This is a genomic window from Desulfovibrio gilichinskyi, from assembly GCF_900177375.1.
Lineage (GTDB): Bacteria > Desulfobacterota > Desulfovibrionia > Desulfovibrionales > Desulfovibrionaceae > Maridesulfovibrio > Maridesulfovibrio gilichinskyi.
The window spans coordinates 230,685-344,805 of record NZ_FWZU01000004.1; the positions used below are offsets into that span (position 1 = coordinate 230,685).

General features: G+C 43.6%; 118 protein-coding genes and 1 pseudogene (2 of these 119 only partly in view). 61 read left to right on the top strand and 58 right to left on the bottom strand.

Features of this window, described 5'->3' with window-relative positions:
- The 4 genes from B9N78_RS12530 to B9N78_RS12545 form a co-directional block, all read left to right on the top strand.
- A protein-coding gene (locus B9N78_RS12530; RefSeq protein ID WP_085102782.1) for a hypothetical protein crosses the window boundary here: on the top strand, positions 1-355 show its 3' portion. The gene continues 143 nt to the left of window position 1, outside the view; only the last 355 of its 498 coding nucleotides appear in the window; its start codon lies beyond the left edge, outside the window; its stop codon occupies positions 353-355.
- A gap of 239 nt (positions 356-594) precedes the next feature.
- Complete coding sequence (locus B9N78_RS12535) at positions 595-1,008, top strand: Hsp20/alpha crystallin family protein (protein WP_085102784.1); 414 nt, start codon at positions 595-597, stop codon at positions 1,006-1,008.
- Between the two features lie 11 nt (positions 1,009-1,019).
- Positions 1,020-1,385: an Hsp20/alpha crystallin family protein gene (locus tag B9N78_RS12540; protein WP_085102786.1), complete on the top strand. Its 366-nt coding sequence runs from the start codon at positions 1,020-1,022 to the stop codon at positions 1,383-1,385.
- Between the two features lie 151 nt (positions 1,386-1,536).
- Positions 1,537-2,124: a peptidylprolyl isomerase gene (locus tag B9N78_RS12545; protein ID WP_085102788.1), complete on the top strand. Its 588-nt coding sequence runs from the start codon at positions 1,537-1,539 to the stop codon at positions 2,122-2,124.
- A gap of 98 nt (positions 2,125-2,222) precedes the next feature.
- On the opposite strand, the gene B9N78_RS12550 is transcribed toward B9N78_RS12545, so the two are convergent.
- On the bottom strand, positions 2,223-2,705 hold the full coding sequence (locus tag B9N78_RS12550) for a YchJ family protein (RefSeq protein WP_085102790.1): 483 nt from the start codon (positions 2,703-2,705) through the stop codon (positions 2,223-2,225).
- Positions 2,706-2,751: 46 nt separating this feature from the next.
- A complete protein-coding gene (locus B9N78_RS12555) occupies positions 2,752-3,111 on the bottom strand; it encodes a NifB/NifX family molybdenum-iron cluster-binding protein (RefSeq protein ID WP_085102792.1) in 360 nt (119 codons plus the stop codon).
- Between the two features lie 112 nt (positions 3,112-3,223).
- Here B9N78_RS12555 and arfB point away from each other — a divergent pair, with 112 nt between their 5' ends.
- On the top strand, positions 3,224-3,640 hold the full coding sequence (arfB, locus tag B9N78_RS12560; RefSeq protein ID WP_085102794.1) for an alternative ribosome rescue aminoacyl-tRNA hydrolase ArfB: 417 nt from the start codon (positions 3,224-3,226) through the stop codon (positions 3,638-3,640).
- A 79-nt stretch (positions 3,641-3,719) separates the two neighbouring features.
- Here the strand turns inward: arfB and B9N78_RS12565 are convergent, their stop codons facing one another.
- The 16 genes from B9N78_RS12565 to B9N78_RS12630 form a co-directional block, all read right to left on the bottom strand.
- On the bottom strand, positions 3,720-4,331 hold the full coding sequence (locus tag B9N78_RS12565; RefSeq protein WP_085102796.1) for an FmdE family protein: 612 nt from the start codon (positions 4,329-4,331) through the stop codon (positions 3,720-3,722).
- Between the two features lie 9 nt (positions 4,332-4,340).
- Positions 4,341-5,165, bottom strand: a complete 825-nt coding sequence (locus B9N78_RS12570) for an ABC transporter ATP-binding protein (RefSeq protein WP_085103338.1) — start codon at positions 5,163-5,165, stop codon at positions 4,341-4,343.
- Positions 5,165-6,232 carry a FecCD family ABC transporter permease gene (locus tag B9N78_RS12575; RefSeq protein ID WP_085102798.1) on the bottom strand — a complete coding sequence of 356 codons (1,068 nt, stop codon included), beginning with the start codon at positions 6,230-6,232 and terminating at the stop codon, positions 5,165-5,167. The genes B9N78_RS12570 and B9N78_RS12575 overlap by 1 nt, the downstream gene beginning before the upstream one ends.
- Positions 6,233-6,235: 3 nt before the next feature.
- A complete protein-coding gene (locus B9N78_RS12580; protein WP_085102800.1) occupies positions 6,236-7,345 on the bottom strand; it encodes an iron ABC transporter substrate-binding protein in 1,110 nt (369 codons plus the stop codon).
- A gap of 185 nt (positions 7,346-7,530) precedes the next feature.
- Positions 7,531-7,812 (bottom strand): ribbon-helix-helix domain-containing protein, encoded by a 282-nt coding sequence (locus B9N78_RS12585; RefSeq protein WP_085102802.1) that lies wholly within the window; start codon positions 7,810-7,812, stop codon positions 7,531-7,533.
- A 50-nt stretch (positions 7,813-7,862) separates the two neighbouring features.
- The gene (locus B9N78_RS12590) at positions 7,863-8,432 is read right to left on the bottom strand and encodes a DJ-1/PfpI family protein (RefSeq protein WP_085102804.1); all 570 of its coding nucleotides are present in this window, start codon (positions 8,430-8,432) and stop codon (positions 7,863-7,865) included.
- A gap of 125 nt (positions 8,433-8,557) precedes the next feature.
- A complete protein-coding gene (locus tag B9N78_RS12595; protein ID WP_085102806.1) occupies positions 8,558-9,046 on the bottom strand; it encodes a GNAT family N-acetyltransferase in 489 nt (162 codons plus the stop codon).
- A 346-nt stretch (positions 9,047-9,392) separates the two neighbouring features.
- Entirely contained in the window at positions 9,393-9,521 is a 129-nt protein-coding gene (locus B9N78_RS18460) for an RHS repeat-associated core domain-containing protein (RefSeq protein ID WP_281248180.1), read from the bottom strand.
- 34 nt (positions 9,522-9,555) lie between these two features.
- Positions 9,556-10,008, bottom strand: a complete 453-nt coding sequence (locus tag B9N78_RS12600; RefSeq protein ID WP_170921420.1) for a hypothetical protein — start codon at positions 10,006-10,008, stop codon at positions 9,556-9,558.
- Entirely contained in the window at positions 9,932-10,333 is a 402-nt protein-coding gene (locus B9N78_RS12605) for a hypothetical protein (RefSeq protein WP_085102810.1), read from the bottom strand. Before B9N78_RS12605 ends, B9N78_RS12600 begins: the two co-directional genes overlap by 77 nt.
- Before the next feature lie 272 nt (positions 10,334-10,605).
- Positions 10,606-11,037: a hypothetical protein gene (locus B9N78_RS18030; RefSeq protein WP_137982539.1), complete on the bottom strand. Its 432-nt coding sequence runs from the start codon at positions 11,035-11,037 to the stop codon at positions 10,606-10,608.
- A 24-nt stretch (positions 11,038-11,061) separates the two neighbouring features.
- Positions 11,062-11,889 (bottom strand): RHS repeat-associated core domain-containing protein, encoded by an 828-nt coding sequence (locus B9N78_RS12615; protein WP_085102814.1) that lies wholly within the window; start codon positions 11,887-11,889, stop codon positions 11,062-11,064.
- The gene (locus B9N78_RS18170) at positions 11,876-12,013 is read right to left on the bottom strand and encodes a hypothetical protein (RefSeq protein ID WP_170921421.1); all 138 of its coding nucleotides are present in this window, start codon (positions 12,011-12,013) and stop codon (positions 11,876-11,878) included. The genes B9N78_RS12615 and B9N78_RS18170 overlap by 14 nt, the downstream gene beginning before the upstream one ends.
- Before the next feature lie 299 nt (positions 12,014-12,312).
- Complete coding sequence (locus B9N78_RS12620) at positions 12,313-12,990, bottom strand: CBS and ACT domain-containing protein (protein WP_085102816.1); 678 nt, start codon at positions 12,988-12,990, stop codon at positions 12,313-12,315.
- A gap of 197 nt (positions 12,991-13,187) precedes the next feature.
- Positions 13,188-14,426 carry a peptidase U32 family protein gene (locus B9N78_RS12625; RefSeq protein ID WP_245805548.1) on the bottom strand — a complete coding sequence of 413 codons (1,239 nt, stop codon included), beginning with the start codon at positions 14,424-14,426 and terminating at the stop codon, positions 13,188-13,190.
- 64 nt (positions 14,427-14,490) lie between these two features.
- Positions 14,491-15,348, bottom strand: coding sequence for a PHP domain-containing protein (locus B9N78_RS12630; protein ID WP_085102820.1), 858 nt, complete (start codon positions 15,346-15,348; stop codon positions 14,491-14,493).
- A gap of 132 nt (positions 15,349-15,480) precedes the next feature.
- On the opposite strand from B9N78_RS12630, the gene B9N78_RS12635 reads away from it, so the two are divergent.
- The 5 genes and pseudogenes from B9N78_RS12635 to B9N78_RS18370 form a co-directional block, all read left to right on the top strand.
- Positions 15,481-15,666 carry a Trm112 family protein gene (locus tag B9N78_RS12635; protein WP_085102822.1) on the top strand — a complete coding sequence of 62 codons (186 nt, stop codon included), beginning with the start codon at positions 15,481-15,483 and terminating at the stop codon, positions 15,664-15,666.
- Between the two features lie 70 nt (positions 15,667-15,736).
- Positions 15,737-16,171: an FKBP-type peptidyl-prolyl cis-trans isomerase gene (locus tag B9N78_RS12640; RefSeq protein WP_085102824.1), complete on the top strand. Its 435-nt coding sequence runs from the start codon at positions 15,737-15,739 to the stop codon at positions 16,169-16,171.
- 272 nt (positions 16,172-16,443) lie between these two features.
- Entirely contained in the window at positions 16,444-18,345 is a 1,902-nt protein-coding gene (locus tag B9N78_RS12645; RefSeq protein ID WP_085102826.1) for an RHS repeat domain-containing protein, read from the top strand.
- A 352-nt stretch (positions 18,346-18,697) separates the two neighbouring features.
- A complete protein-coding gene (locus B9N78_RS12655; RefSeq protein WP_245805549.1) occupies positions 18,698-18,820 on the top strand; it encodes an RHS repeat-associated core domain-containing protein in 123 nt (40 codons plus the stop codon).
- A 71-nt stretch (positions 18,821-18,891) separates the two neighbouring features.
- Positions 18,892-19,019, top strand: a pseudogene (locus tag B9N78_RS18370) (IS110 family transposase); the annotation flags it as partial.
- Between the two features lie 103 nt (positions 19,020-19,122).
- Here B9N78_RS18370 and B9N78_RS12660 read toward each other — a convergent pair.
- On the bottom strand, positions 19,123-20,046 hold the full coding sequence (locus B9N78_RS12660) for a tRNA (adenine-N1)-methyltransferase (protein ID WP_085102832.1): 924 nt from the start codon (positions 20,044-20,046) through the stop codon (positions 19,123-19,125).
- Positions 20,047-20,401: 355 nt separating this feature from the next.
- Here B9N78_RS12660 and B9N78_RS12665 point away from each other — a divergent pair, with 355 nt between their 5' ends.
- The 5 genes from B9N78_RS12665 to hemW all read left to right on the top strand — a co-directional run bounded on the left by B9N78_RS12665 (position 20,402) and on the right by hemW (position 25,770).
- A complete protein-coding gene (locus B9N78_RS12665; protein WP_085102834.1) occupies positions 20,402-21,382 on the top strand; it encodes a radical SAM protein in 981 nt (326 codons plus the stop codon).
- 57 nt (positions 21,383-21,439) lie between these two features.
- Positions 21,440-22,906: an Rne/Rng family ribonuclease gene (locus B9N78_RS12670; RefSeq protein WP_085102836.1), complete on the top strand. Its 1,467-nt coding sequence runs from the start codon at positions 21,440-21,442 to the stop codon at positions 22,904-22,906.
- A 93-nt stretch (positions 22,907-22,999) separates the two neighbouring features.
- Positions 23,000-23,554 (top strand): epoxyqueuosine reductase QueH, encoded by a 555-nt coding sequence (locus B9N78_RS12675; protein ID WP_085102838.1) that lies wholly within the window; start codon positions 23,000-23,002, stop codon positions 23,552-23,554.
- 157 nt (positions 23,555-23,711) lie between these two features.
- Positions 23,712-24,548: a universal stress protein UspA gene (locus tag B9N78_RS12680; RefSeq protein ID WP_085102840.1), complete on the top strand. Its 837-nt coding sequence runs from the start codon at positions 23,712-23,714 to the stop codon at positions 24,546-24,548.
- A gap of 25 nt (positions 24,549-24,573) precedes the next feature.
- Positions 24,574-25,770 carry a radical SAM family heme chaperone HemW gene (gene hemW / locus B9N78_RS12685; RefSeq protein ID WP_085102842.1) on the top strand — a complete coding sequence of 399 codons (1,197 nt, stop codon included), beginning with the start codon at positions 24,574-24,576 and terminating at the stop codon, positions 25,768-25,770.
- Between the two features lie 10 nt (positions 25,771-25,780).
- Here hemW and rnhA read toward each other — a convergent pair whose 3' ends face one another.
- From rnhA to B9N78_RS12700, 3 genes are all read right to left on the bottom strand, one after another.
- Positions 25,781-26,245: a ribonuclease HI gene (gene rnhA / locus B9N78_RS12690; RefSeq protein ID WP_085102844.1), complete on the bottom strand. Its 465-nt coding sequence runs from the start codon at positions 26,243-26,245 to the stop codon at positions 25,781-25,783.
- Between the two features lie 14 nt (positions 26,246-26,259).
- Positions 26,260-26,847 carry a hypothetical protein gene (locus tag B9N78_RS12695; RefSeq protein WP_085102846.1) on the bottom strand — a complete coding sequence of 196 codons (588 nt, stop codon included), beginning with the start codon at positions 26,845-26,847 and terminating at the stop codon, positions 26,260-26,262.
- 108 nt (positions 26,848-26,955) lie between these two features.
- Entirely contained in the window at positions 26,956-28,323 is a 1,368-nt protein-coding gene (locus B9N78_RS12700; protein ID WP_085102848.1) for a phosphomannomutase/phosphoglucomutase, read from the bottom strand.
- Between the two features lie 254 nt (positions 28,324-28,577).
- Between B9N78_RS12700 and hflK the strand changes: the two genes are divergently transcribed.
- From hflK to glf, 3 genes are all read left to right on the top strand, one after another.
- A complete protein-coding gene (gene hflK / locus B9N78_RS12705; RefSeq protein WP_085102850.1) occupies positions 28,578-29,654 on the top strand; it encodes an FtsH protease activity modulator HflK in 1,077 nt (358 codons plus the stop codon).
- On the top strand, positions 29,654-30,511 hold the full coding sequence (hflC, locus tag B9N78_RS12710; protein WP_085102852.1) for a protease modulator HflC: 858 nt from the start codon (positions 29,654-29,656) through the stop codon (positions 30,509-30,511). The genes hflK and hflC overlap by 1 nt, the downstream gene beginning before the upstream one ends.
- 116 nt (positions 30,512-30,627) lie before the next feature.
- Positions 30,628-31,755 carry a UDP-galactopyranose mutase gene (gene glf / locus B9N78_RS12715; protein ID WP_085102854.1) on the top strand — a complete coding sequence of 376 codons (1,128 nt, stop codon included), beginning with the start codon at positions 30,628-30,630 and terminating at the stop codon, positions 31,753-31,755.
- A 100-nt stretch (positions 31,756-31,855) separates the two neighbouring features.
- On the opposite strand, the gene B9N78_RS12720 is transcribed toward glf, so the two are convergent.
- The 4 genes from B9N78_RS12720 to B9N78_RS12735 all read right to left on the bottom strand — a co-directional run bounded on the left by B9N78_RS12720 (position 31,856) and on the right by B9N78_RS12735 (position 35,838).
- Positions 31,856-33,298, bottom strand: a complete 1,443-nt coding sequence (locus B9N78_RS12720) for an HAD-IIB family hydrolase (protein ID WP_085102856.1) — start codon at positions 33,296-33,298, stop codon at positions 31,856-31,858.
- A gap of 161 nt (positions 33,299-33,459) precedes the next feature.
- A complete protein-coding gene (cmk, locus tag B9N78_RS12725) occupies positions 33,460-34,131 on the bottom strand; it encodes a (d)CMP kinase (protein WP_085102858.1) in 672 nt (223 codons plus the stop codon).
- On the bottom strand, positions 34,131-35,225 hold the full coding sequence (gene hisC, locus B9N78_RS12730; RefSeq protein WP_085102860.1) for a histidinol-phosphate transaminase: 1,095 nt from the start codon (positions 35,223-35,225) through the stop codon (positions 34,131-34,133). Before hisC ends, cmk begins: the two co-directional genes overlap by 1 nt.
- 172 nt (positions 35,226-35,397) lie before the next feature.
- On the bottom strand, positions 35,398-35,838 hold the full coding sequence (locus tag B9N78_RS12735) for a universal stress protein (RefSeq protein WP_085102862.1): 441 nt from the start codon (positions 35,836-35,838) through the stop codon (positions 35,398-35,400).
- Positions 35,839-36,125: 287 nt separating this feature from the next.
- On the opposite strand from B9N78_RS12735, the gene B9N78_RS12740 reads away from it, so the two are divergent.
- Positions 36,126-36,608 (top strand): hypothetical protein, encoded by a 483-nt coding sequence (locus B9N78_RS12740; RefSeq protein WP_085102864.1) that lies wholly within the window; start codon positions 36,126-36,128, stop codon positions 36,606-36,608.
- A 295-nt stretch (positions 36,609-36,903) separates the two neighbouring features.
- Here B9N78_RS12740 and B9N78_RS12745 read toward each other — a convergent pair whose 3' ends face one another.
- The 8 genes from B9N78_RS12745 to B9N78_RS12780 form a co-directional block, all read right to left on the bottom strand.
- Positions 36,904-37,557, bottom strand: coding sequence for a hypothetical protein (locus B9N78_RS12745; RefSeq protein ID WP_085102866.1), 654 nt, complete (start codon positions 37,555-37,557; stop codon positions 36,904-36,906).
- A 60-nt stretch (positions 37,558-37,617) separates the two neighbouring features.
- Entirely contained in the window at positions 37,618-38,601 is a 984-nt protein-coding gene (locus B9N78_RS12750; protein WP_085102868.1) for an RHS repeat domain-containing protein, read from the bottom strand.
- A gap of 75 nt (positions 38,602-38,676) precedes the next feature.
- Positions 38,677-39,849, bottom strand: coding sequence for a sulfate reduction electron transfer complex DsrMKJOP subunit DsrP (dsrP, locus tag B9N78_RS12755; RefSeq protein WP_085102870.1), 1,173 nt, complete (start codon positions 39,847-39,849; stop codon positions 38,677-38,679).
- A 12-nt stretch (positions 39,850-39,861) separates the two neighbouring features.
- Positions 39,862-40,644, bottom strand: coding sequence for a sulfate reduction electron transfer complex DsrMKJOP subunit DsrO (dsrO, locus tag B9N78_RS12760; RefSeq protein WP_085102872.1), 783 nt, complete (start codon positions 40,642-40,644; stop codon positions 39,862-39,864).
- Positions 40,644-41,021 (bottom strand): sulfate reduction electron transfer complex DsrMKJOP subunit DsrJ, encoded by a 378-nt coding sequence (gene dsrJ / locus B9N78_RS12765; protein WP_085102874.1) that lies wholly within the window; start codon positions 41,019-41,021, stop codon positions 40,644-40,646. The genes dsrO and dsrJ overlap by 1 nt, the downstream gene beginning before the upstream one ends.
- A 3-nt stretch (positions 41,022-41,024) precedes the next feature.
- The gene (gene dsrK / locus B9N78_RS12770; RefSeq protein ID WP_085102876.1) at positions 41,025-42,632 is read right to left on the bottom strand and encodes a sulfate reduction electron transfer complex DsrMKJOP subunit DsrK; all 1,608 of its coding nucleotides are present in this window, start codon (positions 42,630-42,632) and stop codon (positions 41,025-41,027) included.
- Between the two features lie 62 nt (positions 42,633-42,694).
- The gene (dsrM, locus tag B9N78_RS12775; RefSeq protein ID WP_085102878.1) at positions 42,695-43,690 is read right to left on the bottom strand and encodes a sulfate reduction electron transfer complex DsrMKJOP subunit DsrM; all 996 of its coding nucleotides are present in this window, start codon (positions 43,688-43,690) and stop codon (positions 42,695-42,697) included.
- Positions 43,691-43,738: 48 nt separating this feature from the next.
- A complete protein-coding gene (locus tag B9N78_RS12780; RefSeq protein WP_085102880.1) occupies positions 43,739-44,269 on the bottom strand; it encodes an RsbRD N-terminal domain-containing protein in 531 nt (176 codons plus the stop codon).
- A 480-nt stretch (positions 44,270-44,749) separates the two neighbouring features.
- Here B9N78_RS12780 and sfsA point away from each other — a divergent pair, with 480 nt between their 5' ends.
- Positions 44,750-45,457: a DNA/RNA nuclease SfsA gene (gene sfsA / locus B9N78_RS12785; RefSeq protein WP_085102882.1), complete on the top strand. Its 708-nt coding sequence runs from the start codon at positions 44,750-44,752 to the stop codon at positions 45,455-45,457.
- Between the two features lie 93 nt (positions 45,458-45,550).
- On the opposite strand, the gene B9N78_RS12790 is transcribed toward sfsA, so the two are convergent.
- The 6 genes from B9N78_RS12790 to B9N78_RS12815 form a co-directional block, all read right to left on the bottom strand.
- Positions 45,551-47,056, bottom strand: coding sequence for a catalase (locus B9N78_RS12790; protein ID WP_085102884.1), 1,506 nt, complete (start codon positions 47,054-47,056; stop codon positions 45,551-45,553).
- 394 nt (positions 47,057-47,450) lie between these two features.
- Entirely contained in the window at positions 47,451-47,948 is a 498-nt protein-coding gene (locus B9N78_RS12795; RefSeq protein WP_085102886.1) for an acyl-CoA thioesterase, read from the bottom strand.
- Positions 47,949-48,057: 109 nt separating this feature from the next.
- Complete coding sequence (locus B9N78_RS12800) at positions 48,058-48,294, bottom strand: hypothetical protein (protein WP_085102888.1); 237 nt, start codon at positions 48,292-48,294, stop codon at positions 48,058-48,060.
- Positions 48,295-48,631: 337 nt separating this feature from the next.
- Positions 48,632-49,792, bottom strand: coding sequence for a hypothetical protein (locus tag B9N78_RS12805; protein ID WP_085102890.1), 1,161 nt, complete (start codon positions 49,790-49,792; stop codon positions 48,632-48,634).
- 67 nt (positions 49,793-49,859) lie between these two features.
- Entirely contained in the window at positions 49,860-50,933 is a 1,074-nt protein-coding gene (locus tag B9N78_RS12810; protein ID WP_245805550.1) for a (Fe-S)-binding protein, read from the bottom strand.
- On the bottom strand, positions 50,926-51,495 hold the full coding sequence (locus B9N78_RS12815) for an OB-fold protein (protein WP_085102895.1): 570 nt from the start codon (positions 51,493-51,495) through the stop codon (positions 50,926-50,928). The genes B9N78_RS12810 and B9N78_RS12815 overlap by 8 nt, the downstream gene beginning before the upstream one ends.
- A 289-nt stretch (positions 51,496-51,784) precedes the next feature.
- Here B9N78_RS12815 and ffh point away from each other — a divergent pair, with 289 nt between their 5' ends.
- From ffh to smpB, 13 genes are all read left to right on the top strand, one after another.
- The gene (gene ffh / locus B9N78_RS12820; protein WP_085102897.1) at positions 51,785-53,287 is read left to right on the top strand and encodes a signal recognition particle protein; all 1,503 of its coding nucleotides are present in this window, start codon (positions 51,785-51,787) and stop codon (positions 53,285-53,287) included.
- A gap of 71 nt (positions 53,288-53,358) precedes the next feature.
- Positions 53,359-53,595 (top strand): 30S ribosomal protein S16, encoded by a 237-nt coding sequence (gene rpsP / locus B9N78_RS12825; RefSeq protein WP_085102898.1) that lies wholly within the window; start codon positions 53,359-53,361, stop codon positions 53,593-53,595.
- A 75-nt stretch (positions 53,596-53,670) separates the two neighbouring features.
- Positions 53,671-53,904 (top strand): KH domain-containing protein, encoded by a 234-nt coding sequence (locus tag B9N78_RS12830; protein WP_085102901.1) that lies wholly within the window; start codon positions 53,671-53,673, stop codon positions 53,902-53,904.
- Between the two features lie 36 nt (positions 53,905-53,940).
- On the top strand, positions 53,941-54,474 hold the full coding sequence (gene rimM / locus B9N78_RS12835; protein WP_085102903.1) for a ribosome maturation factor RimM: 534 nt from the start codon (positions 53,941-53,943) through the stop codon (positions 54,472-54,474).
- Positions 54,475-54,515: 41 nt separating this feature from the next.
- A complete protein-coding gene (gene trmD / locus B9N78_RS12840; protein ID WP_085102905.1) occupies positions 54,516-55,826 on the top strand; it encodes a tRNA (guanosine(37)-N1)-methyltransferase TrmD in 1,311 nt (436 codons plus the stop codon).
- Positions 55,827-55,874: 48 nt separating this feature from the next.
- Positions 55,875-56,222 carry a 50S ribosomal protein L19 gene (rplS, locus tag B9N78_RS12845; RefSeq protein WP_085102907.1) on the top strand — a complete coding sequence of 116 codons (348 nt, stop codon included), beginning with the start codon at positions 55,875-55,877 and terminating at the stop codon, positions 56,220-56,222.
- A gap of 147 nt (positions 56,223-56,369) precedes the next feature.
- Positions 56,370-57,038, top strand: coding sequence for a ribonuclease HII (locus B9N78_RS12850; RefSeq protein ID WP_245805551.1), 669 nt, complete (start codon positions 56,370-56,372; stop codon positions 57,036-57,038).
- Complete coding sequence (locus tag B9N78_RS12855; protein WP_085102909.1) at positions 57,020-57,442, top strand: YraN family protein; 423 nt, start codon at positions 57,020-57,022, stop codon at positions 57,440-57,442. The genes B9N78_RS12850 and B9N78_RS12855 overlap by 19 nt, the downstream gene beginning before the upstream one ends.
- Positions 57,384-58,226: a 16S rRNA (cytidine(1402)-2'-O)-methyltransferase gene (gene rsmI, locus B9N78_RS12860; protein WP_085102911.1), complete on the top strand. Its 843-nt coding sequence runs from the start codon at positions 57,384-57,386 to the stop codon at positions 58,224-58,226. The genes B9N78_RS12855 and rsmI overlap by 59 nt, the downstream gene beginning before the upstream one ends.
- Before the next feature lie 59 nt (positions 58,227-58,285).
- A complete protein-coding gene (locus B9N78_RS12865; protein ID WP_137982540.1) occupies positions 58,286-59,041 on the top strand; it encodes a PTS system mannose/fructose/sorbose family transporter subunit IID in 756 nt (251 codons plus the stop codon).
- 47 nt (positions 59,042-59,088) lie between these two features.
- Positions 59,089-59,406, top strand: a complete 318-nt coding sequence (locus tag B9N78_RS12870; RefSeq protein WP_085102913.1) for an HPr family phosphocarrier protein — start codon at positions 59,089-59,091, stop codon at positions 59,404-59,406.
- Positions 59,406-61,190: a phosphoenolpyruvate--protein phosphotransferase gene (gene ptsP / locus B9N78_RS12875; protein ID WP_085102914.1), complete on the top strand. Its 1,785-nt coding sequence runs from the start codon at positions 59,406-59,408 to the stop codon at positions 61,188-61,190. Before B9N78_RS12870 ends, ptsP begins: the two co-directional genes overlap by 1 nt.
- A gap of 8 nt (positions 61,191-61,198) precedes the next feature.
- Positions 61,199-61,666, top strand: a complete 468-nt coding sequence (gene smpB, locus B9N78_RS12880) for an SsrA-binding protein SmpB (protein ID WP_085102916.1) — start codon at positions 61,199-61,201, stop codon at positions 61,664-61,666.
- A gap of 100 nt (positions 61,667-61,766) precedes the next feature.
- Here smpB and B9N78_RS18175 read toward each other — a convergent pair whose 3' ends face one another.
- The gene (locus B9N78_RS18175) at positions 61,767-61,925 is read right to left on the bottom strand and encodes a hypothetical protein (RefSeq protein ID WP_170921422.1); all 159 of its coding nucleotides are present in this window, start codon (positions 61,923-61,925) and stop codon (positions 61,767-61,769) included.
- 180 nt (positions 61,926-62,105) lie between these two features.
- Here B9N78_RS18175 and B9N78_RS12885 point away from each other — a divergent pair, with 180 nt between their 5' ends.
- The 6 genes from B9N78_RS12885 (at position 62,106) to B9N78_RS12910 (ending at position 69,191) form a co-directional block, all read left to right on the top strand.
- On the top strand, positions 62,106-62,984 hold the full coding sequence (locus B9N78_RS12885; protein ID WP_085102918.1) for a LysR family transcriptional regulator: 879 nt from the start codon (positions 62,106-62,108) through the stop codon (positions 62,982-62,984).
- A 20-nt stretch (positions 62,985-63,004) separates the two neighbouring features.
- Positions 63,005-64,393 (top strand): FAD-binding oxidoreductase, encoded by a 1,389-nt coding sequence (locus B9N78_RS12890; protein ID WP_085102920.1) that lies wholly within the window; start codon positions 63,005-63,007, stop codon positions 64,391-64,393.
- A complete protein-coding gene (locus B9N78_RS12895; protein WP_085102922.1) occupies positions 64,393-65,529 on the top strand; it encodes a (Fe-S)-binding protein in 1,137 nt (378 codons plus the stop codon). The genes B9N78_RS12890 and B9N78_RS12895 overlap by 1 nt, the downstream gene beginning before the upstream one ends.
- A gap of 78 nt (positions 65,530-65,607) precedes the next feature.
- A complete protein-coding gene (gene secA, locus B9N78_RS12900) occupies positions 65,608-68,121 on the top strand; it encodes a preprotein translocase subunit SecA (RefSeq protein WP_085102924.1) in 2,514 nt (837 codons plus the stop codon).
- Positions 68,122-68,339: 218 nt separating this feature from the next.
- A complete protein-coding gene (locus B9N78_RS12905) occupies positions 68,340-68,939 on the top strand; it encodes a MarC family protein (protein WP_085102926.1) in 600 nt (199 codons plus the stop codon).
- A 30-nt stretch (positions 68,940-68,969) separates the two neighbouring features.
- A complete protein-coding gene (locus B9N78_RS12910; RefSeq protein ID WP_085102927.1) occupies positions 68,970-69,191 on the top strand; it encodes a hypothetical protein in 222 nt (73 codons plus the stop codon).
- A 99-nt stretch (positions 69,192-69,290) separates the two neighbouring features.
- Here the strand turns inward: B9N78_RS12910 and B9N78_RS12915 are convergent, their stop codons facing one another.
- The 13 genes from B9N78_RS12915 to sat all read right to left on the bottom strand — a co-directional run bounded on the left by B9N78_RS12915 (position 69,291) and on the right by sat (position 83,088).
- Positions 69,291-69,782 carry a YfcE family phosphodiesterase gene (locus tag B9N78_RS12915; RefSeq protein WP_085102929.1) on the bottom strand — a complete coding sequence of 164 codons (492 nt, stop codon included), beginning with the start codon at positions 69,780-69,782 and terminating at the stop codon, positions 69,291-69,293.
- Positions 69,783-69,788: 6 nt separating this feature from the next.
- On the bottom strand, positions 69,789-70,712 hold the full coding sequence (locus B9N78_RS12920; RefSeq protein WP_085102931.1) for an MlaA family lipoprotein: 924 nt from the start codon (positions 70,710-70,712) through the stop codon (positions 69,789-69,791).
- 21 nt (positions 70,713-70,733) lie between these two features.
- Entirely contained in the window at positions 70,734-71,384 is a 651-nt protein-coding gene (locus tag B9N78_RS12925) for an MlaC/ttg2D family ABC transporter substrate-binding protein (RefSeq protein ID WP_085102933.1), read from the bottom strand.
- Between the two features lie 35 nt (positions 71,385-71,419).
- Complete coding sequence (gene mlaD, locus B9N78_RS12930) at positions 71,420-71,866, bottom strand: outer membrane lipid asymmetry maintenance protein MlaD (protein WP_085102935.1); 447 nt, start codon at positions 71,864-71,866, stop codon at positions 71,420-71,422.
- A 17-nt stretch (positions 71,867-71,883) separates the two neighbouring features.
- Positions 71,884-72,723: an ABC transporter ATP-binding protein gene (locus B9N78_RS12935; RefSeq protein WP_085102937.1), complete on the bottom strand. Its 840-nt coding sequence runs from the start codon at positions 72,721-72,723 to the stop codon at positions 71,884-71,886.
- 9 nt (positions 72,724-72,732) lie between these two features.
- The gene (locus B9N78_RS12940; RefSeq protein ID WP_085102939.1) at positions 72,733-73,545 is read right to left on the bottom strand and encodes an MlaE family ABC transporter permease; all 813 of its coding nucleotides are present in this window, start codon (positions 73,543-73,545) and stop codon (positions 72,733-72,735) included.
- Positions 73,546-73,729: 184 nt separating this feature from the next.
- Entirely contained in the window at positions 73,730-74,359 is a 630-nt protein-coding gene (locus tag B9N78_RS12945) for an HD domain-containing protein (RefSeq protein ID WP_085102941.1), read from the bottom strand.
- Positions 74,360-74,425: 66 nt separating this feature from the next.
- On the bottom strand, positions 74,426-75,610 hold the full coding sequence (gene argJ, locus B9N78_RS12950; RefSeq protein ID WP_085102943.1) for a bifunctional glutamate N-acetyltransferase/amino-acid acetyltransferase ArgJ: 1,185 nt from the start codon (positions 75,608-75,610) through the stop codon (positions 74,426-74,428).
- Between the two features lie 155 nt (positions 75,611-75,765).
- Complete coding sequence (locus B9N78_RS12955; protein ID WP_085102945.1) at positions 75,766-77,670, bottom strand: peptidylprolyl isomerase; 1,905 nt, start codon at positions 77,668-77,670, stop codon at positions 75,766-75,768.
- A gap of 101 nt (positions 77,671-77,771) precedes the next feature.
- On the bottom strand, positions 77,772-79,688 hold the full coding sequence (locus tag B9N78_RS12960) for an aconitate hydratase (protein WP_085102946.1): 1,917 nt from the start codon (positions 79,686-79,688) through the stop codon (positions 77,772-77,774).
- Between the two features lie 64 nt (positions 79,689-79,752).
- On the bottom strand, positions 79,753-79,986 hold the full coding sequence (locus tag B9N78_RS12965) for a hypothetical protein (RefSeq protein ID WP_245805552.1): 234 nt from the start codon (positions 79,984-79,986) through the stop codon (positions 79,753-79,755).
- Positions 79,979-81,631 (bottom strand): chorismate mutase, encoded by a 1,653-nt coding sequence (locus B9N78_RS12970; RefSeq protein ID WP_085102950.1) that lies wholly within the window; start codon positions 81,629-81,631, stop codon positions 79,979-79,981. The genes B9N78_RS12965 and B9N78_RS12970 overlap by 8 nt, the downstream gene beginning before the upstream one ends.
- Positions 81,632-81,810: 179 nt before the next feature.
- Positions 81,811-83,088 (bottom strand): sulfate adenylyltransferase, encoded by a 1,278-nt coding sequence (gene sat / locus B9N78_RS12975; RefSeq protein ID WP_085102952.1) that lies wholly within the window; start codon positions 83,086-83,088, stop codon positions 81,811-81,813.
- A gap of 889 nt (positions 83,089-83,977) precedes the next feature.
- Here sat and aprB point away from each other — a divergent pair.
- The 12 genes from aprB (at position 83,978) to B9N78_RS13040 (ending at position 98,024) form a co-directional block, all read left to right on the top strand.
- Positions 83,978-84,463: an adenylyl-sulfate reductase subunit beta gene (gene aprB, locus B9N78_RS12985; protein WP_085102955.1), complete on the top strand. Its 486-nt coding sequence runs from the start codon at positions 83,978-83,980 to the stop codon at positions 84,461-84,463.
- 68 nt (positions 84,464-84,531) lie between these two features.
- Entirely contained in the window at positions 84,532-86,523 is a 1,992-nt protein-coding gene (aprA, locus tag B9N78_RS12990) for an adenylyl-sulfate reductase subunit alpha (RefSeq protein ID WP_085102957.1), read from the top strand.
- A gap of 164 nt (positions 86,524-86,687) precedes the next feature.
- The gene (locus tag B9N78_RS12995) at positions 86,688-87,926 is read left to right on the top strand and encodes a CoB--CoM heterodisulfide reductase iron-sulfur subunit A family protein (protein WP_085102959.1); all 1,239 of its coding nucleotides are present in this window, start codon (positions 86,688-86,690) and stop codon (positions 87,924-87,926) included.
- Positions 87,927-87,932: 6 nt separating this feature from the next.
- Positions 87,933-90,239, top strand: a complete 2,307-nt coding sequence (locus B9N78_RS13000; protein WP_085102961.1) for an FAD-dependent oxidoreductase — start codon at positions 87,933-87,935, stop codon at positions 90,237-90,239.
- Between the two features lie 14 nt (positions 90,240-90,253).
- Positions 90,254-91,474, top strand: a complete 1,221-nt coding sequence (gene qmoC, locus B9N78_RS13005; protein ID WP_085102963.1) for a quinone-interacting membrane-bound oxidoreductase complex subunit QmoC — start codon at positions 90,254-90,256, stop codon at positions 91,472-91,474.
- 21 nt (positions 91,475-91,495) lie between these two features.
- Positions 91,496-92,179 (top strand): hypothetical protein, encoded by a 684-nt coding sequence (locus B9N78_RS13010; protein ID WP_085102965.1) that lies wholly within the window; start codon positions 91,496-91,498, stop codon positions 92,177-92,179.
- A gap of 586 nt (positions 92,180-92,765) precedes the next feature.
- Complete coding sequence (locus tag B9N78_RS13015) at positions 92,766-93,521, top strand: ABC transporter ATP-binding protein (RefSeq protein ID WP_085102967.1); 756 nt, start codon at positions 92,766-92,768, stop codon at positions 93,519-93,521.
- A gap of 27 nt (positions 93,522-93,548) precedes the next feature.
- Positions 93,549-94,682: a branched-chain amino acid ABC transporter substrate-binding protein gene (locus B9N78_RS13020; RefSeq protein ID WP_085102969.1), complete on the top strand. Its 1,134-nt coding sequence runs from the start codon at positions 93,549-93,551 to the stop codon at positions 94,680-94,682.
- 66 nt (positions 94,683-94,748) lie between these two features.
- Positions 94,749-95,651 (top strand): branched-chain amino acid ABC transporter permease, encoded by a 903-nt coding sequence (locus B9N78_RS13025; RefSeq protein ID WP_085102971.1) that lies wholly within the window; start codon positions 94,749-94,751, stop codon positions 95,649-95,651.
- Entirely contained in the window at positions 95,632-96,849 is a 1,218-nt protein-coding gene (gene livM / locus B9N78_RS13030; protein WP_245805553.1) for a high-affinity branched-chain amino acid ABC transporter permease LivM, read from the top strand. The genes B9N78_RS13025 and livM overlap by 20 nt, the downstream gene beginning before the upstream one ends.
- A gap of 3 nt (positions 96,850-96,852) precedes the next feature.
- Positions 96,853-97,566 (top strand): ABC transporter ATP-binding protein, encoded by a 714-nt coding sequence (locus B9N78_RS13035; RefSeq protein WP_085102975.1) that lies wholly within the window; start codon positions 96,853-96,855, stop codon positions 97,564-97,566.
- A gap of 266 nt (positions 97,567-97,832) precedes the next feature.
- Entirely contained in the window at positions 97,833-98,024 is a 192-nt protein-coding gene (locus tag B9N78_RS13040; protein WP_085102977.1) for a ferredoxin, read from the top strand.
- Between the two features lie 54 nt (positions 98,025-98,078).
- On the opposite strand, the gene larE is transcribed toward B9N78_RS13040, so the two are convergent.
- The gene (gene larE / locus B9N78_RS13045) at positions 98,079-98,834 is read right to left on the bottom strand and encodes an ATP-dependent sacrificial sulfur transferase LarE (RefSeq protein ID WP_137982542.1); all 756 of its coding nucleotides are present in this window, start codon (positions 98,832-98,834) and stop codon (positions 98,079-98,081) included.
- Between the two features lie 164 nt (positions 98,835-98,998).
- Between larE and B9N78_RS13050 the strand changes: the two genes are divergently transcribed.
- The 6 genes from B9N78_RS13050 (at position 98,999) to B9N78_RS13070 (ending at position 104,172) form a co-directional block, all read left to right on the top strand.
- A complete protein-coding gene (locus B9N78_RS13050) occupies positions 98,999-100,216 on the top strand; it encodes a hypothetical protein (RefSeq protein ID WP_085102981.1) in 1,218 nt (405 codons plus the stop codon).
- 28 nt (positions 100,217-100,244) lie between these two features.
- Positions 100,245-100,409: a hypothetical protein gene (locus tag B9N78_RS18180; protein WP_170921423.1), complete on the top strand. Its 165-nt coding sequence runs from the start codon at positions 100,245-100,247 to the stop codon at positions 100,407-100,409.
- Between the two features lie 27 nt (positions 100,410-100,436).
- Positions 100,437-100,874, top strand: a complete 438-nt coding sequence (gene fliJ, locus B9N78_RS13055; RefSeq protein ID WP_085102983.1) for a flagellar export protein FliJ — start codon at positions 100,437-100,439, stop codon at positions 100,872-100,874.
- Positions 100,831-101,475 (top strand): MotE family protein, encoded by a 645-nt coding sequence (locus tag B9N78_RS13060; protein ID WP_085102985.1) that lies wholly within the window; start codon positions 100,831-100,833, stop codon positions 101,473-101,475. The genes fliJ and B9N78_RS13060 overlap by 44 nt, the downstream gene beginning before the upstream one ends.
- A 149-nt stretch (positions 101,476-101,624) precedes the next feature.
- Positions 101,625-102,428, top strand: a complete 804-nt coding sequence (gene truA, locus B9N78_RS13065) for a tRNA pseudouridine(38-40) synthase TruA (protein ID WP_085102987.1) — start codon at positions 101,625-101,627, stop codon at positions 102,426-102,428.
- Positions 102,376-104,172 carry a hypothetical protein gene (locus B9N78_RS13070; protein ID WP_245805554.1) on the top strand — a complete coding sequence of 599 codons (1,797 nt, stop codon included), beginning with the start codon at positions 102,376-102,378 and terminating at the stop codon, positions 104,170-104,172. The genes truA and B9N78_RS13070 overlap by 53 nt, the downstream gene beginning before the upstream one ends.
- Here B9N78_RS13070 and B9N78_RS13075 read toward each other — a convergent pair whose 3' ends face one another.
- Together B9N78_RS13075 and B9N78_RS13080 are read right to left on the bottom strand one after the other, a co-directional pair.
- Positions 104,173-106,122, bottom strand: coding sequence for a FapA family protein (locus B9N78_RS13075; protein ID WP_085102989.1), 1,950 nt, complete (start codon positions 106,120-106,122; stop codon positions 104,173-104,175). It abuts the gene before it with no gap.
- A 134-nt stretch (positions 106,123-106,256) separates the two neighbouring features.
- Complete coding sequence (locus B9N78_RS13080; protein ID WP_085102991.1) at positions 106,257-107,504, bottom strand: BPL-N domain-containing protein; 1,248 nt, start codon at positions 107,502-107,504, stop codon at positions 106,257-106,259.
- Positions 107,505-107,696: 192 nt separating this feature from the next.
- Between B9N78_RS13080 and B9N78_RS13085 the strand changes: the two genes are divergently transcribed.
- From B9N78_RS13085 to B9N78_RS13100, 4 genes are all read left to right on the top strand, one after another.
- The gene (locus tag B9N78_RS13085) at positions 107,697-110,351 is read left to right on the top strand and encodes a valine--tRNA ligase (protein WP_085102993.1); all 2,655 of its coding nucleotides are present in this window, start codon (positions 107,697-107,699) and stop codon (positions 110,349-110,351) included.
- Positions 110,352-110,379: 28 nt separating this feature from the next.
- Positions 110,380-111,894, top strand: a complete 1,515-nt coding sequence (cobA, locus tag B9N78_RS13090; protein WP_085102995.1) for a uroporphyrinogen-III C-methyltransferase — start codon at positions 110,380-110,382, stop codon at positions 111,892-111,894.
- A 177-nt stretch (positions 111,895-112,071) separates the two neighbouring features.
- A complete protein-coding gene (purN, locus tag B9N78_RS13095; protein WP_085102997.1) occupies positions 112,072-112,755 on the top strand; it encodes a phosphoribosylglycinamide formyltransferase in 684 nt (227 codons plus the stop codon).
- Positions 112,756-112,773: 18 nt separating this feature from the next.
- On the top strand, positions 112,774-113,679 hold the full coding sequence (locus tag B9N78_RS13100) for an aminoglycoside phosphotransferase family protein (protein WP_085102999.1): 906 nt from the start codon (positions 112,774-112,776) through the stop codon (positions 113,677-113,679).
- A gap of 3 nt (positions 113,680-113,682) precedes the next feature.
- Here B9N78_RS13100 and B9N78_RS13105 read toward each other — a convergent pair whose 3' ends face one another.
- Positions 113,683-114,121: the 3' end of a PAS domain-containing sensor histidine kinase gene (locus B9N78_RS13105; protein ID WP_170921424.1), read on the bottom strand. 1,262 nt of this gene lie beyond the right edge of the window; 439 of the gene's 1,701 nt are visible here — the last part of the coding sequence; the start codon falls outside the window, past its right edge; the stop codon is at positions 113,683-113,685.

Below are 114,121 nucleotides of genomic sequence, written 5' to 3' on the forward strand. Positions count from 1 at the left end.
TGAATCTATTACGATACCAATTCATTACAAATATAATACCCGTTATGCCTTATACCTTTCGATTCCGACTATGTTTAATCAAGATGTTTTTAAAAGAACAAACGGAGTAATAAAATATAAATTTATTTCCAAAGGAAACATACTGGAGGAAGGAGTAACTATTCCCCCGTCTAAAGCAGATTATTTAAGTTGGAAGGATGAAACCTTTGCTGCTATTCTAAAGTTTGATTTGCCATTCCCAAAAGCAGAAAACGACCTTTTGTTGGAATTAAAAGTACTAACTCCATTAGTAGCTTTGGATAAATATTCTGGCAGTATCAGATATTCAATCTGCCCGTGGGAGCAATACAAATAAAATGAGAAGATATTCTGGACTCATCTTTTGCTTCATCAGACCTGAAGAAATTTACGAATAAACTATCTAAAAATTCAAAAAAGACTATCGAATTCAACAGAATACTAACCGATTACAACTAAGCGTATATGTTATACTTTATTTGCTGTATTGCATGAATACTATTTGTTAGTGGATGGTTGACAACTCCTTTTTTTGGGTTATTTTTCTAGTAATACGAAAAAATCAGGAGGTGTTTTATGGTAATTGACTTAGGCTCAGTTTATAACTTTCCGTATGAATTTGACAAAGTTTTTAATGAAGTCTTCAATCCACAACAGTATAAAAGAAGAAAATCATCATATCCTCCTATAAACATCGGGGAAGATGAAAATAATGTTTATGTGCATGCAGAAATGCCCGGTCTGGCTATTGAAGACATGGACATTGCGATCACTGCAAAGGATCTTGTAATCAAAGGTGAGCGTAAGCTGCCGGAGGGACGGTATTTTCGTCAGGAAAGACCTTCAGGAGTCTTTCAGCGGATAGTTTCGATTAATACTTATGTTGATGTTGATAAGGTCTCTGCGTCGATTAAAGACGGTGTTCTTAAAATCGTAATGCCTAAGGCCGGTTCACCTGTCCCTAAAAAAGTCGCTGTCGAAGTTGAATAAAGGGGGGGCTCATGAGTAACGATAGAATTGTATCTGAAAACGAATTGGAAAAGTTCAACCCCGCAACGGATATCGTTGAAACTGAAAGCGGGTTCTACTTATATATGGATATTCCGGGAATCGGGAAACAAGATCTCGACATTGATATTGAAGAAAATGTGATGATAGTAAAAGGGAAAACTGCCCAGATAGCCGTTGAAGGGGAGAAATACCTCAGTCAGGAATTTGGTGAAGGTGAATACCTGAGAAGATTTACGATTGCGGATATTGTGGACCGCAGCAATATTAAAGCTAATTTAAAAAATGGTGTTCTGGAATTGTTCCTGCCGAAAATTGCAGAGGCAAAACCTCGCAAAATAGAAGTTTCTTACAGTTAGCAGATCTAGTTATATGTTATTTGGAAGGCTCCCCATTAGGGAGCCTTTTTTATTGAATCTGATGATTTCAAATATGTCGATGTTCTTTGTTTGCTCGTCTATTCTGTTTCTGATAAACGTAAGCGAAACTATTACGGAGGAAAATCTGGATATGAAAGGATTAAAAATATTATTGATTGCGGCTATTTTTTGCGCAGCTCTCTCAATTGGCGCAACTGTGCATGCTGAAAGTTCTAAAGTGTATGTTAAAATGGAAACCAGCAAGGGGAATATTCTTCTTGAACTTGATAGAGCCAAGGCTCCAACGACAGTGGCTAATTTTTTAAGGTATGTGAACGAAGGTCACTATGACGGCACCATCTTTCACAGAGTAATCAGCGGGTTTATGATTCAGGGCGGGAATATGGATATAAATATGAAGCCTAAACAGACTTACGACCCTATTGAAAATGAAGCCCGCAACGGTCTGTATAACGATAAATATACAATTGCTATGGCGCGCACAGGCGATCCTCATTCCGCTACTGATCAGTTTTTTATCAATACTGCTGATAATGGTGCTTTAAACTTTAAGTCTGAATCCTCATCAGGATGGGGATATGCTGTTTTCGGTAAAGTTTTAAGCGGCAAAAAAGTTGTCGATAGCATTGAAAAAGTAGTGACTTTCCGCAAGGGCAGATATGACGATGTTCCTGTTAAGCCTGTCATGATTATCAAGGCTGAGGAAGTTAAACAGTAACTAATTATTATTTCAGATAAAACTAAAGGCGCGGCATATTTCTCTGCCGCGCCTTTTCTAATAGCTTATAAGTCGTAATTATTATGCTGCAAGCTTAATTACGCACAGCATTTTTTGTATTTTTTGCCACTGCCGCATGGGCAGGGATCATTACGTCCGACTTTATTTTCTTTAACGATTGGTTTCGGTGCAACCATGTCTCCATCAATATAAAGCCAATTGCCGTCTCTTTTTTCAAAGTGGCTTGCTTCGTGATGTTTGTGAGTTGCTCCGCCCTGTTTGAAAGTCGCAATGAACTCGACTTCACCGGTGGAATCATCGGGCTGACCTGCTGAAGTAGAAACAATTTCAAGGCCAAGCCAAGTGGAAGAGTGAGCCCACTCTTTTACCTGCTCAGGCTCATAGTCGTGCTTGCTTTCCGGGGCCAAGGTGTCACCGAGATAATCTACATTATGCACAGCAAAAGCTGTGTAACGGGAACGCATCAATGCTTCTGCAGTCGGGGCAGGTTTTGTTCCAGTAATATATGGTTCACAGCACTCGGCGTATACAATTCCGGAACCGCATGGACATTCACTCATGTTTTTACTCCAATCTTTATCAACCCTAGAAGTTTATTTGAACGGCTTAATGATTGCCGCAGGACTCGTGATCTTCACAAACAACTGCGGAGTCGGACAGGTTGCCTTCAGCCCACTGGCTGACAGCTGTCTTCAGATCTCCGCTACAACCGCGGATAACGTTTATATTGCTGGCCTGCAAGAGGTTAACAGCTCCTTGACCCATATTTCCTGCCAATAAGACGCTTACGCCTTTTTCAACGAGGGTGGAAACAATGTTGGATTTACATCCGCATCCTGGAGGGGGGGTAATTGTTTCTTCAGAAACAATGCTTTTGCTGTCGTCTAAAGTGAAAAGAGTGAAAGCTTCACAGTGACCGAAATGTCCATCAATCTGTCCATCTCTTGAAGGAAGTGCTATAATCATGGTTGTGTCTCCTTAAAAAAAAAGTAAGAACAATACAGACCCATGCATTGTACTTGAAAGTGAAAAGTTATTTGCTCAAATTAATAAAAAACAGAACAATCCAGCCGAGACTATGATAAGTATCACCCCAACATTGTCCATACCTGATAGTGAAATAATTTTTATTGCTAGCCGCAGCTCCGGTCCCGGAGGGCAGCATGTCAATAAAACATCTTCCCGTGTAACTCTTATATTTAATTTGCAAGAATCTGCTGCCCTTAGTGACTACCAGAAAAGGATTCTTCTTTCCAGAATAAGTAATAAAATAAACAGCAATGGTGAATTACATATATCTTGCGAGGAACATCGCAGTCAGTTCCGCAACAAAGAAGAAGCTATTGAGCGGTTTAAAAATATTCTGGCGGAAGGTTTAAAGCCGATTAAGCACAGGCGTAAAACAAAAGTGCCTAATTCTATGAAGCGCAAGCGACTTGATAGTAAAAACAAGCGTGCGCAAACCAAAAAACAGCGTTCAAAACCTGATTACTAGGGAAAGGACCAAAGTTTTGTAAAAGATCCTCTAAAGTCTGAATAGCTTTAGAGGAGCTTTTACAAGTTTTTCTCTGGAATTAAATCTTCTGCTCAACCTTACTGAAGCACGGTATACATAAAGTCTGTCCTGCAAATCTTCTTGAGCGTGATTCCATTATTTTTTCACCGCAGCTTTCACACTCAAGTGATTCCAGAATTGCAGCAGGGCGGGGCATAACCATCTGCGGCGCGCCTATGATGAACATTTCATCTAAATCCGCTTCTAAATATTTGGCTTCTACTTCAGATCGAATCTCTTTACATTTTTTCTTATCTGCTTCTGTAGCGAAACCGTCAGAGGTGGCCTTCATAAGTTTACTCATTTCATTCCTGTTTTCTTCCAGAAATTCAGGATTCAGCAAAGCTCGAACCCCTTTGCCGTCTTCGCGTCTGAAAAAGGTAAAGACCATTTTCCCGTAGTCTCTAAGTAGTAAGTTACCTTTGCCTACAGAACACCCTGTAAGGAATTGAATTGCATCAACTCCGCACATATCTGTTTCGCAGATTGTTACAAGCGAGGATTCGTTGTTATGTCCCAGCTTATTTAAGCATAGCTCGGATGCGCGGATTCCTATTGCAAGTCCCGGGCATTGGTGACCGTGAAATTCTATAACTCTTTCAATTGTTTCAGGGGGGAAATAAGTATTCATTTGTTGTTCCTACTGGTTATGAATTGTTTCGGTTTTATGGTTGTGGTCATGCGTATGGCTGTGATCTACAGCGTCTAAATCTTCAATGGGGTGGATTACAGGGCACCCGTTTCGCTGTTCAATTTCAACAGGAACTCCGTATACCGCTTCGATCACTTCCGGTGTTACGCATTCTTTTGCGCCGCAACTGTGGATGACCCCGGCTTTAAGAAAAATGAATTTATCAGCATAGCGCAGGGCTGTATTGAGATCATGCATAGTCATGATAGCTGAGACATTGTGTCCTTTTACAATCCCCCTGACAGTTCGCAAAATTTCAAGTTGATTTTTAAGGTCAAGGCTGCTGGTCGGTTCATCCAGCAAAAGAACTTCCGGCTCCTGCACAAGAGCGCGGGCAATGCTGACTTTTTGGAGTTCTCCGCCGCTTAGCCGGTCAATGTATCTAAGTGCTAGGTGAGTCAGAGAAAGTCGCTTTAACGCGGCATCTACAATACAAATGTCATGGTCACGGACCCTCCATTTAATATGGGGTTTGCGTCCCATGAGAACCGCATCGAAGACGCTGAGTCTCGCAGATTCCACCCTTTGCGGTACATAGCCTATCAATTTGGCAATATCGTCTGAACTGAGTTTAAAAACATCACGTTCGTTAACAAGAACAAAGCCTTGTTTTGGGGTATGAATACCGTTCAAACATTTAAGGAGAGTTGTTTTACCTGCGCCGTTAGGCCCGAGAATGGCAAGCAGTTCTCCTTTATCTACGCAGAAATTAATTCCTTCAAGAATCGGAGTCCCGCTGTAGCTGAAATTCAGGCCGTTTACTTTGAGGTTTATCATTTATTCCCCTTTATGATCAGCCAGATAAACATTGGAGCTCCCAAAAACGCTGTTAAAACTGAAACCGGCAGTACATTCGGTGCGAGCATAAGGCGGGCGGCGGTATCAGCAGTCAGGAGCAAAGCTCCGCCGAGCAAACATGAACCGGGGAGTAGAAACCTGTAATCGTCCCCGATCATTCGCCTGACCATGTGCGGACAGACTAGACCTACAAACCCGATAATTCCCAGAAAAGATACAATAACGGCGGTAACAAGCGATGACAGCAGCATTCCGGTAATTCTTACCCGTTCTACTTTTACTCCAAGACCTTTTGCCGTTTCGTCTCCTGCTTCAATGGCATTGAAATTCCAGCGGTTCAGTGTGAACCATATATAGGCAATTAAAGTTACCGCGCTCATTATTCCAAGTTCAGTCCAAGTTGCCCTGGCCACATCGCCGAATGTCCAGAAGACCATTGCAGCCAGTTGAACATCATCGGCAAAGTATTGCAGGAACATTGTTCCGGCTGTGAAGAGTGCCCCTAAGGCAACACCTGTAAGAATCATTACCTCCGGCGTAGCGCGGCGAAGACGTGATATTGCAATGATCACAAAGGTGGCAATCAAACTGAACGAGAAAGATACTACTGTCGTAAGATACGGGCTGTTGATTGAAATTGCGCCGACATTTGAACTGCTCATTGTTCCTAAGCCGAGGACCATGACAGACACTGCCGCTCCGAATGCTGCTGCATGGGATATCCCCAAAGTAAATGGAGAGCCGAGAGGGTTTCGAAGAATTGCCTGCATCACCGCGCCTGAAACAGAAAGTCCGGCCCCAGCAACAATTGCGGTGAGAGCCTGCGGTAATCTGATGTTCCAGATTATGATATCGAACCGTTTGGAAACAGTTTCACCAAGCAGTGTTTTAAGAGTCTCCATAATAGATATAGAAACCGGTCCCATCCCGATAGACAACGTGAGCACTGCCGCAGTGAGGACGAATCCTGCAATAATGAACAGAGTTTTGCGCCTGATGAGTTTTGCATATTCCGGCGGGATTTGCCCGTCATTAAAATGCATCTGCTACCTCAAAACCAGCTTGTCGAATGCTTTTTCTTTGAAGGCATTCTCCATTTCATTAAAGACAGGTTTTCCGACCATGAAACTGTATATTTCATCAGCCTTGGCTTTGGGGTCAATGTCGGTAAATCTTTCGGGGTATAGAACTTTACCAACGTAAAAAGCATCGGCAATTATCGACCCGTAATTTCGTGAATACCAGTTGTAAGGAAGAACCGTATAAACATGATCGGCAATAACCGCATCAAGGCTTTGATAAGCGGGGTCTTTTTTAAGTTCATTAACAGCGCTTGCTTCGTCTCCAAGCTGACAGGTTGATATGTCCATGAATAAAATTTCCGGATTCCACGAAACAATTTGCTCTTTCGCCACATTTGCATGCTGCAAAGGTTTGCCCAGTTCTTTCGGCGGGCAGGCCACGTTGTTTGCGTTAACAAATAGAAATGGGGGATATGCAGGCTCAGTGGACTGAAAGCCGTGCGGGCCTTTTTTAGCAATGCCGCCTACGTAGCATGTTTTGCGCTTAGAGTCAGGGATTCCAGCAGTTCGTTTTTCCAGATCTTTGATGTTTTCTTCCATGAAATTGCATACTTTTTCAGCTCTTTCAGACTTGCCGATTACATCGCCCATAAGCTTAAGGGAGTTGTATACTGACTGGCGTTTTGCAGCGAGGCTGGCATATGATAAGCAAACTACTGGAATTCCAGTTTTTTCCTGTAATTCATCAGGGTCGTAGCCCATTTCCTTATATGTTTTAAAAATTACCTGCGGTTGCGGTTCAAGGGATAGAATCAGTTCCGGATTATCGTTTCCTCTGAATTCTCCGAAAAGAGGCAGCTTTTTGAATTGCGGATTAGCAATCGCATATGGACGAGCATCAAATTTATCTTCTTTTTTTTCTATGCTGTCGACTCCAACAATCAAGTTTTGTCCTTGAAGATAAGTTAGATAACGTAAGCATCCCGGGCCTGAGCAAAGAACTCTGTCAACTTTTTCAGGTATTACTACTTTGCGTCCAGCCATATCCGTTATTGTTCTTGCTTGGGCATAAGTCGGCAGGGAAAGGCAGAGAGCCGTTAGTATTGCGAAGGTAATGGATAAAAATTTGTTCATGGTCCCTCTCATTTAAATTTAGAGTCTTTTAGCGTGGATGTATTAAATATAATTGTACGTTTTAGGTATATATAATTAAAAATCGTGTCAATGGAGGGATGCGAAAAAGGCTGATTCCAGCAAAATAAAATCCCCCCTGAAATATACGTTTCAGAGGGGATTAATGCGGATTATATTCCTGATTATCAGGAGGAACTTTCGGAGTATTGTTCTTTAGCCAGATAGGTAGTGCAGACAACACGCAGCAGGGATGCAAAGTTGGATATTTCCCCATGCACATTGTAGGCTTCCTCATGCAGGGCCGCTAGGAATTTGCCAAGCGAGAGATTTTCCTTTGCCGCAACATCATCAAGAATTGACCAGAATCTTCGTTCAAGGCGAATGCTGGTGACAGCTCCGCTTATTCGAACAGAACGGGTAACCTGTTCATATTCAGGAGGAGGCGTGGAAGAGTATATCTCGCACATGGGGAATTCCTTTTTTAAAGTATACTCCCGCATAAACTGATTTGCCTTGCTTATTCCTTGTTGAGTATATCAACAAATGTTCTGAGCCATTTAGGGTGAGCAGGCCAAGCAGGAGCGGTTACGAGCTTGCCGTCGGCAATCGCATCATCAACATCAATTGCAACATATTCACCGCCGGCGAGAGTCACTTCAGGTCCGCAGGCCGGATATGCCGTAACTCTTTTACCTTTAAGTACTCCGGCGGCTGCAAGCAGCTGCGGGCCGTGGCATATAGCCGCGACAGGGCGGTCTGTTGCCGGAAAGCTGCGGACCATTTCGAGTACTTTTTCGTTTAAGCGCAGGTACTCTGGGGCTCTTCCGCCGGGAACTACGAGAGCAGCATAATCTTCAGTTTTAATCGTGTCAAAGTCTGCATTGAGGGTGAAGTTGTGACCCGGCAATTCCACATATGTTTGATGTCCGACAAAGTCATGAATAGCTGTAGCAATCTGTTCGCCGGCTTTTTTGCCAGGGCAGACTGCGTCTACATCAAAGCCCATTGCCTGTAGAGCCTGAAATGGAACCATAACTTCATAGTCTTCAACAAAGTCGCCGACAATCATCAGAATCTTTTTTGTCATTTTAAATTCTCCTCATTTATCAGATTTTTCTAACTATACTCTTTTAAGCACGATTAAAGGTAATAGTCAGGTACTACTGTTAAGTTAGAATAAAAAAAATGAGCAGAGCAGGAGCGACTACTTTTTTACGTGATAAGCCTTTTGCCGAGGATTGAAAGGCTATACTCCTTGCCATCCATTTCCGCGATATCCGGTAATCTGCCCCATTCTTTAAAACCAAAAGATTTGAACAGTCTGATGCTTGGCGCGTTGTGCGAAAATATGTATGCGACAAGGGTTTTTATTTCTAAGGACGGAGTCATATCAATTGCTTCTTGCAGTAACTTTTTACCCAGTCCGAGTCCTCTATATTTTGAATGAATATAGATGCTTATTTCAGCAGTCTTCCCATACGCAGGACGACCGTAAAATTTTTCAAAACTCACCCATGCCGCAACGGTATTATCATCTTCGTGAACGAGTATAGGGCGTTTGTCAGGAGTATGTGCTTTGAACCATTGCATTTTAGATTCAATGCTGACTTCTTCCGTATCCGCAGTCGATAGACGCGACTCTACAGTTGAATTATAAATGGCAACGATTTCTGGAAGATCGCTATCTATTGCTACTCTCATGGGATTACCTGTATCTATATTGATAATTTTGATTGAATGCGTTGAAATGAGAATATCTTTAACTGGGTGGATTCGCAATAGTTAGTGATGGTGTGGTATTGTATTAATTGGGGGTGATATAAGAAAGATAAGCAGTAAAATAAAAACACTGTCAAATTTTGGAATATTTTTATCTGAAACATATCTTCTCATTATTGTTGAATGAAATTAATGTGCACTTTCGGATCAATATATCCCCAGTAATTACCACTCAACTTTATGTCGAGGATAAGTTTTTATTATTTACCTTTTCAGAAGAATGTTCACCATTATCAGCTCCAGTGAGCTTTGTATTTTTTGCAGGATTTTACTTAGATTCTTCACTCTTCCCCGCAAGCCCTGTGCGATCATAAAAATTAATAGGGTCATCAAGACAGTACCCGTAAACATCCACATCACCGCCAGTGAATCCGAGTGAGCAGCAACTGTAACACATAAGAGAAAGCCCCGACCGAAGTCGGGGCCATTAATTATTTTTTGGTCTCTTCTATTGATGTATCAATTTCAGCTTTTTTTAATTCTGGGTGTCTTTTATAAAAACCTTCAAGTTGTTCAAGAGAGCAGTTACACTTGTGGCACATTTGGTCTTCAGGTGCTTTTTTAGGCATAAACACTTGTTGGCATTTAGGACAAATAGATTCTTCAAGTTTGGTGAAATGCTTTCCTCCCACAGGGCGTTTGTAAAAAATACCGCACCAAAAAATAACAATACCATAAGCGACTAAAGCCCAACGTCCAAAAATTCCAACTTCCTGTCCTTTAAAGTAACGAGCTGTGTCTGTTGGCCATGCCCCGCTGATCACAAGTAATGCATAGATTATAACTAGTAATCGGAGGTATGAAATTTTATTTTTTATTTTCTTTATTACTTTTATCATTAATTGTTTTTTTAATTTTTTTAGTAATGGTTTTACCATTTTCAATGGCTTGTGGTATTCCAATAAGTGCACCTATTGGAGCTCCTAATTTTCCGCTTGATGGTGGTAATCCATCAACAAATGCTGAAGCCCCATCAACAAGATCACTAAGATCCACTTCATATTTTTTATTTGATGTAAAATTACGTACTCTTACATCAGCTTCGTTATAAGAGTCTTTAGCTGTAGCTATCCCTCGCTTAGCAATCTTACTAACCTTATCCAATCCTTTTTCTACATATGGAGCGTCTCGTCGTGCTGTGGCAAGCCCAGCAGCCCCAAGTTCTGCTCCTCCTAAAATGGATCCGGCAATTGCTAATGGCATTACCATGCAAGCTCCAGCTGTACCCCCATATACGAGGGTCGCTTTCAATGGCCTTTCCAGCCCTCTTTAGAGCTTTCCAAGTGCCTTTACCAACTTTTTTTAGGAATCCTTGCTCTTTCCCCTCACTCTTCCCCGCAAGCCCTGTGCGATCATGAAAATTAATAGGGTCATCGAGACAGTACCCGTAAACATCCACATCACCGCCAGTGAATCCGAGTGAGCAGCAACTGTAACACATAAGAGAAAGCCCCGACCGAAGTCGGGGCAACGTAGTCAACTCATGTTGTTTTATTTTTATTGGACTTTTCATTAGTCGCTTCTCTAAGCTCGGGATGGCGATCATAAAAGCCTTCAATGGGTTCAAGTTCAATTTTACAGTTGGGGCAAAGTTTATTCTTAGGCATTCTGAATATTCCAGGTGAGAATGATTTTTCACATACTGGGCATATCAGTCCTTGGCTGTTATCGCTTTTAAAATTGTTTTTAAAAATACCATAAGCAATACTAACAAAACCAAAAAGAGTCATACTCCAACGAGCTAAATAGTTTAGGGAAACCATTCTAAAGCCTGAGGATGTTGAACTACAGAAGGGCATACTCCAGAGAATAAAAAGGATCCCAGTTAAAATATACATAAGCCTACTGAATAGGTTGTCCCATTTATCGAAAAAATTACCTATCTTATCTATTCTATTTAATATTTTTTTCATATATTTTTCTATGAGTGGATATGTCTACTTTTTGATTTCTTCAAAAGTTTCACGGATTCTATCTCTATTAGCGATTGCAGTTCCTAGAGCGCCAGCCCAGCTTACAGGGGGAAGCTCTCCTGAATTAAATGCAGAAGCAAAATCATATCCTCTTTTAAGGTTTTTTAACAAGTTAGGGCGAGTAGCTATTCTGCTTGCTGTTTCTTGTGCAAATTTTTCGACAGCTCCACTCGTAGCAATTCCAGCTTGAACAATAGCAGGAGCTACAGCCGCCCCTCCTGCTAAAGCAATAGGAACTGATCCAGCCCCAAGAGCTATTCCGGTATATTTTTGCAATTCTTTATTGTTTTTAAACTCATCGGCAGTCTTTTCAATTGCTTCTTTGGCTGCATGACTTCCTTTAACAATAGCCTTGGAAGCAGCTTTACCACCTTCGGTTGTCGCTTTTTTAATGCCTTCAGTACTTTTATCCGCAGCCTTTTCGAGTCCTTTAGGTATTGCAGTCGCAGCTTTATGTAATCCTGAGGCTATTTTAGAATAAGTTCCTTGCTCTTTCCCCTCACTCTTCCCCGCAAGCCCCGTCCGATCATGAAAATTAATAGGGTCATCGAGACAGTACCCGTAAACATCTACGTCTCCGCCAGCGAATCCGAGTGGGTCGGGAGTTATGAATCTGCCGATTGCGGGATCGTATTCACGATATCCAAGATGAACCAGTCCGGTCTCTTTATCTGTCAGCCCTGCGGCAAACCCTAAGCATATATCCAAACTGACTCCGCTATCGAACAATAGATTCCCAAACGAATCATTTATAATTCGCTTTACCTCATTACCCCTTTCATCCGCAACCATGAAGATTGTGCCGACCTGATTCTAAATAAGAATAACGCGTGACCTGCCCGAGATCGGTTTTCATAACCATGCGGGCTTGAGTGTCATACATGTATTTTACTTCACCAGCTTGCAGTAGTTCCATGCTCTGACCATACTTGAACAAGCGTAGCTTTGTTTGGCTCGTTTCAGCAAATAAACGCTCACCGTTTTTGCCATATCGGGATAAATCATAAAGACCTCTGCTTATTTTCTGATAGCCTTATTAAATCCAGACCTGTTCTGAATTTAAGTGACTACCTGTGGCTGAATAAGCAGAGGATAGCGGGCAGGGCGGACATGAATAAGCCGAGTCAGGTCCGGATGATATTTTTTGTGGTTCACAAAAAAAGTCCCCGACACAAATTGTGTCAGGGACTTTAAAAGTTGATCAGTAAAGTTAATTTATGAAGTCAGGCCGTGAACAGAATCACGAACCCAGTAGAGCAGTTCGAAGTTTTCGGCTATCCCTTCACGCAGTTTATTAAGCTCTGATTTTTCCATGTCCTGAATGCGGATAAAAACCTGACGAGTGTTATCCTGGTTAGGCTCGTAACTTGTCAGAACGGACATCATGCGGGCGTGGTTGTCTTTTAAGAAGTCTACCACGCGGCTGAGAGAGCCCGCTTTGTTAGACAGGGCTATGCCCATCTGTATGCCGCCGTGAAGGACACCTGTGATGTTGATCAGGACTTTGAAGACGTCAGTGGTTGTGATGACTCCTACGCATTTGTTATCAGCATCTACAACCGGAACTCCGCCTATTTTATTTTCATCCATAATTACCGCTGCTTTTTCTACGGTGTCTTCAATGGAAACAGTTAAAACTTTGCGGGTCATGATATCTTTAATTTTGATCTCTGAAAGCAGATAGTAAAGCTCATGCATATCAAGAGTCGTCGCCTTTGAAGGAGAGGCTTCTTTTATATCGCGGTCTGAAATTATTCCTACTAAAACTCCGTCATCGTCAACTATCGGCAGTCTGCTTATCACTTTATCTTTCATGATTTTGGCAGCTTTCATCATTGAGCGGTCAGGTGTGAGGGTGATAATATCTTTTGTCATCCAGTGTTTAACAAGCATTAGAGTTCTCCTTGATTTTGCCTTGCATGAGATTAAGTTTCAAATATCTTAATCTTATAAGAGCCTGCAAATGAATGCAGCTTAATACCGCTATATTACCGCTTATCAAATTCAGTACTTTTATAGTTATATAAACAAATTTCCAAGGTCAATCTACAACTATTATAAATAAAAGGATCTTCCCGCTAAATTCGCATTTAAGCACTTCGGACAAAGTAACCTGTCATAATATCGGGTTGGTCAGTTCTAAGCAGTGCTTGTGTTCCGGAATGAATCACATCTACAGCTTCACCGTGAATTGTTTCAAAAGAATAACTGCCCGCATTCATTGCAGGTCTTTTTAGTCCCGGAACAAGTATTTCCGTATCCTTTTCCAGTTCCCAGCGGGATTTAACAGAAACAAGCCAGCAGTCGTCGCCGCGCTTTTCCTGAATTCTGGCTACGATAGGTTTGCGTTCCTCTGCAGAAGGAGGCTGAGCAATTGTGCTTGGACCTGATGTTTTGAAAAACGCAGTGCTGAGTGGGCGGGTGGCTGTATTAAGAAGTTCAAACATTGTCCTTTCCGGTAAAGCGCTGCCTGTTTTGGCCGCATCAAGGGCCGCTCTGTAGACGTCTGCAACCTGTGCAACGTAAGATGAACTTTTAGTGCGCCCTTCAATTTTAAGAGCAGCAACTCCCAGTCTGGACAGCCAGCGCACATAGTGAATCAGGCAAAGGTCCTCAGCTGCAAAAAAGGTTGTGTGTCCGTCTTCTTCAATGGTTTCCCAAACATCGTTACCGGGTCTTGTTTTTTCTTCAACCCGCAACCCGGTTGCTTTGTATTCAAATCGACATGGATGTGTGCAGCGGCCCATATTAGCGGATCTGTCGTTAAGCCATGAGCTTAGAAAACAGCGTCCTGAAATAGCCATGCACATGGCTCCGTGGACAAAAAGTTCCAGCTCAATATCAGGACACTTTGCGGCAATATCGGCGATATCCGTTACACAGAGCTCTCTGGCGAGGTTTACTCTCGAAGCACCGAATTCTTTCCAGAACTTTGCAGCTTCGCTGTTTCCAGTGTTGGCCTGTGTACTGATGTGTATAGGAATACTGGGGAAAAATTGCTTGATAATTCTGATTACCCCGGGGTCCGCTGCGATGATTCCATCGGGAGGACATTTGGTAAGTTTTTCAAGATCTTTTTTTACCAGATCCAGATCCTTTTCACGAGGGTAGGCATTGATACAAAAATATGCCTGAACGTTGTTTGCTTTGGTAAGAGCAAAGGCTTCGGGGAGTTCTTCCCATTGGAATCCTGCTCCGGCAGAACGCAGGTTAAGATCTCCGGCTCCAAGGTAAACGGCGTCTGCGCCGTAAGTAACAGCGGCAGAAAGTTTTTCCATATTTCCGGCAGGGCATAGTAATTCAGGCATTTCGCAGTTGATAGGCTTCATTGATTTTGTTTGGCTTGTTAGATTTTCGGAATTAATTTTATTCATTGTTCAGTTTGGCAATAGATTAAATTGGAAGCCCCTTGGATTGCCTGAGGGCTTTAAGATCGTCAAGTACACTGCTGTGTACAAATAATTTTCCAGCCCCTTTACCGAGTTTAATTTCCGGTTTTACGGTACCGTGAAAATCAGAGCCGCCACTGGCCAGAAGGTCGTATTTATGAGTTAATTTTTTGCAAATCCCAGTCATATCAGGAGTGTGCGAACTGTAATAGACCTCTATCCCATCAAGGCCTAATGCCTTAAGCTCTTTAACTTTTTCATCAAGAATATCCTCATTGGTACTAAGCAGAGCAGGATGCGCCAGAATTGAGGTGGCTCCTGTTGAGTGCAAAAGATTTAAAGCCTCTTCAGGAGCAAGGCTTTGCTTTGGAACGTACGCTTTGCCTTTTTTACCCAAATAATGGAGAAAGGCTTCATCAAAAGATTTAACATATTTTTTATCTAGTAAAACCCGTGCGATATGAGGTCTGCCGACTGTTCCGGCGGCTCTTTCCTGTACTTCTTCCAAAGTTATATCTAAGCCTAGCTTCTGTAGTTTTTCAACTACTTCTATATTTCGCATTCCTCTTTTTTTCCGGATAGATTTAAAAGTATCCAGTAAAAGTTTTGAATAAGGATCAACCCACAGGCCAACAATATGCAGGACTCCTACATCTGATTTGACGCTGAGTTCGCATCCGGGGATAACTTCCACCCCATATTCTTTCCCTGCTTTGATCGCTTCGGGGAGGCCCGCGAGAGTATCATGGTCGGTTAAGGCTATTGCTGTCAGTCCTGCCTTTTTCGCCGCAATTACCAGCTCTACGGGGGAAAGAGTTCCGTCTGACGCTGTTGAGTGTGTATGCAGATCAATTCCTGGCATTATATTCTCCAAAGTGGGTGCCGGAGGGCAGATTACAATTCATAATTTTTCTATAGCATAAATGTAAGCTTGAGGAATTTGTTTTCTATAGTTATAGGGTACTGACTAGACAATATGCAAGGAGTACCTAAAATGGCTCTGAATAAAGAACTGATTAATATTCTCGTCTGCCCTAAGTGTAAAGGCGAGTTGGAACTTTTGAAAGGGGAAACCGGCCTCAAATGCAACGCATGCGAAGTCGTTTACCCTGTTAAAGATGAAATTCCCATTATGCTCGTAGACGAGGCTATTCCTGTTGCGAAATGGGATAAAAAGTAAATTTCGGTTTTAAACAAAGTAACAGTGCGGTTTTCCGATTCAGGAGAGCCGGAAAACACAAGGAGTTTCCATGTCTCAAGCCAAAGACGGCGACAAAATCCGCGTTCATTATGCAGGTTCCCTCGAAGACGGAACAGAATTCGATTCTTCATACAAAAGGGGTGAACCTCTTGAAATAGTTCTCGGACAGGGAATGCTGATCAAAGGGTTTGAAGACGCAGTTCTCGGCCTTGAAGCTGGCGGAAAAGTTACAGCTACTATCAGCCCTGAAGATGGATACGGTCCATACCATGAAGAACATACTTTTGAAGTAGAACGCAATCAGATCCCACCTGAAATCAATCCGGAAGTCGGAATGATGCTTCAGGTTAACACTGATCAGGGTGTTACTAACGTAACAATCAAATCCGTTACCGACGATAAAGTCGTTCTTGACGGTAACCACCCCCTTGCTGGTCAGACCATGATTTTTGAAATTGAATTGGTCGAAATTCTCGCTTCTTAAGTAAAAGTATAAAATGGATAAAGATTTAGGTTTAATTCCAATTTCGGGATAGACCTTAATCCTTATTTCCCAAGTTTATATGATCCCCCCTCGAATATTTGTTCGAGGGGGGATTTGTTTTTTTTGTAAATGTTGCCTTCCCGCGGACCTGACTCGGCTTATTCATGTCCGCATTATTCAATATTCTTTCCTTATAGGACAAACGTTGCACTCTAAGACACAGAGAAGTTCTGTATTTTATTAGGGTTCGGCAATAAGGAAAGGAGCTGGTTTTGAATAAGTTAAATGGATATTGGCTGCGTAAAAAAGAGAACGAAGAGTTATCGACAAGTGCCCGTCTGTATAGAAACTCGATGAGGCCGGAAGAACTGCTCGATGAAATGTATGAGGTTATGCAAAACGTAGGACTCGGTGAAGAGTTCGATCCTGATGATCTTTCCACTCTTTTCTCTGACTTCAGCAATGATGAAAAAATGTACCCGAGCATGATGAAGCCCGAACGCCGTAAACTGTGGGATCAGCGCAAGCGACAGCTGGAACAGATTCAGGAAAGGCAAAAGAATGCGAAACGGCAGCTTCATGCGCAGTTGATGATGAGGAATCCAGAACTTCCGTTAACGAAAGAACTGCGCAAAACGGAGTACGGTCAGGGATTGATGGCAGAAATGACAACAAACCGGCCGAGAAAGCCTGAAACTGGTACAGGACGAACCATTATCGATGAGCAGGAAAGAGATTCAGTTAATATGGGGCCGATTCAGCAATTCGAAACGAAGCCGTTTACTGCCCCTGATATGGATGAACCTTTCTCGCTGCTTGCAACAGAAAGAGATAAAAACGGAAGAATAATCAAAAAAGCATTAGCCCTAGCCCCGCAGCCGATTCTGCGTGAATATGAGTACGACAACAATGGCAGACTCAGCAAAGTTTTGTGCGAAGGTTCTGTCATCGAGAAATACCATTACGGTAAATACGGTGAAAGACTCATATCTGAAACAAGACATTCAAAACAATCATTATACAAGTACAACGATAGGTTGCAGGTTATCGAAGCCGGAGACACAAAATACTATTACGACAATCGAGGTCGCATAATTGAAAAGATTAATCTCGGGCGCAGGACTCATTATTCATACCTTGAATCAGGACCGCTCCATGAAGTTATTCTGCCGGATGGACGCAGGATTGAATATACCTGTGATGCTGCCGGACGCAGAATTACAAAGTCTATCAACGGCAAGGTTGTGGAAAAATATCTTTGGCAGGATTTGACCACTCTTATTGCCATCACTGACGGTGAAGGACTGCATCCAAGAGTGTTTATTTATGAGGATGAAGGCGGACCTGTTGCCATGACATACGAAGGAGCAACCTTCATTTTTGCAACGGATCAGGTCGACTCAATCTTCATGGTTGCGGACGAACAGGGTAATGAGGTAAAGCGGATTATATATGATTCGTTTGGCAATCTATTATTCGATAGTAATGAAAAATTTGATACTTACATCGGATTTGCCACAGGCTTAACAGATAAAGATACCGGGCTTATCCACTTTGGACAGCGTGAATACGACCCCGCCTCCGGCAGATTCATAACTCCTGACCCGATAGGATTCGCTGGCGGGGACGTGGATGTTTACGGTTATTGTCTGGATGATCCTATTAATTTTTATGATCGGACGGGGCTGTTTGCTTTTGTTCCCGTCATTGGTGGAGCAATAGGAGCTGGGTATAATCTCTACGATAACTATAAAGATTGGAAGTCTGGTAAAATGTCCACTTTAAAATATATGGAATCCATTGGTTTAGGAGCTGCAACTGGGATGGCCAGTACTTTAGGCGGAGGTTTAGCTACTAGCGTGATTATGGGTGCAGGATCAGCCGCAGCAAATGAAGCTGGAAACCAGTATATCAAAACTGGTAAGGTTGGAGATAAAGAGAAAGTAATTAAAGCTGGTGTTAGTGGTAGTGTTGGATCCGTTGTTGGTAGGACTGGGCAAAAAATAGGAAAAAATATTGTTATTATCCCTAAGAGCAACAAGATTCCGGCAAAACCACTAGGTCACTATGGAAATCTTGGATCTGTAATAGGGGCGTCAATGGGATCAGAGGGCAGTGATAAAGTAATTAAAAAAAATGAATCAAATAAAAAGTCAAAGAGCAATAAGAAATGATCATTAAAGCCGTGTTAATTCTCATGCTTATTGTCTGTTGGTACGATGGGTGTCGGAGAGTTGTTAAATATTTTAAACTAAAAAATGTAGACAAAAGACCTTTTTCGTTTTCACGTTTATTAACAGCGGCTGAAGGATTCAACCCGTTGGAGCAATTAATTCTTGGGATTTTTATCATCTCTCTTGGTTGTGCTTTTTTATATTACCATTTTATTCAAACCTAGCAAATTGAGCTGACACTATTGAATCCGCTACTTTTGCCTATTAATACTTGAGGACGACTAAAGGTATGTAATTATCTTGTAAATTTATATTTGAGAAAATAATTCAAAACCCCGCTCTTACACAGTGCGTGGCTTCATTTTTACAGCTTATCCACTTTGGACATCGCGAATACGATCCCGCCACCGGAAGATTCATTACTCCTGACCCGATCGGTTTTGCGGACGGGGCTGTGGATGTTTACGGGTATTAATGAAATGGACCCGCCCACCTGAAGGCGTCAATGCGCCGAGTGTGATATAGTTCACACAAATATAAAGTTGTGGACCGCACTATTTTGCCCGCGAATTACAGAAGTTGGGACACGAAGTGCGCCAGATGGCCCCCAGCATGTGAAGCCGTATGTGAAGACCAATAAAAATGACCGCAATGATGCAAAAGCAATTGCCGAGTACGGTCTGGTTACAACAGTTGGCATCTGTAACCCATAAAAAATGGGCTTGGAGTTTATTAACTCCAAGCCCATTTTCAAATTCTATATAAACTGAAAGCGATTTATTCTTTATCTGCGCTTTCGTCTTCAATATCGTCAGAATCTACGTCTGTAGATGTTTCCTCAACTGCTTCTTTTGCAAGAGCTTCAGCCGCATCTCGCTCTGCAACTGCGATTCTGGCTTTTTTCTTTAAATTCGCTTTTTCGTCTTCTGCAATTATAGAATTATCAAGGCAGCGGGCGAAAACAAGGAAGCCTGTGTGCGCGACCATACGGTCATCAGGGCGCAGTCTTTCCGGAACCGGTTTCCAGCGGCGCAGAAGTATTTCAACAACTTCAAGGTCGGTGAACGGGCCTTGTTCAAGTCCGGCAAGCAGTTCGCTGACCTGATTTGTTGTAGGCAGCAGGAACCCGATCATTGCTCCGGGGATAACAGCTTTAGGAATGTGATGCAGGTAGTCCCATGGAGTGCGGACATCAAGGAAAAGGGCGTCACATTCTGTAGCCTGAAAACCTTCTTCAATATCAAGATTAAACTGTTCAACTCTGTGTGACAGTCCTGACCATTCAAGGTTTTTGGCGACAAGTTTAAAGAACTCAGGGCGGCGTTCGTGAGTATAAACTTTACCGGTATCACCTACGTAGTAGGCTAGAGCGGTTGTAAGTCCGCCTGATCCTGATCCGGATTCAATAACTCGGCATCCGGGACCGATACCAAGTTTAAGCAGAAGATACCCGATTTCTTTAGGGTACATAATCTGAGTCTGGCGTTTTACACCTTTGATCAAGTCATGAACTGTAGGCTTAAGAATCTGGTACTTGCGCCCCAAGTGGGTCGTAACCATCATTCCATATCCCGCAGTGATGACATCTTCCATCAGAATCATGCCATCATGGGTATGAATGTCATCCCCTTCTTTTACTACGCGCAAATAACGCTTGCCCTTGGGATTTATGAGCAGTACCAATTGTCCAGCTTTAAGCATTGACTTCCTCCTGAATGAATATTCCGCCGAGTTACGGTTGAAATCGACGTAAGTCAATCCCCGTACCCCTTTTAAAATTTTGTCTTTCGTTTCAATATCACATTTCTCGCTCATGCAAAATAATTCTCAGCTTTTTTTTAGACCAACTGTAATATCAGGGGAAATCAATGTTTGGCCGGTTTATCATTCAAGATAAAATCTTGAGTTTTTTGTGCAATAGTAATAGATAAATTATCTTAATAGGGTCAGTGTCTTTTGCAGATAAGAGTTAAGAGCATTTATATTTATTCTGTGATCGGCGAAAGACGAAAATAATTTCCGTTAATTTGATTTTTTGCTTCTTGATGGACACAATATGGGTTATAAGTATGTCTTCGGGCCGGTTTTTTCCGGTAGAATAGGTCTCTCGCTTGGGCTGGATCTGCTTGGAAAGCGGATCTGTTCCATGGACTGCGTGTACTGCGAAGTCGGAGCGACAGATTTTCTGGTAAGTGAGCGCAGGCCCTATGTTCCGGCAGCAGCCGTTCTTGAAGAGCTTGCATGCTGGAAGCAGGAAGGACATCTTTTGCCCGATGTAATTACTCTCGGAGGTCTTGGGGAGCCGACCCTCAATTCAGATTTACCCGAGATTATCAGTGGTGTTAAAAAACTTTTCCCGTCATTGCCCGTGGCTATTCTGACAAACGCCACCCCTATGACGGACCCCGAAGTTCGCAGAGAACTGCTGGAGGCAGACATTGTGCTTCCGTCGATGGATTCTCTCATTGCTTCGGAATTTCGGGCCGTAAACAGGCCGTTTAAAGGAATTGATCCTGAAGACGTAGCCAAGGCTCTGATCGAATTCCGCAAGGAGTTCAAAGGTAAGATTTTTCTGGAAGTGCTCCTTTCAAGGGGATATAATGATTCGGCTGAAAATCTTTCTAAAATGAAAGCATTCTGTCTTGAACTTTCCCCGGACCGCATTGATGTGGTCACACTTTCGCGCCCCGGCACTCTGGAGACTGCTGCACCGGTTGATACCGGAACTTTAGATCTCTGGAAAAAGGCTCTTGATACCGCGCCCTGCACTGTCAGGGAATGCGGTCCCGATGAAGGCGCAAAGGAAAGGACCAGCTCGGATACATCTGTCCATGTGCAGGACGGAGACTCCGCAGCATTTGACCGGATTCAGGCTTCTCTCATGCGTAGACCGCAGACAGCGCAACAGCTTTCAAAAGCACTTGAAGTATCCTTTGATGGAGTTATGCAGGTGATTGAAAAGTTGGAGAACAGCGGTAAGTTGACCACACGGCAGACAGGTGATGAAATTTATTACAAGTTAAAGCCGAAAGGTTGACACGTGAATTGAGCTTCTGAATCCGCGGAATATTTAAACTTTTCCCGGAATTAGAAAATGACAAACAAGAAAAGAAAAGAAAAAATGTTTATCAGCGTCCTGCCTGAAGAACAGGTGGAAGTTGCGCTGACTCAGGAAGGTCAGGTCATAGAGTATTATGTTGAAATGCTCCATCAGGCCAAGACTAAAGGTAATATTTACAAAGGATATATTCACAATATTGACGCCGCGCTTCAAGCGGCATTCATTAACTACGGGGCCGAGCGTAACGGCTTTTTGCAGGTTGATGAAATTCATCCCGAATACTATCAGGGAACCTATACCCTTAAAAAAGGGCACAGATATCCATTATTGCAGAAGGTTTTAAAACCGGGACAGGAGATTTTTGTTCAGGTTGTTAAAGAACCTACCGGTAAGAAAGGTGCTTTTTTATCATCGTATCTGTCTATCCCGGGTCGCTATTTTGTGCTTACTCCCGGACGGGAGCAGATCGGTATTTCCCGGAAGATTGAAGATGAAAAAGAGCGTGAAAGACTCAAAGAAATCATCGATTCAGTTAATCCCGGTGACGGCGTAGGGGTTATTGTCCGTACTGCAAGTATGGGGCAGAGCAAATCCGCACTGACCAGAGATTTTAAATTTCTCACCAGACTTTGGAATGACATAAGGACAAAGGGGCAGGACCTTCAGCCGCCGGCTCTTGTGTATGAAGAAATGGGATTGGCTTCACGCTCTGTTCGTGACTACCTCTCATCCGAAGTCACTGAAATATGGGTGGACGATAAAGAGACCGCAGAACAGGTGCAAAAGCTTGCAGCGTTGTCTTTTCCGAGACGCAACAATCTCGTTAAGCTCCATGCAGATACTGATAAATCCCTTTGGGAGCGGTTTAATCTGGTTAAGCAAATTGAGCAGATCTACGGACGTGAAGTAAATCTTCCTTCCGGCGGACGGCTTGTTTTTGATCAGACAGAAGCTCTTACTGCAATTGATATCAACTCCGGTAAGATCGGCGGAGAACGCAATTTTAAAGAAATGGCACTCAAGACTAATAAAGAGAGTGCTGAAATGATTGCCTGCCAGCTTAAGCTTCGCGACCTCGGCGGGCAGGTTGTTATCGACTTTATCGAAATGAAAGACCCCAAGCATTGCCGTGAAGTTGAAAAAACCATGCGCTCAGCTCTTAAAACTGATCGCGCAAGGACGGATGTTGGGCGTATTTCCCGCTTCGGACTTATGGAACTTGTCCGTCAGCGGTTAGGATCTTCTGCCATTGCCGTCAGCACCGAGCCTTGTCCATGCTGTCAGGGAACAGGGATGAGACGTAATATGGAATGGCAGTCCATGCAGGCACTTAAAGATATTTATAGAATGCTCAGAAGGCCGGGCTTAACTTCACCGCTTAATTATGAGGCGGAAGAAGAGCTGGCTCTGTATCTTTTGAATCATAAACGGCCTGCAATTGTTAATTACGAAAAAGCATTCGGCACAAAGATCAATATAGAGATTCAGTGGGCTGAATAACAAATGTAATATGTTTTTCAATAAGGCAGTGTTTTTGCTAGGCAGCAGAAACACTGCCCTTTTTATTTCAACCAAGCTGCGGAGTTCACTATAATGGCTTCCAAAAGAATTTTACTTCACGCCTGCTGCGGCCCCTGTTCAATCACAACCGTTGATATTTTGCGGGATCAGGGGTTTGATGTATCCGCTTTTTTTTATAATCCTAATATTCATCCCCTTAAAGAATATGTCAGGCGCAGGGATACCTTTTTAGAAGTTGCCGAAAAGATGAACCTTAAGGTTATCGGCAGCACTACAGAATATGATTCTCAAAAATGGTTTAGAAATGCAGCCTTTCGGGAAGAAAATCGTTGTTTTCACTGTTATGCGGACAGGCTTGAACGTACATTGTCCATTGCTAAACGAGGCGGTTTTGACTTTTTTACAACAACTCTTCTTTACAGCAAATTTCAAAAGCATGACGTCATTGCAACGCTGGGCAGAGATATGGCCGGAGCAGGGGCGTGCGGTTTTTATTATTATGACTTTCGTGAAGGGTGGAAAGAGGGCATAGAGCGTTCAAAAGAGATGGGGATTTATCGCCAGCAGTATTGCGGGTGTCTTTTCAGTGAAAACGAACGTTATGCTAAAGATTTGATCAATTCTTAGCCTTATATATTGCTCGGCTCTCGCTATTTATGAAGAGTTGTGGCAGTTTATGTATTAAGTTTCCTTTTTTATGTTAGAATAAAAAAAACTGAATATAGAGTCTTCTGCATGGGAATTCGAAGCGCGAGCTTAAAACAAGGCAATAGGATGGTCAGGAATGGAAAAGCATTTTCTGGTTTGTGTTTGTGACGACGGGGCAGAGTCTTACTCAATCCGGTTTATAAGAGATTTTTTCAATTTTCCGTGCGATGTTCGCCTGACTCTTTTTCATGTCGCTCCTCAAAGCGGATCATGGGGGGGGCATAATTCATCCTCTACTGGCACAAAACTTCTCGAAAAAATCAGAGATAATTTTTTAGTTAACAGTTTTTGTAATGAAAGTAAGGTTGATATTAAAAGCATCAATTCCAGAGGGTCCATCGCCAGAGAATTTGTTCAGGAAGGGCATAAAGGGTTGTATGACGCTGTTATCTTTGGGCGGCAGGCTACCTCAACTTTTGAAGAATTATTTGACTACAGCATTCCGAACCGGATGATCTGGGAGGATATAACTTTCCCCTTGTGGTTCTGCAAATGTCCGCAGGAAATTCCAAGGAAAAATGTACTGTTATGCCTCGGGAGCGGGGATCCTTCACAGAGGATTACAGATCATGTAGGTTATGTATTAAGTGAAGATTCCGCTCATTCTATAACTCTTCTGCATGTGCAAAATCCTAAAAAAGAAAAAGCGGAGAGTTCTGATATTTTGTTTGAAACCGCTCGCGGAAGCCTTCTTGCCAACGGAGTTGAGGAGTCTCGTATTATCCCGCGGATAGTAGGAGGGACCGATGTCGCCAAAGCTATACAGGCTGAAGCTCTAAAAGGACATTATTCAGTAGTTGCTGTCGGTCGCGATTTTCATGACAAAACTACTAAAGAAAAACTTCTTCCAGATTCAGTAAGCGCAAAGCTTTTGCGAAATCTTGAAGGTGCGGCTTTGTGGATAAGCAAATGATCTTTAGACGGAAGGATAAATTTTAATGTCCCTTATTCCTGCATTTTTTAACGTACCCCTGCTGCAAGGGGATGGAAAAGAAGCTAAAAACCTTCTTGTTTATATCCATGTGCCGTTTTGTGTACGCAAGTGCCATTACTGTTCTTTCCATTCCCAGATTTTTAATCAGGTGACATTTGCATGGTATATGAAAACCCTTCTGACAGAGATAGCACTCTGGGGACGCAGACTTAAAAAGCCTAAAATAGGAACAGTTTATTTAGGTGGCGGAACGCCGAGCCTTATTCCTCCGTTTCAGCTGGAGCTGATAATGGATGCTCTTCGCAAGCATTTCACCTTTGTGCGCGGAATGGAGATTACTATTGAAGTTAACCCTGATTCCGCAAATGATGAATCATATTTCAAAAACTTGATCTCTATGGGAATCAATCGGTTGAGCATAGGTTTTCAAAGTCTTGATGACCGTAATTTGATGGTGCTTGGCCGCCCTCATTCCGCCCGTCAGGCCGCAGAAACTTACTATATGGCGCGCAAAGCCGGATTCGGGAACATCAGCATCGATCTTATGTGGGGTTTACCACGTCAGAAAATGAAGGACTGGAATAACGAGCTGAAGGCTGTGGTTAAGCTCAAACCGGAGCATATTTCTTCCTACGGGCTGAGTATTGAACCTGATACCGTGTTCGGTAAAAACAGAAAGGAAATAGAGCCTGAGCTGCCTCCGGACAGCGAACAGGCCCGCATGTTTATATACGGGGCTGAATTCTTGGAGTCCATGGGGTATATTCAATACGAAATTTCAAATTTTGCAAGGATGGGGTTTGTTTCCCGCCATAACAGCGGTTATTGGGACAGGCTCGATTATCTTGGGCTTGGCCCTTCAGCAGTCTCCACAATAGGTAATCGCAGATTCACAAATCCTCTTTTTATGGATGAATACGATGCCGCCGTGCGTGGCGAATACCTGGGTGAAGATTTTGAAGAATTGACCGATGAAATAAAAGTTCAGGAATTAGTTATGTTGAGTCTGAGAACTTCGCGCGGGCTTAAGCTCTCAGACTACAAAGATATGACCGGAAAAGACTTGCTGAAAGAGAAGAATTCAATCATCACCGCCCTCCATCAAAACGGGCTTATCCGCATGAGTGCAGGGTTTCTAAGGCTTACAAAGAACGGAATGCTGGTCTCCAACTCTATATTGCAGTCCCTTGCGTTTGATTAAATTATCCTTTCTATTCATCGTCATCCTGAATCAAATTGCTTGCCCCTGCTGCGTTGCGGGCAAGTTCGTCACAGCGTTCATTTTCAGGGTCTCCGGAATGACCTTTGACCCAGCGAAAAGAAACATTGTGTTTGGCCATCAGTGGAATGAATTGCTGCCAGAGATCTTTATTTTTCACAGGTTTTTTAGCCGCTGTTTTCCAGCCGTTTTTCTGCCAGTTTTCCAGCCATTTTTTAGTGAAAGCATTTTTTACATACTGTGAATCTGTATAAAGAGTCACGTCACAAGGTTCTTTCAGTTCAGTAAGAGCCGCAATTACTGCGCGCATTTCCATACGGTTATTAGTCGTATGTTTATACCCTTGTGAGAGTTCGTTGCGGTGTTCATTAAAAAGCAGAACAGCTCCGTATCCACCGCGACCGGGATTTCCGAGGCATGATCCGTCAGTATATATTGTAATTTTCTTATTCGGCATCAAAAAACCTTTATTTATTGTGTTATTGCAGGCGGCTCAGGTACGTCGACTTTGCCGCGGGCTTCGCCATTTTGTAAAATATCTTGCTGCTCATATTCGCTGGGCAAGGAATTGTCTACGCTGATTAATTTTTGCCAGATCATGGCAAGAGCTGTTTGTAAGGCCACAGGCCACGTATCGTTTTTGAACTTTCCTGTAAAATGATTATGCTCAAGGTCATCAATAAATTTTTTACCTAGTGCGTGAGCAACAAGCCCCGGAATTTTTAATGAAACTTGTTCGTACGCAGGTGAGAGGGTGATAAGCATCTCATTTTGTTCAGGTACAACTTCCGTGATTTGGTCATTCAGGATGTGAATTTTTGTTTTTACACCGAATTCTGAACGCATACTTCTTATAAATCCCTTTATATATTGTCGATCAGCATCGCTCAAAGTTTTGGTTTGATCCCAAATTGCGTTTCGTCCTTGAAGCTTTTCAAGTGTGCGCTCATTGTTTTGCCAGAAAGCCCATCCGACAATTATAAAAACTGCAATCATTCCGAGAAACCTCAAAAATTTCTCTTGGCGTGTTTTTCCCTGCGGAGCAAAATTAAGAATCATTTTATATTCCTTCTTCACTAGTTGCTAAATTACTTGAGTCTCACGCTTAACGAAGCTGTATGCCACTATAATAGCAAGTATTGAGTGGGCTGTAAAAGTCAGAGTGAATTAGGGACGGAGTTCTTCAGTCAAACGGGATAGGAGTGATTCAATTATATCTCGCATTTGCTGTAGCCGTTTAGGTGAAGATGCTTCAAAGCGCAGAGTCAAAGCAGGCTGAGTGTTTGAAGCTCTGATAAGTGCCCATCCATCGTCGAAAACAACTCTGGCCCCGTCAATGTCGATAACGTTGTATTCTTTTTTCAGTTCAGCAGTTGCAAGCTCTACAAGTTTAAATTTAATATTTTCAGGACAGTCGATGCGCAATTCAGGGGTGAAAAAAGTTTCAGGCCAGTCTCCAAGCATCTTCGAAAGTGTTTTTTCTTCCTGTGAAAGAATTTCAATAAGCCTAAGAGCTGCGTATAAACCGTCATCAAAGCCGTAGAAGCGATCGGCAAAAAAGATATGCCCGCTCATTTCTCCGCCAAGTCCTGCGCCGGTTTCAGCCATCTTGGATTTCATTATGGAATGGCCTGTTTTCGCCATGAGGGGGTTGCCGCCGTGATTGCTGATATCTTCGAACAGCAAGTGGCTGCATTTAACATCACCGATCACCATTTCACCGGGTATTTTGCTGAGCATGTCCCGTGCATAGACGGCTAAAAGGCGATCTCCGGGCATCAGTTTTCCAGTCTCATCAACGGCTCCTATCCTGTCTGCGTCACCGTCAAGTCCGATTCCGGCTTCAGCTCCATGTTCTACAACGGCTTTAAGCAGATCGCCCATATTAGCTTCAACCACAGGGTCCGGGTGGTGGTTGGGGAAATCTCCGTCAGGTTCGCAGTACAGCGGTACAACCTCTGCCCCTGCGCGGGTGAGCAGTTCCAAAGCGATATGTCCTCCGGCTCCGTTACCGCCGTCCAACACAACTTTTACGGACCGTTTCAGCTTTATACCTGAAAGCAGATCTTCAATGTAAGACGGAATGATATTATGAAAAGAGGCTATTCCTGTTCCGTCAATGAAATCTCTGCTTTTCATGAGTTTGTAAATATCTTGAATGTCGCCGCTGTGAATAGTTGTGTCTTCTCCCCATATTTTGAAACCGTTGAATTCAGGGGGATTGTGGCTGGCGGTTATTACTATTCCGGCTTTGTAATTCAGTTTTTTTGCTGCGAAATAGAATGCAGGGGTTGGGACAAGATCAAGGAAAAGAACGTCAACTCCGGACATATTCAGACCGCGTAGAATGGCCGCCTGATAAGCCGGAGAGCTGTGCCTGCAATCATGACCGATAACAGCGCGGTCCCAGCCTTTGCTTCTGAACCACGTTCCGCAGGCGCGACCGAGATTTTCAACCCACTCTTCGTCAAAATCCACATCTACAATCCCGCGGATGTCGTATGCTCTGAAAATTTCTTTGTTAACAGCTTTCATGTGCTTAAGTCTCCAGAAGATCTGTGATCAGTTAATTCGGCCAGTTGATGGTAATCGTAATTCATGTGCAGGTAAAAACATTAATTGCTGCCATGTCAATTATGGTTACTGTCTGTATTATATGCATGTATGCTGCAAAATATTTGTTTTTTAAGCTTTAACAGTAGTAAGTTATACTGTTATTTTTTGACAAATTTTTTGCTTAATGTCCGATCTTCCTTGACCTGAACCCTTTGCTCGCATATCAAATTAGTATGAACTGGGACTGGGATAAACTATCAGAACAACGGCAGAGGAACTCTGGCTCTAAAACGCCGGGAGTGGATGAAATAAATTCCACGATCAAAAAATTCCGCGGAACCGGCTTGCCGGGCGGGAAATACGTTATAATCGGCATCATTGCTCTGTGGTTCCTTTCAGGGATCTATATTGTAGAGCCAGATGAAGTCGGCGTAGTAACACGGTTTGGTAAGTATATTACCACAACCGGTCCCGGGCCGCACTACCACCTTCCGATTCCTATTGAATCGGTCATGAAACCGCAGGTAACACGCATCAGGCGTGTGGAAGTCGGTTTCCGTTCTATTGGATCTTCTCGCTCTTTTACACAGGGGCAGTCCCGGAATGTTCCTGAAGAATCTCTGATGTTGACAGGTGATGAAAACATCGTTGATGTTCAATTCATCGTTCAATACCAGATCAAAGACCCTGTTGAGTACCTTTTTGAGGTAACTAGTCAGGATAAGACTATTCAGGATGCAGCCGAAGCAGCCATGCGAGAAATTATCGGTAAGACCAAAATTGAATTGGCTCTTACTACCGGTAAACTGCAGATTCAGACAGAAACCAGAATCTTACTACAGTCCATTGTGGATTCGTATAAGCTTGGTGTAAATGTTCTTGCCGTGCAGCTTCAGAATGTGCATCCACCGGCTGAGGTTGTGGACGCATTTAAGGATGTTGCAAGTGCCCGTGAAGATAAAAGCCGCTACATCAACGAAGCTGAAGCATATCGTAATGATATTTTGCCGAAAGCCCGTGGACAGGCTGCTGTTATCCTGAATAAAGCTCAAGCGTATAAGGAAACTAAAGTGCTTGAAGCGGAAGGACAGGCTAAGAGATTTATGGCTGTTTATCTTGAATATTCAAAAGCTAAAGATATTACAGTTAAACGTTTGTATCTGGAAACAATGCAAAACATTCTTTCTAATCCTGAAGTGACTAAAGTTATTCTTTCAGACAGTGCAGCTAAAAGAGCATTGCCGTTCCTCTCATTGGACGGAGATTCGTTCCCCGTGAATGCTGTAAATAATAAAAAGGGGGAAAAGTAATGAGTTTACTTAAAAAAAGCTCCGCTCCCCTGGCAATATTACTTATTATCGTTGTGCTTGGAATTGCGCAAAGTGCATTTATTGTTAAGCAGACTGAGAAAGCAATTGTATTGCAGCTTGGTAAGCCTAAAGCCGGCCCGCTTGGACCGGGGCTTCATTTTAAACTTCCGTTCGTTCAGAACGTTATTTATTTTGATTCCCGCTTACTTGAGTATGACGCTCGCCCAGCTGAAATTCTGACTAAGGACAAGAAGAATATGGTTGTGGATAACTACTCCAAGTGGCGGATTACCGACCCCTTGCAGTTTTATCGCACTGTTACTTCTATTCCTCGCGCTCAGGCCCGTCTTGATGATATCATCTATGCGGAACTTAGAGTTGCTCTAGGCGGATATACCTTGATTGAGATTATCTCCAGTGACCGTACCGCTATTATGAAAGAGGTTACTGAGAAATCTAATTCACTTGTTTCAGCTTACGGTATTGAGGTTAATGATGTGCGCATTAAGCGGACAGACCTGCCTGCCGAAAACGCCCGTGCTATTTACGGACGTATGAGGGCTGAACGTGAGCGTATGGCAAAACAGTATCGCTCAGAAGGGAATGAAGCCTCAGCCCGCATTACCGCGCAAGCTGATAAAGAAAGGGCGATCACTCTGGCAGATGCCGACCTCAAAGCTGAAATCCTTCGAGGTATGGGTGACGCAATCGCTACTAAAACATACGCGGACAGCTTCGGGAAGGACCCTAAATTCTATGAATTCAAGAAGTCTCTCGATGCATATGAAGCTGCTTTCAAGGATAAGACACGGATTATTATGTCAATGGATAATCCTTTCTTGAAATATATGAAGTAGTAGAAAATGTAATTACTATGCGGGAGGAGTTATAAAGGACTCCTCCCGCATTTCACTGCGGTTTCTCTAAGAATATTGTTTCTTGAGGAACCTTTTTTTATATTGGAGCTAAAGTCATGTTGCATAAGCATGTTGTTGTCGGGGCAGGGATAACCGGATCAGTCATAGCGCGGCGCATTGCAGAAGATTGCGGCGAGAAAGTGCTGGTTATCGACAGCCGTGATCACATCGGAGGAAACTGTTACAGCCGTTTTGATCCTGAAACAAATATTGAAGTACACAGCTACGGAACACATATTTTTCATACTTCAAACCGCAGGGTCTGGGATTACCTGAACCGTTTTACCGAGTTCAACAGCTATCGCCATAAGGTTCTGACTACATATAAGAACCGCACTTATCACATGCCAGTGAATTTACAGACGATTAATTCTTTTTTTAATCTAAGTTTACGCCCGCATGAAGTTGCAGGATTTATTCAAAAGCAAAGCGAAAAAGAAAACATAACTGATCCTGCGAATCTGGAAGAAAAGGCTGTCAGCCTCATCGGTCGAGATCTTTATGAAGCTTTTGTCAAAGGGTATACGCTTAAGCAATGGGAATGCGACCCGCGTGAACTCTCTGCCGACATAATCTCACGTCTGCCGTTTCGTCATACTTACGAGTGTGACTATTTTACCTGCCGCTATCAGGGGTTGCCGTACGAGGGGTATGGCAAGATGTTTGAGAATATGCTGGATCATGAACTTATCACGGTACAGCTTAAGACAGACTTTTTCGATATCCGCAAAGAACTTTCTAAAGATTGTACCGTCTACTATTCCGGTCCGGTTGATCGCTTTTTTGATTATTGCCACGGTGAACTTACTTGGCGTTCACTCAGATTTGAGTATGAGACTGAACACGTGGGCGATTATCAGGGGACAGCGGTAATGAACTACGCCGATATTGATATTCCATATACCCGCATTCACGAATACCAGCACCTGCATCCTGAAAGAGAAAACCGAAGCGGTAAAACGGTTATCTCCCGTGAGTACTCCGTGAAATGGAAACAAGGAGAAGAGCCTTATTATCCCGTCAATACAGCAGAGGACCGTAATAGGCTTGCCTTATATCAAACCGAAGCTGAAAAGCTGCCGCGTGTCCATTTTACAGGCAGATTAGGGCAGTACAAATACTACGACATGGATAAAGCCGTGTTAGCGGCTCTTGAGGTTTGCGATGAGGTTTTGAAGGGGTAAGGATTTTTGATTGAAAGGGAATTAATAAAATATCCCAGTCCTGAAGTTTTCAGGGCTGGGATATTTTTAGTGAATTTTTTTATAAAACGATGTGCTTTTCTTAATATCCGGCTACCCATTTGTCAGGAATTGCCCAGCATCCGTCTTTTGCTGAATCTACCAGCGCATTAAGCAGTTGAGCCACGCCGTTGTCCGTGCATGCAGGAATATGAAGGTCCGCAGCAGGGAGAACGTCAGGAGTCGCATTGGCGACTGCCGCACTGAGTCCGGTGGAACCGAACATGGTTAAGTCGTTTTCGCTGTCACCGATGGAGATGCTGTTCAAATCCGGCCACCCAGCTTCATGCATAATATGCAAAGCCGCGGCGTGTTTTCCGTGTCCTTTGGGGCCGATCTCAAGAAACTCATTAGCTGTGCGCACACAGGCAAGATCGTACTTTGCGGCAAGGTCTCTGACAAAAGTGCATCTTGCTGTATCATTTTTGTGTGAGAAGGTCAGGACTTTGAAAACCTTGCTGTTGTCCGGGGTTGCACCAGGTTGCGGAAGAATCTCACCGACATGGTTGTAAGACTGAATTTCGTCATCTGTTAAAGGGGATCTAGTCCATATTCCTTCAGCTACATAGCTGGCATAGTGGATTCCTTCTTTAAGCAGAATATCTTCAATTTCTTTGTAACTCTCAACTGTCGGTCCGTAAGATGTTATAGAATCGTTTGTCATGAGCATCGAACCATTAACCCCGGAATGCGGTCCTTCGAGGTTCATTTCACGCAGGAAAGAGTGAATGCTGATAAGATGTTTTCCGGTAATGAGGGACAGCTTTCCACCTGCGGCAATAAACCTGTTTACGGCTTGGGTTGTCTCTGTGTTGATCTTTTGGCCCGGGTAAATAAGCGTGCTGTCAATATCGCAGAAAACCCAAGGGAGAGTCGTCCGGTGCAGGCTGGAAATGGATTTAATATACTCGGCTTGTGTTTCACGCACAATAGGGAGCGTCCATTTGGTTGCACCGCGTGTGTAGGCATTATCTCCGAATCTGTTTCTGAATTCCACAATTCTTTGGCCGAATGTATAAGATTCGCCCAATGGAGAAGTGCGGAAATCGCAGTAGCTTACACCTTTTAGCGTTTTGTTGTTTTCAGAAGGCTCAGGGAACTGCTTATAAATATTATTAATTTCAGGCAGGGCTTTAATATCCTGCGCTGTGCTGGAATGCCATAAAACTGCTTCTATGACTTCTTCCTGCGCTCCGGCATGGGCAAGGAAGGCCGCACCGTCTAAAGGGTGGAATCCGGTTTGTTTAAGTTCTTCAGAGTAGCCCACATCATGAAACAGGGCTGCAGTTATCAACCTGTCAGCTTCTTCATTTCTCAGTCCTGTCTGTTTGGCAATGCGTTCAGCCGTTTTCGAGGCTTGCTGCATATGTGCAAATCGAGTCGATCCTTCTGGGAAAAAAGATCCTGCAAGACCTTCGGTTAACTGTTGGGGTTCTGTTTTTGTTATATTGGGTAATAATTCTTTGAGTTTACAGGAAAGATTCACGGAATTCTCCGATTAATTGTTCTTAAGTATATGTTTTGTGTTCAGTTCACTTGGTAATGGCGTGTCCGGTAAAGTCAAGTTTCGTTTTTGTTACAAAAGAATCAAGCCGCTTGAACGATTATATTCAAGCGGCTTGATATATTGAAATTGATAGATATGAATTAAGCAGATATTTTTTTTGCTTCCGCGACAAGTTTTTCAAAGACGCCATCAATATCAAGCGTGGTCGTATCAACGATGATTGCATCGTCTGCTGCTTTTAAAGGGGCTTCTTTACGGTTGCGGTCCTGATCATCTCTTGCCTTGATCTGATCAAGCAATTCAGACATATCCGCTGGTTTGCCCATTTCTTCCAGCTGTGAAAAGCGTCTGCGGGCACGTTCTTCAAGGTCTGCATCAAGGAAAAATTTGCAGGGAGCTTGCGGGAAAATAACCGTTCCCATGTCTCTGCCTTCCGCAATTAGGGATGTCGTTTCCCCTATCTTGCGCTGGGCAATTTTTTGAAAAGCACGCACAGCAGGTATTTTGGCAACATTAGAAGCCCACATGCCCACAGTTTCAGTGCGGATATCATTTGTTAAGGGTACACCGTTAAGGCTGAGCACGGAGTTACTTCCGGAGCCGGACAGGGTGAATGAAAAACTTTTGAGGGCTTCTTCAATTCTAGAGCTGTCCCAGTTCCATGAACCTTCGCCCAGCTTCCATGCTGTTGCCCTGAACATTGCACCTGTGTCGAGATAAGCAATCTCAAAATGATCTGCGAGTTGCTTTGCAAGAGTGGATTTTCCTACTCCGGCCGGTCCGTCAAGTGTGATAATGAAAGGAGTTGCCACTAAAGAAGCTCCCTTAGGTTTTCTAGGAATATTTTGTTTTCACGGTCAGTGCCCATGTTTACGCGGATGTATTCGCCAAGTCCGAAACTTTTAAGCGGACGAACTATTATTCCGCGTTTTAGAAGCTCTTCAAAAACTTCACCGGCGTTACTGGTGGGCTTGAACATAATAAAATTGGACTGAGATGGTAGAACTTCGCATCCCATACCTTTAATCTCGTCTGTAAAGAGCTTTCTGCCGCGATGCACAACGTTTAGAGTCTCATTGTAGAAAGCGTCGTCGCTGAGTGCTGCTATGGCAGCTTCTTCGGCAAGGATACTGACGGTGAAAGGGGCACGGGCACGGTTGATGTACCCGGCAAGGGCAGAACTCATTATACCGAAACCTACGCGCATACCTGCAAGACCGAAGGCTTTTGAAAATGTTCTGAGCAGGACGATATTCGGAAATTCGCTTAGCAAAGGGCGCATGTCGTACTCTTCTGCCGGGGTAGCGAAATCAATATATGCTTCATCTATGGCAAGAATTGTCTGCTTTGGAATAGCCATAGCCATCTCGCGGACTTCTTTTGTTGTAACTGCAAGTCCTGTAGGATTATCAGGGGTAGTTACAAAGACGATGGCGGTTTTATCAGTCACAGCAGCAGCCATTGCTTTAAGCGGCTGTTTGTGCCCAGCATCACGCGGTACTTGTTTGAAGCTTATGCCGCAAAGACGGGACATAAGACTGTACATGCTGAAACATGATTCATAGGTCAGAATTTCATCACGGCCCGGTTCGGCCTTAACTCGGATCAGCAGATCGATAACTTCATCAGAGCCGTTTCCGCTGATGATGTTTTCTTCCGCAACTCCTACCCGCTTAGCAATAGCTTTATTCAGGCGGGGGTTACCATTTTGCGGGTAGCGAAAAATATTAGGTGCATGGCGTATTACTGCTTTTTGAGCGAGTGGAGAGGCTCCGAGCGGATTCTCATTACTTGCAAGTTTAATAACAGTATCCAAACCGTACTTCTCTTTGATCTCTTCAATGGTAAGTCCAGGAGTGTATGGTTTGGTCTCCATCACGTCAGGGCGGACTTTGATAGGGGACATGCTGATATCCTTTTCTTTTGTATAATTTATTAATGGTGAAGCTCTCTAGTAGTGTGGAACATGTTTTTTGTCAAAAAAAAGCCCCTTATCCGTTATAGATAAAGGGGCTGTTTGCAGGTTTATGATTCGATAGTTGTCGGTATCGTATCAGCTTTAACTTTTAGAGACTGTGTTATTCCGGTCTGATTGTCAGTACAGGGCATATTGCTGCCTTAACGATCTTTTCAGCAACTGATCCAAATAAAATACGGTCAATACCTTTTCTACCGTGTGTTCCCATGACGATCATATCAACATGTTCGTCTTTAGCGAATGACAGAATTTCTTCAGCCGGGTACCCGGTCAGTACTTGTCCTTTTGTTGTAGAATCCTTGAAGTTTTCCTCTATGAATGTTTCCATAGTAGCGTCAGCTCCGGTTACAATTTCACCAACAAAATTTTCAATTGAACTTGGTGGAACATGGAACCCGACATACTGGTCCAGTGATGGAGCTACATACAGACAAATAACTTCAGCACCCATAGTCTTGGCAATGGTTGACGCGTAGTCTGCTACGACAGGGCTGTATTCAGAAAAATCAACTGCGCAGAGTATCTTTTTAATGGTAATCATAACTTTACCTCCAGATTATTAAGTTAAGCAAAAAAATTAATTATATGATACAAATATCTCTTTGTTTTAAACAATAACGAATTCGCTGTGACATAGACAAGCTTTTTCTTATGTTTTATCATAAAAACAGGTAAAAAAGGTATAGGTTGTGATTATTTTATGATCTAGGAAATAATTTCCGGTTCGTGTTTATATAAAGTTACATTAATTCAGCCTGTTGTCGAAAGTCTAGACTTTGGCATGATCTTCGCATTACTAGAGTGAAACCTAAGGCTGAGGAGTAAAAGATGAAGATTAATCCTGATCAGATTGAGGCACTGCAGCAACAACAGCAGCAAGCCAACAAGACTAAGAAGGTAAACGGGGCAGCGTTTGGAGAGTTCTTGAATCAAGAAACCCAGCAAGTTGCTGGCAAACAGAATTCAAGCATACCAACCGTTCCGGGTCTTCAGTCCATTAATCCCCTTCTTCAGATGCAGCAGGTTGCTTCAGTGCAGCCGGCAGCAGTGGATGAAGGTGAGTTTATCGGCAAGATTGAGAATGTTTTCGGGCAGATGGAAAATTACACAAAGCAACTCAGTTCTTCTGATGAAGGCGGACTGAAAAGCGCGTACAAAGCTCTTGAAGGTGTTCAAGGTGGTGTTGACTCCCTCAAGAAGGATTGGCCGGGCTTAGCAAGTGAAAATCCTGAACTGCACAGTATTGTCAATGAGCTGGATGTAATGGCGAGGACCGAACAGATCAAATTTAACCGCGGGGATTACGTTTAGTCTCGTTTTGACTGAACACCGAAGAATATAATAATTCTTCTAATGTCACCGTAAGCGTAAGCAAAATTACGCAAAAAACCGAACTTCCATATGGGTGTTCGGTTTTTTTATGTCTTATGTTTCTATAAGGCTTGTATTTTTGCTCTTTTCCGCAAGCCCAGTCCGATCATGAAAATTAATAGGGTCATCCAAAGAGTACCCATAAACGTCCATGTCGGCGCCAGTGAATCTTAGTGGGGCGGGCGTGGTGGATCTTGCCGATGGGGGGGGCGTATTAGTATTTTAAATTTTAGTGCTAACTATATTTTTCATAAGCAATCCGGCCAATTGCCAAAACAAGAAAAATACTTACAACTTCATTCAATGCGCCTGAATATAATAATAGATCATACATTTGCCTAGAATATGAAATGTGCCATAAAATTAGGAAGGCACTATTAACTGCAAATAAAATCATAAAATTAATTAAAAAAGGTTTAAATATCATGGAGAAGAACTTGAACTTAGAGATCTGGAGTATTGTTGCCATATAAATTACTGAAGCACATAATGCGAAAAGAAATGATTTGGCTGTAACACTTGAGAGTATATAAAAAAATATATCATAGTCAGAAGAAGTCCTTGATGGTGATAGCAAATCGTTAAGATGTCCGCGGAAAGTATTAAAAAAAATATCAATATGCAAAGCTGACCATGAAGTTAAATTTGTTAAAACAAGCATAATAACAAAAAAAATAATCATTTTTTTAAAAACTCTAAACAAATTATATGATCCATTTCCGTCTTTAATTAAACTTAATACTAAAGAAAACATAGCAATTGAAAAGATTAAATGACTATACCATGCTTCTAAATTTTTAAATTTAAATACTAAATATATAAAAAGACCGATAAAGCAAAAAAAATTTTGTTTTAGGACATCAAAAAAATAGAATAATATTTTTGACATTAAATACTCCACTATTGATTTAGGACACTGCTGGAACAGTGCCCCATTTTCGTATCAATTTTATTTATTAGCTTTATCGCTTTTAATTTTTTTATTAACTTGTTTTAGATATGGAAGTATAAGGCTAAACCTATCATCAGGAGTGTCCAAATAGGCCTTAGCTATTCCCTTTAGAGATGGGCTTACGGCATCCTGGATAGCCTTTGCCCGTTCTTTGCGAAGAGTTGAATTTTTACTGTATAGATCACTCCATTTACTTGAATAAACTTTATGGTTGATTTCATCCTGATGCTTTTCAGCTTCTTTTTCTTTTTCAATCATATTATTCCAAGCTTCTTTAGTTGATTTGGCTATTTTCGGACCTGATTTAACAAGCTCCTGTCCCAAAGATGTTTCGCCAAGGATTACTTTTTTGGCATACTTCGCAGCTTCATTCTTTGTTTCAGGGTGGGCCAGAGGGCTGATTTTTTTAAAAGCCTCGTAGCCTGCATCCCCTGCTAGTTTCAATCCGGATCTACCAGCAAGACTGCCTATTTCCCATAAGGCTCGCCCAGTTCTTTTGATCACTTTGGCAGGGACTCCTTGCTCTTTCCCCTCACTCTTCCCCTCAAGCCCCGTCCGATCATAAAAATTAATAGGGTCATCCAGACAATACCCGTAAACATCCACATCGCCGCCAGCAAATCCTAGCGGGTCGGGAGTTATGAATCTGCCGATTGCGGGATCGTATTCACGATATCCGAGATGTACAAGCTCAGTATCTTTATCTGTCAGACCTGCGGCAAACCCCAGACATATATCCAGACTGACTCCGCTATCGAGCAATATATTTCCAAACGAATCATTTATAATTCGCTTTATCTCATTACCCCTTTCATCCGCAACCATGAAAATTGTGCCGACCTGATTTGTAGCAAAGAAAAAAGTTTGGCCTTCGTAGGTCATGCTTACAGGATTATCTTCTTCGTCATAAGTGAAGACTTTGGGATGCAGACCGGATTCTAAGTAGGAATACCTAGTGACCTGACCGAGATCGTTTTTCATAAAATTTGGCCACAAAAAAGCCCGTTCCAATTAAGGAACGGGCTTTTAAATTACCTGTGGGGCAAACTTTTCTGATTAATCAGGAGTAGTAAGCTCGCCAAGGTCGCGCTTGATGTCTGTGGCAATCTTATAAAGAATTGTCAGAGTCAGAGCACCGAGTGCGTAAACCATCATCGAAACCATCAACTCTTTACCGGAAGGCCAGTAAGTTGTGACTTCGCCGAACGGGTTTGGAGTAAGACCACCGATCAGCAGGCCGAGCCCTTTATCGATCCAAGTTGCGATAACAAGGATAGCGAGGGAAAACGGCAGCAGTTTCTGGTTGTAGCGCAGTTTCGGCGGAATAAGCAGCGCGAGGCTGATAATTGCGAACGCAACTGCTGTCCACATCCATGGAACCAATTCACTATGTCCGTGGCTGCCTGTGAACAGGAAGGCGAAGGAGTGAATGTGACCGGGGATATTGGAGTAAAATGCGGTGAACACTTCAAGCAGGAAGAAGAATACGTTCACGCACATTGCGTATGTGATAATAGTTGTGAGAGTTCCGATAGCTCCTTTGCCTGGTTCGTATTTTGTGATCTTGCGAACAAGAAATACTACAAGCAGAAGGATTGCCGGTCCGGAACAGAACGCAGATGCAAGGAAGCGGGCTGCCAGAATGGCTGAAAGCCAGTAGTGGCGGCCTGGAAGACCTGCGTAAAGGAATGCTGTTACAGTATGAATGGAGAACGCCCATACTATGGAAGTGTAAGCCAGAGGTCTGATCCATTTTGGTGGTTCAACGCGCTGACGTTCGCTTTCAAGGCATGTCCATCCGATAACTACGTTCAGGAGCAGATAACCGTTAAGAACGATCATATCCCAGAACAGGATCGAGTTAGGAGTTGGATGGAAAATGATGTTCAGCATACGCTGTGGAGATCCGATGTCTACGATAATGAAACCGAGACACATCACGACAGCAGCAATAGCCATGAATTCACCCATAATTACCATGCCATGAAACTTCTTATAGTGATGGAAGTAATAAGGCAGTACGATCATAACACCGGAAGCGGCTAGACCGACCAAGTAGGTAAATTGGGCAATATAGAATCCCCAGGAAACATCGCGGCTAAGGCCCGTGACGGTAAGTCCTTCCTGTAACTGATTCAAATATACTGTGAAGCCGGCGCCGATGATAAGAAGCAGGAATATAATCCAACCCCAATATTTCGGGCCGCCTTTGAGAGCTTTTTCGAGCATATCAGACTCCCCCTAAATGATGTAGTAAACACCGGGCTCGGTGCCGGCTGCCGGGTTCCTACGAATGGTGAAGTTTTCCCTAAGAACCTTTCTGACATTAGAATTAGGGTCTTTAAGATCACCAAAGGTCATCGCACCATTAGATTTTTCCACACAAGCAGGCATTTCACCTACGGCGAGGCGTTCAACACAGAAGTTGCATTTTTCAACAACTCCGCGAACGCGAGTAGGGAACTTCATGTTGATTTTATCCATGTCGAGATAATTTCTTGGATTCATGAAGTTGAAGCTACGTGAACCGTAGGGGCATGCAGCCATGCAGTAGCGGCAACCGATACAGCGATGATAATCCATTGCTACAATTCCGTCAGGACGCAGGAAAGTCGCCTTTGTAGGGCAGACGCGTACACAGGAAGGGCTTGTGCAGTGGTTACATAGTAGTGGGAACTTGCGTTTTTCAACATCCTCGGAAGGATAGTTGTCTTCTTGGTAAGGGAATGCTTCGGCATAAGTACCTTCCCACAACCATTTGACATCCTGCTTAGTAGGAATTGTCGGTACGTTGTGGATGTGGTGACAAACTTCAGCCAGAGCACTGATTTCTTCTTCGGTATTTAGCTTACGGGTATCGATAACCATAGCCCAGCGTTTAGCATGCAGAGAGTTAGCGTTGACAACAGCGTGAGCTTTGCCATGTCCGCTTTCTGATGCCAGAGCTACAGCTGTGGGCGCAAGACATAGTCCCGCTGCCGAAAGACCTGCAAACTTGAGGAAGTTTCTTCTACTCTGTTTCATTATTTTGCCTCCTTTGGAGGTACGTGGCAGTCCCAGCAGTATGGAGTAACACCCGCGGCAGTATGACACTTATCGCAGAATTCCTTCTTGCTGGTATGACATTGCATACAAGTATTCACGAGGCTGATGGTGTATTCCTTGCCGTTTGCACTGATATATGTCCGCTTACCTTCACGAAGAGCCAAATCTCTCCATTCGTCAAGGAGCTGCATATGCGATGTCCGCATATCTTCTACAGGTGCGACGCATTCTTTAGCATTTTTAGGCAGTTCCACCTTAGGCTGTTCGTATTTTCCTCCCACATTGAACCAAAAAGGGAGGGACACGAGTCCTAGGAAAATAACCAGACCAGCTATTATTTTTCCACCGTATTGCATATGTTACTCCTCCTTCCCGGGCAGAGGGTTCATACGAAGGTCAGTTTCTCTTTCTTTCTCGCCGTCGAGAATAAGGGCGTTACCGACCAGTTCGTGAACACCGCAGACGTCAACGCCCGGAGCCCAGTAATTGGATAGCGGAATAAGCGTTGCACGGTCAATTGCGCAGATACAGGCCATCATGTTTACATCATGTTCTTCCTGTACTGATTTAAGTGCGTTGCCGCGTGGCAAACCGCCTCGCATGCGAATTTCCATGATTTCGTCAGTGTTCAGACCTGAACCGCCTGCGCAGCAGAATGTCTGCTCACGGATAGTCTGTTCCGGCATTTCAAAGAAGTTTTTAACAACGTTTTTGATAACGTAACGCGGCTCATCCATGAGGCCCATGGCGCGAGCAGGGTTACAGGAATCATGGAAGGTTGCGCGAATATGATCGTTTCTGCTCGGATCAAGTTTCAGCTTGTTATGTTTCATAAGGTCAGCTGTGAACTCGGCAATGTGAAGCATCTTTGTCTGTGCGGCGCTATTGAAAACAGTACCGGTGATCGGGCTTTTAGGAACTTGCAGGAAGTTCGCAGGTCCGTTCATTGTGTCCATGTACTGGTTGATTACGCGCCACATGTGACCACATTCGCCGCCGAGAATCCATTTGACACCTAAGCGTTTTGCTTCAGCGTACATCTTGGCGTTAAGTTTCTTCATCATGTCCGCAGAAGTGAACAGACCGAAGTTACCGCCTTCAGATGCATAAGTGGATAGTGTATAATCAAGACCTATGTGATCGAAGAGCATCAGGTAACCCATAAAGGTATAGATGCCCGGATCAGCAAAAACGTCTCCGGAAGGGGTGATGAAGAGAACTTCATGTCCCTTTTCATTAAGAGGTACGTTAAGTCTTTTGCCTGTGATTTCTTCGATATCGTCGACCATAAATTCAACGATGTCTTTGAAAGCGTGCGGCTGGATACCGAGATGGTTACCTGTACGGTTACAGTTAGAAACCGGCTCAAGAATCCAGTTAATGTTCACACCGCAAAGGTGGAGCAGTTCGCGTGCCATCATTGTGACTTCAGCTGTATCGATGCCGTAAGGGCAGAACAGAGAACAGCGACGGCATTCAGTACACTGGTAAAAGTAGATGAACCACTCTTTAAGAACATCTTCGGTCATAACTCTGGAACCGGTAAGGGTGCTCAGAATTTTACCGGCCATGGTGAAGTCCTTGCGGTAAACAGAACGCATAAGTTCTGCACGAAGGACCGGCATGTTTTTAGGATCGCCGGAACCGATGAAAAAGTGGCATTTATCGGCGCAAGCACCGCAACGCACACAGACGTCCATGAATACTTTGAGAGAACGGTATTTACCGAGTCTTTCTTTGAAACCCTGGTGGACAATGTCCTGCCAGTTTTCAGGTAATTTCCAGTCCACGTCAGATGGTTTCCATTCACGTGGGTTAGGGAAACCTAAGTATTCGAGTTTTTCTGCCTTAGCAGGGTAACACCAGTTTCCGGGAGAACAGTCCACCGGAGTATCCATCCAACCTGTGGAAGGTGGTGTATAGTTAATGCTTTTAAAAAGCTCATCAGCTTTTGGGAGGTCAGCCATGTCAACTCCTCAACAAAAGGTATTATAAGGTCCAACCAACATATAAAGTCCGCTGGACTTTATTATGCCTCTTTTTCCACAGGGAGACCCGCTTCAATCATAGGTTCCCTGAAGTCGTCTTCATAAGCCTCATAGCTATGCGGCTTGATGCTCGGATCATTCCAAGGGTTCTCGTGATGCTTGATGCGGGAGTTGTTAGGCATATTCCTTGTAGGAGAAAGGAAGACACCGCCTGCATGCATAAGCTTACTGAATGGGAAGTAAATCAATAGCGTACAGACCAGAACGATATGTACATAGAAAGATACATCCACATGTGCGGGGATTACTGGGTGGAATGTTACAAGTCCCATAGTCAGCTGCTTAATCGCCATAACATCTACTTTTGCAATAAAGCGCATGTAGATACCTGAAAGGGCAATGGAGATAATGAGCAACAACGGGAAATAGTCTGTAACAAGAGAAATGTACCGAAGTTTTGCGTCCCACAGTCTGCGTGCGAGCAAGAAAGTCACACCGACCAGAATAAGAACATCACTCATGTACATTCTGGGTGTACCGATCTGCATGATCCCGTCAAGCATTTCAACCCAGCCGATACAGGCGGGAATCGGTTCAAAGAAAAGTCTCATGTGCCTGATTACAATAAGCAGGAATGAGTAATGGAACATGAGGGAAAACATCCACAACCATTTGGCGGAAGCGTATGTAACCCTGCCATCTTTGAGAGCAACTTTTGTGTTCCGGAACAAAGAACGGAAACAGCAGATCTCAAGGACCATACGGATAAAAGTTTGACCCGGAGTCACGGGGTTGTCGAACTTGTTATGGTGAATGAAGTCCAGAGACTTCATTTGACCGCCCGTGGTCGGAATACAAAAAGGAACCGGACTTTTCGCCCATTTAATCATCCGGTAGGCAAACCCTACCAGAAATACGGCAACAGCTACCAATGGCAGCCCGATGCCGAAGAGTTTTGCCATATGCGCTGATCCTACTCCGAAAAGAGCCAGCAGCACGAGGGCAAAAACTAAAACGAGTGAGTACAAAGCGTTCATCTACCTTCACCTCGCTTATAACGTTTGGCTTCCCGGGGAAGCCGGCCACTACACCTGTTCGGCCCCTTTGGCCGAAGCTTCCTCGATTTTGTTGACACGCCTTAAGAGCATATGGTGGGAGCGTTTAACTTCACCAATTCTCATCTGCGTAATCAAGTCCCTATTCTTGGTATAGATGTCAAACGCGATAAGTCCCAGGTTATCAACCCGGGTCTCAAACGCGAGCAACTCGTCAAGTTTTCCTTCCTTCTTAAGATCCTGCATAAACTCATCTCGCAGCAGTTTTTTAAAAAGAAAAACAAAACTTAAAGCTCTAGATGGTGCAAATTCCTGAACAGCCCTTATTTTAATCAGGTCTTCCAGAGATTTTGCAATTGCGTCAACATCTTTCCAGTCAATAATCAGGTCAAAAAGTTCTCTAGTGACCCGTTGAGTGGTAATTCCAACAGGATTTGTAAATTGATCACTGTTGCTCTTCCAGATCTTCTGAGTTGCCTCAGGGTAGGAAGAAAGGACCAAATCAAACCATTTTTTTGTCAGAATCTCTTTTTTTTCTATCAATCTTTCTTCAAGGTTCATTGTATGTTCCTGACTAAATTGACTGCAACAGAAGTAAGAGCCTTTAAGCTGATGCTTAGGTCTTACAAAGGTTTCCAACCTGACAATGAGGCGGAAAATTCAAATTCTGTCACTATGTGACTAACAGCACGATATTCCAGATACACTGCGATTCGTCAAGGATTTTTACCGAGAAATTGAGACCTTCCGGGGTATGAAACTCTTTAAGTAACAAGGGTTTTAATCACCCGAAAGGAGCTTGTCCGAATAGGGTGCCAGTCTGATTTAAGTAGTGCGTATCACGTTTGCGAGCAGATTAATCTATTTTTTATCAGAAAAAATTATGCACGTAAAAACGAGCAGATAATTTTTTTTAAGGGATAAAATAATGTCGGTAGTATAGCTGGTCGAAGTGACTTTTTCAGACGAACGTGTATTCGTCGTTAAAAATACATTAAAAAATACATTCATTAAAGCTGGTTTGTGTTTAGAGGAATAAAAATGTCTGAACCGTTGATGATCTATCCCGAAGGCTGCCGGAAGGCTACGTTTTTAAAGAGATATAAAAGATTTACCGTTGAAGCGTTGCTTGATGGTGAGGTTGTATCCATTCATACCAATAACACAGGTTCAATGCTCGGATTGTTGCGTGAAGGGCAGGAGATATTTATTTCTCCGGCACTTAATCCTGCGCGAAAGCTCAAGTGGACTTTAGAAATGGTTAATATCTTTGGTGCGTGGGTCGGTGTGAACACATCGGTCCCGAATAAAATGATACAGAGAGCTTTTGAGGCGGAAGTTTTACCGGAGCTTAAAGGGTACACCTCAATAAAGCGTGAAGCGGTGGTCGGCAAAAGCCGACTCGATGCGAAGTTTACCGATGAGTCGTCAATTCTGCCGGATTTGTGGGTTGAGTGTAAGAACGTAACCCTGGTTGAAGATGACGTGGCTTGTTTTCCGGATGCTCCGACTGAGCGTGGTCAGAAACATCTTGAAGAGTTAATGGATCTTGCTTCCAAAGGATACAGAGTTGCAATGTTTTTCTTTGTTCAGCGTAATGACGGAAAATGTTTCGGTCCTGCTGATTTTATTGACCAGAAATATGCTACACTTTTCAAGCAGGCGCTTGCTGAGGGTGTTGAATGTTGGCCGTATCAGGCGGAGCTAAGTGAAAAAGGGATTTCTGTCGGGGAGAAAATGAAATTTTAATATTTTTGATAATTAACTGATATTAAATGACTAAAAAAGTCAGGACAATCTCATGAGATTATCCTGACTTTTATTTATTTGTAGCAAAAGTGGTTAAGACGCTGTTGCTTTAACTCTTTCAGTCTGATCCATGGATGCGAGTTTTTCCACTTCGGTAAGATCAAGTCCAAGTCCTTTTGCAACGCGGGAACCATAGTCTTTGTCTGCTTTATAGAAGATTGCAGTTTGTCTAAGCTGTATGCGTTTCTGCGCTCCGCCAAGATGTCCGATAATATTGCCGGTCAGGTTTGCACGGTCCTGATCACTCATAACATTGCGATACAGGTTTCCGGCCTGCACAAAATCATCATCAGTAAGGGCATAGGCATGTTGATCTGCATTTCCTTCAATCGGCAATGGCGGCTCAAGAGCTGATTCGTCCGGTGAAGGGCCGCCAAAACTGTTGGGCCAGTAATTAGGTCCACCACCGCCTCCATTATCTACACGCATAGCTCCATCTCGCTGGTAATTAAGCTCTGGTGCGTTTTTCGGCATGTTTACGGGAATCAGTTGATAATTTGTTCCAAGTCTGTGGATATGGGTGTCATGGTACGAAAAAATGCGACCTTGAAGCATTTTGTCTGGAGATGCTGCGATACCCGGTACAAAGTTGCCGGGGCAGAACGCGGATTGCTCTACTTCGGCAAAATAGTTCTCAGGGTTTTTGTTCAAAACCATTTTGCCGACAGTTATAGGCGGCACTTCTGAATGAGGCCATACTTTAGTAATATCAAAGATATCCCAGCGGAAAGCTTTGGCTTGCGCAGGTGTTAATATCTGCATCTCAAGTGTCCATGACGGGTAATCACCCTTTTCAATGGATTCATGCAGATCGCGAGTTGCATGATCAGGGTCTTTAGAACGCATAGCGTCTGCTTCGGACGCCGTCATCGTTTTTGAGCCTTGGTCCGTTTTAAAATGGTATTGAACCCAGACGTATTCGCCTTTTTCATTATACCACTTGTAGGTATGGCTGGAATAGCCGTTCATATGGCGAAAGGTTGCAGGAGTTCCTCTGTCCGAAAAGAGGATTGTTACCTGATGAATTGATTCAGGTGTGAGAGACAGAAAATCCCAAAACATATCAGGATCTTTTAAGTTTGTTGCAGGATTACGTTTTTGAGTATGTATGAAATCCGGGAATTTCATTGGGTCACGGATAAAAAAAACAGGAGTGTTGTTGCCGACTAAGTCGTAATTGCCTTCTTCGGTGTAAAACTTGATAGCAAATCCGCGCGGATCACGTTCCGCATCAGCAGATCCTTTTTCTCCTCCTACTGTTGAAAAGCGTACAAATAAGTCGGTTTTCTTGCCGATCTTAGAGAGAAAGGCCGCTTTTGTGTATTTTGTTACATCTGCCGTTACTTCAAAGTAACCATATGCTCCAGCGCCTTTGGCGTGAACCACACGTTCAGGAATACGCTCGCGGTCGAAGTGAGTAAGTTTTTCTAACAGGTGCATATCCTGTACTAAAATCGGGCCCTTCACTCCGGCAGTTTGGGAATTTATATCATCCCCGACAGGTTTCCCGAAAGCCGTAGTCATTTTCTTTTTTTTCATAACAGAACTCCCTTAATTAATGTCATTGGTTGGTTCTTTAATAATCTTACATGTACCACGCTGAATGTGTAATTGGAACCGTAAATGGTAATTTGTATGAAGAATGACACGAAGTTGGGGGTAAATTGAGCTTTGTCTTTGAAAAAAAAGGAAAATCCCTATTCTTTTAAATAAAAGAATAGGGATTTTCAGGCCTGAAGGGTGTTGAAAAGCTTGGCGTCCGGCCGGAATCGGGATAATTCCGACCGGACACCATTAGGAGCTGGATGCCGAAATTTTTGCCGGGAGGGTGGAGCTCCCGGCATGAAACCAGTCTCGGAGTAGCTTGCCTCATAAATTAACGGGCAACATGCAGAACGATGACTTTGGACGAGTTCTACATTAGTTCGAGCTGTTAAATATCTTGTTTTTTTGAAGATGCACTCTCGCGCATCCTTTCTTGCTTACGTAAAGCGCGTCTTTCAATTGCTTCTTTATTACGCCGATGATCTTCGCCTGTTTCAAGAATCAATTCCGGTACGGGAGAAGGTTTTCCATCTTCACCTATGGCAACAAAAGTAAGGTATGCCGAGTTGATATGTCTCACGTCACCTGTCAGAAGGTTTTCTGCTTCGACTCTCACTCCGATTTCCATTGAAGTCCTGCCTACCATGTTCACATTTGCATGAAGTGTTATCAGCTCACCTACATAAGCAGGCTTTAAAAAATTCATTCTGTCGATAGATGCTGTAACTACAGGTTTTCGTGCATGCCGCATGGCACAGGTTGCCGCAATGAGATCAAGTTGCTTCAGTAAAACGCCGCCGTGAAGGTTGCCGGCTGGATTCGTATCCTGCGGAAGAACCCTGTAGGTTGTGTATGCTCTGCTTTCACTGACTTTTTTTTCTTTCATTAACTGGCTTTCCGAACCGTGTATCTTTAAAAATATTACTTTTGTATTACAAGTTGTAATTAAAACGTAATGCTCATTGAGCAAAGTTTAGATCTGTGTACCGCCGGATTCATTTACCCTTACCATATTCAACTCTTGCTTCCCAGATCATTTTAGCAATCCGTTTGCCAAGGTCGAGCTGTCTAGTGGCTAAAAGAGCTTCTGCCGCTTCCCGGTTTCCCCCGGATTTGAGCATCGTAGCAGATTCCAAGTCTCTGAGATAATTCTCACATTCTCGGATCAGCTTGGAGAGGTTCAGTGTCTCAAGCTCTATTGGTATTCGTACGGATTTTACTTTTTTGCTCATGTTTTTGCTTCGTTTTTAAGACTTTTGCCAGAATGGGAAGAAATGTCAATACATTTGTAAGACAAAATAACAATTAAAAAGAATTAAATAGTAATTTAAAAAAGTGCGTAAATGTAATCTAAAATAAATCATTAAGTATAATATAGTGATGCTAAAACGTATTACAAAATATATTACAAAATGAGTGTTAAATGTATACTATTAGTATGCGTAGGAATGAAGATAATAAAATCTTTGAGATTTTATGTGGTTGAAGAGCTTCGCTTAGTAAAATAAGCGATCAGTAAAAGGCTGGGTTTAAACTGATAATCGATTCTGGAGTTGAAAGAAGGCTGGATTATTCAAACATGAATGAGCGCGTTTCAGGTTGAGCCGCGCATATGAAGGCCATAATCAGGATTATTCCGGAGGCTGGGTTGTAAAAAATAGGGTCAAAGAATCCTGTAATGATAACAGCTGTAATAAGCGATGCCATAATGTTCGATGAATATTTTATAGAGATAGTCGTTACAATTGCAACCGCTCCGGCTATTCCGGCTATTCCCCATGCTGTCAGAATGTGGAGCCACAGCGGAGCAATGTGGAAAAGGTATGTTCCTGAATCGGTCCACAGAAAATTCTGTTTATGCCACAGTTGCCAGATGGCCGCAGGAATATTCAGCGGCAGCGGAGAAGCTATGGGGTAACCTGACAGCAATAAATGCGGAGCCTTTTCAAGCAACCCTAAAATGGAAAACCAGAGCCAGTAGGTCGGCAGATCATTTGGATTAAAAAAGGTCATGTCCTGTGATACGAGCACAAAAATATTAAACATAAAAAAAACAAGTACAATGGCTGTCTTTTTTAGAGCTTTACCCGGGCCGAAAAATAAAAGTACCAGAACGGCCGCGAAATTAGCGTCTCTGCTTAGAGTGCACATTATTCCTGTAAATATAAGAACTCTGGTGATTTTCAGCTTTGAAGGCTCATGCAATGTTGCGCATAATCCAGCTAATAAAATAGAGGTTGTCCATTTTGCGCTTCCTAAAAGTTCGGGTATGGTAACAATTCCGTTCAAATAAAATAGATATATAAAGTCGGCGATTATGAGAACTGAAAGGCACGATGCCCAGAAGTAAAAGTTTTCCGGCTTCGGCATGGCAAAATTAGTAACCCAGAGCGCCGCAACGAATCCGTATAAAAGCGGGCGCATTTCCATGAGAAAAGGCAATGACGATGCTAACGGCGTTAGCATCGGAGTGATGTATTTAGAACATATCCAGAAGATAAGAACAGCAGGAATGCCTGCTTTCAGCCAGAGATGTGAGCTGGTTTGTTTCTTTTTGTACGGTTCAACAAGCAGCCCTATAACGGCAAGCCCTGCGACAAGGATGTCCGCAAGGTTTTGTGGCGCAACAGAGCCGTCCATGCCGTAAGCTGCCGACAATAGTGGTAGCCCTAAGCTGAAAAGAGCTACTGGAAATTCTGATGCAGAGATGGCTTTAGTCTTTAAGTTCATTTGTAAGAGGCTGTTACATTGATCTTTTTAGGATGAGAAGCCCTAAAAAATAATAATAATCTGATTGTTAAGTTAACCGTGCGGAAATTTTGAGTTTTAATCGGTTAAAATAATTAAAAGGGAATCTAGGAAGCTGTGGAATTCTATTTCTTTTTACAAAAAGCAAATCAAGAATATGGGCAACCGGTTCGGCTGATGACAGAAAATTTGTACATCCGGCGCAATAGGTAACTATGGGAACACCAGTTTGCTTCGCTTCAGCAATTCGTTTGCTCTTCCATGCCAGTGCAAAATCTTTATTATGGAACCCTACAGCTCCACCTTCACCGCAGCATATTGTTTTCTCGCGGCTGTGATCCATTTCAATCAGGCTGACTCCGCTTTTTGTTAGAAGAGTCCTGATGTTTTCTTGCAACTCAGACTCAAAACGGGTGACGCACGGGTCGTGTACAGTTACTTTTTTAAGCCACGGCTTGTTCATAATGATATTTGAGCTGAGCAGTTCTTCGTAAACAGAGGTTATCTTAAATGTAGGAGAAAATTCTTTGAAAGTAATATGACAGTTTGGACAGGCAGTTAAAATTTTGGTTATTCCACGAGCTTCTATGAATTGTGAAAGCTTTGAAATCGCTTCGGTATGGGAGTCGTAAAGGCCGAGCATTTTAGACGGTTTAGAACAGCAGTTAAGAATTAGTCCTAAAGATGGATCACTTTGTTTCAACGCTGAATACACTGCGCGCGTCGCCGTCGGGAATAAGGCTGGCAAAGTACACCCCGGAAAGAACGCTGTTTTGCAACCTTCCGGCAGTATGTTGTCTTTAAAGGGAAATTTGCCGCCAATCCGCTCATAGTTCAAAAGAGGTGAATACTGATCTATGCCGAATAAATTTTCTTCCTGCGCATGGCGGCGAAGTGTTTCGAACATTTTAAAGGGCTGTGCGTCAACAGGGCAGACTGCGCTGCAGAGTGAACACTCAGAGCACTGATATGAATTAATTGCAGCTTCGTCATGACCATGCTGTGATGCGAGACATTTTTCTGCAATTTTATCGGGTGCACCAAATTGCTGCAAAAAAAAACATTCAGAAATACATTTGCCGCAAGCGATACAGTTATCGGCTGTATGTTTAATACTACGCAACCTGGCAGCCCCAGACTTTAACTCGTTTATTAACGTATTCCGTACACTTACCTTTAAGTTTAACTTTAACTCCAGGTTTCATATTGCTGACAATTGCGGTCTGATTTTCGGTAAAATGGCAGATTACTTCCGCTGTGAAATTTGAAATTCCTTTTAGCCCCACATGTAAATCTCCAAATGCTTTTGCTGAAACATCAACTACTTCTCCGGTAATTTCGATGACTTCATTTAAGTATTTACCGCTGGCAACAGTGTTGTTCTCGACAAAATCCAAATAAAGTTTATATGAACCGACACGAAGTTTTGGCTGGCTAGTACTGACTTCATTTGCTATCCGTGCATGCCATGCGCTTAAAGTTTCCTTTTGGTGCGGAGATGATGACTGATGAGCTGTCGGGCCTGGCCTCTGTGTTTTTTGAAGGTCTACCCGGTTGACCAGTTGTCCGTTTGAATCAAAAATATCTGCTGTAGGTTTACCTTCGTCAGAGAGATAGATTTTTGATCTGACACGGCCCATCGGGTCTACCAGATGGAATTCTTCTGCTTTAACTATGTTGCTCATTCCCGTTTCTCCCTGTATCGCTTGTTAGCGTGTCTGGTGACATTTTATTTAATTTACTAAGTCATTATGAGAAAAAGCAAGAAATAATATAAATTTATTCATGTTTTTTTCGTCCGTTAGTACCTTTTTTCTTTTTAAGAAAGTTGATATTGCTCTTAAAGCTTGACTTGGATAAACAGAAGCTTTAATAGTCAACCCCTTTCTTTACGCAATCTTTATTGATCACTGGAGAGGTGGATTTCTGGTGATCATTGTGTGTAAAAATGCTCAATCCGGCGGAGTAAGATAATTGTTCGATAGCCTATCAGATAGACTTTCCGAAGCCTTCAAAAATTTCAAGGGGCAGGGCCGACTGGATGAAAAAAACATCCAGGATGGTATGCGTGAGGTCCGGCTCGCTCTTTTAGAAGCGGACGTTAACTTCAAAGTCGTTAAAGAATTTGTAGAGAAAGTTAAGGAGCGTGCCCTAGGACAGGAAGTTCAGAAAAATCTTTCCGTCGGACAGCAGGTCATTAAGATCGTCAATGAAGAATTGACATTGCTGCTTGGCGGAGAACAGGAAGGACTGGTTCTTAAGGGTAAACCCGCCAAAATCATGATGGTAGGTTTGCAGGGTGCCGGTAAAACGACTTCAGCGGCAAAGATAGCCTTGTATCTTAGACGCAAGAAGTATAAGCCCTACCTCGTTCCTGCCGACGTTTACCGCCCTGCTGCTATTGAACAGCTTACTGTGCTGGCTAAGCAGCTGGATATGCCTGTGTATCCTTCCACAACCGAGATGAATCCTGTGGATATCTGCCGCGATGCAATAGTCAAAGCGGAAGAGGCAGGGTGTGACGTAATGCTTCTCGATACAGCTGGACGGCTGCATATCGATGAGCTGCTCATGGAAGAACTTGCAGGCATTAAGGCAGCTTGTTCTCCTGACGAAATACTTTTCGTAGCAGACGCAATGACAGGTCAGGACGCTGTTAATGTTGCTGCAACGTTTGATGAAAAACTTGATGTCACCGGCGTGGTGCTGACTAAAATGGATGGTGACGCCCGAGGCGGTGCGGCTCTTTCAATCAAGTCGGTTACCGGTAAGTGTGTTAAGTTTGTCGGTATGGGTGAAAAGCTTTCCGATTTGGAACTTTTCTATCCAGACAGGGCTGCCTCTAGAATTCTCGGAATGGGGGACGTCCTCTCCCTGATTGAGAAAGCTCAGTCCGTTATGGAAGAAGGGGAAGCTGAAAAGCTTACTGAAAAATTCCGCAAGGCAAAATTTGACCTTGAGGATTTTCGCACCCAGATGCGCAGAATGAAGAAGATCGGTTCGATGGGCAGCATTTTGAAGCTCATTCCGGGTCTTGGCGGATTGTCCAAGCAGCTCGGTGATATTGATATGCCGGACAAAGAACTGAACAGGATAGAGGCTATCATCTCCTCCATGACAATGGAGGAACGCAAGACGCCAAAGCTTATCAATCCCAGCCGAAGGAAAAGAATTGCCAAAGGTTCCGGGGTTGAGCTTGCGGATGTTAATTCAATGCTCAAGAATTTTGATCAGATGAGTAAGATGATGAAAAAAATGATGGGCGGAAAAGGCGGGATGGGGAAAATGCCCCAGATGCCGAATATGCCCGGAATGCCCGGTTCAGGTGGCGGCGGAATGCCGGGATTACCCGGCATGGAAGGGATGGAAGGGATGGAAGGCATCGGTCAGCCTTCTAAAGAAAAAAGCAAGAAAACCCTGCTCGCCCGTAAAAAGAAAAAACTACAGAAGCAAAATCGCAAGAAGCAGAAAAAGTAACTTTTTGTGAACCTGCTTGCAATTTATCTATGAACCACTTAAATTAAAGATTATATGGGGGAAAGTACACAATGGCTTTAAAACTCAGATTGACCCGTATGGGCTCCAAAAAACGCCCTTTTTACCGTCTTGTAGCTATCAACAGTGAAACCAGACGTGATGGTCGTCCTTTGGAATTCCTCGGACACTACAATCCAATGGTTGAACCTGTTGAACTTAAAATTGACATGGAAAAAGTTCAGAAGTGGATCGATAGAGGCGCATGCCCTAGCGATACAGTTAAAGCACTTCTTAAGAAAAATTCTTAAGGTTAGTTCTCACAACGGTTCGAATTTTTCTTCTTTCTCGGTTCATTCTCGACATCTGAAGCGGAGGTTGTTGGCATGTTGAAGGATTTAGTAGAATTTATTGCGAAATCTCTTGTTGACAATCCGGATGATGTAGTCGTCACCGAGATTGAAGGAGAGCAGACATCCGTAATCGAACTGAAGGTCGCAAAAGAAGACCTCGGTAAGGTTATAGGCAAGCAAGGGCGCACTGCAAGAGCAATGAGAACTTTGCTTGGGGCTGCATCAACCAAGGTGAGAAAACGTTCTGTTCTGGAAATTCTGGAATAGACGACTTCGACCCGGACCATAAACCGGTAGGCTGCTATGGAAATGCTATTAGTAGCCGAGGTGGTCAAACCACATGGCCTGAGGGGGGAAGTTTGCATCGATTCCCATGCGGACTCCCCTTTTCTCTACGATGAGGTTGCTTGTCTTTATCTGAGAAGAGAAGGACAGAAGCCCCGTCGTTTTGGTGTGCAATCCTTTCGGATGCACAGCGGGCGTGCTTTAGTTACTTTCGAAGGCATAAATGACCGTGATAAGGCTGAAACGCTGCGCGGCATGGACGTCTTGGTAAATAAGGCGGATCTTCCCAAACTTGGGGATGATGAAGTCTATATGTACCAATTGAAGGGTGCTGCCGTCGAACTTAAAGACGGAACAGCTGTGGGAACCATTTCGGATTTTCTTTTTGCGCCGGGTCAAGAGACTTGGGTGATCTCATCTTCAGATGGAAAAGAAATTCTTTTCCCTGCTGTGGCTGAGTTTGTATTGTCTGTGGATGTAGATGCAAGAAAGGTTGTGATTGATCCGCCTGAAGGGCTTATCGATATATACCTGACTGCACCTGCTAAATAATGGGACGACCCTTGTCTTTTAAAAAGCCGGTTAATTAGTCTGTGAATTTCAATTTGATTACGCTTTTTCCGGAATTTTTCGATTCCCCTCTTTCAAACGGCCTTATGAGTAAGGCTGTTGAAAGGGATATCGTTTCATTCAATACTGTCAATCCACGTGATTTTGCTGTTGATAATCATAAGAGCGTGGATGACCGTCCTTACGGGGGCGGACCTGGTATGGTCATGTTCATTGAGCCTATAGCTCGCAGTCTCGATTCTGTGGGCATTAAACCTGTTCGTCAGGGAGGCTGCGGCAAGGGTAAAAGGTTGCTGATGCTGTCGCCGAAAGGTCGTCCGCTTACCCAGAAACTTGCTATTGAACTTGCTGGGGAAGATGAGCTGACACTTGTCTGCGGACGGTATGAAGGAATTGACGCTCGCTTTGAAGAGATATTTCCCGTTGAGGCTGTCTCTGTCGGAGACTTTGTTCTTAACGGAGGTGAAGCCGGTGCGTTGTGTCTTATCGAAGCCGTAGCCAGATTGCTGCCGGATTTCATGGGCCATTCTGAATCGGGCACTGAGGAAAGTTTTTCTTCGGGTCTTCTGGAGTATCCGCACTATACCCGTCCTGCAGAATATGAAGGACTCAAAGTGCCGGAGATTCTCTCTTCCGGGAATCATGCTCTGATCGATGAATGGAGGAATAAAAGGTCTCTTGATGAGACTTTGAATTCCAGACCGGAATTGCTTTCTGAAGCTGACGGCTTAAAAAAAGAAGATGTTTATCATTTACGGTCAATACCCCGTAAACGTTTAGGAAAACATCTTTCAATGGCTTTAGTACACTATCCGGTGCTAAATAAATTTGGTGAAAAAGCCGCTGTTTCTTTGACAAACCTTGATATTCACGATATGTCCCGCGTTTCCCGCTCTTACTCATTGGCAGGGATGTATGCAGTGACTCCTATCGAGGACCAGAAGAAATTGGCTGACCGAATAATTTCTCATTGGACCTCGGGACCGGGTAGCAGGACGAACCCGGACAGAGCTGCCGCTCTGGCAAAGGTCAGTGTGATGGACTCCCTGATCGATGTGGTGGAGCATATTGAGTCGGGAACGGGTAAGAAACCGATACTGGTGACAACCAGTGCTCGGGGCGCGGGTAATGTGACTCCTAGTCAGGTCCGTGAAATGCTTTATGACAATCCGGTGCTTCTGGTCTTCGGAACAGGACATGGATTGGCTCCCGAAATTCTTGAAATGGCAACGGGATGTCTTAGACCTCTCCGTTTCATGGATGGATATAATCACTTATCAGTAAGAAGTGCGGTGGCAATAACGGTTGACAGGCTTTTGGGAGACGCTTGGTAGATTTCGTTTTTGGATACCGCAAATTGAATTTATATAAGGAGTAGCAACATGAACGTAATTAAAAAGATCGAACGCGAACACATGCGTCTTGATATGCCTGCATTTAAAGCAGGTGACACCGTAAAAGTACATCTTCGCATTATCGAAGGTGAAAAAGAACGTATCCAGGTTTTCCAGGGTGTTGTTCTTCGTTTCCGTAACGGTTCAACCGATTCAACTTTCACAGTACGTAAGATCTCCGACGGTATCGGCGTAGAACGCGTATTTGCAGTACATTCTCCCTACATTGAACGTGTAGAAGTTGTTACTGAAGGTAAAGTTCGTCGTAGCCGCATTTACTATCTTCGTGACCTTAAAGGTAAAGCAGCACGTATCAAATCAAAGAACGCTTGGTAGCACCCGAAGATTTAAATCTTCTTGGTTCACTCATCCGGGCAGTCTGTCCGGCGGAGTACGCAACTACGAGTTGAAAACCGTCTCTCCCGGATCGAAAGATTCAGGAGCAGACGGTTTTTTTGTTGGTTCTACAATGGAGCAGTCAGAATGTCTCATGAGTTGTCATACGGGATACTTCCGGGAATGGGCGGAGAAGTCGGACTCATCGCAGGAATTGATGAAGCCGGCAGGGGGTGTCTGGCCGGTCCTGTTGTTGCAGGCGCTGTTATTCTGCCTGCCGAATATGACTTGCCCGGGCTTACCGATTCTAAGAAGCTGACTGAATCCGCGCGTGATATTTTGGCGCAGCAAATACGTGAACAGGCTGTATGCTGGTCTCTTGGTGTTAGCAGGGCGCAGGTGGTAGACCGGATAAATATTCTTCAGGCAACGTTCAGAGCTATGGCCAGAGCGGCAATTCATCTTAAAGTGCAGCCTTCTGTTTTGCTAATTGATGGAAATAAGACTATTCCGTTAAATCACTTTAATGGAATTGCAGGATTTCAGCAGGAATCGATAATTAAAGGTGATGAGAAAATTCCCGCTATTTCAGCGGCCTCGATCCTCGCAAAAACTTTTAGAGATTCCTTGATGGTTAAACTGGAAAAGATATACCCGGGATACGGTTTTGCTGTGCATAAAGGGTATGGAACAAAATTTCATATGGATGCAGTCCGTGAAAAAGGTCCCTGCCTGATCCATCGACTCACTTTTAAAGGCGTGCGTCCTGAAAAGAAAAAATCAGGGCAGGAGAGTATGTGTCTCCCAGGCATTTAGATTTCGGCGAGGCCGGAGAAAATTTTGCTGCCTGTTATCTTGAGTGCAGAGGGTTCACTGTTCGTCACCGGAATTGGCGGTGGCGACAATGGGAGCTTGATATTATCTGTGAAGACCTGCCCGGTCCTGACGGTGAGCGCGATCTTGTTTTTGTGGAAGTGAAGACCAGAGCCGGAAGTTCCGTGCAAAAGGGCGTGCAGGCGGTGACTCCTGCAAAATGCCGTAAATTAGTAAAAGCTGCTTCACATTATTTGTCGGCAATGGACTTATGGCATAGACCGTGCCGTTTTGATCTTGTTATTGTAAATGATGCCGGAAACGGCATGAACGCGGAGCACATAAAAAATGCCTTCGAAATCTCCGACTTTATGGGTAGTGGCAACACCGCTTGGCAACCTTGGTGATATTTCAGACCGTGCAAGAAAAGTGCTGGCCTCGGCAGATGTTATTCTGGCCGAGGATACCCGCAGGACCGGCAAGCTGCTTACCGGACTTGATATCAAAGGAAACGGCTTTATCAGTCTTCATGATCATAATGAAGAAAAGCGCATAGCAAAGGTCCTCGAATTTTTTGACGAAGGCGGAAGCGCCGCGCTTGTGTCAGATGCCGGAACACCGCTCATGAGTGATCCCGGTTATAGGCTTGTCAAAGCCTGCCGTGAGCATGGTGTGAAAATAGTCCCTGTGCCCGGTCCGTGTGCACCTGTTACCGCTTTAAGTGCTTGCGGTCTTCCTCCGTATCCATTTGTTTTTTTGGGATTTATGCCACGTAAAGACGGGCAGATGACAAAACTTCTGGAAACACACGGAGCAACAGGAGCGACAATAGTCTTTTTTGAGCGTAAATCCAGACTTCGTGAAACTTTGGAAGTAGCTTACAGGGTGCTTGGAGACAGAGAATTTGTTATATGCCGTGAGCTGACTAAAGATTATGAAGAATTTATATCAGGAACTTTGTCCGGGCATGCTGATGTTTCTGAAGAACTCAAAGGTGAGATAACCGTTGTAGTCGGGCCGCCGGTTATAAGTGGGCCGGCAAGCGAAGAAGAAATATTACGTCTCATAGATCAAGAAATGGAGTCAGGCGAAAAACCCAAAGTTGTTGCCAGAAACGTTGCAGATCGCGTTCAGGGGTGGACAGCCAAAGCTGTCTATGAAAAAGTGACTGAAAGAAAAACAAATAGTTAGGGCATTAGGATTGTTTTGCAACGGTTTTAATATAATCCGAAGCAGTGGTGGAAGCGGTCGTGAATGAAAAAGTGAAAGTGAAAAAATCTCTCGCCCTGGCTTTTGTCAGGTGTTTTCTTCGCAGTTATTTTGTAGGAGCGGGGTTCAATACTCGCGGATTGCAGAATATCGGCTTCTCTTACGCCATGCAGCCCGGACTCGAAGCTCTCTATTCAGACCCGCTGGAGTTATCCAGAGCCCGTAAACGGTACGTTAAGCATTATAATTCTCATCCGTTCTGGGCTCCATTGCTGATAGCTATTTTTCTGGCGGTGGAAATACAGATTAAAGACGGTAAGTTTCCAGTCGCTTTTTTGAATAAAGTAAAAAATACTACCAGTTATACACTTTCTGCTATAGGTGATTCTGTCTTTGCCGGAAGTGCTTTGATTTTCTGGGCCTTAGCAACGATCTCTTTATTGCTTGCTGGTAATACTACGGCGGCTATGCTACTCGGTTTAATATCGTTTGCGGCATTGCAAATATTTAAAGTATATATTTTCTGGGGCGGCCTGCATAAGGGGCTCGGATTTCTGAATGAACTGAAAAAATGGGATTTGATTAATTTAGGCGAACGGCTGAAATTTGTTAATGCGCTCGTTCTTCTGCTGATCTGGATTCAGTTGTGGCCTTCAGATATGGGTATTTTTCAGTGGTATGGCGGAACTGCGATACTGGGATCATTAGGGTGGCTTATTGCAACCGGGAAAATCTCCAGAGAAGTTGTTGCCGTGCTTTTTTTCGTAGTAAGTGTGTTTTTGATAAATTTATTGTAAATAAAGAATTTTGCGTTAGCATAATAGATATAAAGGAACGGTCGAAAATGATTGATAATAGCGCGCTGCGTGAAGGTTCTCCAGATTCGGAAACCGCTGTAGCCCGGACTGTTATTGTAGTTAACCAATTGGGACTGCATGCTCGGCCTGCGGCTCAGCTTGCTCAGGAAGCTCAAAATTTTCAGGCTGAGATCACAATTTTGTGTGATTCTCAGGAAGTGGATGCTAAAAGTATTCTTGATATTTTGACGCTCGCAGCAGCACAGGGAAGTTCTCTTGAACTGAGAGCTGAAGGTATTGATGCCGTAGAAGCTCTTGATTGTCTGGAAGGATTGTTTAAATCAAAATTCGGAGAGGATAAGTAATGGCCAGAGAAGTCGTTACCGGTATTTCCGTTTCAACCGGCATTGCCATAGGCAAAGCCTATTTTTTGAATCGCAGCATTTCTTCTAACTTGCCGCGGCAGACTGTGCCGGAGCACATGGTTGCCGGAGAAAAAGAGCGACTTGCCTACGCCTTTACTGAAGCCGTTAAAGAGTTGGCGGCCGTGCGACTGAAAGTTCCGGCAGAATTGAAAGAACATCAGCTGATTATTGATTCGCATTTAATGATGCTCAAGGACCCGAAGTTTTCCAAGTCCGCGCTTAAATATATTGACGACCTTAGTATTAATGCTGAATGGGCACTGGATAAAGCCGTAAATGATCTTGAAAAAGCTTTCGGAGCTCTGGAAGATAAATATATCCGTGAACGCATGCAGGACGTGCGTCAGGTTGCCCAGAGGGTTCAAGCTAAGCTTATCGGCGGAGAAGCGATTCTGAGCCCTATTGAGGGCCGTGCAGTGCTTATGGCACATGACCTTAGTCCCGCTGATACCATCGAGCTTGAAATTAACAAGCTGATGGCTTTTGTCACGACTCTCGGCGGCAAAACTTCGCACACCGGAATTTTAGCACGTACTCTGAATATCCCCGCTTTGGTTGGGGCCGAAAAACTTGAAAATTCTGTTGTGGACGGTGATCTTGTAATTGTAGACGGCCTTTCAGGTAAGATTATTGTTGACCCTGATGAAGAGGAACTCGAACATTATCATAACTTGCAGATCCAGTTTGAGACTTATCAGGGCACGATTATAAGAAGCTGTCAGCTTCCTGCTGAAACTGAAGACGGATACCGGGTTCAGGTTTTGGCCAATATTGAACTTTCTGAAGAGGTTTCAACTGTCATAAACAATGGCGGGGAAGGAATCGGACTGTTCAGAACAGAGTATGCCTATTTGAACCGGAGCGACCTTCCGGATGAAGAAGAACTCACCGAGAAATACACTGAACTTGCCACGATCATGTCTCCTCACAAGGTTGTTTTGAGAACTCTGGACCTCGGTGCAGATAAATTCATGTCTTATTTCGGGCCGCTTGATGAAGCGAATCCTGCAATGGGACTTAGAGCGATAAGATTTTGTTTGAAGCATCAAGACCTTTTCCATACGCAGTTAAGGGCAATATTGCGGGCCAGTGCGTGTGGGAATGTTTCAGTCATGTTCCCCATGATCTCCGGGCTTAAAGAAGTTCATCAGGCAAAAGAAGCCTTGGAACGCGCTAAGGCGGAACTGACGGCAGAAGGCATAGATTATGATCATGACATGCAGGTCGGTGTTATGATTGAGCTCCCTGCCGCGGTTATGATTGCGGAAATTCTGGCTCAGGAAGTGGATTTTTTCAGTATCGGAACTAACGATTTGATTCAGTACAGTATCGGTATCGACCGGACTAATCCGCATGTTTCGTATCTGTATCAGCCTTTGCATCCGGCTATAGTTCGCTCTATCAAGTATGTTGTTGACGCAGGGCACAGAGCGGGGATAGGCGTTAGTCTTTGCGGCGAAGTTGCTTCTGATCCGTATTGTGTGCCTATCCTGATGGGTATGCAGATCGACAGTCTCAGCCTGACTCCGCAGGCCATTCCCGGCATTAAACGTATTTTACGGCAGCTTAGAATGCCTGAATGCAAACAGCTGCTAAAAGAGGTTCTGCACTGTCGCACTGTTGCACACATTAATAAGCTTGTTACTGAAAATATTTATAAAAAATATCCTGAAGAACTGATGTTTTTTGCATCTCTTCTGGATAACGACGATATTACAGGTTAAATTTTATTATGGCTAAAGCTAAAAAGAAAAGCCCTTCTTCTATTGCACAGAATAAGGTTGCTCGTCGAAATTATGATTTTATAGATACCTTGGAAGCAGGTCTTTTACTTGTGGGAACCGAGGTTAAATCTCTGCGTCAGGGGCAGATCAGCTTCAACGACGGGTATGTCAATTTTAAAGACGGCGAAGCATGGCTGATAGGTATTCATATAGCTCCTTACGATCACGCCGGACATACGCAGCATGATCCTGACCGTGCTCGCAAGCTGTTACTGCATGATTATGAAATTGAAAAATTGCAGACAAAATCAGAGCAGAAAGGGCTGACTGTTATACCTGTGAGTCTTTACTTTTCACGAGGCAAGATTAAATTACAGATAGCTCTTGCAAAAGGTAAAAATGTTCACAGCCGTAAGGAAGAGTTGAAGCGGCGTGATATAGCAAAAGACACGGCCCGCCAATTAGCTAATTATTAGCTAACGGACGAGCCGTAAAAACTTTCACCACCCCTTGCCGGTAGGTGGATAAAGTATGGTATGGGATAGTAACTTTTCGTCCGTCAAGGATCGAAAATATTTACTGAAGTCTCGAAATTAAAACGGTTAGACCCATAGTAACTCCGATCCAGAAAAATAGTTTAATAGTGCCTGTTACGGGATCAAGTCTGGTATAACCTGAGATGCTGTCTTCTGGAGTCAGAATTTCCATTACGAAGTTGCTTACGCTGTCAACCATGACAATTCTCCTTTTTCGTGAAGTTGATTTAAAAAAAATCACGAACTTGTTAAAAACTATATGCCTGTTTTGTTTCATTCAATCCAACGGGAATAATAGAACCCCCCCTTTAAGTTTTTCGATGGGTAAATAATTTAATATCATTCAATTGTAACATTTATGCCGTAAGTTGTTAAAACTATGGAACTATATCAGATCAAAACTTTTGTGGTGGTAGCCGATGCCGGTAATTTAACCAGAGCTGCGAAACAATTGCATGCCAGCCAGTCCACAATAAGTTTGCATATTAAATCTCTTGAAGAAGAGCTTGGTGTGTGCCTTTTTTTGCGGACCCCAAAAGGTATGGTTCTTACTCCGGAAGGAGAATCCCTTGTAAAACGGGCTCAGGACGTTCTTGATTCAGTTGAAAAAATGCATGCTGAAGCCTTGACTCTTTGTGGTGATGTTTCAGGAGAAGCCCGTGTCGGACTGCAAACATCACCAGTCTATTTAAGAACCCCTCAGCTTATTAAGTGTATTAAAGATAATTATCCCGGTCTCAATCTACAGTTTGTCCAGCATCAGACATGGACAATGCGCCGTGAAGTTGCAGGCAGAACAGTCGAAGGCGGCTTTTTTTATTCAGTATGCCCTCCTGAGGAAGTTGAAGGGATTCTTTTAGAGAACACTGTGCTTAGAGTTGTCGGACCTGCTTCATGGCAGGCTAAAATTGAAAATGCCAAGTGGGAAGATCTTGCTAAATTGCCGTGGATCTGGACTCCGGCGGAGTGTTCTTTCAGCCAGAAATTGAACGAAACATTTCATCTTCTAGGGCTTGAAGCCAGTAAATCTATGATCGCAGACAGTGAAGACGCACATAATATTTTAGTCCGTTTTGAAAACGGGGTAACCGTCATGCGTGACGATGAAGCACGCGAAGGCGCAGATGCAGGGTCATTTTACATCTGGCCCGGCGGACATCTTGAAGTCGGGTTATATTTCGGATTCCATAAGCAGCGAAAAGCTGACCCTATTGTAAAGGCTTTGATTGATTGTGTTGAAAAAGTCTGGAAGTCTTAAGCTTCTTAAGCGGTTATGTAATGAAATCCTATCCAGAAAAATTATCCAGATTACAGCGCAAGTTTTTAAAAAAACTTTTTCCTGACAGTGAGAGCGGCTTCTCTGATGGAGAACTTCTTTCGTGCGGCGTAGATGCCAGCCGTAAACATGCTAAACCGTTAGCTCTTGTTAAACCACATTGCGCCGAGCAGGTATCCGAACTTTTATCTTGGGCGCAGAAAGAACGTATGCCTGTTTATCCAAGAGCCAGAGCCACCAATAAGGTTGGCGGTTGTGTTCCTGTTAAGAACGGTATTGTTGTCTCCATGCTGGGTATGAATTCCATTTTAGAGATAAATTCCAGTGATTTTGTGACCGTAGTCCAGCCCGGCGTAATTACGGCTGATTTACAGCGAAGTGTTGAGAAACAAGGTCTCTTTTATCCTCCTGATCCAGCAAGTTTCAAAATTTCGACTATCGGTGGAAATATCTCCACATGTGCAGGTGGAATGCGGGCCGTTAAATACGGTGTAACCCGTGATTATGTGCTCGGCCTTGAAGCTGTTATTCCCGGCGGGGAAATCATCCATACAGGCGGGCGTACTCATAAAAATGTTGTAGGGCTTGACCTTACAAGACTTTTTGTCGGTTCCGCAGGATCACTCGGATTGATTACTAAGGCCACTTTGAAACTGCTTCCTCTTCCAGATACCTCCGCCTCGGTTCTCATCGGTTTTGAAAATTTAGCAGGCTGCCTTAAAGGGGCAGAGGCTGTTTTCGGTTGCGGAATTTTGCCTACGGCGATGGAACTTATGGATAAGAACACGCTCAAGGCTTTGGAAATGCATTCGGAAGTACCGTGGCCTGTCGATACCGGAGGGGTGCTGCTTCTTAAGATTGACGGCTCCCATGAGTCCGTTGCGGCAGATCTTAAACAGATTGAAAAAGCTCTTTCACAAGTATCTACAACCTTCCTGGAAAAGGGGAGCGGAGATGATCAGGAACGATTGTGGGAGCTGCGCAGGGTTATCAGCCCTGCCGCATTTAATCTAGCCCCGAACAAGCAGGGTGAAGATGTTGCGGTTCCTCGTGGAAAAGTAGCTCAGGCTATTGAAAGTTATCATGAAATTGGAGATAAACTGGACGTTGTGGTCTTGTGTTTCGGCCATCTCGGGGATGGCAATATTCACGTAAGCGTGATGTATGACAAGTCTGTACCCGGTCAATCTGAGAATGCGCTAAAAGCCAAAAAAGCTATTTTCAGCAGTACGTTGGCTCTTGGCGGAACATTGTCAGGAGAGCATGGCATCGGTTTGACAAAAGCGGACTATATCGGAATGCAAATTGGTAATGCTGAATTAAATTTAATGCACGGCATCAAAAATGTTTTTGACCCGCTGAATATAATGAATCCGGGAAAGGTTGTATAATGGCTGTCTCTAAAAGCTGCGTTCAATGCGGTAAATGTCTTGAAGTTTGCCCTCTTTTTAAAGTCACCGGAAGAGAAGAACTGACACCGCGTGCAAAATTTTTTTTGGAAAGTCTTGACCCGTCAGCGGGGCTAAGTGAAAAAGATTTTAAATCTTTAGCTTCTATGTGTCTTTCGTGCGGTCGGTGTGAAAAAAACTGTCCGCAGAATATGTCCGTACCGGATATGGTCTCGGCGTTAAGGGCCGAATCTAAATATTTTACCAAGACTTGCTGGGATTTATGGCTTTCAAAACCGGGCTTTATCTGGCCCTTGGCAGCTGCTTTATCAAAATTTACTCCTGAAGCTCTGCCGGAACCTGTCGGGTCCGCAAAGAAAAGAATGGAAGCCCTTTTTGCGAAGAGTCCTGCGCCTTGGGTAAGACTTGTACCTGATATTAAATTTGAAGAAAAAAAGGTTGTTCTGTTTAAGGGATGTGTCGGCAGTTACGCGCGGCAGGACTGGGTGCGCAAGGCAGAACATCTGATGGACGGAGCAGGGTTGATCAGGGCCGGAATACCTGAATTCAGTTGTTGCGGCTCCTCCTATGGAAGTGCCGGATTGCTGAGCAGGCAAAACTCCGCAAGAAAAGCCAATATCCGTGAATGGAAGAGGCTGAATTTTCCGCTTATAATCATTTTCTGTACTACCTGTCTGAAAGGGCTTAAAGAATACTCTTTGTCAGACTTTGACGGAGATCAAGAGCTCTACAGCCTTTGGCTGTCAAACCTTGTTCCGCTGTCGTTTTTGCTGCTTGATGCGGATGTTAAAATTTTAGAAAACAGCCCGTCGCAGGTTATTTATCACAAACCATGCCATGCTCCTGAACCTGACTATGATCAGGTTTTGGTTGAAACCATTGCTGGTGATAAACTTATGCCTGTTAAAAAGGATATCTGCTGCGGATTCGGCGGGATTATGCAGCTCGGCGCACCTGATCTTTCTAAACAGGTTGGAGATTACTGTATAAACGACCTGACAAAATCAATATCTCCCGGTGCGCAGATTTTGACTGGATGCTCCGCCTGCGTTATTCAACTAGCAACTTTAGCAAAAGCTGACTTTTTTACAGGTCATTGGCTTGATATTTTAGAATAAGGACTTATTTGGGAACAATTGCTCGTTTTCAAAAAAAGAAAAATACGCGGATTCCCGCTGAGAAAAAAAGGATATTAAATGTTTAACGCCATATTTTCGACAATTTTCGGTTCCAGAAATGACCGGTTCATTAAAAAGCTTAAGCCGCAAATTGATGCAATTGCGTCATTTGAACCTGAAATGGAAAAGCTGACCGACGAACAATTCCCTCAGAAAATTGCTCAGTGGAAAGAAGAAGTAGCCGCAGGAAAAGATCTGGATGAGCTCCTGCCTGAAGTTTTTGCCTTAGTGCGTGAAGCTGGAAAACGTTCCCTCGGCATGCGGCATTACGATGTGCAGATGGTCGGTGGTATGGTCCTGCATGGTGGAAGAATTGCGGAAATGAAAACCGGTGAAGGTAAAACCCTTGTGGCTACTTTGCCAGCGGTTTTAAATGCGCTTTCCGGTAAAGGGGTTCATCTTATCACCGTCAACGATTACCTTGCCACACGTGATGCCGGGTGGATGGGTAAGCTTTATAATTTTCTCGGTCTCACCGTAGGTATTGTCGTTCATGGTCAAACTGATCAGGAACGTCAGGATGCTTACGCTTGTGACATCACATACGGTACGAACAACGAATTCGGGTTTGACCATCTTCGCGACAACATGAAGTTTTACAAAGAACAACTTGTTCAGCGTGAGCTGAACTTTGCTATTGTCGATGAAGTTGACTCCATTTTAATTGATGAAGCCCGTACTCCTCTTATTATTTCCGGCGCATCTGATGAAGCGACCGGAATGTATGCTCAGGTAAACGCCATAATTCCTCTCCTTAAAAGAGATGAAGATTTCGAAGTTGATGAAAAAGGTCAATCCATCACTATGACCGATGAAGGCGTTACCAAATGTGAAGAGATTCTTAAAATAGACAATCTTTATGCTTCACCGAATATTTCATATCAGCATCACATCATGCAGGGAATTAAAGCGCATCATCTGTTTGCCCGCGATGTTGATTATATTGTTAAAGATGACCAAGTTGTAATTGTAGATGAGTTTACAGGCCGCTTAATGCCCGGCAGACGTTTTTCAGACGGTCTGCATCAGGCTCTTGAAGCCAAGGAAGGAGTGAAAGTTGAGTCTGAAAATCAGACTCTTGCTTCAATCACCTTTCAGAATTACTTCCGCATGTACAAGAAACTCTCCGGTATGACCGGAACCGCGGATACTGAAGCTGTTGAATTTGCGCAGATTTATAATCTGGAAGTAATTGTCATCCCGACTAATGCCGATTTGCTTCGTAAAGATTTTCCAGACTCCATCTACAAAACTCAGCAAGAAAAATATGTGGCTATCGCTAATGAAATAGCGACCCTTTATAAGAAAGGACAGCCTGTTCTGGTCGGTACTGTTTCAATTGAAAAATCAGAGCTGATCGGTTCTCTACTTAAAAAACGCGGAATTCCTCATGATGTCTTAAATGCTAAGCAACATGAGAAAGAAGCCGAAATTGTTGCCGGGGCAGGTCATAAGGGGCATGTCACCATTGCAACCAACATGGCTGGTCGTGGTACTGATATCGTACTCGGCGAAGGTGTTAAGGAGCTTGGCGGATTGCACATTATCGGAACGGAACGGCATGAATCACGCCGTATTGATAATCAGCTGCGTGGTCGTTCCGGTCGTCAGGGTGACCCGGGAAGTACCCGCTTTTACCTTGCTCTTGATGATGACCTGATGAGGCTTTTCGGTTCTGAACGAATTGCCGGAATTATGGATAAGCTTGGAATGCAGGAAGGCGAACCTATTGAGAATAAGATGGTTTCCAAAGCCATTGAAAATTCTCAGAAACGCGTTGAAGGTCATAACTTTGAAATACGTAAACAGTTGCTGGACTATGACGATGTAATGAATCAGCAGCGCGAAGTTATCTATTCACTGCGCCGCGAAGTAATGTACTCTGAGAATATGGATGACATGATTTTCGAGTTTGTCGAAGAACTGCTGGATGAAAGTTATTTCCCCGTTGTTGAAGCTCACGGCAAGCCTTTAGACGAAGAGACTGAGGAAATGGTCAGAGTCGGTCTTAATGAAATCTTCGGATTCAGCCGCATGGCAGATTTTAAGGAAGGCATCCCGTCTCGTGAGCAGGCTGACGAGTGGGTTAAGGATATTTTAGGCTCACTCAAGAGTAATGCAGAAGATCATTTCAATGAAATTCAGCGGTACTTCATGCTCGAATCTCTTGACCGCAACTGGAAAGAGCATCTTTTGAACATGGACCATTTGCGTGAGGGTATCGGCCTTCGCGGTTACGGTCAGAAAGATCCTAAGCATGAGTATAAGCGTGAAGGTTTTGACATGTTCCGCGATATGCTTGAGCGCATTAAAGAAAATACTGTAAAAGCTCTTTGCCATCTTCGTATTGAAGCTGAAGTACGTGAAGAAGAGTTTCAGCATAAGGACCAAAAGGGTCTTGAATACTCTGATAACGGTGAAGGTGAAGAAAAGAAAAAGCAGCCTGTACGCAGGACGGAGCCCAAAATCGGTAGAAATGAGAATTGTCCGTGCGGAAGCGGAAAGAAATATAAAAAGTGTTGCGGAAAATAATTAAAGTTTAAAATATTTGATTAAGCCCCCTGACATCGCTTGCTGTCAGGGGGCTTTTATGTTTAAAGGCCCCTTCTTTGCAATTAATCATTATTTTATATTTATACTAACTTTTAAAATTATTTTGCTGTATATATTAATTATTAGCCGTAGTTCCGAGAGATTTTAGATGCTAATTGATTAACTATAGAAAAGAAATAATTCAGGCGGAATTAAACATGGTCGCATTATTTTTTCAAACATATTTGAAATTATTTTTTATTTTAACCCCGTTCTTTGCCATATCAGCGTTTCTCTCGTTAACTCAGGAGATGAGTCCTACAGAACGGAAGAGAACGGCTGTTAAAGTTACTCTGGCCGTTATAATAAGCTCTCTCATACTTTACCTTTTTGGAAGATATATCTTCGAATTGTTCGGTATAACTCTTGATGCTTTCCGAATCGGAGCAGGGGCTGTCCTCTTCTTGTCTGCAATGAATATGGTTGGAGGCGGTAGTAAGAAATTTGATGCAGGCGGCGAAGATGAAGATATAGCTGTTGTCCCGTTAGCCATTCCTATTATTGTAGGCCCTGGGACTATCGGAGCTTTGCTGGTCATGGGTTCTACTGTTCAAGGGTTTAAAGATCAGGCTTTTGCTTGCACCGCTTTGCTATGCGCGGTATTAACAGTCGGTATTCTTTTGTTTATATCTTCAAGCCTTAAGCGATTGCTTGGTAAACGCGGGCTTAATATCATGAGTCGGTTGACTGGATTATTTGTAGCATCTATTGCTGCTCAGATCTTTTTTACCGGACTGCGAAATTTTATGCAGAGTTAAGTTACAAGCTATTCAAAGGAGGAGTTTTAAGTGAACAATGGCAAGACTCTTACAGACAGATTTTTAGTGGCTCTTTTTAGGCGTGGCAAAGCAGCGTATCTTCCTATCTCATACCTTAAAGAGCAGGGTGATAAAGTTCTTAGTAAAGGCGAAACTGATAAGTTGCTTACTGTGCTGGCAGAAATGACCGCTAAAGGCGTTCTTGAAGTGAAAGACAACCAGTATAAGCTTATTCATGACCCCTTTGCTTAGAAGCTCAAACTGAGAGAAAGTATAGACTAGTTTTTATGCTTGTGGATAAGGGAAAAGCAGCCGTTGAAGTTTTCTTCAACGGCTTTTTATTTAGCTTAATTATTCTACTGGAATAAATGAGCAGGAAATTATTTCAAATTCTTCAATGTCTAAAATTGCAACGCTGGCAGGTTTATCCTCTCTGGGTGAGGTCAGGCTACCGGGATTAAGCATCTGAATGCCGTTAACAATAGACCAGTCCTGAATGTGAGTATGTCCGTAGCAGACAAGGTCGTAATCACGGGGAAAAGAATTGGCGACGTTTTTTGAAACTTGAGAGCGGCTGCCCCATCCGTGAGCAATTCCGATTTTTAAACCTTGAAAGGTCAGCGATTCGAGTGGCCGTAGTTGGTTCGATAGTCTCCACTCGTCACAGTTACCGAGTGCTGCATGAAAATTAGGATGTTGGCAGAAAAATTGCCATACTGAAAAAGTCGTAAAATCACCGCAGTGAATAAGTAAATCAGCATCAGCCAGATGATTATTAAAAATCTCCGTGAGCCTGAAGTCAGGCTCACGGAGATGTGTATCAGATATAACAGCTATTTTCACTTATGCTTATTGAGCGGTTTGCGCTTGTGCATTAGGGTCGGTCATTACGCTTGAAGCAGGAGCCGGACGGCGGTTCTTTTTTTTGTCATGCAGTTGCCGCGCTCTATACTGGAGATATGCGTCCTTTAAAGCTGCGTAAGGATCAATTGCACCTTCTTTAAGGGATTCATATTCACCAAGGTGGAATGAGAGCTTATTGATCTGGTTGTAAGCTCCGGCAGAAAGAGAATAATACCACGGGATGCCGAACCACCAGAAAGGATTAAGTGCAAAAGTGTCAATTCCAAGGCCGACGGCATCACGTACTGTAGATGGTCCAAGTACTGGAATCACAAAGTAAGGTCCGTTTGGAATACCCCAAACTCCGAAGGTCTGGCCCATGTCTTCGTTACCTAAGTAAAGAGGCATAGTTGATTGGCGGTCACCTATCACATCACCAAGACCGCCCAAACCTACAACTGTGTTAGCAACGAATTTAGAAGTCTCAGCACCTGCAGTAAAGAATTTACCTTGAAGCAGACAACTAGTTACGCGAACAGGAGTAAGCATGTTCTGGAAAAAATTATTAATCCATGTTCTAGGGCGAAGCGGCATTACATACATGTACCCCTGAGTCACGGGCTTAGTAATTTCAAAGTACATAAAGTCATTAAATGAAAACATGGCCCGGTTGTAACCTTCCCATGGGTCAGATTTGCTTGTGTCCTTAGCTTCTAATGTGTCGCCCCAGATATCATCATTAAAATCATCATTGCCGGCGGCCGTTTGATCTTCACTTTTATCAGCTCCGATTACTCCGGAACCTACTTGTGCAACAAGTACCTGATCATTCTTTTGCGCCGATCTTACCTGCGAAGGAAATGTAAGCAGTATGAAGGTCAGCACTAAAAAGGCCAGAAGCGCATTTGATGCAGAGTTTTTTATGGTCATGGTCTTTTTCATTTTATTAAATTACTTTTTATTTTGTTTATTCTTAAGTTCTTGGCATTTCTGGTCAAGTCGTTCAAACAGATCTTTTTTGCTGGCTTCAAATTTGTCATTTGAACTTGTGTCAAGTATTCCAGCGAATTGCGATCTGTAATTGTTAACTAAACTTATTCCTTCAACTTTTACGTCATACACATCCCAAACATCATCTATAAGCTTGAGACGGTAAACGACAGGAATAGATTTTGAGCTTGAAAGAATTCTTGTGTCAACCTGTGCATATTTATCTTGTATTATTGTCTCTTTGTCAAATGAGACTTTTTCTGATGAATAACTTCCAATCTTTCCAAGGTAGGTTTCTTCAAGCAGTTGAGTGAAAAGAAATATAAACCTATCTTGTTCTTCTGAAGAGAAATTAAGCCAAGGTCGGCCTATAGTTCTTTTTGAAAGCTCACGAAAATTGAAAAAGTCTTTAATTGCGTCTCTGACTTTAGTGTTTTTTTCGTTTTGCCTGTCAGCAACCCCTTTATATTCAGGGTTATTAAGAATGTCTATAACACCTTGCACTCCTGCTCGTAACCGCTCCATAGGAGTTACAGTTGTTTGCGCGAAGCTGGGTATAGCCGTCAAACAAGTAAGGACAAGAAAAAGGGAAATGGTTGTAATTTTTTTCATATATATTCTACTTTTAAGTTTTTTAAAAAATCTGGTTATACTTTGCCAAAAACATATTTACTAATTAAGTTTTCGATATCTATTGCGGATTCTGTTTCGATAATAGTACCGCCTGGCTCAATAGGGTCCCCGACACCGCCGAGGGTTATTTTAACGTATTTATCACCGATCAATCCGCTGGTTTTTATGGATGCAATCGCATCATCAGTAAGCATAATCTTTTTTTCAAGGCTCAGTCCTACAACCGCTTTCTGGGTTTTGAGGTCGAGGTGAATATCGTCGACAAATCCGACAGACACACCCATTATTTCAACAGGAGCATTAATCCTCAGGCCGGAAATGTCATTAAAGCTTGCACTGACGTGGTAGTGGTTGTCTGAAAATACGCGAATGTCTCCAAGTTTAACACTCATATAGACTATGAGTATCAGACCAACGAATACGAATATTCCGACAGCAGTTTCTTTAGAGTATTTTTTCATGTCTAAGTCCGTATAATTCAATTATTATCGTAATCGCCAAGATATTTGGTACAATCCATCTTCATCATTGAAGGGTCGAGCTGTGGCATTGTGAGCCGCGGTGCTTCCCTTTTTTGAACCCGCCTATCGAGAAACTGCCGTAAATAAGGATTTTCAGTGGCGAGTAGAGAGTCCTTACTACCTTCAAAAAGAGCCTTTCCGTCTCCAAGAACCAAAACATGGTCTGCAATCGTCTTCATACTGGCAAGGTCGTGACTGACTACTACGATTGTCATGTCAAATCTTTCTTTAAGCTCCAAAAGTAACTCATCAAGTTCAGCAGAATTTATCGGGTCTAAACCGGATGTAGGCTCATCGCAAAAAAGAATATCCGGGTCCATAACCATAGCTCTGGCTAGTCCTGCTCTTTTCCGCATCCCGCCTGAAAGTTCATTTGGAAAATAATCAACAAAATCTTCAAGCCCTACAAGGCTAAGTTTAGCTTTAACCACGTTTGAAATTTCAGCAGTCTTCAGCCGGGTATGTTCTCTAAGCGGAAGAGCTACATTATCAAATAAATTAAGCGATCCGAGAAGAGCCCCATCTTGAAAGAGTACACCTATGCGTTGTTTTAAACATCTGAAAGGCTTCCGTTTCAAGGTTAAAATGTTGTGCTTACCGAGAAAAACAGATCCTCCGAGAGGAGTGTTCAATCTAAGTATATTTTTCAGCAATGTTGATTTTCCGCATCCTGATCCACCGAGAATTACGGTAATCCCCCCACCTGGTAAAGTCGCATTAATATTATTAACTACAGGTGTATTGTCATAACCTATGGTCAGGTCTTCAATGCGTATGTCTGGTGCTGATTTTTTCATGAAGAATAATTAAAAAAGTAAAGAGGTCAAAATATAGTCAGATATAAGTACTATTACGCAAGACATAACAACTGCCGAAGTAGTTGCCTGACTGACTCCTTCAGGCCCTTTTCCGTCTTTGCGGAAATGGGTGAAGTAGCCTTGAAAACAACAGACGGTACAAACAAGAACAGCAAAAACAAGTGATTTCGCGAATCCGGCAGAAATATCCTCAAAGCTGAGTGATGTATATACTCTGTGAAAATAAACTCCGGAATTCCCGCCAAGCAAAGCAACTCCGGTCAAGTATCCGCCGACAATTCCTATAAGATCAAAAAGAGCGGTTAAGATAGGAAAAGAAATAAGCGATGCAATAAGCTTAGGGCTTACCAGATAGTTTATCGGGTTGATATCCATCAGCTCAAGTGCGTCGATCTGTTCGGAAATGCGCATTACTCCGATTTCCGCGGTCATGGAAGAACCAGCACGCCCTGTGAGCATGATTGCTGTCAAAACAGGGCCCAGTTCTCTGACAAGCGAGAGGGCAACCGCAGCTCCGAGAAATCCTTCTGAACCGAATTTTGAAAGAGCATAATAAGTCTGAAGTCCGATAACCATCCCTGTGAATAACCCGATAAGGGAAATAACGGTTAGGGACCTGACTCCTATGAAATATAATTCCTTAATAGTTTTAGGAAAAATGGATAAGGAACTGAAAATATGCAGAATTGATTCGAAAAGAAAGATGCACATGGCACCTAATTCTCCGAGAATATTTAAGCTTATCCTTCCCAGTAAAGCGAAAGGCTGCATGATTTGTTTTTCTGAAGCATGATCTGACATTTATTTATCTATTAAGTAGGTTATCGCTGATTATAAGTATTTTAAAGGTTTTCCAGAGTAAGTTAAAACAAATATCATAATATTCTCTGAAATAAAAGGTACTACTGCCAGCAAAAGTAAAATTTATGACTATGTTTAATTAAAAATATGAATGAAAATATATACTTTGGCCAGTAGAATCTGGTTAATCCTCTTTATTCTCGTCTTCGTCCTCAAGGCCGTCACGATTCTCCCACCATGATGCAGGTGGACCTATATACCACCAGTCTTTATGATCCGTCTTAGAAATTGTTTCCGCAAGTTCTTTGCCCTGATCTGTACGCAGACGTTTAAGAGCGGATTCCATCCACGATGCTGCATATGGATTTCCCATGTCATGTTCTTCTTTAAGATTTAATATAAAATCTATTTGGTCAGCATCTTGCGCCAGAAGAGATTCGATGGATTTGCTTTTTTCGAGCTCTTCCCAGTGAGGAAAAATTTTGTTTTCAAGTCCCGTACCGGCCAGAGTGTGGCGAAGAGCTTTATTTCGGGAACTTTTATTATACATCTGATTTACGTAGTTGAAGTCGGCTGTGCGGGCTTCATGCAGATCATGGAAAAGACACATAAAAACAGTGCGCGCCATGTCTGCCTCTGCCATATCAGCAAGAACATAGCCAAGAACAGCAACTCTGTATGAATGGTCTGCAACAGATTCAGATCCGGTTCCGAGAAATTGATAACCAGTGCGCGGAGTTTTTCTAAGCATACCGACTTCAAAAAGAAAGTCAGCAAGTCTAGTCATCCTGTCGCGACTTTTAATATTTTTCATAATAATAAGTCTCAGTGCAAAAGATCAGCCCTGCTTTGCAGGGCTGATACATATTTATTATACGGATTATGACCGATAGTCGGCGTTGATAGTTATATATTCTTTGCTGAAGTCGGATGCCAAAAGTGATGCTTTGCCGTCTCCGTCACCCAGAGTGATGATAACTTCTATGTCTTGCTTACGCATGATCGGTTCAAGCAGGGCGTCCATATCGCCTTCAACCGGTTTGCCTTTTTCGAAAACAGTAATCTTCCCAAAGCGGAGAGTCAGATTCTCTGGATTAAATTCTGCTCCGCTTCTACCGGCCGCAGCTACTATTCTGCCCCAGTTAGGGTCTTCGCCGAAAAGTGCTGTTTTGACTAACGGGGAATTACCGACTGCGCGTGCCATAAGGTTAGCGTCATTATCGCTTAACGCTCCTGAAACACTTATGGACATGACTTTTGTTCCGCCTTCAGCGTCCTGAATTATCATATATGATAGAGATTGGCAGACATCAAGGAGCGCTGCTTCAAGAGCCTGCCGTGTCGCATCAGAATCTGCTTTGAAATCAGATGCTCCGTTTGCAAAGGCTAAAATCGTATCATTTGTGCTTGTGTCACCGTCAACGGTAATGCAGTTGAAAGATTTATCAATGCACCGTTTGAGAGCTTCTTGCCACCAGACTGGGTCGACTTCTGCATCACAGATAATGAATCCGAGTAAAGTTGCCATGTCGGGACAGATCATGCCTGCCCCTTTAGAAAGTCCCAGAACCTTAGCTGTTCCAGTGCCGGATTCGACTGACTGCCATGCAAGTTTAGGAAATTTGTCAGTAGTCATGATGGCTTTAGCCGCCTGAACAGGGTTAGCTTCTCCAATGGATTCAACAAGGCGGGGGGCTGCCAGCTCCCACTTATCCATATCAAACCGTGGTCCGATAACTCCTGTTGATGCCGGGAGCAGCTCGGAAGGTTTAATATTTAATCCTTTTGCAACCAGCTCGAGGGTTTTTCTGCAATCAGCGATTCCTTCCTCGCCGGTACATGCATTCGCCTGCCCTGCATTGATCAAAGCTCCGCGCACGCATGTCGAGTTCTTAAGGGTCTCTTTGCAGACAGTGACCGGGGCTGCTTGAAATTTATTTTTTGTAAATACTCCTGCTCCTACAGCAGGAGTGTCGCTGAGTATCAGAGTCAAATCGTGTCTGTTTTTATATCTTAACCCTGAGTTTACACAGGAAAACTTAAAGCCTTTAGGGATGGATAGCATATCTGAATCTCCAATTTATTATGTTCGCTTATTGGGAAGCTGGAAATATAAAGCAGATAGTTACGCGTTTGACGGTCCATCTGCAAGAAAGTTGTTGGTAAAAAAAAAGTCTGTTCCCGGGAGAACAGACCTTTTAATCAATCACTAGTTATCGACTAATTATTAAGTAAATCCGGGCGGACAACTTCAACTTTTGCTTTGGATCGCAATTCCTGCATAAATGAATTAATTATTTCATTTGCCTGCTGGCGTTCAAGTCCTGCGAGGATTGCCTCTTTCTGGCTTTCCCATGTCTCGTCGCTTGGTGGAATGCGTTCATCAAGTCTTGCAACGATGTAACCGCCTGGGAGTTCAAAAGCCTGCGGCAGCCAAGTGTCCTTGGTTGAAGCAAATGCCATTTCAGCCAGTTTCGGATTCATACCGAGACCTGGAATAAAACCGTCTCTTCCGAAAGATTCAGATGTTTTAAGATCTTTCTTGATAGACTCAAGTTCCTGATCAGCAGTAGCAGGGGTGGACAGTTTGCCCATAACTACAGTTGCTTTTGCCTGTGCCAGCATCATGGCCTGCTTTTGAGAAAGGAATTCTTTGATGTCCTTCTTAACATTTTCAAGCGGACGAAGTGATGCAGGGACTTCTTCAATTTTCTGAGCTATCAGGTAACCGTTCTCTACAGCAATAGGCATTTCAGTTGAACTACCTTTGGGAAGTTCAATTATAGATTTAGCTGCATCTTCAGTCATTCCGAACGCGCGGGTAAGATTCTGAAGGGTTGCTTTTTCGCTTTCCTGAACTGCAACTCCAAGCTCTGCACCGATTGCGTCGAGTTTCATGCCTGAAGCGACAAGGTCGAGTGCATGGTCAAGCTTTGCGCTGATTGAATCAGAAGCTTTTTCCTGAGCAAGGGTGGTTTTTATTTCTGATTTTACCTGATCAAAAGATTTCTGACCGGCTTCGCGAGTATCTTCTACTTTAATAATATGAAATCCGAAGCGTGTACGTACAGGCTTACTGATTTCACCTTTTTTAAGTTTAAATGCGGCTTCTTCAAAAGGTTTAACCATTGAACCGCGACTGAACCAGCCTAACTCTCCGCCTTTAGTCTTGCTTGGTCCTTCAGAGTATTTTTCAGCAAGTTTGGCAAAATCCTGTCCTGATTTTGCTTTCGCGAGGATTTTATCAATTTTAGCTTCAGCTTTTTTGATTTCATCAGGGCTGGCTTTTTCATCTACAAGTATAAGAATATGACGGGCTTTAACCTGTGCATCCTGTTTGTAGTTGTCTTTATTGGCAGCGTAATACTTGTTCATTTCATCAGGGCTGACATCTTCATACACAGCCAACTCTTCAGGAGTGAATGAAATGTACTTAACGATACTGCTGGCAGGAATCGTAAAGTTTTTAGGATTAGCTTTGTAGTAAGCATCGATTTCAGAGTCTGTTACTTTTGCTTTCTCTAAAAAGTCTGCTCCGGAAACATAAAAGTAATCAATCTGGGCTCTTTCGCCAGCCCAGTTGAACAATGCACGAGCCTGAGCTTCAGTCGGCGCCGCCGGAATGGCTACGTATTCTTGAATCTTTTGAATCAAGTAGCTGTTACGCATGTCCTGTTCAAAAGTTGCAGCAGACATTTGTCTACCCTGCAAATATCTCTGGTAAAGTGATTTATCAAATTTACCATCGGAACTTGCAAAAGCAGGCACTTGACTAATTTCGTAGTAGAGTTCGCTGTTTGAAATACCGATTCCGAGGCGTTTGGCTTCAGATTCAAGAATTTTTGAATTGACCAGCTGATTCAGGATCGCTTTTTTAAAATCAGGAGACTGGAGTTTGTCAGGATCAATCTTAGGATTTTGTTCTCTAAGCATTTCTGCTGTCTGGCGGTAAACTTTAACAAATTCCTGAGTTGGAATAGGCTCATCGTTTACATAAGCGATGACCGGGTCAGTATTACCGTTAAATCCGCTCATGCCGAAGGCAAAAATGAAAACCAGAATGATGATACCGAATAAAACTTTAATGCCCCATCCTTGGGCTTTTTGGCGCATAATGTCCAGCATGTCGTCTCCGTACTCCAGTTGGCAGTTCGCACTGCTTTAAATGTTGGTATGCATGTAAGCACCGCAATCAAATTATTCGATTGCGGTGCCATTCTCATTTACTATTTTCTGCCCACATAGTTGAGCAGACCACCGGCTATGATAATAGCCAGTTCCTTTTCGGAAAGGTCGTTTTTGACCTTAACTTTGAGACCGTCGGTTGTAGTCATTTCTGCCACTCCGCCGGGAGTCAGAGTAGTGGTGTCGAGAGTCAATCCACTTCCTTCGGATAGTTTGTCGTAATCGCTCTTGTCGGATAGTACAAGGGGCAGGATGCCGAAATTGATAAGATTTGCTCTGTGAATGCGAGCAAGTGACTTAACAATGACAGCTACAACTCCAAGGTGACGTGGTCCGAGTGCAGCGTGTTCGCGGCTTGAGCCTTGTCCGTAGTTCTCACCGCCAAGGATTATACCGCTGTCAGATTTTTTCATTCTGTCAACAAAGTTTTCGTCAACACGGCTGAAAATGTATTCGCTGATAGCTGGAATGTTAGAACGCAAAGCTGTTATTTGCGCTCCGGCAGGGAGAATATGGTCGGTTGTAATATCGTCACCGACTTTAAGAAGCACTTTAGAAGTGATCTTTTCAGATAAAGCTGAAAAACTCTCAAGAGGGACAATATTAGGTCCACGAATGAGTTTAACATTTTCACCGTTTTCAGGCGGGAATATGAAAAGGTGGCGAATGGAAGGAATTTCCGCCGGAAAGTCAATTTTTGCAGGAGGAGTTCCCCAGGTTGCAGGATCAGTGAATTTACCGGCAAGTGCAAGATTGGCTGCCGTCTGAGGGGATACCAAATAAATTTTTGCATCTTGAGTTCCGCTGCGGCCTTCAAAGTTGCGGTTGAAAGTCCTTACGCTGACACCGGCTGAGACTGGTGAACCGCCCATTCCGATGCAGGGTCCGCAAGTACATTCAAGAAGTCTGGCTCCTGAATCAAGCAGCGGAGCAATTAATCCTTCAGATGCGAGCATTTTTAAAACCTGTTTCGATCCGGGAGAGATCATGAGGTCAACTCCCTGAGGAAGCTGGTGATCTGTCAAAATGAGCGCAGTTGTCTTGAGGTCTGAATATGAAGAGTTGGTGCATGAGCCTATAGCCGCCTGACTGACTTCAAGTCCGGCAAGTGATTTTACGGTCACAACACGGTCAGGCATGTGCGGCTGTGCAACCAGCGGTTCCAGCTCAGAGAGATTAATTACGATTGTTTCAGAATATGTTGCATCATCGTCAGCGATAAGCTCACTGAAATCTTCTATGCGTCCCATGACTTTGAGGAATTTTTCTGTCTGTCTGTCACTTGGGAAAATAGAGGTTGTCGCTCCGAGTTCTGCTCCCATATTAGTGATAACAGCGCGTTCAGGAACGGATAGAGTCGCAACTCCTTCTCCTGCGAATTCAAAAACTTTTCCTACCCCTCCTTTGACTGTGAGCAGTCCAAGGAGGTGCAGGATAATATCTTTAGATGTAGCCCAGCCGGTAAGTTCTCCAGTCAATTCGACTTTGACAACTTTAGGCATGGGGATGGAATAAGGCTGGCCTGCCATAGCAAGTGCTACAGATAGTCCGCCTGCCCCCATAGCCAGAGAACCGAGTCCGCCGGCAGTAGGAGTGTGACTGTCTGAACCGATCAGAGTTGCGCCAGGTTTGGCGAAGTTCTCAAGGTGCAGTTGATGGCATATGCCTGTTCCTGCAGGAGAGAAAACAACGCCATGTTTAGCTGCTACAGTTCTGAGGTACTGATGGTCATCAGGATTACGGAATCCCATCTGTAATGTATTGTGGTCAACATAACTTACAGAAAGGTCCGTTTGAACTTTATCAATACCCATGGCTTCAAATTGCAGATAGGCCATAGTACCAGTGGCATCTTGAGTTAATGTCTGGTCAATTTTAAGCCCGATTTCAGAGCCCGGTTCCATTTTGCCGCTTACTAAATGGCTGGAAATAATTTTCTCAGTAATATTAAAACCCATGATGCCTCCAAAGTAGCTGATACTCTATTGCAATTTAAAGATAAATAAGACTGTCCGATATGATTTAGGATTCTAATTCGGTTGTGCCGAGTTTTATCCGATTAATTTTATTTCGACGAGAGGTGATTTCAACTTCCAGACGAAGTTTATCTCTCTGACTTTCAAAGATTTCTTGAGCAAAATAAATTCCTTTAGCAGGATCTTCGCCCTTGAGAAGTTCCTGAATTCTATCTTTGCAAGCTTCAAGTTCTTTTTTAAAGGACTCAATAGCCTCTTCGATTTCAGGAATACTAATCAATTTTGATTCTTCTTCTGTTTGATTTTGCGTCATCATTGCGATCTTTAACCTCAGGGTCTTTCAGCCCGTCTATTTCCGGGAGACTGTTGTACAGAGTCCAGTAACGAGGCCATAATTCGGTGATGTCGCCCGGGTTCAGCAGGGAAAGTCCGGGACGAATCCAAGCCATCAGTCCAAGTGCTATTCCGAAATAAGGAGTCGGTGCATTCCATGCATCTTCCCACTGTAATCTGCCGGGGGTTATTTGAACTCCGTTTTCAGTGCGGGCGTATTGGAGTCCCAACCGTTCGAGCAGCTCAATTCCCTGTTCAAATAAGGCGGTATCGTTAATTCCCTGAAGCGAACATTCTGTTCCGGAGTTTACAGCCAGTGCAATTCCGATTGGGAAAAGTTTTGAAGCCTGTCCGAAGTCAATATTGACTGACTGTGGTTGATCACCCTTGGTCGAACTGATTTCTGTGTCGGAAACTTTCACAACCAAACCGCCTAAAGTAAGAGCCTTAAGAGCATCTTTTGCTTTAGGGGAAGTCTTCGGCCATGTTCCTTTGATTGTTACATTTCCGCCTGCGAAAGCAGGGATTGAAAGTAGAGCTGCACTCAGTTCCGGGTCCAAAGCAATGCTTGGCTGTTCTGGGAATGAAAATGTCTTGGTCGGATGAACAGTACATGATGTATCAGTCAGATCCGCTTTGATTCCGCAAGCGTTCAGAACATCAACCGCATCGCGAATTTCTGAAATTCCAGACCAGTCTTTTTCAAAGTTAAGTGTCAGTCCTTTAGGGTATGTCCAAGCTGCAAGGGTTAGTGCCGCTGCAAATTTAGGAGGAGTATCCTCGGTAACTGTGAGAGAAGATACCAAGTTTCCGCCGCATTCAAGTCTGGCCGGCAATCCGTGACTCTGAAGATCAAGAGTATTGAGGCGGGCACCAAGAGGAGCCAGCAACGCGGTCAATGGTCTTGAGTCGTACTGCTTGAGAATTGTTCCACCAGCTATTTTGAACTTGCCCGGAGATTTCAGCCCGAATGCAAGTACTAAAAACATGGTCATTTCATCATCACCGGCAAAAACCAGTTTATCCTCAAAGGATACACCGTCTTCGGAAGCGCGTGATTCAATGGTGTCATTTTCCCATGATATATGCGCACCAGCCTGATTGAAAGCTTTTGCCAGCTCTGTCAGTTGATCATTAACAGATAGAGGGGACATTTTAGCATCGGCGGAGCACATTGCTGCAAGAGCAATCCATAGCTGAGACTGGAAAAGTGAACATGGTCCGTCAATAACAACCTTTACAGGTCTTCTCGGTGGTGAAAGTGCGTAAGAAGGCAGATTGCGGTTTTCAGGTTTGGCAACGCACGTATATGCAAGAGCATTGAGCTGTTCAAAAACTCTGCGGGCAGCTTTGATATTAAATTTTTTATCTGTAGCTTCTGTGGTCCATGTTTCAAAGATACGTCTTTCCATGTCCGGGTCGCCAAGAGGTAAACCTTTCAATCTTCTTTTAGCTGCAGCTTTACCCATAAGGTTATTTCTGCGTGAAATCAGTGAAATTAGGCGTTCGTCCAGATCTTTAATTTCTTGAAGCAGGGAAGGTCTGCGCGGTGAGTCGTCACCTTGGCTATCGAATTTTTTGTAATTGGGCATTTTTTGTTCCTGATGTGTGATATAGGGAAGAACGCCTTTCTAGCCTGAAATCCGCCGATGAGCAAGCCCCAAAGGGGGGACAATATATACTGATTATATCCAGTTGTAAAAAACTAAAAAAAAGGGAGGAAGCGGTGACCGCCTCCTCCCTATAAAAGCAAGTAGTGGTACTACTTTAATTACATTGCGTCGCCGGAAGCTGCGCCCTGCATTTTGACTTCAACCTTTTCGGTGAGGCCTTCATAGTAAGCACGGAGAATGACGAGAACTTCTTCACGACCGAAATGGTCAGCGACTTCAGCACCGTCAGAAAGAGCTTTACGGAGTTTAGTTCCGGAAAGGATAACGCGATCTTCTTTAGTATGAGGACAAGTACGCAGAGATGCCATACCGTCACATTTGTAGCAGTAGAAGGTCCAGTCAATTTTCATTGGCTGACAAAGAAGAGCTTTACCTGGTTCTGGACAAGCTTCTTTAGCGTAAGGAATTTTGTCGAAGATTTCCTGAGCTTCAAATAAGCCGTAGAAGTCACCAACACCAGCGTGGTCACGACCGATCAACATTCTGTTAACACCGTAGTTCTGACGGAAAGTTGCGTGGAGCAGACCTTCACGAGGACCGGCATAACGCATATCAAGAGGGTAACCAGCTTGAATTACGTTGTCTTTAACAAAGTATTTTTCAACGAGAGTATCGATAGCTTTAACACGAACGTCAGCAGGAATATCTCCTGGTTTCAGGTTACCGATCAAAGAGTGGATCAAGCAACCGTCGCAGACTTCAATAGAAATCTTAGCGAGGAATTCGTGTGAACGATGCATTGGGTTACGAAGCTGAAGTGCGGAAACAGTGGACCAGCCTTTTTCTTCAAAAGCAGCACGAGTTTCAGCAGGACGGAGGTAAACACCTTTGTACTGTACAGGATATTCGCCTTCGGAAAGAACTTTAACAGGACCAGCAATGTTGAATTTCTTCTGAGCCATAACCATCTTAACACCAGGATGGTCTTCAAGAGCGATTTTCCAGAAAACGTCATCAGCAGATTCTTCGCCTTCACCTTTGAATACTTTTTCGCATTCCCATTTCTTATCTTCTTCAGTCATTTCATAGACTTCTTCGATTTTCATGGTAGCGTATACTTCGCCTTTACGGACGAGAGCAATTTCTTCGCCGACTTTAACGTTTTCGTCTACATCAAGTGTTACTGGAACTGGCCAGAATGTACCGTCTGCCATCAGAAAATTTTCACAAACGCCTTTCCAGTCAGCTTTTTTCATAAAGCCGTTAAGCGGGCTGAAACCACCACAACCCATCATGATAAGGTCACCCTTAGCACGTCCGGAAATTTCGATCTGTTTAAGACCAGCAGCTTTTTTCTGTTCTGCTGCGAGTTCTGCGCCTTCGAGAAGGCAGCATACGAGGCCTTTTCCACCGTGAGGGGCTACGAGCTTAGACATGTGTGTCTCCTTACTTGTAATTATTTTCAACACCTGGGCCTGTCCGCGGAACCGCGAGGAATATATCTCTGCCCCATATTTATTAGGGCTTGCTCTTCATATTATATAGAAGGCATGGTCCGCAGAACGAAATTTTACAACAAAGTATTATAAGAAAGCTTACTTCGAAGCAAAGATGCCTCGTTATTTGCTTATTCATAATTCCTAAATGGACTTATGAATCCTTTGTGAAAGAAATGTCAAGGGTAAAATGGAAAGAGGACTGATTTTTTCAGTAATAGGAGTCTTCAAGATAAGAGCAAAAGTAATTAAGGTGTATTAACTTGAGCAGTTATAGTAATATAAAGTGCATTTTAACCCAATGTGAAAATCATAACTCTATTCTTTCATGTTGTGAAGATTTAAAATTAAAAAGCTTGATTATTATTCAGACTTTAAAATAATAATCAAAAGTCACAAAAACGGCACTTTGTTTAGCTTTTATAAAGACTATTTTAAAATATAGTCTAGATAAGTTCTAGCAAAAATAAAAAGAATAATTCGTAATTACATACTGTTATATAAAAAAATAAATATGTTCAACAAACTTAAAAAAAGGCTTGCATTAAAAGGTGGGAATGAACTAAAAGCTCATGAAGATGGAAAATTCAAAGACGCCGTTAAGGCTTTTTATGGTTTTGCGTCCCCAGCTGCTCTAGCTAGATATTGTGTTTTTTCACAAATACAACGGTTCGTTGAAAAGAGCTTGTTCTAAATTTCACTTTCGTCTTGACACCTTTTGTCGGGCTTGGTAGTCAATTGACCACAGGCCTTGAATTTAAAGGCAAGAATATAAATGGTTAAGGATGTTGTCGGTGATTGATAACTTTAACTTTTAGGAGGACTAGGTATGCCGACCTTTGTCAATCCAGAAAAGTGTGATGGCTGCAAGGGTGGAGAAAAAACCGCCTGTATGTACATCTGCCCTAATGATCTCATGATATTGGACCCCGAAGAAATGCGGGCTTACAACCAGGAACCAGAAGCATGTTGGGAGTGTTACTCCTGCGTGAAAATTTGTCCTCAGGGCGCTATCGAAGCTCGTCCTTATGGCGACTTCGCTCCTATGGGCGGAACTTCTATCCCCATGCGCTCTGCTGAAGACATCATGTGGACTGTTAAATTCCGTAACGGAAATGTTAAGCGTTTCAAGTTTCCTATCCGTACTACTCCTGAAGGTTCAATCAAACCTTACGCAGGTAAGCCTGAACCATCTGATCTGGATAACGAACTTCTCTTTACCGAAACTGAACTTGCTAAACCGCAGGTTGTTTCCGGAACTAAGACTGAAGTTGGCGATGCAGGTAAGACTTTAGTAATAAAGGATCTGCTTTAATCATTAATTTGTTGTTATCAACATTTTTGATTAAATCTAAGAAATTTGTAACATACTAAGGAGGACACATGCCTCTGCTCCCTACTAAAGAAGCTGCAAAGGGCGTTGCACTTGCAGAACCAGAACTTATAGAAAAAGACGTAGATCTTCTTCTCGTCGGTGGTGGTATGGGTAACTGCGGTGTTGCTTACGAAGCATGCCGTTGGATCGAAAAAGTTGGTGGAAATCTTTCTATCATGCTTCTCGATAAAGCCGCTATGGAACGTTCCGGTGCTGTTGCACAGGGTCTTTCCGCTATCAACACATATCTTGGTGAAAACAATGCTGACGATTACGTCCGCATGGTTCGTACCGACCTCATGGGCATCGTCCGTGAAGACCTTATCTTTGACTTAGGTCGTCACGTTGATGATTCCGTCCATCTTTTTGAAGAGTGGGGCCTTCCTTGCTGGATCAAAAAAGATGGTAAAAACCTCGACGGTGCTCAGGCAAAGGCTGCTGGCCTCTCCCTGCGTAACGGCGATGCTTGCGTTCGTTCCGGACGTTGGCAGATGATGATCAACGGTGAATCCTACAAGTGTATCGTTGCTGAAGCAGCTAAAATGGCTCTCGGCGAAGATAACTATATGGAACGTATCTTCATCGTTAAAATGCTTCTCGACGCTAAACAGCCAAACCGCATCGCTGGTGCTGTTGGTTTCTCCACTCGTGAAAACAAAGTATACGTATTCAAATGCAACGCAGCTGTAGTAGCTTGCGGTGGTGCTGTTAACGTATACCGTCCTCGTTCCACTGGTGAAGGTATGGGTCGTGCATGGTATCCAGTATGGAACGCAGGTTCCACATACACCATGTGTGCTCAGGTTGGCGCTGAAATGACCATGATGGAAAACCGCTTCGTACCTGCTCGTTTTAAAGACGGTTACGGACCAGTTGGTGCATGGTTCCTGCTTTTCAAAGCTAAAGCAACTAACTACAAAGGTGAAGACTATTGCGAAACAAACCGCGCAATGCTCAAACCTTATGAAGATCGCGGATACGCTAAAGGACATGTTATTCCTACTTGTCTGCGTAACCACATGATGCTTCGCGAAATGCGCGAAGGTCGCGGTCCTATCTATATGGATACCGCTACTGCACTTCAGAACACTTTCAAAGATCTCAGTCCTGCTGAACAGAAACACCTCGAATCTGAAGCATGGGAAGATTTCCTTGACATGTGTGTTGGCCAGGCCAACCTCTGGGCTTCTATGAATATCGAACCAGAAAAATCCGGTTCCGAAATCATGCCTACTGAACCTTACCTCCTCGGTTCTCATTCCGGTTGCTGCGGTATCTGGGTTTCCGGACCAGACGAAGAATGGGTTCCTGAAGAATACAAAGTTAAAGCTGACAACGGTAAAGTATACAACCGTATGACAACTGTTAATGGCCTCTTCACCTGCGCTGACGGTGTTGGTGCTTCTGGTCATAAGTTCTCATCCGGTTCACATGCTGAAGGCCGTATTGTTGGTAAGCAGATGGTTCGTTGGTGTGTAGATCACAAAGATTTCAAACCAACTTTGAAAGAAAATATTAAAGACCTCGCTAAAGAATTGTACCAGCCTTGGTATACTTACGAAGCAGGTAAATCCATCTCTACTGACCCAGTGGTCAACCCTAACTACATCACCCCTAAAAACTTCATGATGCGCCTCGTAAAGTGCACCGATGAATACGGTGGTGGTTGTGGAACCATGTATGTTACTTCCGGTGCTCTTCTTGACACAGGTTTCAAACTTCTTGGAATGCTTGAAGAAGATAGCTTGAAATTGGCAGCACGTGACCTCCACGAATTGATGCGTTGTTGGGAACAGTTCCACAGACTGTGGACTGTACGCCTGCACATGCAGCACATCAGCTTCCGCGAAGAATCCCGTTATCCTGGATTCTACTACCGCGGAGACTTCATGGGTCTTGACGACTCAAACTGGAAATGCTTCGTAAACTCCAAATACGATGTAGAAAAAGGCGAAACCCTTATTTACAAAAAAGCATACCACCAGATCATTCCTGTTTAATATAGGCATGACACTACGCGGCTGCGAGCTTTACGGCTCGCAGCCGTTCTCATCTGGCGGACGCGCTGAAATGGTCTGAATCCGAATTGCGACCGAAAGCGGTCGGTGTCCGGATTTGGGCCATTTTATGGCTAAGGGCCTAAAAGAGTTCAGGAGGATAGAGAATGTCAAAAAGCATACTTGTCGTTGGTGGCGGGTTCAGCGGTATTACTGCTGCACTCGAAGCCGCTGAAGTAGGGCATGAAGTCTTCATCGTTGAGAAGGCACCATTCCTAGGTGGCCGAGTGATGCAGCTGAATAAGTATTTTCCGAAGCTGTGTCCCCCTTCCTGCGGTCTGGAGATCCAATTTCAGAGAATTAAAAAAAATAAGAACGTTAAGTTCTTTACCTTGGCTGAAGTAGAATCCATCAGTGGTTCTAAAGGTGATTTTGAAGTAAAAATCCGTATTAAGCCTAGGTATGTCGGTCCCGGTAGTGTTGAATTGTCCGAAGTCATCGCTAAACTTTCCAATAATGTTACTGATGAATTCGAATTCAAACTCTGTGATCGCAAAGCCCTTTACATGGATGTGCCTTTTGCGTTCCCCGCAAGATACGTTCTTGAAAAGGAAAACTGCACAGATGAAGACCTTAAACTTCTTGAAGGTGTCGCTGCTGTAGACCTTAAAGATGAAGAAAAGGTAATCACTCTCAATGTAGGTTCCATTGTATATGCGACCGGTTGGAAGCCTTATGATGTAACTAAACTTTCAAATCTCGGAGCAGGATCGGTTGCTAACTGCATTACTAATATGCAGATGGAACGTCTGGCAGCTCCAAGCGGTCCCACATGCGGCAAGATTGTCCGTCCTTCTGACGGTGCACAGCCGAAAAACATTGCGTTCGTACAGTGTGCGGGCTCACGCGATGAAAATCATCTCAATTACTGTTCATACATTTGCTGCATGGCTTCTTTGAAGCAGGCTGCATATGTTCGTGACCAGTACCCAGATGCAAAGGTCACGGTATATTATATCGACCTGCGTACTCCGGGACGTTACGATAAGTTTGCCAAGCGGATTCTTTCAGATGACAAGATCAATGCCGTTAAAGGTAAGGTCGCTGAAGTTATCGAAATTTCCGGTTCAGGCAATGTTCTCGTCACAGTTGAGGATGCTGAAACCGGTATTAAGGCACAGAATGAGCATGATCTCATCGTCCTTGCTACCGGAATGCAGCCTAGTCTCGCAGGAGTTCCGGTTCCCACCGGAGTTCAGGTTGATGATCAGGGCTTCATTGTTGGCGGAGAAGAACAAGGCATTTTCGCCGCCGGGTGCGCAAAGCAACCTCTGGATGTCATGAAGACAGCCCAGTCGGGTACAGCTGCCGCTCTGAAAGCGATTCAAACGGTGATAGGGAGGTAAGTCGACATGCCCGAAAAAATCGGAGTTTATTTCGACCAAGCAAGCATTTCCCCTTACCTTAACGCTGAAGAACTTGCAGAAGTAGTCCGTAAGGTCTGCGCAAGTGAATGTCCGGTGATCAAGTGTCACCCGAGACTTAACAGCGAGGAAGGCAGAAAGCTTATTCAGGAAGATATCGACGCTGGCAACGTTGATGCAGTATGTATCTGCGGCACAAGCCCTCGCGTAGATTGGGACATTTTCAACTTTGACAACGTCATGGTTGAACGTGTTAATCTGCGTGAACAGTGCATCAAGGTTTTCAGGAACCCTGACGGCACATTGCCTGATCCAAATGGTGAAGTACCTGAACTCCTCAAAATAATGGCTAATGAATATGTCAGAATGGGAATCACTAAACTTACCAAAGGTAAAACCTCTGAAAATCAGATTATAGGTTCTACTAAGGTCGTTATGGTTCTTGGTGGTGGTTTTACCGGTCTTACTGCAGCTCTTTACGCAGCAAAGACTAACCACGACGTTATTCTGGTTGAAAAGTCGGACACTCTCGGTGGTAAAGCCGCCGGAATGTACAAGACTTTCCCACTCGCATACCCAAACACCGAAGCTCATGAAACAGGAATTGAAGATCTGATTGCTGAAGTTGAATCAAACTCTAAAATCAAAGTTTTCAAATCTGCACAGCTCGAGACTCTTGAAGGTGCTCCCGGTGATTACACCGCCAGCGTTAAAGTTGGTTCCGGTAAAGAAGAAATGCCCGTTGGCGCAGTTGTTCTTGCTACTGGTTGGGTCCCTCAGGATACCAAGTATGTTGAGCCTATGGGTTACGGTTCTTCCAAAGTTGTTACCGCTGCTGAATTTGAGAAAATGGTCAAAACAGGAAAAATGGACGCATCGTCTGTTGCTTTTGTTCTTGATACCCGCCTCAGTGAAGCAAAGTTTGCAGCCGAAGAAGATGCATATGCAAACCGTTCTGAAGAGCAGATTGCATCTGATGATGCTGATGCTAAAGCCGCATCTGATGCAGCTAAAGCAGAAGGCGATGATGCAGAAGAAGAATTTGTTTATGAGGATATGGAATCCTATAAACATCTTCCTTACAGCTCAGAACTCAGCAGTTTGGTAGCTCTTAAGCAGGCTAACTACGTTCGTGAACTTAACGACGAAGGCATTGCATATATCATCTATGACCACATGATGGTTCCGGGTGTGAACGAGCGTTACTATCGTGCTGCCCAGGATGATCCAGGTATCATGCTGACCAAAGGAACTGTCACTTCCATTAAGGAAGAAGGCAATTTCATGGTTGTTTCTGCCAGCAACACTCTGCTTGGCGAAAATATCGAAATCCAGGCTGATCTGGTCGTTGTTCCTACCGGCATGGTTCCAACCACTGCTCACGATCCGACCATCAACCTTGTATATAGACAAGGACCTGCTTTCCCGGACCTTAAACAGTTCGCAGGATATGCAGATTCCAATTACATCTGTTTCCCTTATGAAACACGCCGTACCGGTATTTATGCCGCCGGGTGTGTTCGTCAGCCCATGTCAATGGGACTTGCAAGGGAAGATGCCGCCGGTGCTGTTCTTAAAGCGATTCAGTGTATTAACTCCGCCAATCACGGCGTAGCTGTTCACCCTCGCTCCGGAGACAACACTTATCCGGTTTTCAACTTCATGCGTTGCACACAGTGTAAACGTTGTACTGAAGAATGTCCTTTCGGTGCACTTGATGATGATGAAAAGGGAACACCAAAGCCGAATCCGTCACGCTGTCGCCGCTGTGGTACCTGTATGGGGGCCTGTCCTGAACGCGTAATCGGATTCGACAATTACAATATCGACATGATCGGTTCCATGATCAAACAGGTTAAAGTACCTGATGATATGGAAGTCGGCGGTCCTAGATTTATCGTGCTTGCCTGTGAAAACGATGCTTATCCGGCACTCGACATGGCAGCTATGCGCGGTAAAGGTTGGTCCCCCTACGTTCGTGTAATTCCTGTTCGCTGTCTCGGCTCTGTTAATACCATCTGGATTGCAGATGCTATGAGTAAGGGTATCGACGGAGTTCTGTTGCTCGGATGTAAGTACGGTGAAGATTATCAGTGCCATTTTGTGAAAGGTTCCGAACTGTGTAACCGCCGTATGGAAAACGTTGCTGACTCTCTTAAGAGACTTGGCGTCGAACCTGAGCGTGTTGTCCAGTCTGAACTCGCTATTGACGAATACGATAAGGTCTCCGACCTGATTGATACCTTCGTTAATGACATGATCAAGATCGGTCCTAACCCGTTCAAGGGCTACTAGGAGGTAGACGCGATATGGAAAAAGATGTTCGCATCAAACCGGATCTGCAGTTTATCAAAGAACTCCAGGAAGTCGGTGGAGACGCAGTCAAAAAGTGTTATCAGTGCGCAACTTGCTCTGTAGCATGTCCTTTGTCTCCTGCTGACAACCCTTATCCGCGTAAGGAAATGGTTTGGGCTCAGTGGGGCCTTAAAGATAAACTCGTTAATGACATCGATATATGGCTTTGTCACAACTGCGGAACATGTTCCGACCTGTGTCCTCGCGGCGCACGTCCTGCTGACATGCTCGCAGCTCTGCGTAACATGGCCTACCAGAAGATGGTAACTCCGTCCTGCTTCGGTAAGTGGATGAGCTCTCCAAAGCATCTGCCGAAACTGATAGCTATCCCAGCAGTTCTTTACATGGTGATTTGGTTCATCATGGCTGGTGTTCGCGGTTCCTTCTTCCCTCTTGAAGATGGCAAAATTGTCTACGGATATCTTTTCCCCGGCGATTTTACTATTGACCCGATCTTTATGATTGCTTTCGGTTTCATGGCTTGGACCTTCTACAGGGGAGTCAAAAATCTTATTGCTTCATTTAAGGATCAACCGAAGGTCTTTGCTGTTGGTGACAAATCTGAAAGACCCAGCCTCTTGGAATGCTTCGTGGATGTGTGCAGAAAAGAAATTCTGACTCACTCCAAATGGAAAGAATGCGGAGATACTGATGAAGCTGACGAACAGAAGTTTAATGGTCATAGACTCATTATGCTCGCTTTCGTCTGCCTGATGATCGTAACAGGCATAGTCGCTGTTGCTCATTGGGGAGGAAAGATCATACCTTTCCTTTCAGCTGTCGGTCACACTCCAATGCCGCTGTGGCACCCGGTTAAGATTCTTGCCAACATTGGTGCAGTACTACTTGTTTATTCATTATTACTGCTCACCAAACGTCGCTTGAATCAGGATGAATCCGCTCACGGTTCCAGTTATTATGACTGGTATCTGCTCGGACTTATCTGGACAATTGCAGGTACCGGCGTAATGAGTGAATTGCTCCGTCTTTTCGGAATCGCAATTCTCGCATACCCCGTATACTATGTGCATCTTGTCGCCGTGTTTATGATGTTTGTCTATCTGCCGTGGTCCAAACTTGGGCATCTGGTCTACAGGACTGCAGCTTTAACTTATGCAAGATACATCGGCCGTCTACCTATGCCGGTCCGTGAAGAAAAGACTTTTACTCTGTAATAGAGCAAGGAGGATTTAACCATGTCTGAAGCACGTAAAACTTTCCCTATGAGCACTTTTGTTGCTTATGTTAAAGGTGGCGAAAGCAACAACTCTGTTCAGGAACTTCTGTCTTACATGACACAGAAGGATATTAATGCTGAATTCGAACCTTTTGCAGCTGCGCTTGCAAAAGCTTGGATCTATGAACAGCATCCTGAACTTGCTAAAATGAAAACAGGTCAGGTCGCAGGACTTGGCGAAAATGTTTCTGTCGGAGCACTTCCAGGTGACGTAATGGTACAGGTTGACAGCATCTTCACTAAACTTGCTGATTACCATACTACTATTAATGCACAGGCTGATGCCATCAAAGATCTCGAAGTTAAACTTGCTGCAGCTGAAGGCAAACTCAGTGTTTCTGAGAAAGCTCTCGCTGAATACAAAGGCAAATGTGAAGCTTTCGAAGCATCCGGAAAAGGCGAAGGCGATAAAGTCATCGTTACTTCACAGGCAAAAGTTGAAGAGTACATCGGCAAAGTTGATGAACTCCTCGCTTTGATCGAAGATGTTAAAAAGAACGGTGTTGTAACTGTTGCTGCCGGAGCTCCTGCTGCCGGTGGTGCAGCTCCTGCTGCCGGAGAAACTAACGCTCCTGCAACCGGCGGTGCTCCTGAAGAGTCATTCGGTTTCGGTAGTGACCCATTTGGTGACTCCTCTTGGTAAGTCGAGTGACTTACTTTTAGCCGCTTTAGGTTAAAGTATTTGAAAGCCCTGTCCGCTTAAGCGGACAGGGTTTTTTTGTTTTTTAGATAAAAGAAAAATTGTCGATACTACATAAATACAAATTTGTACTATAAATTTACAATAATGCAGAAAAAAGCTGTAGATGTAAATTTAGTAAATACACAAAAAAAAAGGTTTTTATGCAGTTAAAAATCATTATTAACTAAAAAAATGCGCCCTAATGTTGTAAATGGGAATCAAAATGAAAACTGAACTTTTAACTATTATTGTATTTTGCAAAAATGTATATTTCAAATGATATTTGAAAGAAATCGATAAAGATGCTATATACTCTCTCAAGATAGTTGAATATAATTTATTAACTACGAATGTATATTTGATTAGCAGATCAACTTTGCTCCATGATATGTGACTATCAAGCATTATTTACAGTAAGTATTGTAGTGGTAATGTTTGATGGATCAATAGTTATGCGAACAATGAACCCTCAGAACGGTCTAGTACGGAACAATAGTCGTGTACATGCTTGATCTCGAGAATGATAAAGTGTATAGGGATAAGTAATATGGAAGAACTACATTTACACGACGTGAGCGTCCGCTTTGGTGGGCTGCAGGCTTTGTCAGAGGTGAACTTCTCTCTTATGCCGGGGGAAATCGTAGGTCTCATCGGGCCGAACGGCGCAGGTAAGACCACTGTGTTTAATGTTATTACCGGAGTATACAACGCTTCCGGCGGAGATGTTGTTTATGGTGGAGAAAGTCTTCGGGGATTAAAGCCATATCAAGTACTTGCGAAAGGAATAGCGCGCACTTTTCAGAATATTCGCCTTTTTCAGAATATGACGGCTCTGGAGAATGTTATGGTTGCCCAGCATTCACGCACAAATTGCGGAGTTCTTGGAGCGATTTTTCGTACTCCTGCACAAAAGCGCGAAGAGCAGAAAATCAAAACACGGGCAATGGATGAGTTGCGTTTTGCAGAACTGGAAAAGTTTGCAGATGAAGTCGCATCCAGTCTTCCTTACGGTCATCAAAGGCGACTTGAAATCGCACGGGCTTTAGCCTCTGATCCAAGCACTATCCTACTTGATGAACCGGCTGCAGGGCTCAATCCTGCTGAAAGTTCCGAGTTGATGGAAACCATCCGTAAAATATCTGCTAGAGGAATCAATGTGTTGATGGTGGAACATGATATGAAAGTTGTCATGGGAATCTGTCAGAAACTTGTTGTTCTTGATCACGGAGTGATGATTGCAAAAGGAAACCCTGAAGAAATTCAGAAAAATCCTGCTGTAATTGAGGCATATCTCGGTAATTAACCATATTTACTTTTGGGAGGCGCTTTTATGAAACGTTTATTTATGACAGTTTTGCTATCCGCAGCATTATTAATGCTCGGTTCCGGCATGGCTTTTGCGAAAACTTTAAAGGTTGGTACAATGGGACCTCTTACTGGTCCTTACGCCGCTGATGGTAATGACATCAAAAACGGCGTTTTAACTGCTGTTGAAGTTTTTAAAGCCAACGGTGGCATTCCCGGTTTTGATGATATCGAAGTCCTTCCTCAGGATACAGCATGTGAACCTCGTCAGGCTGTAGCAACAGCAAATAAACTGATCAATGAAGGCGCAAACGGTGTTGTCGGTTCTTATTGTTCCAGCGCAACTCTTCCCGCATCCGAAGTTCTTGATGAAGAAAGTATCATCATGATTACCCCTGCCTCCACTAATGAAAAAGTAACTTCCCGCGGTCTTCCATATATGTTCCGCATGTGCGGCCGTGATGATGATCAGGGAGCAATTGCTGTTAAATTCATGGTTGATAAGCTCAAAGCTAAATCTATATATATAGTAGATGATAAAACAGCATATTCACAGGGTCTTGCAGACGGCGTTGAAAAAATGAGTGCTGCTGCCGGAATTAAAGTTCTTGGACATGAACACGTTAATCAGGGCGATAAAGATTTCTCAGCGATTCTTACCAAAGTAAAGACAGACAAACCTGATGTTTTTTACATGAGCATGCAGAATTCAGCTACAGGTGCTTTGATGCTTATTCAGGCAAAGCGCATGGGGATTACTGCTGCAACTCTCGCACAGGATGCAGTTTATCATCCTCAGTTGATCGAAATTGCAAAAGAAGCTGCAGAAAATGTATATCTTACTTTCGGATTTATAGATGATAATGCTCCTGCATATAAAGAATTCTATTCTGCCTATCAGCCTAAGTTCGGTAGCCCTGGTGCTTATTCCGGCTATGCATATGACAGCGCGATGGCATATCTGAAAGCCGTTAAAGCTGCTGGTTCTGCCGATCCTGCAAAGGTTAAAGTTGAGCTTATGAAGCTTGATTATGATGGTGCAACAAAGCACATCAAGTTTAAAGATAACGGTGATTCCGGTTCAAACTACATCATTCGTACTGTTAAAGATGGAAAATTCCGTAATTATTGGAACCCTGCAACTGATGAACTGTACTAGAGTTTAAGCAATGAACGGCCCCTGCTCACTTGAGCGGGGGCCATTACGAATAGCCCACGGATACCCATGGAATACTTTTTTCAACAACTCATTAATGGTATAACTCTAGGCAGCGTATATGCGCTTATCGCTCTCGGTTATACTATGGTGTACGGCATTATTCAGCTCATTAACTTTGCCCATGGTGAATTTTTCGCTGCCGGAGGCTATGTAGGCGTTATTTTCATGAGTTACCTAGTTTCTCAAGGCGCGCCTGCATGGGTTTGTCTTTCCGGTTCATTAATATTGGCAATGGCATATTGCGCAATGCTTGCAGTTGCTGTTGAAAAAGTAGCTTATAAGCCGCTTCGTAACTCATCCAGGCTTTCTGTTCTTCTTTCTGCTCTGGGTATGTCCATATTTCTACAGAACGGTTTGATGTTAACACAGGGGGTGTACGACAAAGCTTACCCCACAGAACTGACTCAGGGTGGCTTTGAGATGGGAAACGTAATGCTTTCCTATATGCAAATTTTTATCGTCAGTCTTACCGCATTCTTGCTAGTGGCCTTGAATGTTCTTGTTTTCAAAACTCGTATTGGTAAGGCGATGCGCTCAACAGCTCAGGATAAAATAATGTCTGCGCTTGTTGGTATTAATTCTAACCGCACAATCAGCATTACTTTCGCAATCGGCGCAGCTCTTGCTGCTGCGGCAGGTATCATGGTCGGGCTTTATTATGGCTCAGTTCGTTACGATATGGGCTTTGTTCCCGGTATCAAGGCGTTCGCCGCCGCCGTTTTAGGCGGTATCGGAAATATTACCGGTGCAATGATCGGCGGTTTTATTATCGGAATGGTAGAGATTTTTGCCGCAGGTTATATTTCAGGGGAGTATAAGGACGTATTTGCATTCGTGATACTCATTGCGGTCCTTTATTTCAGACCTTCAGGAATCATGGGAGAGAACATTGACGATACCAGAGTTTAAAAAACACTGGACATCCCTGGGTATTGGGATGGTCTGGCTGTTCATCCTATTGTGGCCTTTGCTTGGCGTAAAGCCTGAAGGGCTTGAGGTTGCCAGTACTTTTAATGTCTGGTGGAGAATTGCCGTCGGTTGTTCATTTATTTTGTTTTTGTACCAGTTAAATAAGATCGGAACATTTAATTTTATATCAAGACCTGCGTCAGCAGTCGCAGGTAATATTAAAAAAGCTTCTTCCACTGTACCTGTTGCGATCTGGTTTGTGGTAGGTCTTGCCTGCGCCGGTTTAATTCCTCAGTTTGCAGGGCGTTATGCTCAAGATGTCGCGATAAACTGTATGATCTACGTTTGTCTCGGACTTGGGCTCAATGTAGTTGTCGGCTTAGCTGGTATGCTTGATCTAGGATATATCGCATTTTATGGTATTGGTGCATACACATATGCTCTTCTTTCAGTTCAGTTCCAACTTTCATTTTGGATTTGTTTGCCTATTAGTGCAGCAGCAGCCGGTTTTGGAGCATGGCTTATCGGTTACTGTTCCATGAGAATGAGAGGTGATTATTTAGCTATTGTCACGCTTGGGTTTGCTGAAATTGTTCGAATGGTACTTAATAACTGGATGAGTTTGACCAATGGCCCTAACGGCGTAACCGGTATTAAGGCTCCCGGAGTTTACTGGTTCGACTTTACCAATGGTATGACTTTAGAGCATATTTGGCTCAAAAAGCTTTCACTTATCTATTATGTTGTTCTTCTTCTTGTGGCCTTCACTATTATTGCTGTTTACCGTTTACAGCATTCACGTACGGGTAGAGCATGGGAAGCAATTCGCGAAGATGAGACTGCTGCTGAGGTTATGGGTGTCCCAACTTTTTATATGAAGCTTCTGGCATATTGTACCGGAGCATGTTTCGGCGGAATGGCCGGAGCATTTTATGCTGCCAGAATGAGATTTGTCAGCCCTGAGTCCTTCACCTTCCTTGAATCAGCTATGGTTTTGTCAATGGTTGTTTTAGGCGGTATGGGGTCAATTCCGGGCGTTATTCTGGGGGCACTTGCTCTTATCGCACTTCCTGAAATATTCAGAGACTTTGAATTATATCGCATGCTGGTTTTCGGGGGAGTAATGACTCTTATGATGCTCTTCAGACCTCAGGGTATTTTACCTGCCAAACGTACAATGAGAGCCGGAAAGGATTAATTCATGACTGAACCAATATTAGAATTACGGGATATTAAGTCCGGCTATGGGAGCATTCAGGCTCTCAAAGGGATAAATATTAAAGTCTATGAAGGTGAAATAGTTTCCATTATCGGTGCAAACGGCGCCGGTAAAAGTTCAACTCTTATGACTATATGCAATATTGTTCACGCCACCAGCGGTGATATCTTTTACAAAGGTGAAAGAATAAATCAGATCGCATCTGACAAACTGCCTGCAATGGGGCTTTGTCAGGTTCCTGAAGGGCGCAGAATTTTTCCGCGCTTAACAATTGAAGAGAATCTAGATATGGGAGCTTTTTTCAGAAATGATAAGGAAATTGAAGATGACAAAGAAAGGGTCTTCGGTATGTTTCCTATCCTCCGTGAAAGATGCAAACAGGCCGGTGGTACTCTGTCCGGCGGTGAACAGCAGATGCTCGCCATCGGCAGGGCGTTAATGAGCAGGCCGAAAGTTCTTCTGCTTGATGAGCCTTCCTTGGGGCTTGCTCCGCTGATTGTTAAGCAGATTTTTGATATCATTAAAGAAATCAACAAGCTGGGAACAACTATTATTCTGGTTGAACAGAATGCTAAAGTTGCGCTTAGTATGGCGCATAGAGGATATGTTCTTGAAACAGGTAATGTTGTCATGGAAGATGAAGCTCAAAAACTATTAAATAATCCTGATATTCAGAAAGCATATCTTGGAGAATAATTTTTGATTTCTTTGAAAATATTTGTGTTGAATTTTTAAAGTCTCTTAATCCGTTAAGGTTTGAGAGACTTTTCCATAACTATAAAAGAAACTTTGCAAGATCTGATTTTGGTGGTGTTGAGCAGGCATATAACTGCTTATTATCTTGGGTACACGTTTGTTCAAAACTTGACGGAACAGGAAAGACTTGCATAACATAAGATGTTCATGTTTAATTTGTCTCTTATGTCCGTACTATACTTCTTCCAAATATCTGGAGGGTTACAATGGCTAGGAAAGTAGTGATTGATCACGATGAATGCATCGGTTGCGAAACTTGTGTTGAACTTTGTCCTGAAGTTTTTGCACTTGACTCAGATGGTGAAAAAGCTGAAGTAATTAAGGAAGATGCAGTTGATTTAGATTGTGTTCAAGAATCTATAGATTCTTGTCCTGTAGAGTGTATCTCTATAGAGTAGAAGGTCAGTTCTCACATGTCGAACAGAAAAGGCGTCTTAGTTAGATGCCTTTTTTTATGTTTTTTTTAAAAACTTAATATCCATTTGGAATAATGTCGGAAGATTTTTAACTATCTGAATTTTTATGCCGTCTTCATCAAGGGCAGAGCCTGCTCCATATTCAATTTTAAATTGATTCTCATCAATTCGCGCCCTGCACCATTTTGCCCCAGCCTCAAACATGCAGTCTTCAGTAAGCTCCACAATAGTAAGATTTTGCTGTGTTAAAGCCGTTCCTGTTTTGATTCTAGTCGCCAGACAACTGTTAGAAGGGCGGGGCATGGAATAAAGTTGCAGGAATTTTGCGGCTTCAATAATCTTCTTTTTATCGAATCCTGCGAGAGCTAAAGGTGAAATGACCCCGGCTTCACGAATTGCTCTTAGCCCAGGGCGATCATCCGTATCGTCTATATGGCTGCCGTCAAAAAGCGGCTGTTGATCAATGGTATTGATAATTGTTTTTTTGCAATGGTAACAGCGTAGATCTGTATTTGCACTTATCAACTCATCTTTGAGAACCGATATTTTGATAACTTGATGGTTGATACCTATCGATTTTGCGGATTCTCTGGCGAATAGAATATCACGGCTTGCTGTGAGTTCAGATTCTATTGTAACCGCTGTAGCTTTAGTACCTAATACATCAACTGCCGCTTTAGCCACCAATGAGCTGTCAATTCCACCTGAAAACGCAATAAAAGCTTTATCGAATCTGCTGATGATATCAAGTATGGATTTGTATTGAGTTTGAATTGTATGTGAATTCGTCATAGGCACATATTTTGTTAAGATACGGTTAAGACAGATTAAATTTATTGATAGCGTGATCAATAAAGCCCTTGGTATGTAATGGTTGCCAATAATGTAATAAGTGATTAATTATTAGCAACACGTGTTTGTTAAATGGTTCACGCAAATAGAAAGGTAAATAAAATATGATCATTAATATCACCCCGATGCACTTTCGGGCCTTATCAAGAACTGTTGGAATTTTCGCAGTTCTCATAGTTTTTATGATTACTTCAGTGGTGAGCAATGGGTATTGCTCTACATTTTCATCTAATGAAAAAGAAAAAAAAGAAGTCAAACTCCCCGATCCTGTCTCTAACGGTATTGACTATCTCCTGTCTACTTTATCATCAAAAACAAAAGATTTTGATGTCAATCAGGTAAAGGACTTGATCCGTTACGTTGATGAATTTCCGCCTACCAATAAAATAATCGAACTGCCCAAATATGATTCAGCCAATGGTGCAGGAATGCGCATAGAAGTGAAGGCTCCTTTAAAGAGGATTCTTGAATATACGTATAATCCTGAAATTCCGAACTATGCAATTTACCCTTCAGTTATCCGTCTAAGCGGATGGTATCCTGAGAGTGAATTTTTTGCAGATAAGGTTCAGCCATGGAAACATCTTAATGACTGCGATAGCCCGAAACTCTGGCGTGGGAAAGAGTTTGAGGTTAACACTCCTGACTCATTCGGCGGTGCTTATTATAGGTACGACCTGAATCGTCTATTAGTTATTATGAAGTATGAAGGAAGGGATGTTTTCTTTTCGATTTCCAGACAGGCGGACAAGTCCAGCGTCGGTATGAAGGGACTTGTCATGGATGATAACCAATGGAATTATTTTTATACTGGAATTCCGGGTTTGACTGCTGGAGGAATGGGTTGGATGGATACATTTATGTACGATTCCATTTCTGTTTCCGTCTACATACAAGATAAAAATAACCCTGAGTATACTGTTAACTGTCTCTTCAAATGGCTCCGTGCCGGGTGGGCCGGACTTAATGTTGTCCGTCCTAAACATATCTTTGAAGGCAGCCAGCGGTTTGCCAAGGCCTTTGTAGCTTTGATGGAATCAAAAGATCTTCCTGAATCGAAGGTACTTGCTGAAAAAGTTAAGGGTATAGAATCCATGACTGATCAAAAAATAGATAAGTACATTTCAGAATACTCAAAAAATATAGAAGCTCTTGCCTGTAAGAACCCGGTGATAGTCGATAAATTCCCGGAAGTTTACGCAGACGGTAAGTATGCGAATGGTTTTACAAGGGAAGAGCGTATAGGTATCCTTGTTAAGGAGTATATTAAGCGTGCTATGGGCAAACAATGTCTGATTTATGACAAGGTTGTCCAAAATTAACCAAGACTCTTTTTAAAGAGGTAGTTTTATGATTTGCTCAGAAAGTGAAGCTAAGTTCAAATATTGTCCGTACCTTATGACAAGTGATGATAAAATGAAGTTTTGTCAGGGAACGATGTGTATGATGTGGCGTTTTTGTGATAGTGATAAAGGATATTGCGGCCTTGCGGGTAAACCGGAAACAAGTAAATAGTCTGACTGTTTAGGATAATATTCTATAATGCCCAAGCCTTATGCTTTTAAGCTTGAAAAAATTCTCGATTTTAGAAAGCAAGTTGAAGAGCAGGCTCGTTTAGCTTTGGCCGAAGCGAACAGGCTGCATGCTGATCAAAAAAAAATCGTCGACGGAATTGAACTGAAAAAAAACAATCATCAGAAAAAAGAATATGAAAAGCTGTCCGTAGATGATTTGTGGCTGTGGCGGCAGTACGATGAGGCTTTAACCAAAGACCTTCATGCAGCTCAAAACCGTCTCACGCAATTGGCCCTCAATTTGCAAAGATGCCGTACAGACGCTGTTCAAAAGTCAAAAGACCGTAAGTTGCTGGAAAAACTAAAAGAGAATCAGGCGAAAAAATACTATGAAGAAGAAAATCTTAAAGAACAGAAAGAGTATGACGAAATGGCAACGCTTCGGTTCAAGCCTAAAACTTTCTAAAATTCTTATCTGTTTGATTTTTCTTGCATTTTTTAAACTTTCTCTCATAGGTGCTTTAGGTTTAAATTTATTTGCTCCGGCGCATAATGCGGTAAAAGCTGTGGTTGAAAGCAATGTTGTCCGAAATGTGGTTTCCGCTCCCGATGCAGTTGCTGCTGAATCGGCTAAAAACCCTGCCGGGGGATCAGCCGTAAATGGAACAGACAAACGCCCTGAAAAAATGGCGGAAGCAGACTGGAAGGCCCTCAAGGCGAAAGAAGATGAATTGGCTCGCAAGGAAAGATCGCTCCGCACACTTGAGAAAAATTTAGATAAAAAGCTTGCTGACCTTAATGATCTTGAAGCCCGCTTGAAAAAAATGATCGCTGATGCCGATGTTCTAAAAGATGAGAAAATCAAACATCTGGTAGGCGTGTATACTGCGATGAAGCCTAAAAGCGCAGCACTTGTTATCGAATCTCTGGATAAGGATTTAGCTGTCAAAATTTTGTCCGGCATGCGTGGACGTAATGCTGGTGAAATCCTGGGATTTGTTGATCCGAAGAAAGCTGCAAATCTTTCTGAAGCGTTGACCAGATTACAGGTCCCTCTTGAGCAGTAGCACTCTGAAGTTTAAGAAATAGTTTTCAAAAATTGCTCCAGTCGGTTTATCGGCTGGAGCATTAATATTTGTATGGTCCAGTATTAAGCCCTGTAAAATAAAACCGGAGTTCGCAAGTTTGCAGCTTAGCTTTTGCGAAAATATTTAAATTGAAAAGAGTCAAAATAACAATTGCTTATGATGGAACTAAGTTCTGCGGCTGGCAGATTCAGCCAGGAGTACGGACAGTTCAAAACGAGCTTGAGAAAGCCATCTCGCGCATAACAGGGGAGTCGTTGCGGGTGTACGGTTCAGGTCGTACCGACAGCGGTGTGCATGCGCTTGGACAGGTGGTTCATTTTACCGTTCCTGACAGCAAATCTAAAGTTCCGTGGCAGCGGGCTTTGAATTCCATTATGCCGGATGATGTGACCGTGCTGGACGTACAGTATGTGGATGAGTCTTTTCACGCTCAGTTCAGTTCAGTTCGCAAAACATATATTTATACTCTCTGGCTGGAGAACAGCTTTTTGCTACCATGTCGCCGTAATTATGTGTGGGCGTGCGGACCGCTTGATCTTGATGCGCTTGATAAAGGTACGAAGCATTTTCTGGGTGAACACGATTTTGCGTCTTTTCAAAATGTCGGAACTCCGGTCAAGAATACGATCAGAACTATTTTCAGCTTTTTACGTCTTCCCGGTGAAAACGAGTATGAAATAAGGCTTGAAGTCTGCGGGTCTGGTTTCTTGAAGCAGATGGTGCGTAATATGGTCGGCTGCCTTGTTGAGGTCGGTAGGGGTAAAGCAAATCCCGATTCAGTCCGATCAGTGTTAGAGGCGAAAGATCGAACTTTAGCACCGGCCACAGCTCCCGCGCAGGGGCTGTGTCTTGCTCACGTGTATTACGGGGAGCCTGAGCGTGGCGGATTTGAATCTGTACGAAATAAATCTCATATTAACGGGAACGAATGAAACCGTTGAATCCCCGCAAAGAACTGTAATAAATTCTTTTTGGGGCGACAGGTTTTCTCGCGCTGCTCTGAAAAATAAGTATGAATTGACCGGTACATCCACAGTCATGGATGTGCAAAGCCGCATACTGAGCCTAAGTGATGCTCTTGGTAAGTTCCGCTGGTCTAAAGACGGTTTCGGGTTAAGCGAAGCCCGTCTGGTTATTAACGATCCTTTCCTTGATAATAAAGTTTCAGCTTCTGAAACTCCCAAAAACACCGTAGCGCGTTATTATCGCGCATATTCGCGTGGCTTTACAGGAAGTTCTCCTACTATCCTTGATCCGGGCGAATATAAGTTTAACATGTCTTACGGTTCTGCGACTAAAGAGCTGAGCGTGACTGTTGAGAGCGGTATGGATAATGATGCTGTTCTTGATAAAGTGCGTGATGCTGTAAATGGAAGTACGCTTCCAGTTCAGGCTAGAAAGTTTATCCAAAATGTTCCCGGTTCAAATCTTGACGACCTTCTCGGCATCGGTTCCTCTTTAGCGTTCTCAGTAAATACAGCTTACAGCAATAATAACTCCGATATAGTAGGCGGTTATGACGGCGAGACAAATAGTGAAGTTAATAGCCAATTGAAATTCAGTGATACAAGCGGACACCTGATTTCTCATCTTAAACTTGAAGACACGTTTTTGCCTGTTGGATCGGCGCAAGAGAGAAGCTACAGCTTGTCAGGTACAAGGCCAGGTTCTGTCTCAGAATATTTAACCAAAGGGTTTGACGTTAATGCAGTCTCAACTCTTTCCAGCGGATCTCATTCCATCGGCTATTCGATTGGAGAAGAAACCGGAACAATCGATTTTAATGTTGATGAAGGTGCTACGTGGCAGACTGTTCTGAATTCAATTAAAAACGCAGCCGCAGGTACTTCTGAAAAATTTACTTCAGATGTTGTCGATGCAAAACTTCCATCTCCGGTTTACACAGGCAATGAGTATTATCTGATTGATGGAAAAGCTGTAACAATTACTGCTGTTTCCCCAAAGCTTGGCGAAAGACTTGTTCTTGAGCCTGAAGCAGGACTTGAAGTTTTGGGACTAAGTGTTACCGCGCAACCCGGTACAGATGCTGAAATGGTGATTAACGGAGTGACAGAAAGTCGCGCCCCCGGTGAATTTGCTCTGGATCATGGCCGAGTAATTGTAGACCTTGATGAGCCGTTCGGCGACACTTTGCCCTTGCGTGTGGTTAATGCTGTTTCTCAGATAGAAGAAAATATCGGCTTGTTTACTGATGCCTATAATGATCTGCGTAAAACTCTATTGCCGTCTGAGGATCTTTTCAGAGATGGTTTTGCAGATATGTGGCGTGAGCCGATTGATAATAACAGAATAAATTATGAATGGATGGGGCTTAGGGAAGCTGAGAAGGATAATTTACTCTGGTTCGATTCAGATGTGTTTTACTCTGCAATAGGTTCAGAACCGGAAAGAGTCAGAGACCTCTTGGAAGGTGGTGAAAATGGATTGGTTCCTCTTTGGAAAGAGGTTAATGCAACTGTATTAAAGAACAAGGTCAGTTCATATTTGATACCGAAAACCTCTCTGCCCGGGCCGTGGCTTCCTGAGCCTTCCCCCCGTACTGAACTGGAATTAGAGATTAAAAGAGAGCTTGTTGATACATTTGATACGGCGTTGAAATTTAACTTTGATGACAACCTCGAAAGTACAGGAAGATTGATTTCCCGAAAAGGCTGACTATAGATTTACAGCAACAATAGTTCTGGAAGCAGAATCAAAATGAAATTTAATCCTGTTTAACGGCTGGGTGACTGTAAGGGTTTTGTCGCCTATTTTTATTTGCACGCCGGGGTGAACAGTTCTTTTGACTCTTATCGATAACCTTTCAAGGGATTGATAATAATCAGCAAGGTCATTGGAAAGCTTGTTGCGGACAGCCTTCAGCTTGCGCTTGATCTGAGCGCGAAGGATAAGAATTTTTTCCATCTGCTGCATTTTATCTGCCGGAGTTCTAGCTAAAATTTCTTCATCTGAATCCTGCCCTAATGCCGTGTTGATTTTCATTAACCTTTCTCGAAGATTTTCTCTTTCTTTGACCAGCTCTTTGTTTATAGGTGGCCTCGAAATTATACTTAAAACGGTGCTGACTCCAATTTCAGAGCCAAGTTCGTTGGCTTCAATTCCTGTAGCAGAGGCGATGGAGCCTCCTTGAATAACTCCTTTGCCGCTGGTCGCGGTTATGGGGCCTTTGCAGCGTACAAGGCAGTTGCTGAGTTCATGTGCTATTGTCAGTGAGTCCCCGCAATCAATGCGTGAATTGGCTGCAAATTGTGCTGTGATGTTATTTCCGGCTTTCAGGTGCCCCTTTCCAGCCATAATGATGCCGCCTCCGACATCAATATCTCCGCCAGCGCGGACTTCCGCCCCTTCAATTGATTCCTTAACGAGAATATGACCGGGAACATCGACTACAAATCCTTCACGAATAGATCCGGTAATATGAGTTGAACCTTTTTCAAGTCTGATATTGCCGGTGGAGTAGTCTACGTCGCCTTTTGTCTCAAGAATATCTACTACCGATAATTCTCCTTTTTCAAGGGTAACCATACCGGTGGCTAAAGCTTTATAAGTTATTCCGTCCGGCATGGGCGCAACGTGCAGTCCTGGTTTAACTGCAAATGATTGACCGCCGGGAGGCGGAGTCTGCCGTCCGTATACGTCTTCTCCGGCCAGGCCCTCTTCAGGGGGGTGGATTTTCCCGATGATATCACCGGGGCTGACCATTGGATGTGTGCCTCTTTCTTTAAAATCAATTCTATCATTCTCAAGTGAGGTCCCGATCGATTTGGTTTCCTCTTTTGCATATTCAAACCAGCCGTTTTTACCTGCAATCGGTTCAGTGCCTTTTGCAATAACCGTTTCTTGGGCAATTCCTGTTTCTCTGGCTGTTTTGAGAGCTGTTTCTCCTGCTACCAGCAGTATGGAGCGCGAAATTCCAAGGGACTTTAAGGCCGGCTCGATTTTTTGCAGGGTAATGGTTGCACCGAAGCAGTCTTGTGGGAAAAGTGTTGCCCTGACTTGCATCGCATCCTTTGAAACATGAATGAGAGAGTCAACGTAAATCTGGTTGTCTCTTATCTGTACCAAACCGTACGTTTCAGAAATGAGAGCATTGATTTCTTTATCGTGAAAGCAGCCTCCGCCAACTGCAACGGTAAGATCTTCGGGAATATTGGTTTTTGTTGCGGGGATTACTTCTCCGAGCAGGTTGGCTCCGTTTGAAGCTTTTACCGGAGCAAGCAGCGTTCCGAATATCATTTCCGGTAAAACCGGAAACTGGAAGTCGGCATCGCCCAGAATAGCGCCGTTTTCAGGCTCTTGCGGGTATGCTCCGCGAACGAGAGCAACGTTCAGAATGGACTTACCCTCACTTGCTCTCTGCAATGCAAACTTTGCTCCGTCAGGGTCGAGTTGTCCTTTGTAGCCTGCCCGTGCAAGTTCTTTTTTCATCAGCTCGATAGAAAGGGGCGCACCACTTCCTTGCTCAGGAGTATAATTTGAGATGAAGGCCGCCATCTGGTCGGAGGTAATACTGAATTCTAATTGAGCATCATGGCTTTCGTCTTCTCTTGAGGTGGAAGAAGACCGTAACTCAGAACCTCTTATAGGGGATTCTTGATCTGCCATTTTACTTAAGCTCTTTTATATTAAGATTATGTACAGTAATTGTGATATACGGATAATACTATCCCAGTGAGGTCAACATTATACTATGTTGCAATTTTGTTCAACAAATGTGGGCAGATATTATTATAAATATTTTACTGCCTTTTTTTGTTAATAATCCAGGTGAGCTCTTCAAGTGTTGAGAGCAGTTTTGCGTACATCCCTCCTGCTCCTGGCGGAGGTCCGAAAAGTGCATTTCGCTGTTCTTTAAGTCCTCTGGGGAATACGGAATGGGGTTCTACGCGGCGCATAGTCATAGCTAATCTTTCCGCGAGCAGGTAACCTGTAACCCCTTTTTCGAATATTTCCATGTACCTTAAAAAATCTGTTTTGCAGGAAACCCACATTTGCAGAGCTTCATCATTAGGCTCAAGTGATGTCACTTCGCAGACAAGCGCGTAAAGGCTGTTGATAGATGCCCCGGGGATTCCCCTGCGCCAGCCCAGAAGCCAAGGATTACGCCAGAAAAGTAGAAAATGACCTTGTCCGGTAGCAATGATTGTTTCAAGTGATTTGCGCGCCGAGTGCAATACGGGGTCATCCCAAAGCACAGGGGTGTCGGACAGTTCCCATGCAGGGACTGAAGGTCTTTGGGTGTGCGGTTCATTTTGCACCTGATCAAGTATATGAGACAGCCACATATTAGCCTGCGGAGAAGCGGGAGTCTCAAGATGCGGATAACTGAGAATGAATTTACCTTTACCAAATTCTCCTGAGATAATTGCGGGACGGTCCTGCAAAAAATTAGGCATTAAACTGATACCGTAAAGGTTTTCCCAGTCGCTGAGTGTTCCTTCCGGCAGTGAACCTACGCAAAGGTCGGCTACCCAGAAATCCGGTCCTGGTTCACCATACTTGCCGAGAGCTGTCGTTGCTCCTGCCCCGTGGGGTGAAAACTGGCCGGGCCACCATACGGGAACAAGTGCTTCTTTGCCGAGAGAATCGGGGACAAGAGGATGATCTTGATTCAAATTTAAATTTATATGACCGCTTAAAAAATGATGAAGGCGATTTTCAAATCCTTTGCGTTCCCAGTCCGTTAAGGACAGTCCGCCTGTGCCGGAAAGTGCAAGTCCGGCCCCGCCGCAAAAGCCTAAGTAAGTTCCGCCTTCACTTACATATTGCTGAACAGCGAGTATCCCGATGCTGCCGAGACTGCTGGCTTTCCCTTTTGCCCAGCCGCCCGGAACAATGAGAGCCATGGGGGGCTTGCTTGAAAGCAATCCCTGAGCTATTTGATGCCCACGTACTAACTTGTGGTCTATGTTCCAAGCTTTTAGTGCCCGGTGGATTAAAAGTCCCCAGATGTGGGAGTCGTCCCATAATATATAGATACTTGACATGTTCGAGTCTCTCTATAAGTGTGTAGCGCAAGTTGACAAAGTAACTGATTGGCGGTGAGCCTGACCGTTGAAAACACGTAAATGTCGGGCTGTCAATGTATCTCATTTTAAATATTTTATTGTTAAACATAACTTAGCATCCGAAACCGAAAATCGGAAGACTGAGAATTAAGATTATATAGGAGTCATATTATGGCTGAATCCAATCTGCCTAAAGGTTACGAGCCTGAAGACGTTGAAAAAAAATGGCTTGATCACTGGAAAGAAAATAAAACTTTCACTCCTGATCCGGAAGCAGACGGTGATCCGTTCTCTATAGTTATTCCTCCGCCTAACGTAACAGGCGTTTTACATATGGGCCATGCCTTAAACCTTACTTTGCAGGATATCCTCTGTCGTTACAACAGACAGCTTGGTAAAAATGTCCTGTGGGTTCCCGGTACTGACCATGCCGGTATTGCTACACAGAACGTTGTTGAACGTCAGCTTAAGACTGAAGGTCTGACCCGTGACGATCTCGGACGTGAAAAATTTGTTGAACGTGTCTGGGACTGGAAAGAAGAAAAGGGCGGACATATTCTGGAACAGATTCACCGCATGGGGGCTTCTGTTGACTGGAGCCGTGAATGTTTCACCTTTGATGACCAGCGCGCCAAAGCAGTCCGCAAAGTTTTTGTTAAACTTTTTGAAGAAGGTTTGATCTATAAAGGTAACTACATTATTAACTGGTGTAATCGCTGCCACACAGCGCTCGCTGATGATGAAGTTGAACATTCTCCGAAACCCGGTCATTTTTACAATGTCCGCTATAAGCTTTCTGACGGTTCAGGTGAACTTGTTGTTGCTACAACCCGTCCTGAAACTATGCTCGGTGATACCGCTATCTGTGTTAATCCTGAGGATGATCGTTTCAACCATCTGATTGGTAAAACTGTAATACTTCCGCTTGTAGGGCGTGAACTTCCGATTATCGGTGATACCTATGTTGATATGGAATTCGGAACAGGCGCGCTGAAAGTCACCCCTGCGCATGATATGAATGACTGGGAACTGGGCCGTAAACATAATCTTGAAGTAATCGCTATTTTCGATGAAGCGGGAAATGTAAACGAGAACGCTCCTGAAAAATATCGCGGTCTATATAAAGACGAGGCCCGCACAGTAATCGTTGCGGACCTTGAAGCTGAAGGGTCGCTCATTTCTATTGAAGATCATGAACATTCTGTAGGTGAGTGCTATCGCTGTAAGTCTGTAATTGAACCTCATGTTTCAGAGCAGTGGTTTGTTTCCATGAAACCTCTGGCGGAAAAAGCTCGCGCCGCAGTTCCGTCTGAAACTCAGATTTTCCCTTCTAACTGGGAAAAAGTATACTACGAATGGCTCGATAATATTCGTGACTGGTGTATCTCCCGTCAAATCTGGTGGGGACACCGTATCCCTGCTTGGACCTGCGAAGAATGCGGTGAACTCATAGTTTCTGAAACTGATCCGACTAAATGTACCAAATGCGGAAGTTCCAAGCTGACACAGGAAGAAGATGTTCTTGATACATGGTTCTCCTCAGCCCTCTGGCCTTTTTCCACTATGGGATGGCCTGACGAAACTCCTGAGCTGGCAAAATATTACCCGACATCCGTGCTGATCACAGGATTTGATATTCTCTTCTTCTGGGTTGCACGTATGATGATGATGGGAATTCATTTTCAGGGTCAGATTCCTTTCAAACACGTGTACATTCATGCTCTTGTCCGTGATGAAAACGGCAAGAAAATGAGTAAATCTACCGGCAACGTAATTGATCCGCTTGAAATGAGCGATAAATACGGAACTGACGCTTTGCGTTTCACTCTGACAGCTTTTGCCGCCATGGGCCGTGATATCAAGCTTTCAGAATCAAGAATCGAAGGATATCGTCACTTCGTAAATAAAATTTGGAACTCAGCCCGTTTTGCGCTGATGAACTTTGACGGCAAAAAGCCTGAAGCTTCAATTGATGATGCAACCGGACTTGCTAATAAGTGGATTCTGCACCGTTTGGAAGAAGTTAAAGTTTCCATGCGTGAAGGAATTGAAGGATACCGCTTCAATGAAGTGGCTCAGACCATGTATAAATTTATCTGGAATGAGTTCTGCGACTGGTATCTTGAAATGATCAAACCTGATCTCTATAGTGAAGATGAGTCACGCAAAGCTCCTACTCTGAAAGTCCTGTGGACAGTCCTTTCTGAGACAATGGTTCTGCTGCACCCAGTCATGCCGTTTGTAACTCAGGAAATCTGGTCTGTACTCCCCGGCATCGAAAACGGAGACATTGCAACCGTTCTTTATCCTGAAACAAGAGCCAACTGTATCAGCGAAAATGCTGTGTCGCAGATGGAACTCTTTCAGGGCATAGTCTCAGGTGTCCGTAATATCCGTACTGAGCTTCTTATCGCGCCTTCCAAAAAGCTGGAAATGATCATGCGCACAAGCTCTGATGAAGCACTCAGCCTCATCAATGACAACTCCGAACTGGTAAAATTCCTTGCCCGTCTGGAAACTGTTGAAGCCGGACCGGATGTCCGCGGCCCTAAAGCTTCCGGTACAGCCGTTGTTCAGGGTAATGAAATCTTTATTCCTCTTGCCGGAGCGGTAGATTTTGAATCCGAACTTGCAAGACTGGATAAAGAGTTTGCCAAGCTGGACAAAGATTTGATTGTAATAGAAAAGAAGCTTTCTAATGATGCTTTTGTAAACAACGCTCCTGCTGCGGTTGTAGCTCAGGAACGCGAAAGACTTGCTGAAATTGATGACAAGAGAGCAAAGCTTACTGAGCTTAAAAACAGACTCATAAGCGTAATGAAATAGTCACGACAGTTAAAAACAGGATGTATATATGGGCATAGTATATCTCATCGGTGCTGGTCCCGGGGACCCCGGTCTGCTGACAGTTAAAGCCAAGGAAATTCTGGAATGTGCAGATGTCCTCATTTATGACTATCTGGCTAACAGTGAGTTCATTTCCTACTGTAAAGAAGGTGCGGAAATTCTTTATGTCGGCAAAAAGGGCGGAGATCATACCCTTCCGCAGGATAAAATTAATGAGCTGATCATTAAGAAAGCGAAAGAAGGCAAAATTATTGCCCGCCTCAAAGGTGGCGATCCTTACGTTTTCGGACGCGGCGGAGAAGAAGCGGAAGAACTGGTTGAAGCCGGAATCAAGTTTGAAGTCATCCCCGGTATCACTGCCGGTGTTGCGGCTCCTGCTTATGCCGGAATTCCCGTTACCCATAGAGATTTTACTACCTCCGTTTGTTTTATCACCGGACACGAAGATCCTACCAAGGAAACATCCGGTCACAACTGGGAAGTTTATGCTAAGTCCAACAGCACATTAGTTTTCTACATGGGCGTTAAAAACCTGCCCATGATTGCTGAAAAACTGATTAGCAACGGACGCGACCCTGAAACTCCTGTTGCCCTTGTTCGCTGGGGAACACGCTGCAATCAGCAGAGTTTTGTGTCCACTCTTGAAAATGTTGCAGAAGAGGCCGCTAACCGTAAGTTTCAGGCTCCTTCTATCATTGTTGTCGGCGGAGTTTGCTCTCTGCACGACAAACTGAACTGGTTCGAAAAGAAACCTCTGCTCGGAAAAGGAATTGTTGTCACCCGTGCCCGTGAACAGTCGAGCGGACTTGTTTCCACACTCGGCAAACTCGGTGCATGTGTTTATGAATTCCCTACCATCACCATTGAGCCGATGGCTGATTATGCCCCTGTTCAGAAAGCTATCAGTTCGCTTTCCGATTGGGACTGGCTTATCTTTACATCCGTTAACGGTGTAAAGCACTTCTTCCAGCAGCTCGAAGAAAGCAATCTTGATGCCCGCGCTTTTGCTGGGTTGCAGATTGCCGCAATCGGACCTGCAACAGCTGAAGCGCTTGTTGCAAAAGGAATTAAACCTGACTTTGTTCCTGAAAAGTACGTTGCTGAAGGTGTTGTTGAAGGGCTGCTTGAAAGAGGTGTTAAAGGCAAAAAGGTTTTGATCCCGAGAGCTTTGGTTGCCCGCGAAATACTGCCTCAGGAACTTGAAAAAGCCGGAGCGCATGTTCAGATTCTGCCTGTTTACCAGACAGGTCTTTCTGAAAATGATCCCGCTCCGATTCTGGACGCTCTTAAAAGCGGTAAAATTAATTACCTCACTTTTACCAGCTCCAGCACGGTTGAAAACTTTTTCAACCTTATTGAGCCTGAACAGTTCCACAAGTTTAAAAAATCAATAAAGATTGCCTGTATCGGCCCGATTACAACCAGAACCCTCGAAGGGTTCGGTTTTGAGCCGGATATACAGCCTGATGATTATACGATCCCCGGACTTGTTGACGAACTGGTCAAAGAATCCGCAGAGTAAATTACAAAGGAGGGGCACTTGCTCCTCCTTTTTTTGATGGAGACTCTGTTTCCGGCGGCTTAAAACCTTTTTTAAAAAAAGTTTTTAAGAATTCCAAAAAATTTTAGTAGGGATAGTTCTGTTACCTGAGTTTACAGAAATTATATTTTGGCGGTGACCTCAGTTTAGGAGTTTTCTGTGAGCAAATTACCAATTGCTGTTCTTATTTCCGGCGGCGGTTCCAATCTTCAAGCTTTAATAGATAAGATTGAAGAAGGAATTCTTGATGTTGATATCAAAATGGTTCTTTCAAACAGAGCCGGTGCTTATGGTCTTGAGCGGGCAAAAACCCATTCTATTCCTACCTGTGTTCTGAGTCATAAAGATTTTAAGAGCCGTGAAGATTTTGACGGTGAAATGGTACGTATACTCAAAGAAACCGGCGCGCAGGCTGTTGTTATGGCCGGGTTCATGCGCATCATAACTCCTGTTTTTTTAAATGCATTTTCAGGCCGGATTATTAATATTCATCCTGCGTTGTTACCTAGTTTTGCAGGAGCAGGCGGTCAGACTGAGGCCGGAGAATACGGCGTACAGATTTCAGGGTGCACTGTTCACTTTGTAGACGAAAAAATGGATAACGGCGCAATCATTATTCAGGCCGCAGTTCCGGCCATGCCGGGTGAAGACGTTGATGTTTTAGCAAAGCGCATTTTGCGGGTAGAGCACAGAATTTTACCGCAGGCGACGCAGTGGCTGGCAGAAGGGCGACTCCGTACCGAAGGTCGTTTTGTTAAACTCGGCTTGGCTGATGTCGCTAAGGCAGAACAGGATACTGATTTTCCTTGTCTTATCAATCCCCCATTAGAATACGGGTTTTAGTGCTGCTTTGGAGTCATAATGATGGACGCCCTTGAGCCGTGGGGCCGCCAGACTCTTCGTCGTCATACTGAAAAGAATATTCCGGGGAGTCCGGAAAGAGCTCTTTCTCGTTCCGTTATAGAAGATACTCAAAATAATTTATGGCTTATTGAGCGTATCGCCAATAAACAGCTTGTTCCGCGCGCTGCTATAGCTTGCAATCTTAAAACTTTGCATGATTCCGGTCTGGAGCACATTCTTCTTTATCAACAGATTGAGGAAGGGACTTATGTAGCGGATATTATGGGATTGCCGTGGCAGCTTTCTCCTTACTACAAATCTGATCCTTTGCCTCGTCCTGAGTTTGTTTATGATGAAGAGAGGGGCGAAGCTCTTGCTGACTTTCTTTGCTCACTTCGCAAACATGCCAAGGGAAAACAGCTTGAACAAGGAGAAGGCCATCTTGATTTACTGGGGTATGCGAAGACCTTGGTGAAAACAATTTCTGACCATGAACCTAAAGTTTTTGAGCGAATAGAGCCTGTTTGCAAAAGACTTTTTCCGGTGATGGAGACGTTTTCAGCACTCCCTACAGCTTTTTGCCACGGGGATTTTCATCCTTTGAATGTTCTTTGGCGTGGTAAAAATGTCGGAGCAGTTATCGATTGGGAATTTTCAGGTATGCGCCCGGAAATATACGACGTGGCAAATATGATCGGGTGTGTTGCTTTCGAAAATCCCGATGGTTTAAACTCAGGATTGATTCCGAAGTTTTTGAAAGTTCTAAGGGATAAAACTGATATCGGGGATGACAGTTATGCAATACTGCCGTTCTTTATCCCTGCCCTGCGCTTTGCCTGGCTGTCCGAATGGCTGCGCAAAAAGGACTGGGAAATGCTCTCTATGGAATTAAACTTCATGAAAATATTATTGGATCGTATTTGAAATTCAGTCCATGTCTGATGCAGGTAGTCTTATCAAAAAAGTTGTTCCTTTTCCCTCGACTGATTTGCAGGTGATGGTTCCATTAAGGTTGCGGATGATAGTATGAGTTCTGGTTAAACCTTCCCCTACACTTTCTCCAAGGTCTTTTGTCGTGAAGAAAAGGTCATAGATGTGGTGCATGTTTTCGTTGGGGATGCCGATACCTGTATCATTGATATAAAATTCTACCTGCTCTTCCACATTTCTGGTCCCTATAGTAATTAAACCTTGTTTTGCGCTCCCTGCATATTTTTTCCTGATTGAATCAGCGGCATTTATAATAAGATTCAAGATAGCTTGGCTTATTTCTCCGGGGCGTGCTGTTATTTTTGCCAGATTATGAGAGAAAGCCGTCTTAACTTCAGCAACCGGCTTCCACTCATTTGTGGACACCGTCAGAACA

What these genes read in the sequence shown, in the direction of transcription:
- B9N78_RS12535 (WP_085102784.1), top strand. Translation starts at nt 595, where the DNA reads ATGGTAATTGACTTAGGCTCAGTTTATAACTTTCCGTATGAATTTGAC.
- B9N78_RS12540 (WP_085102786.1), top strand. Translation starts at nt 1,020, where the DNA reads ATGAGTAACGATAGAATTGTATCTGAAAACGAATTGGAAAAGTTCAAC.
- B9N78_RS12545 (WP_085102788.1), top strand. Translation starts at nt 1,537, where the DNA reads ATGAAAGGATTAAAAATATTATTGATTGCGGCTATTTTTTGCGCAGCT.
- B9N78_RS12550 (WP_085102790.1), bottom strand. Translation starts at nt 2,705, where the DNA reads ATGAGTGAATGTCCATGCGGTTCCGGAATTGTATACGCCGAGTGCTGT.
- B9N78_RS12555 (WP_085102792.1), bottom strand. Translation starts at nt 3,111, where the DNA reads ATGATTATAGCACTTCCTTCAAGAGATGGACAGATTGATGGACATTTC.
- arfB (WP_085102794.1), top strand. Translation starts at nt 3,224, where the DNA reads ATGATAAGTATCACCCCAACATTGTCCATACCTGATAGTGAAATAATT.
- B9N78_RS12565 (WP_085102796.1), bottom strand. Translation starts at nt 4,331, where the DNA reads ATGAATACTTATTTCCCCCCTGAAACAATTGAAAGAGTTATAGAATTT.
- B9N78_RS12575 (WP_085102798.1), bottom strand. Translation starts at nt 6,232, where the DNA reads ATGCATTTTAATGACGGGCAAATCCCGCCGGAATATGCAAAACTCATC.
- B9N78_RS12580 (WP_085102800.1), bottom strand. Translation starts at nt 7,345, where the DNA reads ATGAACAAATTTTTATCCATTACCTTCGCAATACTAACGGCTCTCTGC.
- B9N78_RS12585 (WP_085102802.1), bottom strand. Translation starts at nt 7,812, where the DNA reads ATGTGCGAGATATACTCTTCCACGCCTCCTCCTGAATATGAACAGGTT.
- B9N78_RS12590 (WP_085102804.1), bottom strand. Translation starts at nt 8,432, where the DNA reads ATGACAAAAAAGATTCTGATGATTGTCGGCGACTTTGTTGAAGACTAT.
- B9N78_RS12595 (WP_085102806.1), bottom strand. Translation starts at nt 9,046, where the DNA reads ATGAGAGTAGCAATAGATAGCGATCTTCCAGAAATCGTTGCCATTTAT.
- B9N78_RS18460 (WP_281248180.1), bottom strand. Translation starts at nt 9,521, where the DNA reads ATGTGTTACAGTTGCTGCTCACTCGGATTCACTGGCGGTGATGTGGAT.
- B9N78_RS12605 (WP_085102810.1), bottom strand. Translation starts at nt 10,333, where the DNA reads ATGGTAATGCCATTAGCAATTGCCGGATCCATTTTAGGAGGAGCAGAA.
- B9N78_RS18030 (WP_137982539.1), bottom strand. Translation starts at nt 11,037, where the DNA reads ATGAAAAAAATATTAAATAGAATAGATAAGATAGGTAATTTTTTCGAT.
- B9N78_RS12615 (WP_085102814.1), bottom strand. Translation starts at nt 11,889, where the DNA reads ATGGTTGCGGATGAAAGGGGTAATGAGGTAAAGCGAATTATAAATGAT.
- B9N78_RS18170 (WP_170921421.1), bottom strand. Translation starts at nt 12,013, where the DNA reads ATGGAACTACTGCAAGCTGGTGAAGTAAAATACATGTATGACACTCAA.
- B9N78_RS12620 (WP_085102816.1), bottom strand. Translation starts at nt 12,990, where the DNA reads ATGCTTGTTAAACACTGGATGACAAAAGATATTATCACCCTCACACCT.
- B9N78_RS12625 (WP_245805548.1), bottom strand. Translation starts at nt 14,426, where the DNA reads ATGAAGCCTATCAACTGCGAAATGCCTGAATTACTATGCCCTGCCGGA.
- B9N78_RS12630 (WP_085102820.1), bottom strand. Translation starts at nt 15,348, where the DNA reads ATGCCAGGAATTGATCTGCATACACACTCAACAGCGTCAGACGGAACT.
- B9N78_RS12635 (WP_085102822.1), top strand. Translation starts at nt 15,481, where the DNA reads ATGGCTCTGAATAAAGAACTGATTAATATTCTCGTCTGCCCTAAGTGT.
- B9N78_RS12640 (WP_085102824.1), top strand. Translation starts at nt 15,737, where the DNA reads ATGTCTCAAGCCAAAGACGGCGACAAAATCCGCGTTCATTATGCAGGT.
- B9N78_RS12660 (WP_085102832.1), bottom strand. Translation starts at nt 20,046, where the DNA reads ATGCTTAAAGCTGGACAATTGGTACTGCTCATAAATCCCAAGGGCAAG.
- B9N78_RS12665 (WP_085102834.1), top strand. Translation starts at nt 20,402, where the DNA reads ATGGGTTATAAGTATGTCTTCGGGCCGGTTTTTTCCGGTAGAATAGGT.
- B9N78_RS12670 (WP_085102836.1), top strand. Translation starts at nt 21,440, where the DNA reads ATGACAAACAAGAAAAGAAAAGAAAAAATGTTTATCAGCGTCCTGCCT.
- B9N78_RS12675 (WP_085102838.1), top strand. Translation starts at nt 23,000, where the DNA reads ATGGCTTCCAAAAGAATTTTACTTCACGCCTGCTGCGGCCCCTGTTCA.
- B9N78_RS12680 (WP_085102840.1), top strand. Translation starts at nt 23,712, where the DNA reads ATGGAAAAGCATTTTCTGGTTTGTGTTTGTGACGACGGGGCAGAGTCT.
- hemW (WP_085102842.1), top strand. Translation starts at nt 24,574, where the DNA reads ATGTCCCTTATTCCTGCATTTTTTAACGTACCCCTGCTGCAAGGGGAT.
- rnhA (WP_085102844.1), bottom strand. Translation starts at nt 26,245, where the DNA reads ATGCCGAATAAGAAAATTACAATATATACTGACGGATCATGCCTCGGA.
- B9N78_RS12695 (WP_085102846.1), bottom strand. Translation starts at nt 26,847, where the DNA reads ATGATTCTTAATTTTGCTCCGCAGGGAAAAACACGCCAAGAGAAATTT.
- B9N78_RS12700 (WP_085102848.1), bottom strand. Translation starts at nt 28,323, where the DNA reads ATGAAAGCTGTTAACAAAGAAATTTTCAGAGCATACGACATCCGCGGG.
- hflK (WP_085102850.1), top strand. Translation starts at nt 28,578, where the DNA reads ATGAACTGGGACTGGGATAAACTATCAGAACAACGGCAGAGGAACTCT.
- hflC (WP_085102852.1), top strand. Translation starts at nt 29,654, where the DNA reads ATGAGTTTACTTAAAAAAAGCTCCGCTCCCCTGGCAATATTACTTATT.
- glf (WP_085102854.1), top strand. Translation starts at nt 30,628, where the DNA reads ATGTTGCATAAGCATGTTGTTGTCGGGGCAGGGATAACCGGATCAGTC.
- hisC (WP_085102860.1), bottom strand. Translation starts at nt 35,225, where the DNA reads ATGTCCCCTATCAAAGTCCGCCCTGACGTGATGGAGACCAAACCATAC.
- B9N78_RS12735 (WP_085102862.1), bottom strand. Translation starts at nt 35,838, where the DNA reads ATGATTACCATTAAAAAGATACTCTGCGCAGTTGATTTTTCTGAATAC.
- B9N78_RS12740 (WP_085102864.1), top strand. Translation starts at nt 36,126, where the DNA reads ATGAAGATTAATCCTGATCAGATTGAGGCACTGCAGCAACAACAGCAG.
- B9N78_RS12745 (WP_085102866.1), bottom strand. Translation starts at nt 37,557, where the DNA reads ATGTCAAAAATATTATTCTATTTTTTTGATGTCCTAAAACAAAATTTT.
- B9N78_RS12750 (WP_085102868.1), bottom strand. Translation starts at nt 38,601, where the DNA reads ATGAAAAACGATCTCGGTCAGGTCACTAGGTATTCCTACTTAGAATCC.
- dsrP (WP_085102870.1), bottom strand. Translation starts at nt 39,849, where the DNA reads ATGCTCGAAAAAGCTCTCAAAGGCGGCCCGAAATATTGGGGTTGGATT.
- dsrO (WP_085102872.1), bottom strand. Translation starts at nt 40,644, where the DNA reads ATGAAACAGAGTAGAAGAAACTTCCTCAAGTTTGCAGGTCTTTCGGCA.
- dsrJ (WP_085102874.1), bottom strand. Translation starts at nt 41,021, where the DNA reads ATGCAATACGGTGGAAAAATAATAGCTGGTCTGGTTATTTTCCTAGGA.
- dsrK (WP_085102876.1), bottom strand. Translation starts at nt 42,632, where the DNA reads ATGGCTGACCTCCCAAAAGCTGATGAGCTTTTTAAAAGCATTAACTAT.
- dsrM (WP_085102878.1), bottom strand. Translation starts at nt 43,690, where the DNA reads ATGAACGCTTTGTACTCACTCGTTTTAGTTTTTGCCCTCGTGCTGCTG.
- B9N78_RS12780 (WP_085102880.1), bottom strand. Translation starts at nt 44,269, where the DNA reads ATGAACCTTGAAGAAAGATTGATAGAAAAAAAAGAGATTCTGACAAAA.
- sfsA (WP_085102882.1), top strand. Translation starts at nt 44,750, where the DNA reads ATGTCTGAACCGTTGATGATCTATCCCGAAGGCTGCCGGAAGGCTACG.
- B9N78_RS12790 (WP_085102884.1), bottom strand. Translation starts at nt 47,056, where the DNA reads ATGAAAAAAAAGAAAATGACTACGGCTTTCGGGAAACCTGTCGGGGAT.
- B9N78_RS12795 (WP_085102886.1), bottom strand. Translation starts at nt 47,948, where the DNA reads ATGAAAGAAAAAAAAGTCAGTGAAAGCAGAGCATACACAACCTACAGG.
- B9N78_RS12800 (WP_085102888.1), bottom strand. Translation starts at nt 48,294, where the DNA reads ATGAGCAAAAAAGTAAAATCCGTACGAATACCAATAGAGCTTGAGACA.
- B9N78_RS12805 (WP_085102890.1), bottom strand. Translation starts at nt 49,792, where the DNA reads ATGAACTTAAAGACTAAAGCCATCTCTGCATCAGAATTTCCAGTAGCT.
- B9N78_RS12815 (WP_085102895.1), bottom strand. Translation starts at nt 51,495, where the DNA reads ATGAGCAACATAGTTAAAGCAGAAGAATTCCATCTGGTAGACCCGATG.
- rpsP (WP_085102898.1), top strand. Translation starts at nt 53,359, where the DNA reads ATGGCTTTAAAACTCAGATTGACCCGTATGGGCTCCAAAAAACGCCCT.
- B9N78_RS12830 (WP_085102901.1), top strand. Translation starts at nt 53,671, where the DNA reads ATGTTGAAGGATTTAGTAGAATTTATTGCGAAATCTCTTGTTGACAAT.
- rimM (WP_085102903.1), top strand. Translation starts at nt 53,941, where the DNA reads ATGGAAATGCTATTAGTAGCCGAGGTGGTCAAACCACATGGCCTGAGG.
- rplS (WP_085102907.1), top strand. Translation starts at nt 55,875, where the DNA reads ATGAACGTAATTAAAAAGATCGAACGCGAACACATGCGTCTTGATATG.
- B9N78_RS12850 (WP_245805551.1), top strand. Translation starts at nt 56,370, where the DNA reads ATGTCTCATGAGTTGTCATACGGGATACTTCCGGGAATGGGCGGAGAA.
- rsmI (WP_085102911.1), top strand. Translation starts at nt 57,384, where the DNA reads ATGCCTTCGAAATCTCCGACTTTATGGGTAGTGGCAACACCGCTTGGC.
- B9N78_RS12870 (WP_085102913.1), top strand. Translation starts at nt 59,089, where the DNA reads ATGATTGATAATAGCGCGCTGCGTGAAGGTTCTCCAGATTCGGAAACC.
- ptsP (WP_085102914.1), top strand. Translation starts at nt 59,406, where the DNA reads ATGGCCAGAGAAGTCGTTACCGGTATTTCCGTTTCAACCGGCATTGCC.
- smpB (WP_085102916.1), top strand. Translation starts at nt 61,199, where the DNA reads ATGGCTAAAGCTAAAAAGAAAAGCCCTTCTTCTATTGCACAGAATAAG.
- B9N78_RS18175 (WP_170921422.1), bottom strand. Translation starts at nt 61,925, where the DNA reads ATGGTTGACAGCGTAAGCAACTTCGTAATGGAAATTCTGACTCCAGAA.
- B9N78_RS12885 (WP_085102918.1), top strand. Translation starts at nt 62,106, where the DNA reads ATGGAACTATATCAGATCAAAACTTTTGTGGTGGTAGCCGATGCCGGT.
- B9N78_RS12890 (WP_085102920.1), top strand. Translation starts at nt 63,005, where the DNA reads ATGAAATCCTATCCAGAAAAATTATCCAGATTACAGCGCAAGTTTTTA.
- B9N78_RS12895 (WP_085102922.1), top strand. Translation starts at nt 64,393, where the DNA reads ATGGCTGTCTCTAAAAGCTGCGTTCAATGCGGTAAATGTCTTGAAGTT.
- secA (WP_085102924.1), top strand. Translation starts at nt 65,608, where the DNA reads ATGTTTAACGCCATATTTTCGACAATTTTCGGTTCCAGAAATGACCGG.
- B9N78_RS12905 (WP_085102926.1), top strand. Translation starts at nt 68,340, where the DNA reads ATGGTCGCATTATTTTTTCAAACATATTTGAAATTATTTTTTATTTTA.
- B9N78_RS12920 (WP_085102931.1), bottom strand. Translation starts at nt 70,712, where the DNA reads ATGACCATAAAAAACTCTGCATCAAATGCGCTTCTGGCCTTTTTAGTG.
- B9N78_RS12925 (WP_085102933.1), bottom strand. Translation starts at nt 71,384, where the DNA reads ATGAAAAAAATTACAACCATTTCCCTTTTTCTTGTCCTTACTTGTTTG.
- mlaD (WP_085102935.1), bottom strand. Translation starts at nt 71,866, where the DNA reads ATGAAAAAATACTCTAAAGAAACTGCTGTCGGAATATTCGTATTCGTT.
- B9N78_RS12935 (WP_085102937.1), bottom strand. Translation starts at nt 72,723, where the DNA reads ATGAAAAAATCAGCACCAGACATACGCATTGAAGACCTGACCATAGGT.
- B9N78_RS12940 (WP_085102939.1), bottom strand. Translation starts at nt 73,545, where the DNA reads ATGTCAGATCATGCTTCAGAAAAACAAATCATGCAGCCTTTCGCTTTA.
- B9N78_RS12945 (WP_085102941.1), bottom strand. Translation starts at nt 74,359, where the DNA reads ATGAAAAATATTAAAAGTCGCGACAGGATGACTAGACTTGCTGACTTT.
- argJ (WP_085102943.1), bottom strand. Translation starts at nt 75,610, where the DNA reads ATGCTATCCATCCCTAAAGGCTTTAAGTTTTCCTGTGTAAACTCAGGG.
- B9N78_RS12955 (WP_085102945.1), bottom strand. Translation starts at nt 77,670, where the DNA reads ATGCTGGACATTATGCGCCAAAAAGCCCAAGGATGGGGCATTAAAGTT.
- B9N78_RS12960 (WP_085102946.1), bottom strand. Translation starts at nt 79,688, where the DNA reads ATGGGTTTTAATATTACTGAGAAAATTATTTCCAGCCATTTAGTAAGC.
- B9N78_RS12970 (WP_085102950.1), bottom strand. Translation starts at nt 81,631, where the DNA reads ATGCCCAATTACAAAAAATTCGATAGCCAAGGTGACGACTCACCGCGC.
- sat (WP_085102952.1), bottom strand. Translation starts at nt 83,088, where the DNA reads ATGTCTAAGCTCGTAGCCCCTCACGGTGGAAAAGGCCTCGTATGCTGC.
- aprB (WP_085102955.1), top strand. Translation starts at nt 83,978, where the DNA reads ATGCCGACCTTTGTCAATCCAGAAAAGTGTGATGGCTGCAAGGGTGGA.
- aprA (WP_085102957.1), top strand. Translation starts at nt 84,532, where the DNA reads ATGCCTCTGCTCCCTACTAAAGAAGCTGCAAAGGGCGTTGCACTTGCA.
- B9N78_RS12995 (WP_085102959.1), top strand. Translation starts at nt 86,688, where the DNA reads ATGTCAAAAAGCATACTTGTCGTTGGTGGCGGGTTCAGCGGTATTACT.
- B9N78_RS13000 (WP_085102961.1), top strand. Translation starts at nt 87,933, where the DNA reads ATGCCCGAAAAAATCGGAGTTTATTTCGACCAAGCAAGCATTTCCCCT.
- qmoC (WP_085102963.1), top strand. Translation starts at nt 90,254, where the DNA reads ATGGAAAAAGATGTTCGCATCAAACCGGATCTGCAGTTTATCAAAGAA.
- B9N78_RS13010 (WP_085102965.1), top strand. Translation starts at nt 91,496, where the DNA reads ATGTCTGAAGCACGTAAAACTTTCCCTATGAGCACTTTTGTTGCTTAT.
- B9N78_RS13015 (WP_085102967.1), top strand. Translation starts at nt 92,766, where the DNA reads ATGGAAGAACTACATTTACACGACGTGAGCGTCCGCTTTGGTGGGCTG.
- B9N78_RS13020 (WP_085102969.1), top strand. Translation starts at nt 93,549, where the DNA reads ATGAAACGTTTATTTATGACAGTTTTGCTATCCGCAGCATTATTAATG.
- B9N78_RS13025 (WP_085102971.1), top strand. Translation starts at nt 94,749, where the DNA reads ATGGAATACTTTTTTCAACAACTCATTAATGGTATAACTCTAGGCAGC.
- B9N78_RS13035 (WP_085102975.1), top strand. Translation starts at nt 96,853, where the DNA reads ATGACTGAACCAATATTAGAATTACGGGATATTAAGTCCGGCTATGGG.
- B9N78_RS13040 (WP_085102977.1), top strand. Translation starts at nt 97,833, where the DNA reads ATGGCTAGGAAAGTAGTGATTGATCACGATGAATGCATCGGTTGCGAA.
- larE (WP_137982542.1), bottom strand. Translation starts at nt 98,834, where the DNA reads ATGACGAATTCACATACAATTCAAACTCAATACAAATCCATACTTGAT.
- B9N78_RS13050 (WP_085102981.1), top strand. Translation starts at nt 98,999, where the DNA reads ATGATCATTAATATCACCCCGATGCACTTTCGGGCCTTATCAAGAACT.
- B9N78_RS18180 (WP_170921423.1), top strand. Translation starts at nt 100,245, where the DNA reads ATGATTTGCTCAGAAAGTGAAGCTAAGTTCAAATATTGTCCGTACCTT.
- fliJ (WP_085102983.1), top strand. Translation starts at nt 100,437, where the DNA reads ATGCCCAAGCCTTATGCTTTTAAGCTTGAAAAAATTCTCGATTTTAGA.
- B9N78_RS13060 (WP_085102985.1), top strand. Translation starts at nt 100,831, where the DNA reads ATGACGAAATGGCAACGCTTCGGTTCAAGCCTAAAACTTTCTAAAATT.
- B9N78_RS13075 (WP_085102989.1), bottom strand. Translation starts at nt 106,122, where the DNA reads ATGGCAGATCAAGAATCCCCTATAAGAGGTTCTGAGTTACGGTCTTCT.
- B9N78_RS13080 (WP_085102991.1), bottom strand. Translation starts at nt 107,504, where the DNA reads ATGTCAAGTATCTATATATTATGGGACGACTCCCACATCTGGGGACTT.
- B9N78_RS13085 (WP_085102993.1), top strand. Translation starts at nt 107,697, where the DNA reads ATGGCTGAATCCAATCTGCCTAAAGGTTACGAGCCTGAAGACGTTGAA.
- cobA (WP_085102995.1), top strand. Translation starts at nt 110,380, where the DNA reads ATGGGCATAGTATATCTCATCGGTGCTGGTCCCGGGGACCCCGGTCTG.
- B9N78_RS13100 (WP_085102999.1), top strand. Translation starts at nt 112,774, where the DNA reads ATGATGGACGCCCTTGAGCCGTGGGGCCGCCAGACTCTTCGTCGTCAT.